103 protein-coding genes, 4 tRNA genes and 3 pseudogenes (1 of these 110 running past the window's edge) are annotated in these 114,831 nt (G+C 57.5%); 81 read left to right on the top strand and 29 right to left on the bottom strand.

Annotation, left to right across the window (positions count from 1 at the left end):
- The 9 genes from EHN06_RS13655 to EHN06_RS13615 all read left to right on the top strand — a co-directional run.
- Positions 1-808 carry the 3' portion of a glycosyltransferase family 4 protein gene (locus EHN06_RS13655; RefSeq protein WP_228257309.1) on the top strand. It extends 410 nt beyond the left edge of the window, so the window shows 808 of its 1,218 coding nt (coding positions 411-1,218); its start codon lies off the left edge, out of view; it ends in the stop codon at positions 806-808.
- Entirely contained in the window at positions 808-2,025 is a 1,218-nt protein-coding gene (locus EHN06_RS13650) for a glycosyltransferase family 4 protein (RefSeq protein ID WP_127333093.1), read from the top strand. The genes EHN06_RS13655 and EHN06_RS13650 overlap by 1 nt, the downstream gene beginning before the upstream one ends.
- A complete protein-coding gene (locus EHN06_RS13645) occupies positions 2,018-2,968 on the top strand; it encodes a UDP-glucose 4-epimerase family protein (RefSeq protein WP_127333092.1) in 951 nt (316 codons plus the stop codon). Before EHN06_RS13650 ends, EHN06_RS13645 begins: the two co-directional genes overlap by 8 nt.
- Positions 2,969-2,997: 29 nt before the next feature.
- On the top strand, positions 2,998-4,485 hold the full coding sequence (locus tag EHN06_RS13640; RefSeq protein ID WP_127333091.1) for an MBL fold metallo-hydrolase RNA specificity domain-containing protein: 1,488 nt from the start codon (positions 2,998-3,000) through the stop codon (positions 4,483-4,485).
- A 41-nt stretch (positions 4,486-4,526) separates the two neighbouring features.
- Positions 4,527-5,789 (top strand): Vi polysaccharide biosynthesis UDP-N-acetylglucosamine C-6 dehydrogenase TviB, encoded by a 1,263-nt coding sequence (tviB, locus tag EHN06_RS13635; protein ID WP_127333090.1) that lies wholly within the window; start codon positions 4,527-4,529, stop codon positions 5,787-5,789.
- A 162-nt stretch (positions 5,790-5,951) separates the two neighbouring features.
- Positions 5,952-6,320 (top strand): histone-like nucleoid-structuring protein, MvaT/MvaU family, encoded by a 369-nt coding sequence (locus EHN06_RS13630; protein WP_127333089.1) that lies wholly within the window; start codon positions 5,952-5,954, stop codon positions 6,318-6,320.
- Between the two features lie 512 nt (positions 6,321-6,832).
- Positions 6,833-7,702, top strand: a complete 870-nt coding sequence (locus EHN06_RS13625) for a hypothetical protein (RefSeq protein ID WP_127333088.1) — start codon at positions 6,833-6,835, stop codon at positions 7,700-7,702.
- Positions 7,703-7,759: 57 nt separating this feature from the next.
- The gene (sbcB, locus tag EHN06_RS13620) at positions 7,760-9,208 is read left to right on the top strand and encodes an exodeoxyribonuclease I (protein WP_127333087.1); all 1,449 of its coding nucleotides are present in this window, start codon (positions 7,760-7,762) and stop codon (positions 9,206-9,208) included.
- A gap of 205 nt (positions 9,209-9,413) precedes the next feature.
- On the top strand, positions 9,414-9,842 hold the full coding sequence (locus tag EHN06_RS13615) for an endonuclease domain-containing protein (protein WP_127333086.1): 429 nt from the start codon (positions 9,414-9,416) through the stop codon (positions 9,840-9,842).
- Between the two features lie 174 nt (positions 9,843-10,016).
- Here the strand turns inward: EHN06_RS13615 and EHN06_RS13610 are convergent, their stop codons facing one another.
- On the bottom strand, positions 10,017-12,017 hold the full coding sequence (locus EHN06_RS13610; RefSeq protein ID WP_127333085.1) for a tetratricopeptide repeat protein: 2,001 nt from the start codon (positions 12,015-12,017) through the stop codon (positions 10,017-10,019).
- Between the two features lie 41 nt (positions 12,018-12,058).
- The gene (locus EHN06_RS13605) at positions 12,059-13,222 is read right to left on the bottom strand and encodes a flagellin (RefSeq protein ID WP_127333084.1); all 1,164 of its coding nucleotides are present in this window, start codon (positions 13,220-13,222) and stop codon (positions 12,059-12,061) included.
- Positions 13,223-13,515: 293 nt separating this feature from the next.
- On the opposite strand from EHN06_RS13605, the gene EHN06_RS13600 reads away from it, so the two are divergent.
- The 13 genes from EHN06_RS13600 (at position 13,516) to EHN06_RS13540 (ending at position 27,305) form a co-directional block, all read left to right on the top strand.
- Entirely contained in the window at positions 13,516-14,505 is a 990-nt protein-coding gene (locus EHN06_RS13600) for an NAD-dependent 4,6-dehydratase LegB (protein ID WP_127333083.1), read from the top strand.
- Positions 14,502-15,665 carry a LegC family aminotransferase gene (locus EHN06_RS13595; protein WP_127333082.1) on the top strand — a complete coding sequence of 388 codons (1,164 nt, stop codon included), beginning with the start codon at positions 14,502-14,504 and terminating at the stop codon, positions 15,663-15,665. Before EHN06_RS13600 ends, EHN06_RS13595 begins: the two co-directional genes overlap by 4 nt.
- Complete coding sequence (gene neuC, locus EHN06_RS13590) at positions 15,665-16,816, top strand: UDP-N-acetylglucosamine 2-epimerase (RefSeq protein WP_206075662.1); 1,152 nt, start codon at positions 15,665-15,667, stop codon at positions 16,814-16,816. The genes EHN06_RS13595 and neuC overlap by 1 nt, the downstream gene beginning before the upstream one ends.
- A 7-nt stretch (positions 16,817-16,823) precedes the next feature.
- Complete coding sequence (neuB, locus tag EHN06_RS13585) at positions 16,824-17,897, top strand: N-acetylneuraminate synthase (protein ID WP_127333080.1); 1,074 nt, start codon at positions 16,824-16,826, stop codon at positions 17,895-17,897.
- Positions 17,894-18,574, top strand: coding sequence for an acetyltransferase (locus tag EHN06_RS13580; protein ID WP_127333079.1), 681 nt, complete (start codon positions 17,894-17,896; stop codon positions 18,572-18,574). Before neuB ends, EHN06_RS13580 begins: the two co-directional genes overlap by 4 nt.
- Positions 18,571-19,632 (top strand): nucleotidyltransferase family protein, encoded by a 1,062-nt coding sequence (locus EHN06_RS13575; RefSeq protein WP_127333078.1) that lies wholly within the window; start codon positions 18,571-18,573, stop codon positions 19,630-19,632. The genes EHN06_RS13580 and EHN06_RS13575 overlap by 4 nt, the downstream gene beginning before the upstream one ends.
- Positions 19,619-20,332: a cytidylyltransferase domain-containing protein gene (locus EHN06_RS13570; RefSeq protein WP_127333077.1), complete on the top strand. Its 714-nt coding sequence runs from the start codon at positions 19,619-19,621 to the stop codon at positions 20,330-20,332. Before EHN06_RS13575 ends, EHN06_RS13570 begins: the two co-directional genes overlap by 14 nt.
- Positions 20,333-20,391: 59 nt before the next feature.
- Entirely contained in the window at positions 20,392-22,476 is a 2,085-nt protein-coding gene (locus tag EHN06_RS13565; RefSeq protein WP_127333076.1) for a motility associated factor glycosyltransferase family protein, read from the top strand.
- Positions 22,477-22,623: 147 nt separating this feature from the next.
- Positions 22,624-23,454, top strand: coding sequence for a flagellin domain-containing protein (locus tag EHN06_RS13560; protein ID WP_127333075.1), 831 nt, complete (start codon positions 22,624-22,626; stop codon positions 23,452-23,454).
- A gap of 74 nt (positions 23,455-23,528) precedes the next feature.
- Complete coding sequence (locus EHN06_RS13555; protein WP_127333074.1) at positions 23,529-23,978, top strand: flagellar protein FlaG; 450 nt, start codon at positions 23,529-23,531, stop codon at positions 23,976-23,978.
- Positions 23,979-24,177: 199 nt separating this feature from the next.
- On the top strand, positions 24,178-25,578 hold the full coding sequence (gene fliD / locus EHN06_RS13550; protein ID WP_127333073.1) for a flagellar filament capping protein FliD: 1,401 nt from the start codon (positions 24,178-24,180) through the stop codon (positions 25,576-25,578).
- Positions 25,579-25,609: 31 nt separating this feature from the next.
- Positions 25,610-26,014 carry a flagellar export chaperone FliS gene (gene fliS / locus EHN06_RS13545; protein WP_127333072.1) on the top strand — a complete coding sequence of 135 codons (405 nt, stop codon included), beginning with the start codon at positions 25,610-25,612 and terminating at the stop codon, positions 26,012-26,014.
- 79 nt (positions 26,015-26,093) lie between these two features.
- Entirely contained in the window at positions 26,094-27,305 is a 1,212-nt protein-coding gene (locus EHN06_RS13540; RefSeq protein ID WP_127333071.1) for an argininosuccinate synthase, read from the top strand.
- Between the two features lie 402 nt (positions 27,306-27,707).
- On the opposite strand, the gene EHN06_RS13535 is transcribed toward EHN06_RS13540, so the two are convergent.
- Positions 27,708-28,679 (bottom strand): response regulator, encoded by a 972-nt coding sequence (locus EHN06_RS13535; RefSeq protein ID WP_127333070.1) that lies wholly within the window; start codon positions 28,677-28,679, stop codon positions 27,708-27,710.
- 236 nt (positions 28,680-28,915) lie between these two features.
- Here EHN06_RS13535 and EHN06_RS13530 point away from each other — a divergent pair, with 236 nt between their 5' ends.
- The 4 genes from EHN06_RS13530 (at position 28,916) to EHN06_RS13515 (ending at position 32,097) form a co-directional block, all read left to right on the top strand.
- The gene (locus EHN06_RS13530; protein ID WP_127333069.1) at positions 28,916-29,398 is read left to right on the top strand and encodes a YajQ family cyclic di-GMP-binding protein; all 483 of its coding nucleotides are present in this window, start codon (positions 28,916-28,918) and stop codon (positions 29,396-29,398) included.
- A gap of 90 nt (positions 29,399-29,488) precedes the next feature.
- A complete protein-coding gene (locus EHN06_RS13525; RefSeq protein WP_206075661.1) occupies positions 29,489-30,811 on the top strand; it encodes an AmpG family muropeptide MFS transporter in 1,323 nt (440 codons plus the stop codon).
- A gap of 218 nt (positions 30,812-31,029) precedes the next feature.
- Entirely contained in the window at positions 31,030-31,341 is a 312-nt protein-coding gene (locus tag EHN06_RS13520) for an MGMT family protein (RefSeq protein WP_127333067.1), read from the top strand.
- 234 nt (positions 31,342-31,575) lie between these two features.
- Positions 31,576-32,097 (top strand): REP-associated tyrosine transposase, encoded by a 522-nt coding sequence (locus EHN06_RS13515; protein ID WP_127333066.1) that lies wholly within the window; start codon positions 31,576-31,578, stop codon positions 32,095-32,097.
- Between the two features lie 332 nt (positions 32,098-32,429).
- Here the strand turns inward: EHN06_RS13515 and EHN06_RS13510 are convergent, their stop codons facing one another.
- Positions 32,430-33,191, bottom strand: a complete 762-nt coding sequence (locus EHN06_RS13510) for an SDR family oxidoreductase (protein WP_127333065.1) — start codon at positions 33,189-33,191, stop codon at positions 32,430-32,432.
- Between the two features lie 160 nt (positions 33,192-33,351).
- Between EHN06_RS13510 and EHN06_RS13505 the strand changes: the two genes are divergently transcribed.
- The 6 genes from EHN06_RS13505 to gspD all read left to right on the top strand — a co-directional run bounded on the left by EHN06_RS13505 (position 33,352) and on the right by gspD (position 39,994).
- Positions 33,352-33,879, top strand: coding sequence for an FxsA family protein (locus tag EHN06_RS13505; RefSeq protein ID WP_127333064.1), 528 nt, complete (start codon positions 33,352-33,354; stop codon positions 33,877-33,879).
- Positions 33,880-34,147: 268 nt separating this feature from the next.
- Positions 34,148-34,435, top strand: coding sequence for a co-chaperone GroES (gene groES / locus EHN06_RS13500; protein ID WP_127333063.1), 288 nt, complete (start codon positions 34,148-34,150; stop codon positions 34,433-34,435).
- Positions 34,436-34,513: 78 nt separating this feature from the next.
- Positions 34,514-36,166: a chaperonin GroEL gene (groL, locus tag EHN06_RS13495; RefSeq protein ID WP_127333062.1), complete on the top strand. Its 1,653-nt coding sequence runs from the start codon at positions 34,514-34,516 to the stop codon at positions 36,164-36,166.
- A 193-nt stretch (positions 36,167-36,359) separates the two neighbouring features.
- Positions 36,360-37,151 (top strand): type II secretion system protein N, encoded by a 792-nt coding sequence (gspN, locus tag EHN06_RS13490; protein ID WP_127333061.1) that lies wholly within the window; start codon positions 36,360-36,362, stop codon positions 37,149-37,151.
- Positions 37,151-38,005: a type II secretion system protein N gene (locus tag EHN06_RS13485; RefSeq protein WP_127333060.1), complete on the top strand. Its 855-nt coding sequence runs from the start codon at positions 37,151-37,153 to the stop codon at positions 38,003-38,005. The genes gspN and EHN06_RS13485 overlap by 1 nt, the downstream gene beginning before the upstream one ends.
- 33 nt (positions 38,006-38,038) lie before the next feature.
- The gene (gene gspD, locus EHN06_RS13480) at positions 38,039-39,994 is read left to right on the top strand and encodes a type II secretion system secretin GspD (protein ID WP_127333059.1); all 1,956 of its coding nucleotides are present in this window, start codon (positions 38,039-38,041) and stop codon (positions 39,992-39,994) included.
- Between the two features lie 5 nt (positions 39,995-39,999).
- Here gspD and EHN06_RS13475 read toward each other — a convergent pair whose 3' ends face one another.
- From EHN06_RS13475 to purE, 6 genes are all read right to left on the bottom strand, one after another.
- The gene (locus tag EHN06_RS13475; protein ID WP_127333058.1) at positions 40,000-41,931 is read right to left on the bottom strand and encodes a M48 family metallopeptidase; all 1,932 of its coding nucleotides are present in this window, start codon (positions 41,929-41,931) and stop codon (positions 40,000-40,002) included.
- 11 nt (positions 41,932-41,942) lie between these two features.
- Positions 41,943-42,530, bottom strand: coding sequence for a LemA family protein (locus EHN06_RS13470; protein ID WP_127333057.1), 588 nt, complete (start codon positions 42,528-42,530; stop codon positions 41,943-41,945).
- 50 nt (positions 42,531-42,580) lie between these two features.
- Positions 42,581-44,641 (bottom strand): putative bifunctional diguanylate cyclase/phosphodiesterase, encoded by a 2,061-nt coding sequence (locus EHN06_RS13465; protein WP_127333056.1) that lies wholly within the window; start codon positions 44,639-44,641, stop codon positions 42,581-42,583.
- Positions 44,642-44,896: 255 nt separating this feature from the next.
- Positions 44,897-45,475, bottom strand: a complete 579-nt coding sequence (sodB, locus tag EHN06_RS13460; RefSeq protein ID WP_127333055.1) for a superoxide dismutase [Fe] — start codon at positions 45,473-45,475, stop codon at positions 44,897-44,899.
- Positions 45,476-45,548: 73 nt separating this feature from the next.
- Positions 45,549-46,667, bottom strand: a complete 1,119-nt coding sequence (locus EHN06_RS13455; RefSeq protein ID WP_127333054.1) for a 5-(carboxyamino)imidazole ribonucleotide synthase — start codon at positions 46,665-46,667, stop codon at positions 45,549-45,551.
- A gap of 207 nt (positions 46,668-46,874) precedes the next feature.
- Complete coding sequence (gene purE, locus EHN06_RS13450; protein ID WP_127333053.1) at positions 46,875-47,366, bottom strand: 5-(carboxyamino)imidazole ribonucleotide mutase; 492 nt, start codon at positions 47,364-47,366, stop codon at positions 46,875-46,877.
- Between the two features lie 171 nt (positions 47,367-47,537).
- Between purE and EHN06_RS13445 the strand changes: the two genes are divergently transcribed.
- The 6 genes from EHN06_RS13445 to EHN06_RS13420 all read left to right on the top strand — a co-directional run bounded on the left by EHN06_RS13445 (position 47,538) and on the right by EHN06_RS13420 (position 50,132).
- Positions 47,538-48,497 (top strand): hypothetical protein, encoded by a 960-nt coding sequence (locus EHN06_RS13445; RefSeq protein WP_127333052.1) that lies wholly within the window; start codon positions 47,538-47,540, stop codon positions 48,495-48,497.
- Between the two features lie 91 nt (positions 48,498-48,588).
- Positions 48,589-49,254, top strand: a complete 666-nt coding sequence (locus EHN06_RS13440) for a DUF2846 domain-containing protein (RefSeq protein WP_228257308.1) — start codon at positions 48,589-48,591, stop codon at positions 49,252-49,254.
- A gap of 107 nt (positions 49,255-49,361) precedes the next feature.
- On the top strand, positions 49,362-49,619 hold the full coding sequence (locus tag EHN06_RS13435) for a hypothetical protein (protein WP_127333050.1): 258 nt from the start codon (positions 49,362-49,364) through the stop codon (positions 49,617-49,619).
- A 185-nt stretch (positions 49,620-49,804) separates the two neighbouring features.
- Positions 49,805-49,880, top strand: a tRNA-Val gene (locus EHN06_RS13430).
- An 85-nt stretch (positions 49,881-49,965) separates the two neighbouring features.
- Positions 49,966-50,042: transfer RNA gene (locus EHN06_RS13425), tRNA-Asp, on the top strand.
- A gap of 14 nt (positions 50,043-50,056) precedes the next feature.
- Positions 50,057-50,132 (top strand) — tRNA-Val (locus EHN06_RS13420).
- Between the two features lie 178 nt (positions 50,133-50,310).
- Here the strand turns inward: EHN06_RS13420 and EHN06_RS13415 are convergent.
- Positions 50,311-51,717 carry a 3-oxoacyl-ACP reductase gene (locus EHN06_RS13415; RefSeq protein WP_127333049.1) on the bottom strand — a complete coding sequence of 469 codons (1,407 nt, stop codon included), beginning with the start codon at positions 51,715-51,717 and terminating at the stop codon, positions 50,311-50,313.
- A gap of 211 nt (positions 51,718-51,928) precedes the next feature.
- Between EHN06_RS13415 and EHN06_RS13410 the strand changes: the two genes are divergently transcribed.
- Positions 51,929-53,272, top strand: coding sequence for an acetyl-CoA C-acetyltransferase (locus EHN06_RS13410; protein ID WP_228257307.1), 1,344 nt, complete (start codon positions 51,929-51,931; stop codon positions 53,270-53,272).
- Positions 53,273-53,382: 110 nt separating this feature from the next.
- Positions 53,383-53,459: transfer RNA gene (locus tag EHN06_RS13405), tRNA-Met, on the top strand.
- A gap of 233 nt (positions 53,460-53,692) precedes the next feature.
- Here the strand turns inward: EHN06_RS13405 and EHN06_RS13400 are convergent.
- The 8 genes from EHN06_RS13400 to EHN06_RS13365 all read right to left on the bottom strand — a co-directional run bounded on the left by EHN06_RS13400 (position 53,693) and on the right by EHN06_RS13365 (position 63,891).
- On the bottom strand, positions 53,693-54,817 hold the full coding sequence (locus EHN06_RS13400; RefSeq protein WP_127333048.1) for a DUF1513 domain-containing protein: 1,125 nt from the start codon (positions 54,815-54,817) through the stop codon (positions 53,693-53,695).
- Positions 54,807-55,802 (bottom strand): imelysin family protein, encoded by a 996-nt coding sequence (locus EHN06_RS13395; protein ID WP_127333047.1) that lies wholly within the window; start codon positions 55,800-55,802, stop codon positions 54,807-54,809. Before EHN06_RS13395 ends, EHN06_RS13400 begins: the two co-directional genes overlap by 11 nt.
- 87 nt (positions 55,803-55,889) lie before the next feature.
- Positions 55,890-57,239 (bottom strand): di-heme oxidoredictase family protein, encoded by a 1,350-nt coding sequence (locus EHN06_RS13390; RefSeq protein WP_127333046.1) that lies wholly within the window; start codon positions 57,237-57,239, stop codon positions 55,890-55,892.
- Between the two features lie 71 nt (positions 57,240-57,310).
- Positions 57,311-58,624: an imelysin family protein gene (locus EHN06_RS13385; RefSeq protein ID WP_127333045.1), complete on the bottom strand. Its 1,314-nt coding sequence runs from the start codon at positions 58,622-58,624 to the stop codon at positions 57,311-57,313.
- 156 nt (positions 58,625-58,780) lie between these two features.
- A complete protein-coding gene (locus EHN06_RS13380) occupies positions 58,781-60,268 on the bottom strand; it encodes an amidase (protein WP_127333044.1) in 1,488 nt (495 codons plus the stop codon).
- 33 nt (positions 60,269-60,301) lie between these two features.
- A complete protein-coding gene (locus EHN06_RS13375; protein WP_127333043.1) occupies positions 60,302-61,306 on the bottom strand; it encodes a hypothetical protein in 1,005 nt (334 codons plus the stop codon).
- Positions 61,307-61,346: 40 nt separating this feature from the next.
- Positions 61,347-62,555 carry an acyl-CoA dehydrogenase family protein gene (locus tag EHN06_RS13370; RefSeq protein WP_127333042.1) on the bottom strand — a complete coding sequence of 403 codons (1,209 nt, stop codon included), beginning with the start codon at positions 62,553-62,555 and terminating at the stop codon, positions 61,347-61,349.
- A 25-nt stretch (positions 62,556-62,580) separates the two neighbouring features.
- A complete protein-coding gene (locus EHN06_RS13365) occupies positions 62,581-63,891 on the bottom strand; it encodes an acyl-CoA dehydrogenase family protein (protein WP_228257306.1) in 1,311 nt (436 codons plus the stop codon).
- Positions 63,892-64,084: 193 nt separating this feature from the next.
- Between EHN06_RS13365 and EHN06_RS13360 the strand changes: the two genes are divergently transcribed.
- The gene (locus tag EHN06_RS13360; RefSeq protein ID WP_127334447.1) at positions 64,085-65,833 is read left to right on the top strand and encodes an autotransporter assembly complex protein TamA; all 1,749 of its coding nucleotides are present in this window, start codon (positions 64,085-64,087) and stop codon (positions 65,831-65,833) included.
- Positions 65,830-69,555 (top strand): translocation/assembly module TamB domain-containing protein, encoded by a 3,726-nt coding sequence (locus EHN06_RS13355; protein ID WP_228257305.1) that lies wholly within the window; start codon positions 65,830-65,832, stop codon positions 69,553-69,555. The genes EHN06_RS13360 and EHN06_RS13355 overlap by 4 nt, the downstream gene beginning before the upstream one ends.
- Here the strand turns inward: EHN06_RS13355 and EHN06_RS13350 are convergent.
- The 3 genes from EHN06_RS13350 to EHN06_RS13340 are packed head-to-tail and all read right to left on the bottom strand — an operon-like array spanning position 69,552 to position 72,019.
- The gene (locus tag EHN06_RS13350) at positions 69,552-70,238 is read right to left on the bottom strand and encodes an SIMPL domain-containing protein (protein WP_127333040.1); all 687 of its coding nucleotides are present in this window, start codon (positions 70,236-70,238) and stop codon (positions 69,552-69,554) included. The two genes, EHN06_RS13355 and EHN06_RS13350, sit on opposite strands and share 4 nt — an antisense overlap.
- Before the next feature lie 40 nt (positions 70,239-70,278).
- On the bottom strand, positions 70,279-71,025 hold the full coding sequence (locus tag EHN06_RS13345; protein WP_127333039.1) for a gamma-glutamyl-gamma-aminobutyrate hydrolase family protein: 747 nt from the start codon (positions 71,023-71,025) through the stop codon (positions 70,279-70,281).
- Positions 71,018-72,019 (bottom strand): amidoligase family protein, encoded by a 1,002-nt coding sequence (locus EHN06_RS13340; protein ID WP_127333038.1) that lies wholly within the window; start codon positions 72,017-72,019, stop codon positions 71,018-71,020. The genes EHN06_RS13345 and EHN06_RS13340 overlap by 8 nt, the downstream gene beginning before the upstream one ends.
- A 162-nt stretch (positions 72,020-72,181) precedes the next feature.
- Between EHN06_RS13340 and lexA the strand changes: the two genes are divergently transcribed.
- Positions 72,182-72,790 carry a transcriptional repressor LexA gene (gene lexA, locus EHN06_RS13335; RefSeq protein ID WP_127333037.1) on the top strand — a complete coding sequence of 203 codons (609 nt, stop codon included), beginning with the start codon at positions 72,182-72,184 and terminating at the stop codon, positions 72,788-72,790.
- A gap of 33 nt (positions 72,791-72,823) precedes the next feature.
- On the top strand, positions 72,824-73,324 hold the full coding sequence (locus EHN06_RS13330; protein WP_127333036.1) for a cell division inhibitor SulA: 501 nt from the start codon (positions 72,824-72,826) through the stop codon (positions 73,322-73,324).
- Positions 73,325-73,346: 22 nt separating this feature from the next.
- Here the strand turns inward: EHN06_RS13330 and EHN06_RS13325 are convergent, their stop codons facing one another.
- Positions 73,347-73,607: a hypothetical protein gene (locus EHN06_RS13325; protein WP_127333035.1), complete on the bottom strand. Its 261-nt coding sequence runs from the start codon at positions 73,605-73,607 to the stop codon at positions 73,347-73,349.
- Between the two features lie 45 nt (positions 73,608-73,652).
- Positions 73,653-74,150, bottom strand: coding sequence for a DUF6586 family protein (locus tag EHN06_RS13320; protein WP_127333034.1), 498 nt, complete (start codon positions 74,148-74,150; stop codon positions 73,653-73,655).
- 116 nt (positions 74,151-74,266) lie between these two features.
- Between EHN06_RS13320 and EHN06_RS13315 the strand changes: the two are divergent.
- The 23 genes and pseudogenes from EHN06_RS13315 (at position 74,267) to flhB (ending at position 95,470) form a co-directional block, all read left to right on the top strand.
- A pseudogene (locus tag EHN06_RS13315) lies at positions 74,267-74,631 on the top strand (DUF1329 domain-containing protein).
- Between the two features lie 72 nt (positions 74,632-74,703).
- A complete protein-coding gene (locus tag EHN06_RS13310) occupies positions 74,704-75,033 on the top strand; it encodes an SOS cell division inhibitor (protein WP_127333033.1) in 330 nt (109 codons plus the stop codon).
- 71 nt (positions 75,034-75,104) lie between these two features.
- Positions 75,105-76,556, top strand: coding sequence for a sigma-54 dependent transcriptional regulator (locus tag EHN06_RS13305; protein ID WP_127333032.1), 1,452 nt, complete (start codon positions 75,105-75,107; stop codon positions 76,554-76,556).
- 445 nt (positions 76,557-77,001) lie between these two features.
- On the top strand, positions 77,002-78,243 hold the full coding sequence (locus EHN06_RS13300; protein ID WP_127333031.1) for a sensor histidine kinase: 1,242 nt from the start codon (positions 77,002-77,004) through the stop codon (positions 78,241-78,243).
- A gap of 22 nt (positions 78,244-78,265) precedes the next feature.
- Positions 78,266-79,729, top strand: coding sequence for a sigma-54-dependent transcriptional regulator (locus tag EHN06_RS13295; RefSeq protein ID WP_127333030.1), 1,464 nt, complete (start codon positions 78,266-78,268; stop codon positions 79,727-79,729).
- 226 nt (positions 79,730-79,955) lie between these two features.
- The gene (fliE, locus tag EHN06_RS13290; RefSeq protein ID WP_127333029.1) at positions 79,956-80,324 is read left to right on the top strand and encodes a flagellar hook-basal body complex protein FliE; all 369 of its coding nucleotides are present in this window, start codon (positions 79,956-79,958) and stop codon (positions 80,322-80,324) included.
- A gap of 15 nt (positions 80,325-80,339) precedes the next feature.
- Positions 80,340-82,055 carry a flagellar basal-body MS-ring/collar protein FliF gene (gene fliF, locus EHN06_RS13285; protein ID WP_127333028.1) on the top strand — a complete coding sequence of 572 codons (1,716 nt, stop codon included), beginning with the start codon at positions 80,340-80,342 and terminating at the stop codon, positions 82,053-82,055.
- Between the two features lie 91 nt (positions 82,056-82,146).
- Positions 82,147-83,100, top strand: coding sequence for a flagellar motor switch protein FliG (gene fliG / locus EHN06_RS13280; protein WP_265936931.1), 954 nt, complete (start codon positions 82,147-82,149; stop codon positions 83,098-83,100).
- Complete coding sequence (locus EHN06_RS13275) at positions 83,100-83,966, top strand: flagellar assembly protein FliH (RefSeq protein ID WP_127333026.1); 867 nt, start codon at positions 83,100-83,102, stop codon at positions 83,964-83,966. Before fliG ends, EHN06_RS13275 begins: the two co-directional genes overlap by 1 nt.
- Complete coding sequence (gene fliI / locus EHN06_RS13270) at positions 83,947-85,332, top strand: flagellar protein export ATPase FliI (RefSeq protein WP_127333025.1); 1,386 nt, start codon at positions 83,947-83,949, stop codon at positions 85,330-85,332. Before EHN06_RS13275 ends, fliI begins: the two co-directional genes overlap by 20 nt.
- The gene (gene fliJ, locus EHN06_RS13265; protein ID WP_127333024.1) at positions 85,332-85,775 is read left to right on the top strand and encodes a flagellar export protein FliJ; all 444 of its coding nucleotides are present in this window, start codon (positions 85,332-85,334) and stop codon (positions 85,773-85,775) included. The genes fliI and fliJ overlap by 1 nt, the downstream gene beginning before the upstream one ends.
- Before the next feature lie 100 nt (positions 85,776-85,875).
- Positions 85,876-86,181: an STAS domain-containing protein gene (locus tag EHN06_RS13260; RefSeq protein WP_127333023.1), complete on the top strand. Its 306-nt coding sequence runs from the start codon at positions 85,876-85,878 to the stop codon at positions 86,179-86,181.
- 33 nt (positions 86,182-86,214) lie between these two features.
- Positions 86,215-87,981 (top strand): ATP-binding SpoIIE family protein phosphatase, encoded by a 1,767-nt coding sequence (locus EHN06_RS13255; RefSeq protein WP_127333022.1) that lies wholly within the window; start codon positions 86,215-86,217, stop codon positions 87,979-87,981.
- Positions 87,978-88,325: an Hpt domain-containing protein gene (locus EHN06_RS13250; RefSeq protein WP_127333021.1), complete on the top strand. Its 348-nt coding sequence runs from the start codon at positions 87,978-87,980 to the stop codon at positions 88,323-88,325. Before EHN06_RS13255 ends, EHN06_RS13250 begins: the two co-directional genes overlap by 4 nt.
- Before the next feature lie 93 nt (positions 88,326-88,418).
- A complete protein-coding gene (locus tag EHN06_RS13245) occupies positions 88,419-89,612 on the top strand; it encodes a flagellar hook-length control protein FliK (protein ID WP_127333020.1) in 1,194 nt (397 codons plus the stop codon).
- Positions 89,613-89,791: 179 nt separating this feature from the next.
- Positions 89,792-90,304, top strand: coding sequence for a flagellar basal body-associated FliL family protein (locus EHN06_RS13240; protein WP_127333019.1), 513 nt, complete (start codon positions 89,792-89,794; stop codon positions 90,302-90,304).
- 38 nt (positions 90,305-90,342) lie between these two features.
- Positions 90,343-91,341, top strand: coding sequence for a flagellar motor switch protein FliM (gene fliM / locus EHN06_RS13235; protein ID WP_127333018.1), 999 nt, complete (start codon positions 90,343-90,345; stop codon positions 91,339-91,341).
- Positions 91,334-91,834, top strand: coding sequence for a flagellar motor switch protein FliN (gene fliN, locus EHN06_RS13230; protein ID WP_127333017.1), 501 nt, complete (start codon positions 91,334-91,336; stop codon positions 91,832-91,834). The genes fliM and fliN overlap by 8 nt, the downstream gene beginning before the upstream one ends.
- 10 nt (positions 91,835-91,844) lie before the next feature.
- Positions 91,845-92,311 (top strand): annotated as a pseudogene (gene fliO / locus EHN06_RS13225) (flagellar biosynthetic protein FliO).
- A 4-nt stretch (positions 92,312-92,315) separates the two neighbouring features.
- A complete protein-coding gene (gene fliP, locus EHN06_RS13220) occupies positions 92,316-93,080 on the top strand; it encodes a flagellar type III secretion system pore protein FliP (protein ID WP_127333016.1) in 765 nt (254 codons plus the stop codon).
- 9 nt (positions 93,081-93,089) lie between these two features.
- The gene (fliQ, locus tag EHN06_RS13215; RefSeq protein WP_127333015.1) at positions 93,090-93,359 is read left to right on the top strand and encodes a flagellar biosynthesis protein FliQ; all 270 of its coding nucleotides are present in this window, start codon (positions 93,090-93,092) and stop codon (positions 93,357-93,359) included.
- Between the two features lie 3 nt (positions 93,360-93,362).
- Positions 93,363-94,148 (top strand): flagellar biosynthetic protein FliR, encoded by a 786-nt coding sequence (gene fliR, locus EHN06_RS13210; protein WP_127333014.1) that lies wholly within the window; start codon positions 93,363-93,365, stop codon positions 94,146-94,148.
- A gap of 186 nt (positions 94,149-94,334) precedes the next feature.
- Positions 94,335-95,470 (top strand): annotated as a pseudogene (flhB, locus tag EHN06_RS13205) (flagellar biosynthesis protein FlhB).
- A gap of 400 nt (positions 95,471-95,870) precedes the next feature.
- Here flhB and EHN06_RS13200 read toward each other — a convergent pair.
- The 3 genes from EHN06_RS13200 to upp are packed head-to-tail and all read right to left on the bottom strand — an operon-like array spanning position 95,871 to position 98,603.
- Positions 95,871-96,725: a class I SAM-dependent methyltransferase gene (locus EHN06_RS13200; RefSeq protein WP_127333013.1), complete on the bottom strand. Its 855-nt coding sequence runs from the start codon at positions 96,723-96,725 to the stop codon at positions 95,871-95,873.
- Entirely contained in the window at positions 96,706-97,962 is a 1,257-nt protein-coding gene (locus tag EHN06_RS13195) for a uracil-xanthine permease family protein (RefSeq protein ID WP_127333012.1), read from the bottom strand. Before EHN06_RS13195 ends, EHN06_RS13200 begins: the two co-directional genes overlap by 20 nt.
- 2 nt (positions 97,963-97,964) lie before the next feature.
- Complete coding sequence (gene upp / locus EHN06_RS13190) at positions 97,965-98,603, bottom strand: uracil phosphoribosyltransferase (RefSeq protein WP_012136130.1); 639 nt, start codon at positions 98,601-98,603, stop codon at positions 97,965-97,967.
- Between the two features lie 213 nt (positions 98,604-98,816).
- Here upp and flhA point away from each other — a divergent pair, with 213 nt between their 5' ends.
- The 14 genes from flhA to EHN06_RS13120 all read left to right on the top strand — a co-directional run bounded on the left by flhA (position 98,817) and on the right by EHN06_RS13120 (position 113,012).
- Positions 98,817-100,982 (top strand): flagellar biosynthesis protein FlhA, encoded by a 2,166-nt coding sequence (gene flhA / locus EHN06_RS13185; protein ID WP_127333011.1) that lies wholly within the window; start codon positions 98,817-98,819, stop codon positions 100,980-100,982.
- Between the two features lie 61 nt (positions 100,983-101,043).
- The gene (gene flhF, locus EHN06_RS13180) at positions 101,044-102,336 is read left to right on the top strand and encodes a flagellar biosynthesis protein FlhF (protein WP_127333010.1); all 1,293 of its coding nucleotides are present in this window, start codon (positions 101,044-101,046) and stop codon (positions 102,334-102,336) included.
- Positions 102,337-102,441: 105 nt separating this feature from the next.
- On the top strand, positions 102,442-103,254 hold the full coding sequence (locus EHN06_RS13175; RefSeq protein WP_127333009.1) for a MinD/ParA family protein: 813 nt from the start codon (positions 102,442-102,444) through the stop codon (positions 103,252-103,254).
- A gap of 36 nt (positions 103,255-103,290) precedes the next feature.
- Complete coding sequence (locus EHN06_RS13170) at positions 103,291-104,034, top strand: RNA polymerase sigma factor FliA (RefSeq protein ID WP_127333008.1); 744 nt, start codon at positions 103,291-103,293, stop codon at positions 104,032-104,034.
- A 174-nt stretch (positions 104,035-104,208) separates the two neighbouring features.
- Complete coding sequence (cheY, locus tag EHN06_RS13165) at positions 104,209-104,592, top strand: chemotaxis response regulator CheY (RefSeq protein WP_127333007.1); 384 nt, start codon at positions 104,209-104,211, stop codon at positions 104,590-104,592.
- A gap of 21 nt (positions 104,593-104,613) precedes the next feature.
- Positions 104,614-105,399: a protein phosphatase CheZ gene (locus EHN06_RS13160; RefSeq protein WP_127333006.1), complete on the top strand. Its 786-nt coding sequence runs from the start codon at positions 104,614-104,616 to the stop codon at positions 105,397-105,399.
- 16 nt (positions 105,400-105,415) lie between these two features.
- Complete coding sequence (locus tag EHN06_RS13155) at positions 105,416-107,500, top strand: chemotaxis protein CheA (RefSeq protein ID WP_127333005.1); 2,085 nt, start codon at positions 105,416-105,418, stop codon at positions 107,498-107,500.
- A 33-nt stretch (positions 107,501-107,533) separates the two neighbouring features.
- Positions 107,534-108,697 carry a protein-glutamate methylesterase/protein-glutamine glutaminase gene (locus EHN06_RS13150; RefSeq protein WP_127333004.1) on the top strand — a complete coding sequence of 388 codons (1,164 nt, stop codon included), beginning with the start codon at positions 107,534-107,536 and terminating at the stop codon, positions 108,695-108,697.
- Positions 108,697-109,437, top strand: coding sequence for a flagellar motor protein (locus tag EHN06_RS13145; protein WP_127333003.1), 741 nt, complete (start codon positions 108,697-108,699; stop codon positions 109,435-109,437). The genes EHN06_RS13150 and EHN06_RS13145 overlap by 1 nt, the downstream gene beginning before the upstream one ends.
- Positions 109,438-109,452: 15 nt before the next feature.
- Positions 109,453-110,235, top strand: coding sequence for a flagellar motor protein MotD (motD, locus tag EHN06_RS13140; protein ID WP_127333002.1), 783 nt, complete (start codon positions 109,453-109,455; stop codon positions 110,233-110,235).
- Positions 110,236-110,405: 170 nt separating this feature from the next.
- Complete coding sequence (locus EHN06_RS13135; protein WP_127333001.1) at positions 110,406-111,203, top strand: ParA family protein; 798 nt, start codon at positions 110,406-110,408, stop codon at positions 111,201-111,203.
- A complete protein-coding gene (locus tag EHN06_RS13130; RefSeq protein WP_127333000.1) occupies positions 111,196-111,927 on the top strand; it encodes a chemotaxis protein CheW in 732 nt (243 codons plus the stop codon). The genes EHN06_RS13135 and EHN06_RS13130 overlap by 8 nt, the downstream gene beginning before the upstream one ends.
- A gap of 129 nt (positions 111,928-112,056) precedes the next feature.
- Complete coding sequence (locus EHN06_RS13125; protein WP_127332999.1) at positions 112,057-112,545, top strand: chemotaxis protein CheW; 489 nt, start codon at positions 112,057-112,059, stop codon at positions 112,543-112,545.
- 74 nt (positions 112,546-112,619) lie between these two features.
- Positions 112,620-113,012, top strand: coding sequence for a DUF2802 domain-containing protein (locus EHN06_RS13120; RefSeq protein WP_127332998.1), 393 nt, complete (start codon positions 112,620-112,622; stop codon positions 113,010-113,012).
- A gap of 18 nt (positions 113,013-113,030) precedes the next feature.
- Here the strand turns inward: EHN06_RS13120 and EHN06_RS13115 are convergent, their stop codons facing one another.
- Positions 113,031-113,333, bottom strand: a complete 303-nt coding sequence (locus EHN06_RS13115) for an EscU/YscU/HrcU family type III secretion system export apparatus switch protein (RefSeq protein WP_127332997.1) — start codon at positions 113,331-113,333, stop codon at positions 113,031-113,033.
- Positions 113,330-114,679 (bottom strand): flagellar hook-length control protein FliK, encoded by a 1,350-nt coding sequence (locus tag EHN06_RS13110; protein WP_127332996.1) that lies wholly within the window; start codon positions 114,677-114,679, stop codon positions 113,330-113,332. Before EHN06_RS13110 ends, EHN06_RS13115 begins: the two co-directional genes overlap by 4 nt.
- Between the last annotated feature and the right edge of the window lie 152 nt (positions 114,680-114,831).

Genomic DNA, 114,831 nt, shown 5'->3' with positions numbered 1-114,831 from the left:
GAAACTGGTCTACGACGCCCATGAGATCAGCTCTGGCCGTGAGGGTTATCGCAAGATCGGTCGGTTGGTTGCCTGGGTGGAAAAAGCAATCATGCCGAAGGCTGCCGGTTCGATTACGACGACTGAGGCGCGGGCAAAGTTTTTCGCCAGGGCCTATCGTATGCCCAGGCCACTGGTTTTGCAGAACCGACCAAGGCTTGTGCGAGTGGAAGGGGATGATCGTCTCCGCCGGGAACTTGGGCTGGAAGAATCGTACCCGATTGTGATCTACCAGGGAGGGCTGCAGCCAGGCCGGGGGCTTGATCGATTGGTCGAGGCTGCGGCTAAGGTGGATGGTGCCTATTTCGTGTTTGTTGGCGGTGGAAGTGTCGAAGGCGAACTGAAGGCACTGGTGGAAAAGCTGGGGTTACAGTCACGTGTATTCTTCATTCCAACTGTGCCATTGGCGGAATTGCCATACTATACAGCTTCCGCCGATATCGGCGTTCAACCCATTGAGAATACCTGTCTCAATCACTTCACGACGGATTCCAATAAACTATTCGAGTATGTTGTGGCCAGGCTGCCAATTGTCGCAACAGGCCTGCCGGAAATTGCCCGGGTAGTAAAGCAACATGATCTTGGCCTGCTGGTTCCTTCTGGCGACACCAAAGCGTTAAGTGCAGCGATTCAGCGCTTGGTTGACGATGCCGCTCTGCGGAAAAGGTTCTCTATCAATGCGGAAAACGCTTCCGCTGAGTTGAACTGGGAAGAACAGGAACAGGCGCTGGTGTCGATGTATGACAGCATCCTCACAGGGGCCGCTTGATGTCGCCCACCGGTGATAAGCAGCCTCTGCGGGTACTTCTGATCAGTTATTATTTTCCCCCTGACTTGTGTGCCGGCTCGTTCCGCGCCAAAGCAATGGCGGATGCGTTGATGGAGCTTGGCTGCGATGTCGAACTGGATGTCGTAACGACCGAGCCCAACCGGTATCAGAGTCACCGCCCGTCCGTCATCAATGACGAAGACCTGGATTATTCCGTATATCGGGCACCACTGCCGGAGACGACTGCTGGCTTGTCAGGGCAGGTTCGGTGCTTTGGGCAGTTTGCCCGGAGGGCAAGACATCTGATCCCCAGGGATCGTTATGACATTGTTGTTGCGACTTCTTCTCGGCTCATGACAGCATGCCTGGGGGCCTGGTTGGCCCCGCGGTTAGGAGCGAAGCTGTACCTGGACATTCGGGATATCTTTGTCGAAACAATCACCGATGTATTCCCTGGGCGCTTGCTTTGGCCGGTTCGCCGTCTCTTTGATGGAATGGAACGTTGGGCGTTGGGCCGGGCTGATCGGGTGAATCTGGTTTCTGAGGGGTTTCTCCCCTATTTCCGGCAACGGTACCAACGTGCGGATTATGCGTTGTTCACCAATGGCATTGATAGCGAGTTCATTGCGTCTACCGGGGCTTCCGGTCTGGAGGGCAGCTGCGCTGAATCGGATGATTTGCCAGAAGTGGTTTACGCAGGAAACATTGGCGATGGTCAGGGTCTTGAAAGAATCATTCCGGAGTTAGCGATCAGGACCAGGGACTATGCTCGATTTACCGTTGTGGGTGACGGTGGAACTCGTGGCAAGCTAATCGAGCGTTGTCGGGAACTGAATGCACCAGTGACACTAGTGGACGCAGTGCCGCGTAGCCAGCTACTGGATATTTACAGGTCGGCGGCTGTGCTGTTTTTGCATTTGAACGATCTGCCGGCCTTCAAACGAGTACTGCCATCCAAGCTGTTTGAGTATGCTGCACTTGGCAAGCCCATTCTTGCCGGCGTCAGTGGCTATGCCAAAGACTTCATTCAGGAGCGCATTGAGGGCGCTGAAGTCTTTGATCCTTGCGATGTGAGCGCGGCTGAACAGGCGCTTCGCCGCCTTCCCCTAGAGCACTACCGGCGAGAGGCTTTCGTCAATGAGTTTAGTCGGGAAGCGATTATGAAACGCATGGCCGGTGACATAATCCGGGTGGCGACGGGTCAACGTGATGGCTGAGCGGGTGTTGGTAACGGGCGCTTCCGGGTTTGTCGGGAAAACTCTGTGCGCCTCATTGGTTAGTAAAGGGTTTCCGGTTCGCGGGGTGGCGCGTTCGGGCACGGTAGTGAAAGGCGTCGAAGCGGTTGAGGTAAAGGATATCGCTGACACGTCTCCATCGGCTTGGGCCTCGATGTTGTCGGGTGTGGATGTGGTCATTCACTGTGCGGCCCTGGTACACCAGATGGGGCCGGACGATGAGGAAGCCCGGGCAAGGTACCATCGGGTTAATACCCAGGCGACGGCCTCGCTTGCAAAGGCAGCGGTCGATGCGGGCGTAAAACGGTTTATATTTCTGAGCACCGTCAAGGTATTGGGAGAGAGTTCAGAGCCTGGCCACGCGTTTCGTGCCCATGATCCTGCTTCGCCAACGGATGCCTATGCCCGTTCCAAGTGGGAAGCAGAGAAGGCTATTCAGGAGGTGGCCGTTGGTTCCGCTATGGATTTCGCTATTGTTCGTCCGCCACTGGTTTACGGCCCTGGCGTTGGAGCGAATTTTCAGGCGTTGACGCGACTGGTTTCAGCGCGTATTCCACTGCCGCTTGGCGCGATCAATAATCGACGGAGTCTGGTGTCCATCGATAATTTGGTGGACCTGATTGTGCGGTGTGCGGAGTATCCTGGAGCTATTCATGACATATTGTTGGTCAGCGATAGAGATGACGTGTCGACCACTCAGTTGATCCGACGCCTTGCAAAGGCTAAGGGCGTGTCGCCTCTGCTGATACCGGTTCCGGCCTCGTGGCTGACGACAATTGGAAAATGGCTGGGAAAAAGCGATGCGTTACAACGCTTGTGCGGAAACCTACAAGTGGATATTCAGCATACACGAGATAAACTTGACTGGTGGCCACCTTATTCGATGGAAGAAACCCTGGTGAGAATGAATGCAACCAGGGATTGAGATAATCAAAAAATGACACGGAAGTTTAGATGATCGATATTCAACACCACGGCGCCACCACCGGCGTCACCGGCTCCTGCCATGAACTCAACGTTGGCTCCGCCGGCGTCTTGATTGACTGCGGCCTCTTCCAGGGCGAAGAAGCTAGCAAGGGCGCGAATGCCGCGAACCTCGCCATTGATTTTCCCATTGACCACATCCGCGCTTTGATTGTTACCCACGTCCACATCGACCACGTGGGTCGCATTCCCTATTTGCTTGCTGCCGGTTTTGAAGGGCCGATTATCTGTTCGGAGCCTTCGGCCATCATGCTGCCGGAAATCCTGGAAGATGCCCTGAAGATTGGTTTTACCCGGGACCGGGCGCTGATCGAGCGGGTACTGGGGCTGATTCGTTCGCGGATTGTGGCGGTGCCGTATGGGCAGTGGCATTCGGTGTTTGAGGAGGGGCGGTGTTCCCTGAAGGTGAGGTTGCAACGGGCGGGGCATATTCTGGGCTCGGCCTATGTGGAATGCGATGCCCGGGATGGTGATATCCAGGAGCGTATTGTGTTCAGCGGCGATCTGGGCGCACCCCATGCGCCTTTGCTGCCGGAGCCTCAACCACCTGAGAAAGCCGATCGGCTGGTGATTGAGAGTACTTACGGAGATAAGGATCACGAGGATCGGGAAACCCGGCGGTATCGGCTGAAGGCGGTGTTGGAGCATGCGCTGGAAGATGGCGGTACGGTGTTGGTGCCTGCGTTCAGTATCGGGCGGACGCAGGAGTTGTTGTATGAAATTGAGAGTTTGATTGCCGAGTTTGGGGATGCGCCGATCGCGGCTGGGGTGTCGGATTACGCGCCGCGGGGCGGCGCTAATTCGACCTACGATGAAGAGTCCGCCCCCGTAGGTCGGATTAGGCGAAGCCGTAATCCGACAAACCAGCTAACCTGGAACAACCTCGAAATTGTGGTGGACTCGCCCCTGGCCGCAGAATTCACCCGCATCTACCGTGACCTCAAGCCCTTCTGGGACGCCGAAGCCACGGATTTGGTCCAACAAGGTCGTCACCCGCTGTCCTTCGAGCAGCTAACAGTAATCAATGATCACAAGGATCACCTGGAAGCGGTAGAGTACCTGGCCAAAACCCACCGCCCGTGTGTGGTGTTGGCGGGCTCCGGCATGTGCGCCGGGGGCAGGGTGGTGAATTATCTCAAGGCGATGCTGGGGGACAAACGCAACGATGTGCTGTTTGTCGGGTACCAGGCTGCGGGTACGCCGGGGAGGGATATTCTGACTTACGGTCCGCGAGGCGGATGGGTGGCGTTGGATGGTGAACGCTACCCTATCCGTGCCCGGGTTCACCAGGTGGGCGGGTATTCTGCCCATGCAGGGCAATCGGATCTGCTTCGGTTTGTTGACGGCATTCCGCAACCGCCTTCAGAGATTCGGATTGTGCACGGGGAGAGGGGCGCCAAGGTGGCGTTGAAAAATAAGTTTCAAGCGACTGGGCTAATGGGGATAATGATTCCGTAATCGTTCCCTGAAGACACAGTACTGACAGGATTCGTTCTATTATGAAAAAGATCGCCGTAGTCGGCCTTGGATATGTCGGGTTGCCATTGGCAGCCGCTTTCGGAGAAAAGCGCGAGGTGGTTGGTTTTGATATCAATGCAAAGCGCATTGCGGAACTGAAAGACGGAGTCGATTTAACCCGGGAGGTGTCTTCTGAGGAGTTGGCGGCTTCTGCTGGTTTGTCTTTTACGGATTCGCTGGATGGAATTCGTGATTGCCAGATTTATATTGTCACCGTTCCGACACCGATTGATGATTATAAATCCCCTGATTTGACGCCGTTGATTAGTGCCAGTGAAAGTGTGGGAAAGGTGCTCAAGCCGGGCGATATTGTTATTTACGAATCCACGGTTTTTCCGGGCGCGACGGAAGAGGTCTGTGTGCCGGTTCTGGAGAAAATGTCCGGGTTGAAGTTCAATCAGGATTTTTATGCCGGTTATAGCCCGGAGCGGATCAACCCTGGCGATAAAGAACACCGCGTAGCGACGATTATGAAGGTCACTTCCGGTTCCACGCCAGAAATTACCGACGAAGTGGATGCTCTTTATGCCGGTATCATTACTGCCGGTACCCATAAGGCGAGTTCAATAAAAGTAGCCGAGGCGGCCAAGGTGATCGAAAACACTCAGCGCGATTTGAACATTGCGTTGATGAATGAGCTGTCGATGATTTTCGCCCGTCTGAAGATTGATACCCATGAAGTGTTGGCCGCTGCGGGAACGAAATGGAATTTTCTCCCGTTTAAACCCGGCCTGGTTGGTGGCCATTGTATTGGGGTGGATCCGTATTACCTGACTCACAAAGCTCAGGCTATTGGCTATCATCCGGAGGTAATTCTGGCGGGCCGCCGGGTAAACGACAATATGGGCCCCTATGCTGCCGCCGAGTTGGTCAAGGCGATGATCAAAACAGGTCACGTGATCGCTAAATCCCGTATTCTGATTATGGGGTTTACATTCAAGGAAAACTGTCCGGACGTACGCAATACCCGCGTTATTGATGTGGTTAAAGAGTTGCGCGAGTTTGGTTGTGAGGTGGATATCACCGATTGCTGGGTCGACAACGATGAAGCAAAGCATGAATATGGAGTGTCGCTTATCGATAATCCCAAAGCTGGCGATTATGATGCAGTATTGCTGGCAGTGCCTCACCGTGAATATGCATCGCTTTCATCTTCGGAACTTCGGGCTTACCTGAAAGACAATGGTGTTTTGTTTGATCTCAAAGGGGTGTTGCCATTGGGTGAGGCGGATTTGCGACTTTAAATGTGCGAATTACCAGTATGTAAATAAATTACTTTGCCCTTTATCAAGTTATCTATTACTATTTATACGGCTTTTGCTCATCTCCGCTCTTTTGATTATCCATGATTTAGAGCGCCACTGAGTTTTATTAAAACCATCAGATAGAATAAGGGTTTTATATCCATGGCAAAGATCAACGATTACTACCAGAAAAAGCAGCTTATGGAAAAGCTTTCCGCCGAACTGGCTCAACTGGAGCAGGATCAGGCACTGAAACGCGAACTGGAGTTTGAAAACAAGGTTCGTGAGCTGATGAAGTCTTATGACAAGTCTCCAAAAGACGTTCTGCAGATTCTGGGTGCGATTGATCCGTCTGTTGCCGGTGGCAAGGTCGATACCGCTGCTGGTTCCCGTCCCAAGCGCCCGATGAAGACGTACAAGAACCCGCACACCGGTGAAGTGGTCAAGACCCGTGGCGGTAATCACAAGACTCTGAACGAGTGGCGTGAGAAGTACGGTAAGGAAGCTGTGCAGAGCTGGCAGCAGGACTGAGGTACTTTCCTCTCCCCCTCTCCCCCTCTCCCCAACCCCTCTCCCGCCAGGGGAGAGGGGCTAAGTACTCCGAAACTTCGGCGTAGTATTCCCCTCTCAGGGGAGAGGGGCTAAGTACTCCGAAACTTTGGCGTAGTATTCCCCTCTCAGGGGAGAGGGGCTAAGTACTCCGAAACTTTGGCGTAGTATTCCCCTCTCCCCTCGCGGGAGAGGGGCCAGGGGAGAGGGGGCAAGCCACCCCATCTGTGACCCACATCAAACTCCCACCCTCTTTAATCCCCCGTCATCCCCCTATGTGAACCCGCTCACTCTATTGGCTTCAATGCCTGGGCTATAGTGCATTTGCGGCCAATCAGATACAAAACATTACAAATAAAAAGCATTGTAAAAAAAACATTATAAATAGTGCCGCCTGTCCAAGCGGGTACAAATACCAATAACACCGCAGACAGTGAGCCGGGCGTCGGAAATGCAGTAGCAGGCTCATAGACACTAATCAGAGACACAACACAATGAAACAGGATGCGTATGGATACGCTGTCCTCGCACTGGTTTGCCTGGGTATTGCGCCCGTTGCCCAGGCCGAGCTTGAGCCCATTTCCGATCAGGAAATGAGTGAGGTGCAGGGGCAGGGCTTGATGACAATCGAGAACCTGGATGACGGAGCTCACCAGTTCACCCGTATGTCGCTGAACATTGATGCGGAAACCCGGGTCAATGCGGACAATCTGACGTTGGGCAGTATCGACGGCGGCGCTGATTTCCAGGCGACGGATGTCGCACTGGGCCATATCTCCAGGGACGAGACCCGCGTGCAGATTGATGGCAACACCTACGCCGTGGATGAGGTGGTGCCCTTTGTGGGATTGAAGCCTTATATCGAGCTGGCGGAAGTGGGGGATGAGCTGGCGGGTTTCCGGATGGGCTTCAAGCAGGCCCGGGGCACATTGTCTGCGGATATGACATCCTTCAGCGGCCATATTGGCCTTCAGATTAAAGACGCCGACGGCAATCCCACCGCCGCGACCTTATTTGATGCCAATACCAACGCCACCCAGTATCGGGCGAGCCATTTCGGACTTGCTGGCGATACCACCGACTGCAGTGCCGGTGTGCAGTGCGCGCCTCTGAGCTATCTCCGCTCCCTGGATATTGGTGAAGCCGGTGAAGGGGACACAACGGAATTCACCAATGATTTCTTCCTGTCGTTCCAGCGAGAGGGGGTGAACTGGCAGAGCCCCGAGGGCGGCAATGTGATTGAGGCCGCCAAGGGGGTGTTTCTTAATCTGCCGACCAGTATGACGCTGGATAGGCAGGTGTTTGAGAATGGGGTTCCGCGGGAGCGGACCCATTACGTAGATCGTGGTACCGGGATGTTTTGATTGCCGGATTACACTACACTGCGTTCGGTTTATAAACGCAACGCAGGAGTCCTTTCGGTGATCCGTTCTTTCTACTGGCATGACTATGAAACCTTTGGCGTGGACCCAGTCCATGACCGACCCTCGCAGTTTGCCGGTGTGCGTACGGACACCGATTTGAACATTATCGAAGACCCGCTGGTGATCTACTGCAAGCCGACGGACGATTACCTGCCTTCACCCGAGGCCTGCCTGATTACCGGCATCACGCCCCAGAAGGCGATGGAGGAGGGGTACCCGGAAGCGGAATTCATCGCGCAGATCAACGAGGCCTTCAGCCAGCCGGGCACCTGCGTGGTGGGCTATAACAGCCTGCGTTTTGACGATGAGGTGACCCGAAACACCCTGTACCGCAACCTGCGCGACCCCTATGCCCGGGAGTGGCAGAACGGCAATTCCCGCTGGGACATCATCGACATGGTGCGGCTGACCTATGCCTTGCGCCCGGAGGGCATCAACTGGCCCCGCAAGGAAGACGGCAGTCCGAGTTTCCGCCTGGAAGAGTTGACAGTCGCCAACGGCATTAGCCACGAAGCAGCTCATGATGCCATGTCGGATGTGGAAGCGACCATTGCGGTGGCGAAGCTGATCAAGGAAAAACAGCCCAAATTGTTCGATTTCGTGTTGAACAACAAGGACAAGCACTCCGCCCGGGCAATGCTGGATACTGCGTCCATGAAGCCGGTGTTCCACATCTCCGCCAAGTATCCCGCCTCACGAGGCTGCTGCGCCATGGTGGCCCCGGTGGCGGAACACCCCACCAACAAGAATCTGGTGATTGTTTATGACCTGCGGGAAGATCCCAGCGAGCTGATCAACGCCACCGCTGATCAGATTCGTGAGCGGGTGTTTACCTCCCAGGCGGAATTGGGGGAGGGCAAAAGTCGGTTTGCGCTGAAGGGTGTTCAACTGAACAAATGCCCGGTGCTGGCGCCCGCCAATATGCTCTCCACGCTCTCGCCGGAACGCCTGGAAGAGCTGGCGCTGGATGGTGAGCAGCTAAGGGCCAACCTGGCTCTGCTGCGCCAGGCACCGGATCTTCCTGCCCGCATTGCCGACGCCTTCAACCAGGATTTCAACGGCAGTGACCTGACCGACCCGGATGAACAGCTTTATGCCGGTGGTTTTATCAGCAAAACCGACCGCGAGAAACTGAACTGGGTGCTGGAGCAGCCGGTGGAGAATCTGGGTGAACTGGATGTTCGCTTTGAAGACGAGCGGCTTCAGGAAATGCTGTTCCGCTACCGTGCGAGGAACTACCCCAGCACTCTGATCGGCGAGGAAATGGAGCGTTGGGAGATGTTTCGCAGCCAGAGGTTGATGCAGCCCAAGAAGGGCTGGCGGTCGCTGGAGGCTTATGGGCAGGAATTGCAGCGCTTGGCGGCAGATCCGGATTTGACGCCGAAGAAGCAGCAGATTCTGGAGGATTTGCATTTGTATGGGGAGTCGTTGATTCCTTATGTTTGATAAGGATGGCAGCTCTGGGGGAGCTGCCGCTTTTGAAACGCCCCCTCTCCCCCGACCCCTCCCCCGCCAGGGGGGAGGGGAGCTTATGGGTCAGGAATAAGCGGGTGGCACCGTTAAAGCCCCTCTCCCCTGGCGGGAGAGGGGTTGGGGAGAGGGGGAAGACAAGAGGAAGGGCAAGAAGCCCTCTACAAACCAGGGAAGACTCATGAAACAAAGGACCTTCGCCAAACACCTCCGCCGCAACATGACGCAGGCGGAAAACCACCTCTGGTACCACCTCAGAGCCTACCGGCTCAATGGAATACGCTTCAGGCGCCAACAGCCCCTCGGGCCTTACATCGTGGATTTTGTGCACTTCGGTTCGCGGGTAGTCGTCGAAGCTGATGGTGGGCAACACAATGATTCGGAGAGCGACAGAAAGCGTGACGATTGGATGCAGTCGCAGGGCTACAAGGTTCTCAGGTTTTGGAATCACGAAATTTTGCAGCAGATAGAGGTGGTCTTGTCAGTGATATACGACACGGTGACAGAGCGTGATGGAAGTGTTTGCCCCGAAGAGGTTCTGGAAGCTGCGGAATCTGCTCTGGCAGAAGATTGGCTCAAGGAAGAGGAAGATGAGGCGTGGGGGCGTTAGAGGTTGCCCCCTCTCCCCCGGCCCCTCTCCCGCAAGGGGAGAGGGGAGCTCATGGGGAAAGTTACGCGAGTGACACCCAATCGTGTCGACGTACATTCCCCTCTCCCCTTGCGGGAGAGGGGCCAGGGCGGTCCGACGTATCGGAGAGGGGGATAGCCAAATCATTGGCTATCATCACCGCCGCTTCACAAAATAAACACTCAAACCCTGCCCCATCAAACTCTGCACCTCACTCCCCAGCGCCTCAGCCTGAATCTGCTGCTGCACCGGTCCGGTCGCAAGAGTGTGCCCGTCCGTATCCCTGGCTTTGACCAGTTTCCACTCTACTTCGTTGCTCACCATGCCCATCAGTTCCTTGAGCTGGTGCACATCCTGGGGCTGGAACCAGCGGTCGCGGCAGCCGCCCAGGGAGTAGAAGTCGTCTTCCTTCAGCAGGGATTGCCAGATGGCGTCCTGTTTGTTGGTCAGCACCAGGCGGCGGAGCTGGCGCAGGGTGGTGCGGGTGGGTGCCAGTTTGTGGTGGCTGATCAGGTTGCGGATGTGGCGGTCGCCTTCGCTCTGTTCTTCCACGGCGGTGTGCATGTGTAGCACCGCGCCATTCTCTGTCGCGGAGCTGACCAGCGCGGCCAGAGAGACGACAGTCAATGCGGAGGAGGGCAGGCGGCCGACTTCCACCCAGTGTACTTTGTGGCCATCGGCCACGAAGCGCTGGGCGATGGACCAGGGCCAGAAGACGATGTTGTTGATGCCCATGTCGTCGGCCATGCGGGTGGCCTTGGCGATGTTGGCCAGGGATTCGTCCATGGCGATGACTTCCACATCGTCCAGGTAGTGGGCCAGTTCCATGGCGCGCTGGCCGGACTGGGCGCCGCAGACCATGATGCGCATGGTGGCGGATAGGTGGTCCACCGGCAGCTTCAGGTCTTCCGCCATCAGCGTTTTCAGGCTGCTTTTGGAGCGGTAGGCCAGTGTGGACCAACTGGGCCAGGCCTGGGGCACGTCGGCTTTGGCCAGGCACAGCTCTTCGGCTTTCTCATCGAAATTCTGTTTGATGGCTTCTTCCGTGGCGCGATCATAGTAGCTGGCGGCCAGCACCGGCTGCAGGGCCAGCGGCCAATCCACCAGGTTCCATTGGCCCAGGTGTACCGCAAACTCCTGGTGGAACAGGGCGCCGTACATGGCGCTAAGCATCAGTGAGGCCATCATGGCATCCTGAGGTTCGCCCATCACCAACTGCGCGCTGATGCTGTCGTTGATGGCGCTGATCAGGCGATCTTCGTCTTCTTCCGCTGCAAGAGCATAGCCGGTGCGGTCCACGTAGCGGGCAATCGCCAGGGTCAGCGGCTGGAGTTCGTCCCGCAGTTGAACGGTTTGCGCTACTTCGGCGGTAATTGCGCGGCGGAGCAGGGTGACCAGCTCTTCCACGGCGGGATTTGGCATCAGGGTTTTTTCCAGGGCCAGGATCAGCAGTTCGTCTTCGCTGGCGGCGTCCAGGAATACCTGCGCCTGGGGGTTATCCAGGTCGTATTGCTGGTGGATGATGGCCCCCACGAAGCGGCCGATTTCCTGATGGGGCAGGCCGTCCCTGCTGAGCAGGGCTATGGCATCCTGCGCCAGGGCGGTGTCTGCCTTCTGTACGTCCAGGTGTTCGGCGCAGGTGAGCATGCCGCTGTAAACGGAATCCCATTGGGCGCCGGTTTCCAGCAGTTTGCGGTAGTGCAGGTAGGCCACATCAAACTGGCCCTGAAGGCGTTTGGCGTGGGCCACACCACAAAAAGCGGCGGCGGATTGCCGGTCGATGTCCAGGGCCTGCAGGAAATACTGCTCCGCCAGGGCCGGGCGTTCACTCTTCATCGCCCAGTAACCCAAATTGGTGTACTGCTGCGCCTGGTCCGGTTGCTGGCTCAGGCTGGCGTTGAACAGCGCGTGGGCTTTTTCAAGCTGGCCGTCGTCCAGCTCTACCCTGCCCAGCAGTCCCAGTGCACTCGCATTCTCCGGCTCCAGTTCAAGCGCCTCGGTCAGATAGCCCCGGCACTCCTGCCTCGCCTTCAGCCGTTGAACAAACGACCCCGACGGGCTGTTGGATTCACCGTAGGCAAGGTTTGCCTGCAGTACCAGCCGGGCAACATGCGCCTGCCGGGAATCGGATACCTGAATGTGATGCTGTGCGTGCATGGGACACCTCTTAAGACCTGCTATGGTTACCGTTTACTCGTTTACCCCTGCAGCAACTGCAACACCTGCTGCGGCCGCGCATTGGCCTGCGCCAGAACGGACAGGCCGGCCTGCTGTAGCACCTGGGTGCGGGCCAGCTCGGCGGATTCGGCAGCGAAATCGGCGTCGCGAATTCGGCTGTTGGAGGCTGACAGGTTCTCGGAGGTGGTGCTTAGGTTGGCGATGGTGGATTCGAAGCGATTCTGGACCGCACCGAGTTCGGCACGGATGCCGTTGATGCTCTCGATCACATAGTCGACGGAGATCATGGCCAGGTCAGCACCATCCTGGGTAGAGATATCTGTGTCGTTCAGGTTGACCGTATTCGCCGCAGCTGTCGCTGCCACGGTCTGGGTGGTGCCGCCTGGATCTATCGCTACACTGAAATCTTCTCCGAACTGCGAAGAGAGGATCAGCTCTTCGTTGGTCCGGTCCATGTTTACACTCACACCGGTGTTAGGCGACTGGGCGTTGATTTGACCCAGGACGTCCTGCAGGGACCCGGCATCTGTCACCGTTACGTTAGTGAGTGCGCCGTCGATCCCGGTAATGTCGAAAGAAATGTCAGTGGTTCGCCCTTCATTGAAAATGGTTTCGAGCGTGTCCCCGGTACCGTCAGTGAGCTGGAGCAGGTCTGTGGTCTGATTGATGGTGGAGCCGAGTTGGGATCCCCGAGTATCAAAACCGGAAACGCTGATGGTTTCGCCGGCATTTGCGCCAACCTGGAAGGTCTGGGTTATAAGACTGCCGTCGAGGACTTTGAGGCTGTTGAAGGAAGTTTGGCCAGAAATTCGATTGATCTCTTCCACACGCTGTTGAACTTCTGCGTTCAGTGCTGCTCTGTCGGAGGGGCTGTTCGAAGCGTTAGCTGCCTGAACGGCCAACTCACGAATTCTCTGCAGGTTGTTGGTGATCTCGTCGAGCGCGCCTTCGGTGGTTTGAGCGAGAGAAATACCGTCGTTGGCATTGCGCTGCGCCATATTAAGACCGGTGATCTGCGATTCAAATCTTTCAGAAATGGCGAGTCCAGCGGCATCGTCTTTTGCGGAATTGATCCTCAGGCCGGAAGACAGTCTTTGAAGCGCTGTGTTCGCATCAGACTGTGACGCATTCAGGTTTCGCTGGGCGTTAAGTGAGGCAATATTCGTGTTGATGATCTGAGGCATGGGTATTCTCCTGTCTTGCCGGCTCGATTATCGCGTTGTTGCCGTTTTCAAAAGTAAAGCGAACATCATGCCAATCGCTGTTTGTGTTTTTAAGGTATTGATTTGTATGTGAGAATTCTAAGTTCGAAGATGCTTGTCGATTTGGATGGCATCAGATATAGGCAGTCGATTGCCGCTTTTTTGACGTGTAAACCGTTCACTATCGGTAGTCAGCAGGAGCCACCGGGAGTCGGTGGGTGCCCACGGTTTTGTGGTAACCTTCAGTGAAAATAACTGTTTGAGTAGTGGTTGCTATGGCTGGTAAATCGTTAATGTTGGTAACTGGCGCCGATGGCTTTATTGGGTCTCACCTGACTGAACTTCTGCTGCGTGAAGGATACGAAGTGCGGGCCTTGGCGCAATATAATTCCTTTAATAGCTGGGGGTGGCTGGAGGATATTCCTTCGCTTGGTCAGGTTGATGTCCGGTGCGGAGACATTCGTGATCCGCATTTTTGTAAGCATGTGACCAAAGGCGTTCATACGGTTTTTCACCTTGCCGCATTGATTGCTATCCCATACTCCTATCTGGCCCCCGACAGTTATGTGGATACCAACGTAAAAGGTACATTAAACATCTGCCAGGCGGCGCTTGAAAATGGCGTCGAGCGGATCATTCATACTTCCACCAGTGAGGTTTATGGCACTGCCCGGTATGTGCCGATTGACGAAAACCATCCGCTCCAGGCGCAGTCGCCTTACAGTGCTTCGAAGATTGCCGCCGATGCTATGGCGATGAGCTTCTACAATGCTTTCAATCTTCCGCTTACGATTGCCCGCCCCTTTAATACTTATGGTCCGCGACAATCCGCACGCGCCGTGATTCCTACGATCATCAGTCAGATAGCTGCAGGACAACGTGAAATAAAGCTGGGGGACACAACGCCAACACGTGACTTCAACTATGTTGAAGATACCTGTGAGGGGTTTCTGGCATTGGCCCGGTGCGAGACGGCAATAGGAGAGACCGTGAATATTGCCTCGAATAATGAGATTTCCGTCGGTGATACCCTGAACATGATCCGTGACATCATGAACAGCGAGGTATCCTTTATAACCGATGAGGAGCGTATGCGCCCCGGGAAGTCGGAAGTGTTTCGCTTATGGGGCGATAACACGTTGATCCGGGAGCTCACCGGTTTCGCGCCACGCCATGATCTTCGTCGCGGCCTGACCAAAACCATTGACTGGTTTACCCGGGCGGATAATCTTGCCCGATATAAAGCTGATATCTACAACGTATGATTTCTTCCGCCTGTGATCAGTTAATCGAGTTTGTGCGGGATCATTACAGCACAAATGAATTCATTCCCCTGCACGCACCGGTTTTTCGTGGAAATGAAAAGGCTTATGTCACAGAGGCCATCGATTCGACCTTTGTTTCGAGTGTAGGCGGATTTGTTGATCGACTTGAATCGGAAGTGGCGACATACACCTCCAGCCCGAGGGCGGTCGCAACCGTAAATGGCACGGCGGCCCTGCACGTTGCGTTGCGTCTGGTTGGCGTGGCGCCTGATAGCTACGTGATTACCCAACCGCTGACCTTTGTTGCAACGTGCAATGCGATTGCTTATTGCGGCGCAACCCCGATCTTTCTTGATGTGGATCGGGAGACGCTGGGTCTGTCGCCGCAAGCGGTCGAGCGTTGGCTTGAGGAACATGCTATCAGGGATGCCGAGGGTGTCTGTCGTGAGCGGGTTAGTGGAAAAGTCATCCGAGCCTGCCTGCCAATGCATACGTTTGGCCATCCTGCGGATATTGATGGCTTGGTGCGCGTATGCCGGCAATGGGGGCTGGCTTTAGTCGAGGACGCAGCGGAGTCATTGGGGAGTTTTTATAAGGGGCGACACACGGGCACCATCGGCGACATTGGTACGCTCAGCTTCAACGGCAACAAGATCATGACAACCGGGGGCGGGGGAATGATTCTGTCCGGACAGGTGCTTGCAGAGCGTGCAAAACACCTCACCACTACAGCGAAGCAACCTCATGCCTACGAGTACGTTCACGATGAGATTGGCTACAACTACCGCATGCCTAACCTGAATGCGGCACTTGGTTGCGCCCAATTGGAGCTGCTTGAAGATTTTATTCGGGAAAAGCGACGTCTCGCCGAAGCTTATTCCAATTGTTTCAGACACAGCAGCCTCGATTTCATCAGTGAACCCAAAGACTGTCGAAGCAACTATTGGCTGAACGCCGTTTTATGCAGTGACCGTTCAGAGCGTGATGCGCTGCTGAAACTGACGAACGATCGGGGTGTGATGACCCGGCCAGTCTGGCAACTTATGAATCGACTGCCCATGTATAGAAATGCGCCTGCGGGTGATCTGAGCAATGCGCAGTGGCTGGAAGAGCGGCTCGTTAACCTACCGAGCGGTGTTAAGGCGGGAGGACCTGACTGATGCGACGCATTGCGGTGTTTACCGGAAGTCGTGCCGAATACGGTTTGCTGTACTGGCTTATGAAGGAAATTGAAGCTTCGGCGTCCCTGGAATTGAACGTTATCGTTGGCGCAATGCACCTGTCTCCCCGGTTTGGAGACACATGGAGGTGTATTGAAGAGGATGGCTTCAAGATTGATGCGAAGATTGATTTGTTGTTGTCCTCGAATACCGGTGTTGGTGTCGCCAAGTCGATCGGGTTGGGGACTATTGGTATGGCGGACGCTTTGGAACGGCTGGCACCCGACGTCCTGGTGATTCTGGGCGATCGTTTTGAGGCCTTGGCCGCGGCTCAGACTGCACTGGTAATGGGCATTCCTATTGCCCATCTTCACGGCGGAGAGCTTACTGAAGGCGCATACGACGACGCTATCCGTCATGCCATCACCAAGATGTCGACCCTGCATTTTGTCGCGGCCGAAGACTATCGGCGCCGCGTCATTCAACTGGGCGAAAGTCCGGAAACGGTTTTTAATGTGGGTGCAGTTGGTCTTGATCATGTGATGCGCACGCCAAGGTACACCCGGGACGAGCTCTCCGAGAGCCTTGGCTTCGCCCTGGACAGGCCTTTTTTCCTGGTGACCTATCACCCGGTGACAGCAGCTATGGAGCCTCCGGAAGAAAGCTTCCGGGCATTGCTTGACGCATTAGACGGCTTTACGGATCACAATATTATTCTGACCTATCCCAATGCGGATAACGGCAGTGAATCTTTAATTTCGCTATTGGAATCATTCGCCGAACGGCAACCTCACAGGGTGTTGGCAATCAGGTCATTGGGATTCCGCCGTTATTTGTCGGCGGTAGCGGAAGCTGATGCTGTTATTGGTAATTCGTCAAGCGGTCTGATCGAAGTGCCTGGTCTCGGAGTTCCTACAGTCAACATCGGGCAGCGCCAGGCGGGGCGTCTTGCTGCCGATTCCGTAGTGCACTGTGATGCCGAAGAAGTGAGTATTCGAAAGGCAATCGAACACGCTCTGCTTCCTTCCTTCAGTGAATATTGCGCGAATGTCAGTAATCCATACGGGGCAGGTAATGCCGCTGGCAAGATAGTAAAGATTCTGGCTTCACAGCCGTTATTGAGAAATAAGCACTTTCATGACATCAGGTAGTCATCCCATGGGCAAATCCAACATCTATATCATTGCCGAGGCGGGCGTTAACCATAACGGTGATCTGGATCGGGCGATGGCCCTGATAGATGTTGCTGCAGCTTCCGGGGCTGACGCGGTAAAATTCCAGACGTTCAGTGCCAAGCGACTGGCATCCTCCACGGCGCCGAAGGCGGCATACCAACAGCGCACAACCGATGCCCACCAAAGCCAGTTGGAAATGCTGCGGGCACTTGAGTTGCCGCCTGAATGGCATGAGCCCTTGCAGCAGCATGCCCGGCAAAAAGGTATTCAGTTTCTATCCACGGCGTTCGATAGAGAGAGTCTCGCCTTCCTGGAAACCCTCAACCTCCCGTTGTACAAGATTCCTTCGGGTGAGCTCACCAACGGCCCTCTGCTTTGGGATTTCGCCCGCACTGGAAAACCACTCGTTGTTTCCACCGGCATGGCGAGTCTCTCTGATGTAGAGCAAGCGTTGGCTGTGCTTTGTCATGGTATGCATGAGGCCGAGGAACCTGATTCCTTGCATGCAGTCTGGCGGTGCTGGAGTGATGGCATGGCCCGGACCAGATTACAGGAGCGGGTCAGTTTGCTGCATTGTACTTCGCAGTATCCCACTCCTCTGAACGAAGTGAACCTTTTGGCGATGGACACCTTGAGCAAGGCATTTCATCTGCCAGTGGGCTACTCCGACCATACTCAGGGAAACCTGGTTGCTTTGGCAGCAGTGGCACGTGGAGCACGGATAATCGAAAAGCATTTCACCCTTGATCGCAGTCTTCCCGGGCCAGATCATAAGGCCTCGCTGGAGCCGGATGAGCTGACTGCGCTGGTGAGAGATATCCGCTCCCTGGAACTAGCGTTCGGGGACGGTTACAAAGGGCCTCAGCCCAGTGAATGGGATACCCGTCGTGCCGCGCGGCAAAGTCTTGTGACCGCCCAGGATGTGCGTGAAGGAGAGGTGTTTACCGGGCAGAACGTGACAACGGGGCGCGCAGGTGGCGGCCTCTCAGCAATGCACTACTGGGATCAGATCGGGCAGAAGGCGCAGCGGGATTATAAAGCGGGAGAGACATTATGACCCGCGTTGACGGCGAGTCTCTGCCGGTCATCGTGTTGGGCGCTGGTGGGCATGCGCGGGTTCTGATTGATTTACTGACGGAGTGCCGGGTTCCGATACTGGGAGTTTGCGACCCGGTTCTCGCATCCTCTCAAACTGCTAAGTGGCAGGGTTTGTCAGTGCTGGGAGCAGACGACATAGTTGATGAGTTCGACGTTAATGAGGTGGCCCTGGCCAATGGCGTGGGCTTCTTGCCACAGTCACTCAGCCGGCGAAACCTTTTCTGTGCAATGAAAGCGAAAGGTTTTCATTTTCCGGAGTGGGTTCACCCAACGGCATTCGTATCCCGGAGCACGGAGCTTCATAGCGGAGCACAGATTATGGCAGGAGCGACTGTGCAGGTTGGTTCCGTGATCCACGAGAACGCCATTATCAATACCGGCGCGTCCATTGATCATGAATCTACTGTCGGGCCTCATGTCCACGTAGCACCCGGAGCAACGATTTGCGGGAACGTTACAATTGGAGAAGGTGCCTTCATCGGGGCCGGTGCGACAGTAACTCAAGGGGTGAGTGTCGGTGCGAGGTCGGTTATTGGGGCGGGCGTGACGTTGCGTCACGATGCGGAGCCCGACAGCACATACCGGCTGGCTTCTACACACTATCAATCCAATATCAGGCGCCGGGGGCTCGAATGAAGAAATGGCAGTCAGTTTTGGTCTCACCAGAGACACCGTTAGCCGATGCAATCGAGGTTCTGGATAAGGGAGCTTTACGTATCGCCCTTATTGTTGATAGCGACGGCAGGCTTTTGGGAACGCTGACAGATGGAGACCTTCGCCGGGCCCTGATCAGGCATGTGCCGATGGACCAGCCAGTTGCTGACGTGATGTGTTCCAGACCTCGGACAGGCCGGAAGGGCTGGAGTCACCAGCGTATTCTGTCGGTTATGGAGAATGCCGAACTTTTGCAGCTGCCTATGGTGGATGACGAAGGGCGAGTTGTTGGCCTGGAGACTCTGCATTCGTTGTTGGACAAGCGAATGCTTGATAATCCGGTTTTCCTGATGGCTGGGGGGTTCGGCACACGGTTGAGGCCATTAACCAACACCTGCCCAAAACCCATGTTGAAGGTGGGGGACAAACCGATACTGGAACTCATCCTTGAAAGCTTTATCGATGCTGGCTTTCACCGCTTTTTTATCTCAACCCACTATCTGCCCCAGATGATCAGGGACTATTTTGGAGATGGCAGCCATTGGGGGGTCACTATCCGCTATATCCATGAGGAAGAGCCGCTGGGGACCGGCGGAGCACTTGGACTGCTTCCTCATGATGAGATAGACCTGCCGCTGATCATGATGAACGGAGATCTGCTGACCACACCCAATTATGTGGGCTTGCTGGACTTTCATCAGGAACAGAATTGCGCGGCCACGATGTGTGTGCGCGAGTTTGAGTACCAGATCCCTTACGGCGTCGTTCAGAGTGAGGGCACTCATGTCCGGAGCATGGTCGAAAAGCCGGCCCATAAGTGTTTTATCAATGCGGGAATGTATGTCTTGTCTCCCGAGCTGGTAAAGAGCGTTAAGCCGGGAACCAGGGTAGACATGCCGACAGTGCTGGAGGGCATTATTGGAAAAGGCCGGAAGGTAGCCATGTTTCCGCTTCACGAGTACTGGCTCGACGTAGGTCAGATGAACGACTTTCAGAAAGCGCAGGATGAGGTTCAGGGTTTGTTGAATGACGGTTCGTGATCGCAACCTGGTCATTATCCCTGCCAGGGCAGGGAGTCGTCGGCTGCCTCGTAAAAATGTTTTGCCCCTGGCAGGAAAACCGATGATTTGCTGGACGATTGAGGCAGCTCTTGAGGCCAATATATCGACAAGGATCGTAGTTACGTCCGATGATCCGGAAATCCTGAAACTGTTGCCGCATTATCCGGACACCGTTATCGGTGTTAAGCGCCACCCAGACCTGGCCACTGACTCAGCTGCAACAATTGATGTGGTACGTGACGTTATTGCCCGTGAAGAACGGGCTGGATACCATCCGGATACAATTATCCTGCTTCAACCCACCTCCCCGCTAAGGCAGAGCGAAGATATCAGGAATGCCGTTGAGATCTTCAGGCGTGGAGGTGGGGAATCTGTGGTTTCAGTTTGCAAGGTTGACCATCCTCTGGCGTGGTGTGGACAGGTGGACTCTGATGGGAGATTGCATGGACTGGACCTGAAAACTCCCAGGCGGTCTCAAGAATATCCCGCTGACTATCGTCTTAATGGGGCTGTGTATGTTGCGGGGATGAGTACAGTAAAGGAACACGGTTCGCTGTTTTCCGATTCACTGCTGGCGTGCGTTATGCCTCGGGAGCGCTCGATTGATGTCGACGAAGAGTTGGACTTCGAACTCAGTCGCCTGATGCTGGAAAAGAGGACTGAAAATAGCCGGAAGTAAGGGGAGACTTTTGGTGATCATCACCTGAAATTTTGAAGTGCCAATAAAAGAGATGAGCCATGCTGGACTTTTCAAAACTGACTGAAGAAGATTTCATAGCCCGCAAGATAAAAAATCTTCAGTTTTTCAATACCTATTACAAAGGTATCTACGATCACTTTCTGGATTTGCAGTTGTCGCGGCTTGAGCTGTCCATTACGCCGGGATCGAAGGATGTTGATGTCTTGGAAGGCGGGGCGTCCCTGTATCCCAACGGAGCAGTCGATACTGCTGGCAAGGAGGCCAGGGATTTTATCCGTATGTTCTCGGAGAGAAAGCGGATAAAAAATTTCAGGCTCAGAACAGCGACAAAACTCCCCTATCAGCGGTTCGCTTTGGACCTTATTTATCAATGCGCCAGCGAATCTCCGGTCTCCGCGCGCCCCTTTGCGGGCTACATTTTTGACGAGTTCGTACCATCGGTTGTGTTTCTCGGTGTGGGGTTGGGGCTTCATATTGATGAAATAACAAGGTCCATCGATATTGTTAACGCCATTATTTATGAGCCGGATCCGGAATTTTTCGCGCTTAGTATGTTTGTTGTGGACTGGCAGGCTGTTTGGGCGAGGTTTGAGAAGAAAGGGTACAGCTTATCGTTCGTCATCTCATCCAACTATAATTCAGACGAGCATGTCCGGATGCTCGAAAATGAAATGAAGAAATCCATTCCTTTTCATCCGGATTTCACCGTCTTCCTGAGCCATCGTTCTGATGAGCGCCTTATAAAGATATTTGAGGGTGTGCGGGATCGTTTGCCGGTGATTAATGCCAACTGGGACAACCTCGATCGACAGGTTGATCACCTGAATCAGCAGCTTCATAACCTTGAGAGACACCCGCCAATAATCTTCCCGCGGCAATGTCAGGCCGTTGAGCGACCGATTGTCATTGTGGGTAGCGGGCCCTCGCTGGACAACCGAATCGAATCTATAAAAGCGCACAGACGCAGCATTGTTCTGATGAGTGCAGGTACTGGTCTTCGTGCTTTGTTGCGGAATGGCATCGAGCCTGATTTTCATGTTGAGCTGGATTCGGACTTCGTCATTTACGACATCATCAGTAACTCCGGTCTGAGCCCGGACAATAATATCGTCCTGTTTGCCAAATCCACGGTTAATCCCCTGGTGACTGATCTGTTTTCGGAAGTCTTTCTGTTTCACAGCGCGGAAACGAATGACTATCACTTCTTGGGGCATAGCGAGGCCTTTGCCGGGGCTTCCCCTACCTGCACCAATGCCGCTCTCAGTCTGGCCACCAATCTGGGCTTCCGGAATATTTTTCTTGCCGGCTCCGATTACGGCTTTTTGTCGGAAAGCAGTGACCACTCGGAACACTCCGTTTATGGAGCGCTAGATAACTCCGACTTTGTGCAACGGTTCCAGGCGACTGTCGGTGGGCGTAAATCGGAGGTTCTCGAAGTAGAGTCGGTGGATGGTGGAACAATACTCACGAGAGGGGACTACCTATCTGCCAAAATCAAAGCCGAGGACTTGATCCGTGCCCATAACAGGCGTGCCAGTCCCCCTGCGTTCTATAACCTTTCTGACGGTGCCAGGATTGAAGGTGCTGATTGGGTGTCACCAGAAGCCTTTCCGGATCTTGTTCAGAGATTGTGTGGCAATTCCGGGGAGCTGACGGCTTTTCAGGAGGCGCTCAGGAAAGAGGCCGATCACGTAAGCCAAAAGCTGATTGACGAGCGCCCTTCTGAGCTTGGAAGGGAGCTAAAGCAGCGATGTGCCCGCTTCGAATCGCTAATCAAAAAATCACCTTTATCCCGCCGGGTGGACGGTGTTCGACTGGCCAATGCGATGCGTGTGGAGCTTCGTGATGTATCTCGTAAAAGAGGGATGTCTGAGAATGGCGGTGTGCGATTGATGGCTTTCCAGTTGATGTGGGGGTCTACATTGCAATTTATCTACCTTCTTCTGGCTCACGGCCTGGCGTGCGAGGATGACGAGCTCGAGACATTCTTCCATACTTGGCGAAAGACTTCGCTGGAGTTTTTTGCCGAGATCCCCCGTGAGTACAATGAAAAGGTTTTGGTGCGCCTGCCAAGGGAGGAAGACAGCAGACTATTCAGGTCGTTCGCGTATGAAGGGCAATGAACTGACACTCATTACAATCTTTTACAAACTAATTTCTAAAGAACTGGTTGAGGGCGCCGTTAATTGAAGTAACGGGGCGGCGCTCAAAGAACGACAGGCGTCAGGCCTGCCACACCAAAGACTGAAATAGTTTGTAGGAGATTTACCATGGCACTTGGCATAAACACTAACGTTGCTTCCCTCAATGCCCAAAACCAGCTGGGCAAGTCCCAGAGTCTTTCTGACCAGGCTCTGCAGCGCCTGTCTTCTGGCCTGCGTATTAACTCCGCAAAAGATGACGCCGCCGGCATCGCAATTGCCACCCGTTTCGATGCTCAGATCCGTGGTCTGACCGTTGCACAGCGTAATGCCAATGATGGTATCTCAATGACGCAGACCGCCGAAGGTGCACTGAATGAGACAGTTGCCAACCTTCAGCGTATGCGTGAGCTGGCCGTCCAGGCCTCTAACGGTTCCAACTCCGCCGATGATCGCGCGGCGTTGAACGAGGAATTTGTTGCCCGCCGGGATGAAATTACTCGAATCGCTCAGGATACGACCTTCAACGGTCTGCAAATTCTTGATGGTACCGAAACAACTGCCATCGGCATTCAGGTCGGCTCTGAAGCTGGTCAGCGCATTGATATTGACTTTACTTCACCGATGACAGCAGGTTCGGCTGGCCTTGCTATCTCTGGTAACAGCATTACTGCGGTAACGGCTGCGAGTAGCGCAATCCTGGCTTTGGATAATGCTCTGGATACTGTTAACACCGCGCGCAGTGATCTGGGTGCTGTGCAGAACCGGTTCGAGAGCACAATCAACAACCTGGGAACCAGCATCGAGAACCTGAGTGCTTCCCAAAGCCGGATTCTGGATGCTGATTTCGCCGCAGAAACCGCAAAGCTGGCGAAGGCGAATGTGCTTCAACAGGCAGGTATTTCTGTCCTGGCGCAGGCGAACGCTCGTCCGAACCAGGTGCTGTCTCTCCTGCAGTAAGGGATGCGGTAGACTTCCGGCCTCTCCTCGGGAGGGGCCGGTTTTCTCCGTAGTTAAAGAAAACGAGGTGAGCCATGAATGACGTGAATCTGAATAGCCCGGATTTGAAGCTGGTTCGCTCTGGCGAGAAGGCTCCGGCTCGGGCGTCTGCGTCACCTCGGGCAGAAGGCACCGATGCTTCCGCTCTGGCAGCAAGCTCGGAATCTGGCGCTTCTGCATCCATCCAAACGATTTACTCTAACGCAGAAACGCGCGCCTCCTCTGCAGCTGAGAGGCTGGAAAAGCGCAGTGAGGTTCAGAGAGAGCAATTGGATGATGCGGTGTCGAAGCTGAACGATTATGTTCAGAACGTCCAGAGAGATCTGCAGTTTGAAGTGAATAATGAGCTGGGTGAGACCATCGTCCGTGTCGTCGATCAGGAAACCCAGGAAGTTATTCGTCAGATTCCAGACGAGGTTGCTATGAGGTTGGCAGAAAACTTGCAGCAGGATGAACCGCTGACATTGTTCAACGTCAAAGTGTAATTCTTTGCCGGTTGAGTCGCCGTTGAATAATGGTGTTTCAGCGCCGCCGCACCCTGATGGGTCCGGCGGCTTTGTTCGTAATGGGGTGCTGGTTGAATTACATTGCGTAACAAATTGCCGGGTAGAATGGGCAAAGTTTTGCCGCCTCTGGCCGTTAAGAGATTAGAAGCGAATATTCAGCCTTTCAGGAGGCAGCATCATGGCATCAATCACATCACTAGGCGCGGGCTCGGGCATATTCAGCGCAGACCTCGTTGAACAGTTAGTGAATGCTGAACGCAAGCCGGCAGAAATTCGTCTGGATCAGCGCCAGCAGGCCGCGCAGTCGAAGATTTCTGCATTTGGCGCGTTACGAAGCGCTCTTGAGGGCTTGCGTTCTCCAATGGAAAAGTTGAGCTCCCCGGAGGGGCTGCGAGCATTTACTGCTTCATCATCCAATGAAGCGGTGACTGGTGTTTCCATTGATCAGTCGGTGGTCAGTCGTGGTAGCTACAGTCTGGATGTGACTCAGTTGGCCCAGGCGCAGTCCCTGGCATCGGTAGAGTTTGCGGATCGTGATACGACTGAGGTGGGCACTGGCACACTGTCGCTGAATGTCGGTGGAGTTAACACAGATGTTGTGATCGACGGCAGCAATAATACTCTCGAAGGGGTGGCATCGGCGATCAACGATGCAAATGCGGGCGTTTCCGCGGGAATTGTTGATACCGGCACAGGATACCGTCTGGTGTTGTCCTCCGATGAGTCGGGCACCGCGAACGCCATCCAGGTGACAGTGTCTGGTGATGGCGATGGTTCAGATACAGACACAAATGGGCTGTCACGGTTTGCCTTTGACGGCACCACCTCCAACCTGACCGAGACGGTTCAGGCGAAGGACGCGATGCTTGAAGTAAACGGGATCGCTGTCACTCGCTCCAGCAATACGGTAGAGGGTGTAGTTGATGGGGTTACGTTTGATCTCAAATCCTTAGGGACTTCCTCTGTTACCGTTGACCGGGATCCTGATGCGGTAGCTGGTCGGGTTCAGGAGTTTGTCGACAAATTTAACGCCTTGCAGGATGTCATCAAGAGGCACTCGGGTTTCAATGCAGAGACCGGAAAGGGTGGTGTCCTTAGTGGCGATTCTACGATAAGGGGCATTCAGAGTGATCTGCGTAGCCTTCTGACAACGATCCCTGCAGGACTGGAGGATTCACCAGTTCGCATGCTTGCGGACGTTGGAATCAAGACAGATCCCAGTACCGGCAAGCTTGAGTTCGACCAGGCAGTGTTCAAAGAGCAGTTGGCGGCCGAACCTGCTGCCGTTACGGCGTTGTTTGCGGAGAAAGATGGCGTTGAGGGTGTCGCTGCTCGTACTCTGGATCGGCTGGATGACTTTCTTGCCGGCGACGGCGTGCTTTCGAACAGAACCGATGGGCTGAATGAGACACTCGGCAGGATTGATGATCAGAGAGAGCAGTTGGATCTGAGAATTCAATCGTATCGGGACAGGCTGGTCAGTCAGTTTTCGGCAGCAGATTCGTTGATTGCTCAACTGAACAGCACTGGCGACTATATCAGTCAGCAATTGGCCGCCATAGCTCCGAAGTCTGAATAGAACTAGGATTCCTCTGGAATATAGGTGATATATGAACGGTTTACAGGCCTATCAACGGGTTAACACCCAAACAAGTATTACCGATGCGGACCCTCACAAGCTGGTTCAGCTTTTATACAATGGTGCTCTTGAGCGTATTAACATGGCCAAGGCTCGTATGCAGGTGAAGGACTACGAAGGTAAGGGTAAGCTAATTTCCAAGGCCATCGAAATTATTGGTGGCCTGCGTGGATTTCTGGATTTCGAGAAAGGTGGAGATTTGGCTGCGCGATTGGGTGCTCTCTACGAATACATGGAGCGTACTTTATTCGAAGCGAACACCCAGAATAATGTCGCGAAACTGGACGAAGTCGCGGGCCTTCTCCGCTCAGTTAAAGAGGGCTGGGATGGCATCCGGGAAGAGGTGGTGAACCAGCAGGCTCAGGCTGTTGGTTGAATAGCCATTCCTCACGCACTCCCGTACAATACTGCCCTTATTTTCAACACATCCATTCTGTTCAGTCTGGAGCAAGGGCATGTCTGATATTAAAAAGGTGGTGCTGGCCTATTCCGGTGGCCTGGATACTTCCGTCATCGTTCGGTGGTTACAAGATACCTATAACTGTGAGGTGGTGACCTTCACTGCCGACATTGGCCAGGGCGAGGAAGTGGAACCGGCGCGTGAGAAGGCCAAGGCGCTGGGTGTTAAAGAAATCTACATCGAGGACCTGCGCGAGGAATTCGTGCGCGATTACGTGTTCCCGATGTTCCGTGCCAATACCATCTACGAAGGGGAGTACCTGCTGGGTACCTCCATCGCCCGTCCGCTGATTTCCCGTCGTCTGATCGAGATCGCCAATGAAACCGGTGCGGATGCCATTTCCCACGGCGCCACCGGTAAAGGTAACGATCAGGTGCGTTTCGAGCTGGGTGCCTACGCGCTGAAGCCGGGCGTGAAGGTGATTGCCCCTTGGCGTGAGTGGGATCTGAATTCCCGCGAGAAGCTGCTGGCCTACTGCGACGAGCGCAACATTCCGGTGGAGAAGAAGAAGGGCAAGTCCCCTTACTCCATGGATGCGAACCTGCTGCACATCTCCTATGAAGGCATCAACCTGGAAGATCCCTGGGCGGAAGCTGAGGAAGACATGTGGCGCTGGAGCGTGTCCCCGGAAGCAGCCCCGGACAAGCCAACCTATGTTGAGCTGACCTACAAACAGGGCGATATTGTTGCCATCGACGGTCAGGAAATGAAGCCTCACGTGGTGCTGGAAACCCTGAACAAGCTGGCGGGCGAGAACGGCATTGGCCGTCTGGACATTGTTGAGAACCGTTACGTGGGCATGAAGTCCCGCGGTTGTTACGAGACTCCGGGCGGCACCATCATGCTGCGCGCGCACCGGGCGATCGAGTCCATCACCCTGGACCGCGAAGTGGCCCACTTGAAGGACAGTATCATGCCCCGCTATGCGGAGGTGATCTACAACGGGTACTGGTGGTCACCGGAGCGCGAGGCGCTGCAGGCGCTGATCGACCAGACCCAGACCTACGTCAACGGTACCGTGCGCCTGAAGCTGTACAAGGGCAATGTGGATGTTGTTGGCCGTAAGTCCGATGACTCGCTGTTTGACGAGAAGATCGCCACCTTCGAGGAAGATCAGGGCGCTTATGACCAGAAGGACGCGGAAGGCTTTATCAAGCTGAATGCGTTGCGGTTGCGGATTGCTGCGGGGAAGGGGCGTAAGCTTTAAAAAGCCGGCCCCCTCTCCCCCGACCCCTCCCCCTCGAGGGGGAGGGGAGCTTATGGGTTAAGATAAGCGGGTATCACTATGTAGCCCCTCTCCCCCTGCGGGAGAGGGGTTGGGGAGAGGGGGAGATTAATACGACGCCCGGAACTCTCCGGGCGCTTTTGTTTTTTCCATTAAAAAGCCAGCTCAAATGAGCTGGCTTAAAAGCAATACTTAAGGAAAGAACGAAAGTGCCTGAAAAATTCGTTAATCCGATGGATCCGTCTCCCATACAGCGGCGGAGGTACTACCCGGCTCCTCCGCCATGGGGGATACTGCTTGAATCCACAATTTCATAGTAGGGCTTTCGAACTCTGAAGTCTGTTGGTGATGTGTGATGCTGTGTTACCGAGTGTGATGTCGGATTCAAACCTCCATCACCACCTCAGGCATGGTCTCCGTAAACCGCCGCGTCTCATACGCATCCACCAATCCGTGAACCGCTGCCTGCTCAACTTCCGACACAGAGGGCGTGCCGCATTGCGCATCGGATCTGCACAGCACCATGCCGGCTTCCACGGAGATGTAGCCGGCGGTGGTTTTCAGGGCCTTGTGGTTGATGCCCTCGAACACCCGACGGTACGTTGTGGTGGTGCAGTTCTCGCTGCGGGGGAAATAGGCCACGATGGCGTACTGGTTGTCACCCACCCGGCAGAGGGCATCCATCGGGCGGATCAGGTGGCTCAGGCGGCGGGCGATGCCAATGGCCAGCTCGCTCATCACCGACGGTGGGTGCTTGCGCTTGAGTTCCTGCCAGTTGCGGATGCCGCACAGCACATAGGCCGTTGAGCCATTGCGGGCTTCCGCGTGGCGAAGGGTTTTGGTCAGGCGTTCACGGGCGTACTTGTTGTTGCACAGCCCGGTTTCCAGATCGATGATGTTGGTTTCTTCCAGTTCGCGATTATTCTCGATCAGCAGCGAGTTGGCGCGCAGCAGGGTGTTCTGCCGGTCGGCCAGGCGATCGGCGGCAAACACACGGGGGATCAACTGCTTGGTCATGTCCGATTTGTAGATGAAATCGTCCACGCCCCGGTCAAAGGCCTCGGACAGGGCTTCCACGCTTTCACGGGCGGTGAGCAGGATCACATAGGTATAGTGATTGTTCTGTTCGTCCTGCTGGCGAACCCGGTCTGTCAGCTCCAGACCGTCCATCTCCGGCATCAGCCAGTCGGCAATCAACACACTGACCGGGCGCTGGTCCATCAGTTCGAGCGCGGCGGGTGCGTTGTTGGCCACACGTACGTCGCGATATCCGGCATTTCGCAAGGTGCGCCCAACCACCATACTGCTGAACTTTGCGTCGTCTACTACAAGAATGGGTAGGTCCAGATTTGGCATCGTTGTCTACTTCTTACCAGTCCATTGTCAGATGCGGTGCTGCCCGGGTCTTGGTATGCTTGGGCACCCCTGATTCACAAGGGCCCCAGTATAGCGTTTTGCGGGTGCCCGGATGTGGATAATTGTAAAACATGCGGACTTATGCACAGCGGCTTTCCAGAGGCGTGACCGCTTCCGCATTTTAGGGTGTTCTGCTGTGCGGGCCCGGGAATCATTGATAGCGGAGAGTCAGTAAGATGCCTTCATTTGATATTGTGTCTGAAATTGATATGCACGAAGTCACCAACGCGGTGGAGCAGGCCAAGCGGGAGCTGGGGAACCGTTGGGATTTCAAGAATGTGGAAGCGGATATTGAGCAAGATGACAAGGGCATTACCATCAGCGCCGAGCAGGAATTCCAACTGGAGCAGCTGATGGACATGCTGCGGATGGCGTTCGCCAAGCGCAACATCGATAGCCGCGCCCTGGCCGAGGATGGCGAGAGCAAGGCTGGCAAGCTGGTCAAGCAACACCTGCTGCTGAAGCAGGGCATCGAAACCGATATGGCGAAGAAAATCGTCAAGATGATCAAGGATGCCAAGCTCAAAGTGCAGGCCAGTATCCAGGGCGACAAGGTTCGGGTGACCGGCAAGAAGCGGGATGACCTGCAGACCGCCATTGCCATGCTGAAAGAAGCCGAACTGGATATCCCCCTGCAGTTCAACAACTTCCGCGACTGACCCGGAGGCCGCACCATCTTATCCGGTACCCGCCTGGCACTGCTCAGGGATACGCTCTACACCTATACCCGCTGGCAGGTCATTGCCCTGTTGTTTCTCGGGTTCTCCGCTGGCCTGCCGTTTCTGCTGGTGTTTTCCACCCTGAACGCGCGGCTGGCGGATGTGGGTGTGGAAACCGCCACCATCGGCTTCTTCAGTTGGCTGGGCATTACCTATTCCATCAAGGTGTTCTGGGCCCCGGTGGTGGACCGGTTGAAGTTGCCGTTACTGGACCGGTTACTGGGCAAACGCCGCAGCTGGATCCTGCTGGCTCAGTCCGGTATTGCGACGGGGCTGTACCTGATGGCCCATGTGGATGCCATCGCCGCCCCGGAAATGATGGCTCTGTGTGGTCTGCTGGTGGCGTTTTCATCCGCCACCCAGGATGTGGCGATCGATGCCTACCGCATCGAGATCGCTGAAGAGCGGCTGCAGGCGGCCCTGGCGGCTACCTATATTTTCGGGTATCGGCTGGCTTTGCTGGTGGCCGGTGCCGGTGCCTTGTACCTGGCCGAATTCTGGTCCTGGCAGGTGTCCTACGAGATGATGGCGCTGCTGGTGGGGGTTGGTGCGGTCACGGTTCTGATCGTACGGGAACCGGCGGTGAACCACTTCGCCGCCGCCCAGGACATTGCCCACAAGATCGAACAGGAAGCCAACAAACGTGCTCACCTGAACCCCCGGTTGGCCCGTCTGGTCGGATGGTTCTACGCCGCTGTGGCCGGGCCGTTTCTGGATTTCTTCCGCCGCTATAAAGAGCTGGCGCTGCTGATTCTGTTGATGGTGGCGGTGTATCGCATCTCTGACATCGCCATGGGGGTGATGGCCAACCCGTTCTATCTGGATTTCATGGGCTTCTCCAAAACCCAGGTGGCGGATGTGACCAAGATCTTCGGCTTCTTCATGACCATCGCCGGCTCATTGGTGGGTGGTGTCATGGTGGTGCGCTACGGTGTGCGCCGTATCCTGTTGCTTGGGGCAATAATGACCGCCGCGACTAATCTGTTGTTTGTCGTGCTGGCCCAGTACCCGCCCAATATCATCACCCTGGCCGCAGTGGTCAGTGCCGATAACCTGAGCGGCGGCATCGCCAATGTGGCGCTGATCGCCTGGCTTTCCAGCATGACCAGCGCATCCTTCACTGCCACGCAGTACGCCCTGTTCAGCTCCCTGATGACCCTGCCAGGCAAGTTCATCGGCGGCTTCTCCGGCATCGTGGTGGCGGACTTCGGATACGCGCAGTTCTTCCTGGTCGCCGGCTTCATGGGCGTCCCCGCCATCCTCCTGGCCGTCTACATGATCCGCCAGGGTGAACGTCTGGATGCTTTAGCGCCCAGGAACGAAGAGGCCGAGGGGGTGCCCGAGCCCCGGTGAACTATGGGGGCTGGATTAACTGTGGTTGTCGGATTACGCTGCGCTAATCCGACCTACAAATACCATCGCCACTTCGTGCCCCGTAGGTCGGATTAGGCCCAAAGGGCCGTAATCCGACAAAATTTGCCGGTCCACCCCGTAGGTCGGATTTACCGGTGAACGGCACAATGAGCGTAGCGTAATCCGACAAACCCCTGACTAACCTCAGAGACCAATCCATGCCCGAGCCAACAAAAGAGCAAAGAATCTGGCAGGTTGTTGCGGCAATACCACCCGGATCCGTTGCCAGCTACGGCCAAGTCGCTGACATGGCCGGCCTTGGGCGCCAGGCCCGCTTCGTAGGGCGCGCCCTGGGCAAGTTACCGGCTGGCCATTCGATCCCTTGGTACCGCGTCATCCGCAGTTCCGGCCAGATTGCCTTTCCCCAGGGCTCCGAAGCTTACGAGACTCAGGTTTTCCACCTGCGTGAAGAAGGTGTGGAGGTCCTCAACGGACGGGTAGCCATGCGCCGATTCCAGTGGCGGCCATGAGGTTGGTGCATGGGGAAGGCTATGGCAATGTTCGCGTCTGCAGGTATATTTGTCGGATTACGGCTTCGCCTATTCCGACCTACATGAATGGTTGCCAGTGCGGTAGGTTGGATTAGGCCCAAAGGGCCGTAATCCAACACAAGCAGGCGAAGCGCCAAAATCCAGGTCCCTGTAGGTCGGATTAGGCGAAGCCGTAATCCGACACAGAAAAATCACCCAAACATACAAGGACGTATGATGAACTACAGAAGAAGCCGCGTGCTGGGCGGCACCTATTTCTTTACGGTCGTTACCGCTAACCGCGCTCCCATTTTTCAATCTACAGCTGCCGTCTCCTGCTTGCGGGAATCTGTTCGATCGGTCCAACGGCGTTACCCATTTTCCATTGATGCCATGGTCGTTCTCCCTGACCACATTCACTGCATCTGGTCACTGCCCGATGGGGACGCTGAATACTCCCGGCGTTGGCGGTTAATAAAGACTGGGCTCACCAAGCGTGTGCAGGATATCCCTGGATTGACACGGCGGGTTTCGGGGTCAATTTGGCAGAAACGGTTCTGGGAGCATATGGTTCGGGATGATCTGGACTTCGAGAGGCATGTTGATTACATCCACTTTAATCCGGTGAAGCACGGTTACGTCTCGCGTGCTTGGGATTGGCCGTATTCGAGTTTTCATCGATATGTTCGGGAAGGTGTTTTGCCAGTGGATTGGGCGGTGAGTGAGGCGGCGTTGGAGGGGGTAGGTAGGGAGTAGTTTGTTGGATTACGGCTTTGCCTAATCCAACCTACGATGGGCTGTGGTGGTATTCGGGGCGTTGGGTGTCGGATTACGGCCCTTTGGGCCTAATCCGACCTACGGTGCTGATCCGACCTACTGGTGGCCGTTCTCGTAGGTCGGATTAGCGCAGCGTAATCCGACAGCAAGCTCCGGCAACCATAGAGGTGTGAATCGGTTCCGGGGTGGGGGTACCTTTTCTGCAGGAACAAAGGTGTCTGAGCGCAGCGAGTTCTTTTTCCGAAAGAAAAGGTACCCCCACCCCGGGACCAGCCCCCTTAACCAGAGGGCTACCCCAGTGAGCAAGGAAATCAGAGCCGCAAAGCCCCATCCACCTCGATCATCCGGCCGGACATGTAGTCATTCTCAAAGATGAACGCTGCAGCGGAAGCAATCTCCTCCGGCTTGCCCATGCGTTTGAGGGGGATGCCGGCGGTCATTTTCTCCAGGGCTTCCGGCTTCATGGAGGCGGTCATTTCTGTCTCGATGAATCCCGGGGCAATGCCCATGCAGCGGATGCCATAGCGGGCCAGTTCCTTTGCCCAAACCGGGACCAGCGCCGATACGCCGGCCTTGGCGGCGGAGTAGTTGCTCTGGCCCATGTTGCCGGCGCGGGAGATGGAGGCGATGTTGATGATGACGCCCTGATCACCGTTCTTGATCATTTGGGTCGCGGCTTCACGGCCGCACAGGAAGACGCCGGTAAGATTGACGTCGATTACCGCCTGCCATTGGGCCAGTTCCATGCGCTTTTCGATCTGGCCGTCTTTTACCTTGACCATCAGACCGTCACGGAGGATGCCGGCGTTGTTGATCAGGCCGTTCAGCTGGCCGAAGTCAGAGACGATAGCGGCGAAGGTTTTTTCCACCTCCTCCTCGTTGGCGACGTTGCAAACGTAGACTTTGGCTTCGCTGCCGGCTTTTTTGCAGGCTTCGGCGGCTTCTTCCAGTTTTTCCGGCATCAGGTCGATCAGTGCCAGTTTTGCACCTTTGCCCGCCAGGTATTCGGCCATGGCGCGGCCAAGACCCTGGCCACCGCCGGTGATTGCTATTACGGAATCTTGAAGTTTCATGTTTTGCCCTAACTAAGTTCTACAGTGGTTTACGTTTTCTGTGTGCCCGAATGGTTTTTGTTGGTGCGCGGAGTATATCAGAGAGTGTTTGGCGTGGACGTTATGTCGTGTCGGGTTAGCGAAGCGTAACCCGACAGGAGCCGATACCGAGGAGGCCCTTTTGTCCGTGTTCCTGTTTCTTTTTATTGTCATGCCCATTGCCGAGATGGCGGTGCTGATCAAGGTCGGTGGCATGATCGGGGTGTTGAATACCATCGGGCTGGTCCTGTTAACGGCGGTGGTTGGTGCCTGGCTGTTGCGTCAGCAGGGGCTGGCGACGTTGTTGCGGGCGAACCAGCGGCTGAACAGTGGGGAACTGCCGGCCAAGGAGGTAGCCGAGGGGCTGGTGCTGGCGGTTGGTGGTGCGCTGCTGCTGACGCCGGGCTTTATCACTGACACGATCGGATTCCTCTGCCTGATTCCCGGTACGCGACACTGGTTTGTCGCCCAGGTACTTAAGCGGCTGGTGGTGTCCAGTCAGACCCGTAGCTTTCACTTCCAGGCTGGCAGCGGTCAGGGGCCGTTTGGTAACGGTGAGAACCCCTTTGGTCGGCAACGTCCGTTCGACCGGGACGACAATGGCGACATCATTGATGGTGAGTATCGGGACGAAACCGAACGGGACCACGATCGCATCGAAAAAAAGTAAAAAAATTTCTATCGCGGGTGTTGAAAATACCTACCGCCTACCCCAAATAGAAGACACAAGTTCGCTGCGGGCTGATAACAGTTGGAATACAGCTAGTTAATAGCCGGGCAATTTGTCGGATTACGCGTTGCTAATCCGACCTACGACAACGGTTGGACCGTGCATTGCTAATCCGGCAGGTAACAGCAGTCGGATTACGCTTCGCTAGTCCGACTTACAACAGCAAATGTCATTGCCACATTAATCTGACTATTGGAGAAACCGAGCAATGAAAATTCGTCCGCTACACGATCGTGTTGTCGTGCGCCGTAAGGAAGAAGAAGAGAAAACCGCAGGTGGCATCGTGCTGCCGGGTAATGCCAAAGAGAAGCCATCCCAGGGTGAGGTGATCGCCGTTGGTAATGGCCGGGTTCTCGATAATGGCGAAACCCGTGCTCTGGCGGTCAAGGTGGGTGACACCGTGGTTTTCGGTCAGTACGCCGGTAATACCGTAAAGGTTGACGGTGAAGAGCTCCTGATTATGAGCGAGAACGACATCTACGGCGTGCTTGAGTGATCGCGGAAGCGACCGGCACGAACTCTCATTATTCCGATTGATTCAACGATTTCGGTTTAACGAACAGGAATAGAAGACATGGCAGCAAAAGACGTTAGATTCGGCGACAGCGCGCGCAAGCGCATGGTTGAAGGCGTTAACATCCTGGCGGACGCGGTCAAGGTAACGCTGGGCCCGAAAGGCCGCAATGTGGTTCTGGAAAAGTCCTTTGGCGCGCCGACCGTCACTAAAGACGGTGTGTCCGTAGCCAAGGAAATCGAACTGCATGACAAGTTCGAGAACATGGGCGCCCAGATGGTCAAGGAAGTGGCTTCCCAGACTAATGACAGCGCCGGTGACGGTACTACCACTGCGACTGTTCTGGCTCAGGCGATTGTTCGCGAAGGTATCAAGGCGGTCTCTGCGGGCATGAACCCGATGGATCTGAAGCGCGGCATCGACAAGGGCACCATCGCAGCCGTTCAGGCCATTCGTGATCTGGCCAAGCCGTGTGATGACAACCGCAACATCGCCCAGGTGGGCACCATCTCCGCCAACGGCGACGAGAGCATCGGCAAGATCATCGCCGACGCCATGGAGCGTGTGGGCAAGGAAGGTGTTATCACCGTTGAGGAAGGCCGCGGCCTGGAAGACGAACTGGACGTGGTTGAAGGTATGCAGTTCGACCGCGGCTACCTGTCTCCGTACTTCATCAACAACCAGGACAACATGTCCGTAGAGTTGGAAGACCCGTACATCCTGCTGGTTGACAAGAAAGTTTCCAACATCCGTGAGCTGCTCCCGGTGCTGGAAGCCGTCGCCAAGGCTGGCAAGCCGCTGATGATCATCGCCGAGGACATCGAAGGCGAAGCGCTGGCCACACTGGTGGTCAACAACATGCGCGGTATCGTCAAGGTTGCCGCTGTGAAGGCGCCTGGCTTTGGTGATCGTCGTAAGGAAATGCTGCAGGATATCGCCATCCTGACCGGTGGTACCGTGATTTCCGAAGAAGTGGGTCTGACTCTGGAGAACACTACTCTGGACGACCTGGGTACTGCCAAGCGCATCAATATCACCAAGGAAAACACCACGGTGATCAACGGCGCCGGCGCTGAAGCGGACATTGAAGCTCGCGTTGAGCAGATCCGCAAGCAGATCGAAGACAGCTCTTCCGATTACGACAAGGAGAAGCTGCAGGAGCGCGTGGCCAAGCTGGCTGGCGGTGTTGCCGTGGTCAAGATTGGCGCTGGCTCCGAAGTGGAAATGAAGGAGAAGAAGGCCCGCGTTGAAGACGCACTGCACTCGACCCGCGCTGCGGTAGAGGAAGGTGTTGTTGCCGGTGGTGGTGTTACCCTGATCCGTGCCATTGCGGCGCTGGACAAGGTTGATGCTATCAACGAGGAGCAGAAAGCGGGTGTCAACATCCTGCGTCGTGCGATGGAAGCGCCGCTGCGCCAGATCGTACAGAACGCCGGTGGCGAGCCTTCTGTTGTCGTCAACAACATTCGTGCGGGCGAGGGCAGCTACGGCTATAACGCCGCCACGGAAGAGTATGGCGACATGCTGGAAATGGGTATCCTGGATCCCGCCAAGGTGACCCGCTCCGCGCTGCAGGCTGCGGCTTCCGTTGCTTCCCTGATTATCACCACCGAAGCCATGGTGGCGGATGAGCCGGAAGACGAGAAAGCCGGCGGCGGCATGCCGGACATGGGTGGCATGGGCGGAATGGGAGGCATGGGCGGCATGATGTAAGCCTCCCGTAACCTCTCTCCGCAAGCCGGAGACCCGAAAAACCCGCGTGGGAAGCCTGCGCGGGTTTTTTTGTGTCTCGCTGGTGACGGCATGATTTGACAAGAAAAACCTTTGCCTTTGTGCAATTGTTTCATGACCTGTCATATTCCCTTTGCTAGACTCGGCAACCGGTCCATTTTTAACGTGTCGCTGAATGTCTGAATCCGCAACCGCATCTTTTATTCGCCCCGGCAAAGTCGTGTTGCTTTTGCTGATCGGGCTGCTTGTCTATGGGGTGGCACTGGTTATCTGGATACCTGCCGGATGGGTCTGGCGTCAGGCATCGCCCCACATTACGCTTCCTCCCCAGGTGCAGGTACAGCAGGTGTCTGGTACTGTCTGGCATGGTGTCGCCGGTGTGGTTGTTGCCGGGTACCCGGTTCGTGCCAGTTGGGAGCTGGACTGGCCTTCGGTTACCTCCATGCAATGGCCATTGCAGGTATCAGTTGCCACGTCGCAGTCGCAACTGAACGGTGATGTCGTTGTCGGCTGGCCGGGCAATGTGAATCTGGATGCGCGAGGCCGGGTGGCCGTCTCGGAATTTGAGGATCTGATTCGCCAGAGTGGCGGCGCCATGATTGAAGGCGATGTCACGATTGACCGCCTGCGGGTTGTCTGGGAGGACAATCGCCTGGCGGATGCCCGGGGCTATGGCCGCTGGGGCGGCGGGCCAGTCACCTGGCCAATGGGAAATCAGACGGGACGGGCCGACTTTCCACCGATGGAGGCGAACCTGGATACGACGGGCAACGGCATAGCCCTGACCGTACAGGAGCAGGGTGGTCAGGGACCGGCTGCGGACGCCAGCATTCAGTGGAACGGAATGATGGAGTTGCGCGTGTACAAGCGCATGATTGATCTGGCGGACCAGCCCTGGTCGGGTTCGGCTCAGCCCGACGATGTCGTGTTCCGTGTCCGGCAGCCGTTGCTGCCCGGAGGGTTCTGATGGCGGCGCTCTCATTTGAACGGCAAGCCCGTATCGCCAGATTGCTGGCCAACCTGGTTCTGGTGGCCTTGGTGGTGTACAGCGGTATAACCCTGGCACGGGTCACCTGGCTGGTACTCTGGAATGAACCGGTGGTTGTCAGTGCCGGAGTGGATGGTGTGGGGCGCGATGGTCGGCAAGCGTCCCTGAATACGCCGATATCCAGTTACGAGCTGTTCGGTCGCCCCCAGGGGGAGGAGCGGGTGGCTGAGGTAATTCGTCGTTCAGCGCCGGAGACCGGCCTGAAATTACGGCTGGAAGGGGTGTTGCTGGCGGAGCGCCCGGAAGACTCAGGTGCTATAGTTGCTGGAAGTAACGGCGAAACCGAACATTATCGGGTGGGTGACGCGCTCCCGGGGAACGCCGAATTGGCAGAAGTGGAAGAGGGCCGTATCCTGATCCGCCGAAACGGGCGGTATGAATCCCTGGCCTTTGAAGAGCAGGTCAGCAGTGATTCGCTGGTTGCGGAGGAGCCACCGGAAGCGGCAGAATCGTCTCCCGACGAGTTTATCGCCAACGCTCGGGATCAGTTGGAAAGTCAGGGCGCGGCGGCACTGGCAGCCTACGGACTGTCACCCGCGGATGAATCCGGCGCGGGAGGCTATGTGTATGACGGTTCCAATGCCATGCTCAATGCCGTCAATCTGCAAGCCGGAGACGTGATAACCGCCATTAATGGACAGCGTCTGGGTGATATTGAACAGGACAAAGCGTTGTTGGACAGTTGGCGCACGGAGCCTCAGCTGGAAATTGAAATTGAACGGGACGGTTCCACCCTGACCGTGAGTTATGCCATACCCGAGCAGTGGCGCTGACCGGGTTCATCGATAACAGGACGAAATCGCCAGATGTATAACCATAAGACAAATCTGTTTCGGGCCATCGCACTGGTCCTCCTGATGCCCCTGATGTCCCTTGCCTATGGACAGGAAGAGACCTGGCGCCTGAACCTCAAGGACGCGGATATCCGGGCGTTTGTCACCCAGGTGGCGGATATTACAGGCTACAGTTTTGTGGTGGATCCCAGGGTCAAGGGCAAGGTGACGGTGTTGTCCAGTGCGCCCATGAACAAGGACGAAATCTACGACCTGTTCCTGGCGGTATTGCAGGTGCATGGCTTTACCGCAATCCCGGGGGAAGAGGTGATCAAGGTGGTCCAGCAGGTGGACGCCAAGCAGTCGGCTGAATCCCTGGAGCGCTTCACCGAAACCCCCTCCGAACAACTGATTACCCGGGTCATCCAGATTGATAATGCCAACGCCCTGGAACTGGTACCCATCCTGCGGCCCCTGGTCGCAAAATATGGTCACCTGGCGGGCGTGGCGGCTGCCAATGCCCTGATAGTGAGTGACCATTCCGCGAACATCCGTCGCATTGAGCAGATTGTTCGGGAACTGGATAGCCCCTCCAAGTACGAAGTGGAAGTGATCCAGTTGAAAGAGGCCTGGGTCGGTGACCTGGTGGAACTGCTCAAGGAACTGGCGCCCGATGAGTTGGGGCAGGCCAACGGTGAGCGTGTTGCCCGCAAGTACAGTGTCACTGCCGACGAGCGCAGCAACCGCCTTATTCTGCGGGGCGATGAAACCTTCCGTGACAAGATGCGGGGCCTGATTCGTAAGCTGGACCAGCCTTCTGCCAGTGGCGGCACAATTAAAGTGATACGCCTGAAGCATGCCGACGCCGCGGACCTTTCCGAACTGCTCAAAGGCGTGATGGGTGAGCTTGCCGAGGAAACAGCCGGGGGAGGTTCTGGTTCCGCCCAGTCTGGCGCTCGTCGCAGTACCGGTTTTTCCGTGTTTGCCGATGAAGGGCTGAATGCCCTGGTCGTCCGCGGTGAGCCTTCCATGATGCAGGAAGCGGAACAGGTTGTGGCGCAGTTAGACGTGCGTCGGGCCCAGGTCATGATCGAGGCGGCCATTGTCGAAATCAGTGACGAACTGGGCCAGGACCTGGGTGTTCAGGTAGCCGTGGGCGATGAGTCTGGCGAGTCGACGCCGGTTGCCGGTACCAATTTTGGCAACGTGGGTCGTAGCCTGGGCGATGTGCTGGGTGCGATTGTTAACGACTCCATCATTGCGCCTGCCACCGGCGGTATTACTGTGGGTGCGGGTGAGCGGGATGAGGACGGCTTGAGCTGGGGTGTTCTGCTGCAGGCGCTGTCGACCTCCGCGGCGGCCAACCTACTGTCGACACCCAGTATCATCACCTTGGATAACCAGGAATCAGAGATTATCGTCGGCCAGAATGTGCCCTTCAGAACCGGCCAGTCCACAGTCACCGGTGATGGCACCACCAACCCCTTTACCACTATTGAGCGCCGCGACATCGGTCTGACCCTGAAAGTCACGCCGACCATCAGCGCCGACGGCCTGGTGCGCCTGGTGGTGGAGCAGACCACCGAAGATATCGCGGAAAGTGTCGCGGACGCCTCGGATATTGTAACCAGCAAGCGTGAGATCAAAACCACGGTGTTGGCGGATGATGGCGAAACCATCGTGCTCGGTGGCCTGATGAAGGATGATCTGCAAATCAACCGCAGCAAGGTGCCCCTGCTGGGTGATATCCCGTTGCTTGGCCGGTTGTTCTCCTCGGAGTCCGAGCGCCGCATCAAGCGCAACCTGCTGGTGTTCCTGCGCCCGAAGATCCTTTTGGACAAGGCCGACTCCGTGGCTATGACGTCCGAGAAGTATAACGGTTTGTGGGAAGTGAACCTGGGTGTACGAAAGAAACTCGGGTTGCCTGAACCTGAACAGCGGCCTGATATCGATATCCTGTTCAACCCCGGCCCGGATCGGATCCAGTAATCGCCTCAGGCTGGCAGTGGCGGCATCGGGCAATCCAACTGATCCGCCACCAGTCTCATCATTTCATATTCTGTGACATCCACTCGGCCGTCGTGGGTCACACAGTGGCCGGCTGCATCGATGATGGCCGGCTTCAGCAGGGGAGAGAGCTGGTTCAGGGTTGCCAGTGCCTGCTGTAGCTCTTTTAGCGATACCCTTGTCTGTAGCGTTCCTGCTTCGCTTTGGCTGGCAAAACCGGCCATGGCTTCCTGGTATAGATTCTCCGCTTCGTCTCCGATGCGGGCACCTGCCCTGGCTTGCAGGCTCATAAGGCACTTCAGCGCAGGTAGCACGGCTTTATAACTGCGGTACCGTACTGGCACCACCCGCGCGGACTCAGGCATTAGATGGCGTTTTAGGAAGCTGCTCATGGCCAATTCAAACAGGGTGACTTTCCGGTCGGTACCAATCAGCTGTCGTACGGCGGTATGAAGTCCATCCCTCTCTTCCGGATCGAGTTTCCGTAATGCCGGCATGGCCAGTTCCAGTGCGGGGAAACGGATCGCGGCGCCGAGTCGTTCGACGGCGGGCAGCAGCTTGTCCAGAATGTCCCGTTGGGGGCTGAGTAACGGGTGGCGGGCAATCTGCGCCAGTGCGTTGTCCTGCTCGTTACGGGGCAGGGTGTGAATCAGCAGGGCGTAGCAGAGCTGGACAGCGCCGGCGCGGGTGTAGAGCAGGTTGCGGAAGGTCTGGGGAATCTGCGCGAGCAGGGCGACGGCGTAGTCTTCGCCGCCACTGGTTACGGTGCCCACACTGCCGGAGAATCCGGCTGCCGGTTTTCCGGAACTCTGTTGCATACCGGCAAAGCCGGAGATATTGGCAGGGCGTGTTGTTGGCTGGCTGCGGGGCAGATCTGTTGAAGGTTCGGTATCCCTGAAGCGGCTGCGCAGGCGCGCCAGCATGCCGGGTTGGATGGCCTGGATGCGGTCCTCCACCGGCGGATGCGATGCCAGCAGCGATGACAGTTTCATGCGGGCACTTTCACCAAAACACATGTGGTTCATATCGCTGGCATGGCTGGTGGTGTCCAGATAACCTCCTTTCAGCCCGATCTTGAATAACGCGCCGGCTATGCCTTCCGGGTTACGGGTGAACTGGACCGCAGAGGCATCCGCAAGAGTCTCCCGCTGGCGGGAGACAGCGGCCTGGATCAATCGTCCGAAAAACACACCGATGTAACCGATCACCAGCAGCGCGAGACCAATCAGGCCCATGGCAGCCTGCCCGCGGCCATCCCGTGACCGGGAGGAATAGGTTGAGCGGTGGAATGAAGCGCGGACCAGGAAACCACCGATCTGGCCCAGCATCAGGATGCCGGCCAGGATGGCAATCAGCCTCACGTTCAGTCGCATGTCGCCATTGAGGATGTGACTGAACTCGTGCCCCACCACACCCTGAAGCTCGTCCCGGCTAAGCTGGGTCAGTGCTCCGTGGGTGACCACCATCACGGCCTCGCCCGGTGTGTAGCCGGCGACAAAGGCGTTGATGCCGGTCTCATGATCCATGACGTATAGCTGAGGTACGTTAACCCCGCTGGCGATGGCCATTTCTTCGACGATGTTTCGCAATTTGCGTTCACCGGCATCCCGGGTGTCCGGATCAATTTCGCGAGCGCCGACCATCTTAGCCACGCGTTCGCCACCGCCGGCCAGGTCCACCCAACGTATCAGTGAACCCAGGACGATCAGGATGATCACCGTGCCGGCCGTCATCGCGCCATGACGGCTGAGTAGCCAATTCTGGAACGCCAGTCCGGACGACTCGCTGCGGGTGACAAAGTAGCCCACAAGGCAGACCGCCAGAGTGATGAGGATTACGGCGATCAGGAACAGGGCAACCAGCAGTGTGGTATTGCGCCGGGCACTGGCCTGGCGCTGGAAAAAACCGGGATGAGCCATGGACAACGGCCTCAGAAGGCCACTTTGGGCGCCCGGCGGGCCTCGGGAGATTCGAGTTCAAGCTGGGCTGTTGGCTTGAAGGCGAACAGTCCGGCGATCACGTTGTTGGGGAACTGCTCCCGGAAGATGTTGTAACCCATCACTCCGTCGTTGTAGGCCTGGCGGGCAAAGGCCACCCGGTTCTCCGTGCTGGACAGCTCTTCCATCAGTTGTTGGACGGTCTCGTTGGCTTTCAGCTCCGGGTAGTTCTCGGAGACGGCGTAGAAGTTGGCCAGGGCCTTGGTCAGCAGATTTTCCGCCGAACCCAGCCGTTGCATACGGGTGCTTTCGCCGGGGTCGCTGGCGGCGTCTTTCTGGGCGCTGACCGCATTGTTGCGGGCTTCCATCACGGCCGTCAGTGTATTGCTTTCATGTGCCATGTAGGCTTTGGTGGACTCCACCAGATTGGGGATCAGATCATGGCGGCGCTGAAGCTGCACATCAATCTGGGCAAACCCGTTCTTGAACTGATTACGAAGAGACACCAACTGGTTATAGATGTACACCAGATAGAATACTGCAACCGCAATAACGATTAATCCAATGATGGTGGTTCCCATGGCAACTCCTTGAAACGGGTGGGGACAATTCGGACCTCGGGGTCTGATGATCAGGCGTTATTTTCAACTATTTTCTGGTGAAAGCCAGCCACGAAGGTCTCAAAATCATCAGGTAGTAGAGGCTTGCTGAAGAAGTAACCCTGCGCCAGCTTGCAGCCGCGCTGGGTCAGGTAGTATTCCTGCTCGGCGGTTTCGACCCCTTCTGCCACCACTGACAGATTCAGGCTCCGGCCCAGGTCGATGATGGTATTGGCAATGCGGGTGTCGTCTTCGTTCACCAGCAGATCCCGGATGAACTGTTTGTCGATTTTCAGGTGCTGCACCGGCATGCGCTTCAGGTAGGTCAGTGAGGAATAGCCGGTGCCAAAGTCGTCCACCGCGATGCCGATCCCCGCGTTGTGAAGCCGGTGGAGTTTTTCAACTGCATCCTCAAGGTTGGTCATGAAACTGGTTTCCGTGACTTCGAGTTCCAGGCGACCGGCTGGAATTTTGTGTCGTTCCAAGGTGTCTAGGATGTCATCAACAATGGTGTCCCGGCGTAACTGCACAGCCGACAGGTTGATGGCAATACGCAGGGGCATGCCATCGGCCGCCCAGCGTGCGGCCTGGCAGCATGCCTGGTCCAGAACCCACTGTCCGATCTCGACAATGCTGCCGTTGACCTCGGTAATCGGAATAAAGAGATCCGGTGGCACCAGGCCCCTGACCGGGTGATCCCAACGTATAAGGGCTTCCGCACCAATAATCCGACGGCTTTCCAGGTTAATCTGGGGTTGATACACCAGATGGAATTCGTGGTTTGCCAACGCCTTTGACAGTTCCTTCTCCAACTGCTTTCGCTCACGGATCTCCCGGTCGATACTGGCGACATAAAACTGAAAGTGGCTGTCGCCACTCTGTTTGGCCAGGGCCATGGTCTGTTCCGCGCACTGCAGCAGCCGGTCAGCCTTGGCGGCGTCATTCGGGAACATGGCGATGCCCAGGGTAGCGGTCATGGCGACGGTCTGGCCATCCAGGATCACCGGTTGATTGATGCAGTCCAGAATATGTTCGGCGGTATCCGCGGCCTGGTACCCGTCCCGCAGGCCTTTCTCGACCACAACAAACTGGTCGCTTCCCAGGCGAGCAATGGTAAACCGATGACTGCCGAGTTGCTGCATCAGGCGATCCGCGATGGTTTGCAGGATAAGGTCGCCGGTACTGAACCCACATTGTTCATTCACGGACTTGAAGTCATCAATGCCGCAGACCATCAGGGACAAGGTATTCTTTCTGGTCTCCGATTCCTCTATGTCTGCCTTGAGCAGATCCATAAACGTCTCTCGGCTGGGCAGGCCGGTCAGTTGATCGTAGCGGGATAACCGGTTAACGCGATCTTCCGCTTCACGGTGGCGTTTCTGGGTGTCGCCGATGGAAGCCAACAGGTTATTGGTGGCATTGACCCAGAGGCCCAGTTCATCGGCCTGATGGCCCTGAGGGAGTGTTAGCAGGCGGTCGTCCGGGTGTTCGGGGTTGACCTGTTTTACGGAATGGACGATGCGTAGCAGCGGCCGTGTCACTAGCAGGTGGAAAACCACATACAGGGCCATCCCAAGAATGACCGCCGTAGCGATACCGGAGATAAATGTAACGGCAGCGCGTTCAAGCCAGGTCCGTGCTGCAGGGGCGGTGTCATAGTGGACTTCCAGGTAGCCGTAGATGGTATCCGGGCTACCGGGGCGCGACAGTGATTGCCTGTATTCCCGCTCCGGACTGAAGATAGGATCGGTAATGGGCCGGAACGGGTTTTGTTGCAGTGGCCGGTTGCCGGACCCCAGGGGCTCGCCATCCGGATGCGTGATGCTGGCCTGATGCATGGCTTCCTGCTCGAAAAGCCCATCCACGACTTGTTGAGCCAGCTCTGAGTCGATACTGAAGACGGCCTGGGTGGCTGCGTCATGAACCAGTGCGATGGTTTGAACCGCGTGATCGTCAAGCGCGCGGGACACACGGCTGACATCCAGGGCAACCTGAATGGCGCTGATAATGATGCCACTGATCAGTGCGACACCTAATACCCATCGTAGGACCCGGTAACTCAGGCGATGTTCTACCTCAAAGCTGTTTTGCATGAAGGCTCGTTATCATCCGTTACGTCAGGATCAGCTCCCGTTCTGTCGGTTGGGCGCCGGATCGACTGCGATTTGTTATTGTTCAGTATGGTCCATATTTGTGCCGCTGCACCCAGTATCGGCGATTTTTGCAAAGTTTTCAGGGGGGGCGCTGTGTCAATTTGTAAGGTTTTTTAGAGCACAAACGAAAAACGCCCGCTGAGCAGCGGGCGTTTTTCTGTGCCGTACTGAATCAGCACGGTTTCGGGAGCTGTATTACGCCAGGTTTTCGTTAACGAAATCCCAGTTTACCAGCTTCCAGAATGCTTCCAGGTAGTTCGGACGGGAGTTGCGGTAATCGATATAGTACGCGTGCTCCCAGACGTCAACGGTCAGAACCGGCTTGTCGGCACCGGTCAGCGGCGTTTCCGCGTTGCTGGTATTGACGATAGCAACGCTGCCGTCAGCCTTCTTCACCAGCCAGGTCCAGCCGGAACCGAAGTTGTTGGCAGCCTTGTCATTGAACTCTTTCTTGAACTCTTCGAAAGAGCCAAACGCCTTGTTGATGGCATCCGCGGCTGCGCCGGTTGGCTCACCGCCACCATTGGGGCTCATGCAGTGCCAGTAGAACGTGTGGTTCCAAACCTGAGCGGCGTTGTTGAACAGTGGGCCGCTGGCGCTTTTGATGATGTCTTCAAGTGACTTGTTGGCGTTGTCCGTACCTTCAACCAGGCCGTTCAGCTTGGTCACGTAGGTGTTGTGGTGTTTGCCGTAATGGTATTCGAGTGTTTCCTGAGAGATGTGTGGTTCCAGTGCGTTTTTTTCGTACGGTAGTGCGGGAAGTTCAAATGCCATGAGGTCGTTCTCCCTGGTTCTCTCTGTTTATGTGAATGACGCTTATGTGAATATAGGGCTGCTTTGAGTTATATCAACCCTTTGGTGTTAAAGAACTTTTAAACTCGGGGCTGCCGGGCAGGAACTGTGCGCAGTTCTTGACCCGCCATACCAGCTCTTCGTAACTGTCCGCCAGGATGTTGACGTGCCCGAGCTTCCGGCCCGGGCGTTCACCTTTATTATAGAGGTGAACATGAGCGTAAGGCAGTTCCAGGATACGTTCAATGTCTCCATGCTCGCCGATGATGTTGATCATGCAGCTCACGCCCCGGGGGGCAACGTTGCCCAGCGGATGCCCGCTGACCGCGCGGATATGGTTTTCGAACTGGCTGGTCATGGCGCCTTCAATGGTCCAGTGGCCGGAATTATGAACTCTCGGGGCCATTTCGTTGGCGACCAGGCCAGTGGCGGTTTCAAACAGTTCCAGTGTCAGTACGCCGACGTAGTCCAGCTCGTTCAAGAGTGCCTTGATGTAGCGTTCGGCATCGTCCTGAATGTGTTTCTCCAGGCCCGGTGCCGGGGCGATGGAGTAGCGCAGGATGCCTTCGTGGTGGGTGTTTTCGGCGATAGGGTAGAAGGCGAGTGCTCCGTCTTCGCCGCGCACGGCGATGATGGATACTTCCCGCTGAAAGTCGACAAATTTTTCCACGATCAGCCGTGGGTGGCCGATGGCCTCCCAGGCAGCGGCGGCGTCTTCCGGGCTTTTGAGCACAGCCTGGCCTTTGCCGTCATACCCTTCGGTATTGGACTTGGCAACGACGGGGCAGCCGAGTTCTTCGGCGGCAGCCTGCAGGGATTCGGCGCTGTCTGCGATTTTCCATTCCGGCGTGGGAATGCCCAGTTGACCGAACAGGGTTTTCTCGGCTTCGCGATTCTGGCACACCTGGAGTGCGCGCGGGCAAGGGTGCACTGGTTTGTGTGCGGCAATTTTTTCGGCCACCTCGACCGGCAGGTGTTCGAATTCGTAGGTGACCCGATCAACGCGGGAGAGGAAGTCATCCAGGTACTCGCCTTCGCGGTCGATGATGACTTCGCCCAGGCCGGCGCTGGGGCTGCCGGACATGTCATAGAATACAAACGTCTTGGCCAGCGGGTAACCGGCCAGGGCCAGCATGCGTCCCAGTTGGCCGGCGCCTAGTACACCAATTCTCATCTGTGTTCTCCTGGCATCATAGGCCATTTGTCTTGGTGGCGGAGCAGGGTGGGGAGGTCTTTATAAAAAAACTCCGCTTTAACTCGCTTTGCTCAGACAGGCGGTGTTTTTTTATAAAGACCTCCCCACCCTGCTCAATGAACTTTTGAGTCCGATGGTCGGGTTGTTGGATTACGGCTGCGCCTAATCCAACACAACCCCCGCGCTTTATTGATCCCGGGGATCGGGATTATCCAGAACCGTCTGTGTCTGATTCTTGCGGAACTCATCGACGGCTTTACGCACGTCATCATTGAACGTTCCGACAATCTGCGCCGCCAGCAGGCCTGCGTTGGTGGCGCCGGCCTTGCCAATTGCCAGTGTACCAACGGCAATGCCGCCCGGCATCTGGACGATGGACAGCAGCGAATCCAGGCCGTTAAGGGCTTTGGACTGAACGGGAACTCCCAGCACCGGCAGTGAGGTCTGGGATGCCACCATGCCCGGCAGGTGGGCGGCGCCGCCGGCGCCGGCGATGATGACTTTCAGGCCGCGCTCGGAGGCTGTTTTTGCGTAGTCGAACAGCAGATCCGGTGTGCGGTGGGCCGACACCACCCGGGTTTCATAGGCTACGCCGAGTTTGTCGAGCATGTTGGCGGCGTGTTCCATGGTGGGCCAGTCCGATTTGGAGCCCATGATGAGACCTACAAGCGGCTGCATATGCAACAGTCCTGTGTATGTTAGAAAGCCGGCCATTGTATGTTTTGACTAATTACCATGCAAACTTGGTGTTCCGCCTGGCTTTGTTGGCGGGCCGTCATTTTAATGAATCCGTCAGTGCGGGTATTATCAGGCCTTATTATCCGAACCGTCCATATTCCGGGAGTTGTAATGGAACCAATCCGTCCAGATGACGATGAACTGAGAGCTGGGTCCCCTGTTGGCAGTGCGCCGAGGAAGTCAGAACCTGCCGGGAAGCCGAAAGCGTCTGCCGGTAACGGGTCAGGTGGTGGAAAGGGGAGGTCGCGTTCTTCCAGGGCTCCGAATCCGAACGGAGGCGGGAGCGGTGGTGGCGGTCGCGCCGGGTTGTGGGTCGCCCTGATTCTGTTGGCTGTTGTTGCCGGGGGTGGCTGGTTCAGTCAGGCAAAGCAGATCGAGGCCCTGGAAAGCCAGCTGGAGGAAGCAGATTATTGGGCTCGGCAAAGCAAGCTGGCCTTGGCGCGGTTTGAGGGGGATCTGTCTGAAACCGGGGAGAATCTGGAGGAGAAAGGCCGATCCATCGAACAGACGCTGGCGGATCAGGACGAGCGGCTGGATACGGCGGACAGTGAAATTCGCAAGCTCTGGGCCATTGCCAATGAGCGCAACAAGAAGCGCCTGGATGAGCATGACGCGCGTCTCGAGGCGTTGGCCGGTGCCGTGGAAAAAGAGGTGGGAGTCCGTGAGCAGTTGGCCGCGTCAGTGGACAATCTGGAGTCATCTCTTTCAAGCGAGCTTGCCGCCCTGCGTAAGGAGCTTGGGCAGCAGATTGTCAGCCTGAAGGAGTCCACTGCGCAGACAGATAAGCGGCTGACAGAGCTGAATTCTGCCCTGGAGGGTGTGGACCAGTTGGTTGATCGTCGTATACAGCGGTTTGAGCGGGAGCAGAAGCTGGGCATCGATGGCCTGGAAGGGCGCATTGGGGCTCTGGAGAAGAAGATGGAAGCCAGTGCCAATGGCAGTGATGTGAGAGCTATCCGTTCCGAGTTGGGTTCATTGAAGCGAACGGTTGATGCCATTGATTCCTCCCGGGCACAGCTGACGGCGAGGCTGGTACGACTATCCGAGCAGGTGGATGAGTTGAGGCGCTAGACCTTGCGGTAGCTCTCAGTTCTGCCGTTTTGCGATTGCTATGATCGGGGCACTCGCAAAGGACGAAGAGTGAATAACAATGAAAACCCGATTGTCTGTAACGCTTTTGCCGATGCTGATGCTGATGCTGGTTTCCGGTTGCACCGTTTACCAATCCATTGGCAAGAGCGTTGGATCTTTTCTGCACCCTGTCTCGGGTCACGATTTTGTCCATATCGCGAACGATCAGTGGAACCGGGACAACGCGCTGCTCTATTTCTACCGTCCTCATTCCCAGTGGGCGGCGGAGGAAATCGAGGCCCCCAGCGTATACATTGATGACACGCATTACTTCAATATCCGCAATGACAGCTTTACCTGGCTGGAGGTCAGCCCCGGCGAGCGTCATATCGCGATGCGGCGGCCACTGCTGGGGCTGGAGGGGCTGAACTCATTCAGTCTCAGCCTGATTGCCGATGCCACGCTTGACGTCAAAGCCGGTGGCATTTACTACCTTCGTTACAACGAACTGTCGGAACCGGAGCAACCGCACCCGGACCTGGATCCGGAGCATCCGTTGGCGCAGGGTGATCTGCAACTGGTTCCCCGTGGTTATGCCATGCAGGCGACGGAGCTGGTGTCCACCCGTTTCCTCAACAGTGACTTGCTGGCCCCGAACCACGCAGGAACTTCCATTGTGGAGGCCACCGAAGCCGTCAATAAAGAACGCCGACGAGAGGAGAATGCGGAGGCATCCGGCGGCTGGTGGATTTTCTGACGGCTCTGGATTGACCAAAGCGACACAGAGTGTGAGCAGTATCACGATTGTAGAACCCCGGGGGCATTACTACACTTAGGTCAGGTAAATGCACAGGGTAATAGGATATGTCATTGAAGGATTCGCTGTTGCACGGTGTGAGCCGGTTTTCCGATGAGCTGGTACCTGCGGCTGTTCGCGCCGCCGGAGAGAAAGTCGAAGAGTTCAGGCAGCGCCTGGATCACCTTAACCGCACGTTGGCGGAGCGGGCTTTGCCCGGTGACCGCAAGCGACGGGTCAGTGAGCTGTCACTGCAGAGAAAAGCCAGGGATGCGGGCCAGAGGGAGCCGGATCTGAAGGTGGTCGATGGTGAGAAAAAATCGTAAGCGGGCATTGTAGCTCTTGATCAAAAAATGCCCGCTTTTTAATGGCTTGCCACTTTTTTTGGAAAATTCCCGGAAAATATTTGACACCGCCGACCAAATGCTTAAAATGCGCGTCTCACTTGGTTGAGACAGCAACGCTGACTTAACAAATCGCGAAAGCGGCAAGTGAGCGGTTGATGAAAGTTGGGTGGTTAGCTCAGCTGGGAGAGCATCGCCCTTACAAGGCGAGGGTCACTGGTTCGATCCCAGTACCACCCACCATTTTCATTCAGCATCACCGGACCACCCCGTCCGGTTTCAGGTTTCACCTTTACAGGTCTGCGGACCGAGAGGCTGAAATTGATGCGGAGCGGTAGTTCAGCTGGTTAGAATACCGGCCTGTCACGCCGGGGGTCGCGGGTTCGAGTCCCGTCCGCTCCGCCATTTTTCTTATTCCCGGGTGGTTAGCTCAGCTGGGAGAGCATCGCCCTTACAAGGCGAGGGTCACTGGTTCGATCCCAGTACCACCCACCATTTTCTCCCCTTCGAATGGATATGTATGCCGAGCCAGCAGGTTGTCGGTGTTTTTGCGTGTCTGTGTGGTCAGCTTGTTGGATTACGGCTTCGCCTAATCCAACCTACATCAAGACCGCCGTCCCCGTAGGTCGGATTAGGCCCAAAGGGCCGTAATCCGACACCACGCACTCTGGCGTTACTTGCCAATCAACGACTGCCCACACACCCGCACAACGTTCCCATTCACGCCACTTGAGCCAGGGTTGCAGTACCAGGCGATGGCCTCAGCCACGTCCACTGGCTGGCCGCCCTGGGACAGGCTGTTCATACGCCGGCCCGCTTCGCGGATGGTCAGGGGCATGGCCGCTGTCATTTGCGTTTCGATGAAGCCCGGTGCAATGGCGTTGATGGTGATGCCATTCTTCAGCTGTTTCGCCATGGCTTCGACGTAGCCGATAACGCCGGACTTGGCGGTGGAGTAGTTGGTCTGGCCAAAGTTACCAGCGATACCGCTGATGGAGGAGATGCACACAATACGGCCGTTCTCGCGCAGCAGTTCCCGGTGCATCAGTTCCTCGTCAATCAGTTCTTCTGCACTCAGGTTGACGGCGATGGTCATATCCCAGAAGTGCTCCGGCATGTTGCCAAGGGTCTTGTCACGGGTGATGCCGGCATTGTGAATCACCAGGTCAATGCCACCGAAGTGTTCTTCCACGAAATCAGCAATCAGTTTCGGGGCGCCGGCATCGGTGATGTCGCAGGCCAGGGCCTTGCCCTTGATGGCGTCGGTGACTTTCTGGAGTTCTTCCATGGCGGGCGGAATATCCAGACCGATGACCGTTGCACCGTCACGCGCCAGGGTTTCGGCAATGGAGGCACCGATGCCGCGGGAGGCGCCAGTCACCAGGGCAACCTTGCCGGACAGCGGAGCCACGGGGTTGGTGGCTGCTGTTTCAGCGCGCTTGCCGATGCGGGCCACCTGGCCGGACACATAGGCCGAGCGGGGTGACAGGAAGAAACGGATGCTGGAGTCCAGTTGCTTGTCCGCGCCCGGTGCCATCCACAGCAGGTTGGCGGTGGCGCCTTTCTTGCCGATTTCCTTGCCCACGGCACGAACAAAACCTTCCAGTGCCTGCTGGGCGGCTGCCTGGGCCGGTTTGCGACAGGTGGCGGGGTCCTGTCCGATGACCAGTACACGGGCGTTGCCGCCGAGCTTCTTGATGGTCGGGTGATAGAAATCATACAGCGCGCGCAGATCGTCAGGAGACTTCATGCCAGTGGCGTCAAACACCAGGGCCGAAAACTTCTCATTGATATCACCGCTGACATCCAGGGGTTGGGCCTTGTTGCCAGCCTTGGCGGAATCCTTCAGAGTATCCGGACCGTCCGCATGAAGTATCCTGGCAGCGCTGGCACCCAGCACACTGCCGATAGCGCCAATGGCCTTGGCACCGCCGGCGGCGCCTACCAGAACATTGCCTTCAATGAATGGCTGGTCGCTACGCTTCCAGCGTTTAAGGGGGACGGGGGATGGCAGACCGAGGGACTGGGCGGCTGTTTTGCCCACCGGCGTATTGACGAGCTTGAGGTAGAGGTCAGACATACGAGCTTCCTTAGTATGTGTTCAACGGTGGCCACGTATCCGCACGCACCGTGATCTATGGTTTTCAGTCGTTGTACAGGTTAAGGATTCAGGCGGCATTTGGATTGACTCAATGCCCTGACCGGATTGTCAGGCATGCCAATGAGCCAGACCCGGTTAGCGCTAGACTGCTCCGCAATGGATACACTCGTTGTTAATACAGGATCACATCATGGCACAGGCTCAGAAAACCACACAGAAGAAAACCACGTCGACTACCCGCAAGACCAGGGCCAAGGCACCGGCCGGTATTCGCCGGGTTGCTGTTATTGGTGGTAATCGGGTTCCGTTTGCCCGTTCCAATACCGCCTACAGCAAAATCAGCAACCAGGAGCTGCTCACTTCGGCGCTGCGGGGACTGGTAGACCGTTATGGCCTGCAAGGCCAGCGTATGGGAGAGGTGGTTGCCGGTGCGGTGATCAAGCATTCCCGCGATTTCAACCTGACCCGTGAGTCCGTTCTCAGCTCCGGCCTGGCACCGGAAACCTCGGCTTATGATATCCAGCAGGCGTGTGGCACCGGCCTGGAAGCTGCCATCCTGGTGGCTAACAAGATTGCTCTGGGTCAGATCGAATGTGGTATCGCCGGTGGCACCGACACCACCTCCGATGCACCCATTGGCGTCGGCGAAGGATTGCGTGAAATTCTCCTCGATCTCAATCGCGCCAAAACCACCAAGGACCGACTGAAAATTCTGGGGCGTTTCCGTCCGGGCCATCTGGTGCCGGAAATTCCGGAGAACGGCGAACCGCGTACCGGGCTGTCCATGGGTGACCATTGTCAAATCACTGCCCATGAGTGGAATATTCCCCGCGATGAGCAGGACCAGTTGGCCTTTGAGAGCCACCAGAAGCTGGCCAAAGCCTATGAAGAAGGCTTCTTCGATGACCTGATCACTCCGCTGGCGGGGCTCGACAAGGACAACATCCTGCGCCCGGACACCACGCTGGAGAAGCTGGCGACGCTCAAGCCTTGCTTTGATCGTGAAAACGGCACCATGACCGCCGCCAACAGCACAGCGCTGACCGATGGCGCCTCCTGCGTACTGCTGGCCAGCGAAGAGTGGGCCAAGGCCAATAACCTGGAAGTGCAGGCTTACCTGACCTTCTCCGAAGTGGCTGCCGTGGATTTCGTGGACAAGAAAGAAGGCCTGCTGATGGCACCGGCCTACGCCGTGCCGCGGATGCTGGAGAAAGCCGGGCTGACTCTGCAGGACTTTGATTTCTATGAAATTCACGAGGCGTTTGCGGCACAGGTACTGTCCACCCTGAAAGCCTGGGAAGACCCCGCTTTCTGCAAGGACCGTCTGGGCCTGGACAAACCGCTGGGCAGCATTGACCGCAGCAAGATGAACATCAAGGGCAGCAGTCTGGCAACTGGCCATCCGTTTGCCGCGACCGGTGGCCGTATTGTGGCAACCCTGGCGAAATTGCTGGAGCAGAAAGGCAGCGGCCGTGGCCTGATTTCCATCTGTGCTGCCGGTGGTCAGGGGGTTACGGCGATCCTCGAGCGATAAGTTTCGGGGTTCTTTGGAAAAAACTGAACTTTCCCTTTGACAGACGCGGGTGCGGCCCTTATCATGCGCACCTCGTTGATCGGGGGTTCCCCGGACAACAACCAGTTTGATGCGGGGTGGAGCAGTCTGGTAGCTCGTCGGGCTCATAACCCGAAGGTCGTTGGTTCGAATCCAGCCCCCGCTACCATTATTGAAATAAGGCCAGCGTAAGCTGGCCTTATTGCTTTTAAGCGGGGGCTTTTGAGTCGCCAACTTTCTATCGGCACTGCGTGCCGCTTTGTTGGCGCCGCGAACGCTTGAACGCGTTCGCTCCCCGCTACCACTTAAAAAAGCCGGTCTTTGACCGGCTTTTTTTGTTTCTGGGAGGCAGTAGTAGGTCGGATTAGGCGAAGCCGTAATCCGACATGGTGCGCGGTCTTCCTAGATCAGGTGATTATCCCACTGAAGTTCGTGATGGGTTGCTGTCGGGGGCCGGTCTATGGCTTGCGAAACAAACGTAACCCGGCCCGTCCCTGAAGTGATCATGAAGGTTCCGTCGCGCAGCGCTTTGGCACCGGCGCAGTCAGGGATGTCAACTTCCCTGATAACACGCCCGTCCACGCCATCCAGAACAATCGTGACACCACCGCGGGGAGCCGTAATCGCGACGTGCCCGGTGATCGGGGACACCGCAACGCTGGCCGTATAGTTGGCCATACGTTGTTGCAGTGCTCTGGGTAGTGAAATCTCCTGGTAGTCCTTACCATCAAGGTGGCCGATCAGGGGCGGCGTCTGGTAGTCCGGGCCCTCGTATTGGTAACCCACCCAGACCTGACCATCCGGGCTCACATCAAGGTGACGGCAACTGAGTTGGTGATTGGAGGGTTGATAGCGACCGGTTATCTGGCCGGTTTGGCGATCGAGCAATACCAGGGCCGGCGACATGGAGGCCAGATTCTGTTTCAGGCGCGGGTAGTCGGGATGGGTCTGTATACCGCCCAGGGCAACAAGCAGAGTCCGGCCATCCGGGTGCAAGCGGATTTCGTGGGGGCCGATGCCATTCAGCGATAAACTGCCTACCCGACGATAACCGTCGGGTACATCGTAAATGGCAACGATTCCCTCACCAGTTTCGAAACGGTTGGCCGTAGCGTAGAGTCTGCGTCCATCCTGGCTGAAAACACCGTGACCATAAAAATGCTCTTTGGGGGCGGCTTTAACCTCGTGAAGTACGGTTCCGGTTCTTTCCTCCAGAACATAGAAGCGCCAGCCTGGCCGGCGTTCAAAGACCACGGTATGGCCTGAGTCTGGCCGGCGGCAACCGCCATGGCAGCGTGCAGGCACGGTTTGTTGCCAGCGTGTCTGTCCATCGCCTGTGACTCCCTGCAGGCCATAGCGGCCATCTGCAAGCCGGATGGCACCGACGTGAATGTCCGGGGAATCCCCGCTGGATATCAGCCGCTGGCAACCCGCCGTCTGGCTGACAACCAGTGTGCCGGCCATGGCGGCGAGTAAACGGCGCCGGGTAGGATTCACCGGCGCGGCGGTCGTGTTATCAGTCGCCATCGCTTGAATTGAATCCTCGTATCACACCCAGGGTGGTGGCCGCCTCATCGTTCAGCAGTTGTTGTAACTGGCTGAGAGACACGTGGAGCCCCTGGAGCTGGTAGAAGGATTCATCCTGAAGTAAGGGCGCCATGGCATTCGGTAGTTCGTCGAACCGCGCCAGAACGCGGGACAACTGATCTTCAATCCGTTGTGCCAGTGCCGGCTCATCGACTTCATCCATCCAGAGCGCAAGTCCGGGCATGAAATAATCATGGAGTCCCTGCACGCTGGCCCTGACGGCCGCCAGGGAATGCCCGCTGCGCCACGCGTCTGACGGATAGATTGAGCGTTTGTTGTTGCCGCGTAAGCCCATGGGCTCGGCCAGACGGCGTTCAACCAGTATTTCCAGCGCGGTCATGGCAGCTTTCATTGAGGTAGAGCGGTAGGCATCCTGGCTCAGGTAGTGTGGCTGGAAGGTTTGCCACTGCCGGTGAAGGTTCATGCTATTGGTGTGCAGGTGGCTACTTACGGCTTGTAATAACAGGCAGGCCGGTTCCGAGGGGAGGGCCTGGTCCGATTCATTAAGACGGTCATCAAACAGCAGGTACTCCACCATGGGAAACCCCTGGACAGCGACACCGCCGTCGGATACTCGCTGTGCTATGGATGTATCCGTCGCCGGAGACTTCAAGAGTTGACCGGCTTTTCGTGCCACCAGGTTTTTCGGGTCGGGCCAGAACTGGAACTGCCAGGCCAGGTTGTTTTGTTTCACCGGTCCGAAATCAACAAAGCGAACCGCCTGCCAGGCCTCAAACGCCGTGCGCCACTGTGCGGAGAGCTGGCTTCTGGCATCTTGAGAAGGTGCCGTGCAGTATGAGTTTGCCTTCGCTTCCAGATTGCCTGTTTCGGATGCGAGCTTGGCGTAACCAGATTCTATAAGGCTATGCCACTGAGGCAGTGGATCCGCGGAAGCAGATCCGGCTGCCATCAGCAATGCCAGCATGAGAGGTGCGGTTATTAGACGGCGGTCATGTGAAACCGGAAAACGTCGAAAAAAGCTCATCATCTATTGTTCTCAGGGAGTGAGTACTCAGAGCGATTCCAGAAACTTCAACAAAGCTTTCCTTTGATCTTTCGGCAATGCCTTGAACCGGTTCGTGGCTGCCGCAGCTTCACCGTCATGCCACAGTATGGCTTCCTCGATCGTTCTCGCCCTTCCATCGTGCAGGAAACCCGCCAGGGGATTAACGCTCTGCGCCAGGCCAATGCCCCACAGTGGCGGCGTACGCCATTCATGGCCGTTGGCCAGGAATTCGTCACGACCATCGGCCAGACCTTCACCCATATCGTGCAACAGCAGGTCGGTATAGGGCCAGATGGCTTGGTTGCTCAGATCCGGGCGGTCCTTGATGGTGCCAGTTGTGTAATAAGGGGTATGGCAACCCGCACATCCGATGTCGTTGAACAGGTATGCACCTTTCTGCACCTTGGGGCTTTCCAGGTTTCGCCGCGCGGGCACAGCCAGGCTACTGGCGTAAAAGGTGACGAAGTCGGCCACCTTGTCGCTGACTTCCGGTTCTCCACCGTGGGGGAACTGGTTGCATTTTTGTTCCGGGGTGCAATCGGTCGACCATTTTATGCTGGAGGTCAGACCCATGTCGCCGGCAAATGCGCCCATGCTTTGTTGGTGAATGTTGGGCTCGGCCGCCTTCCAGCCAAAGCGTCCTACCACGGTTTGTTGTGCTTCCGCATCCCAGACCCGGTTCACTTTTCCGGATATGCCATCGCTGTTCTGGTCTTCCGGGTCGGCCAGGTCGAGCAGGGTAGACTCGCGGATAGCCTGTAGCAGACCGAGACCGATCATTGGTGGTGCTACCCGGGGAGAGGTGAGCAAATTCTCCGGCAGGGGGCCGTAGTTCGGGTTGCGAATGCTGTAGACCGGCTTACGCAGCTCAAGTTTGTCGCCGTCGTCGTAGGTTTCCGTGATGGTTTCCCATTCCAGAACCATGTCGGCCTCGGGTTTCATGCCCGATATCGCTGCGGTCTGTAGCTGGCTTCCATAAACGGGCGCAGGCTTGAAGCCATGGGTTCGTAGTAGTTCAGCGTCGGCTTCGGGATCGGCAGGAACGGCCAGGCGCAGGAACAGTGATACTGAAGGAGCATCCGCATTGGGCGGATGGCCACGACCATCCTTGATATGGCAACCCTGGCAGGAGTTAGTGTTAAACAGTGGCCCCAGTCCATCCCGGGCTTCGGTGCTTGCGGGAGCCTCCACCCATGGGTTGCGGAAGAAGCTGTTGCCCACACTGAAGTCCAGCCGCTTGGTCATGGACAGGTTGGCCTGGGGCTGGGAATAAGCATTGTGATCGAACTGCTTCACCGTGCCGTCGCCCCCGGTGAGCGGGGTGTCCTGTACCGGAAGTGACGATGCGGCGGCCATTACGGCCGCCGCGGTGCTTAGTAGGCTGGCTGAGAGTGCCAGCAAGAACGTGTTTCGGGACATAGGCGCAATCAGAAGCTATGTCCGGCGTTATCCGGCTCCAGTGAGTCGATACCGAGTTCGTTGGCCGCTTGTTCTATGGAGCCGGTCTGTTGTACCAGAGCCATGATGGCGCCGTTGACGATCTCGGCACCGCGTTCATTGGCCGGGGCAATCATCATGTCGAACCTGAACGGGTCGGCCTCGGCCTCGGCGGCGGACTTCAGGGCCCCCAGGGCGTCCATGGAGTTGGTGAGTTGCGTTCGCAGGGTTTCATCCAGAGTCGGGTTGAGCTCTGCGACCAGATCCGCCAGGGCAGGACCGGAAACTTCGGTGCCATCCACACGCGTGTAGCTGCCGGTGTAAACATTGGCAATGCCCTGGCCGTTGTAGTAATGGCTGTTATGGGTGTTGTCGCTGAAGCAGTCATGTTCGTCTTCGTAGGAGTTAGCCTCCAGGGCCACCTTCATACGCTCGCCGGCCAGTTCACCCAGGGACAGGGAGCCCATACCGAACAACATTTTCTGGATAACGGCTTCGGGGGCCTCGGCCAGCAATTGTGTCCGGTAGTTATCGTCCTGTCCGGGTGCCCATTGGGCAACCATCCACTCCAGATCGCTTACCAGCAGGTCGGTGGCGGCATCCAGATAGGCGGCGCGGCGGTCGCAGTTACCGTGGGTGCAATCTTCGCCCTGAACATAGTCGGTGGCCGGCCGCTCACCCGCGCCAGCTTCAAAACCGTGCAAGTCCTGGCCCCAGAGCAGGAATTCGATGGCATGGTAGCCGGTGGCCACGTTGGCTTCCGAACCACCGATTTCGTTCAGATCCGCAAGCAGTTCCGGTGTCAGGTTGGACACATCAACGGTATTGCCACCGATGTTAATCTCTCTGCTGGCGACGATGTTGGCGGTAGCACCTTCGTTACCCAGTTCGTATTGGTAATCGTCCGACACAACGTAGTCGATCAGGCCCTCATCCAGTGGCCAGGCATTGAGCTGGCCCTCCCAGTCATCGACGATGGCGTTGCCAAAGCGAAACACCTCGGTCTGCTGATAGGGCACACGGGCCGCCAGCCAGGCCTGCTTTGCGGCTTCCAGGTTGGCGTCCGTAGGCTCTGCCAGGAGCGTGTCCACGGCTGCGTCCAGTGCCTGGGCGGTGGTCAGCGCATCCTGATACTTGGCGTGAGCCAGCGCAGTGTAATGTTTGACGACATCCGCCCGGGTGATGCTTGGCTGTGCCTGTGTAGAGGAGGATTCGGTGTTGGTTTCATTGCTATTGTTACAGCCGGCCAGCAGGGCGATCGAAATGGCGACTGCCAGCGCGGAACATGGTGCGGATACGTTCATTGCGGATTCCTTGCTCTTGTTTATTAAATAGAACTGATTATCGTTCGCTCATATTAGTATCGGCTGTTATGTCATGCAATCAATAATCATTCTCGCAACCAGGCGCGGATGACGAGGTCGAGCCTGGGATCCTGTAGGGGCGACCAGTGCTGATCGTCAGAAGCCCGGCGGTGGGTTAAATCCAGCCAATCCCTCACGCTCCAGCAGTTCCGCGAAACGGATGGTTGTCAGGTCCTTCCCCGGGGCGCCAATCACCTGCACATTGAACGGCAGTCCGTCCTTGCTGCGGCCAATGGGCACGGATGTGGCCGGCAGGCCAAGGAGCGTGGCGAAGGCGATCCAGCAGAACTGATCCATGTAGGCCCTGGGCTGTCCGGCAACGGAGATGCGGCGCTTGAATACCGGATGACTGTGGTCGTGGCGGATGGCGGTAGTGGGCGTGACGGGTGTGAGCAGCACATCGAACTCTTCGAACAGGCCGTCGATCTCGGCGCGCATCTTCTCCCGAGTCTCACTCACGGCGATCCATTGGTGGATCGGTTGGTTCACGCCGCGTCCGTATTCGCCGATAAAAGGTGTCAGTGGGCCCAGTAATTTCAGCCACCTTTCCAGTCGTGCCACCCAGAGCATTTGCCGTCTTTGAGCGGGCTTGAGGGAGGTGCTCAACAGACTGCCGAGCAGGTTGAAATAGGGTGGCAGGACATGTTCCAGGCTGAGCAACGGATGTCTGGCTTCGGCGACCAGGGCGCCCCGCTTTTCCAGATCCTGCCCCAGCTTACGGTAACCGTTGGTCAACTCCTCTTCGACGGGGCAGAGGGCGTCTTCCAGCCAGAGTCCCACGCGGGCCTGGTCCAGGGAAGTGAGCCTTGATGGTTCCATGTTGACGGACCAGCTGCGGGCTTCCAGTGGTGTGGGGCCGGCGATCACCTCCAACAGCAGGGCCAGATCCCGTGCGGTGCGTGCGAGGGGGACACCCTCGGCCAGGTCCGGGCGGGACTGGGTGCCGGGCGGTCCAGGAATATGGCCCCGGAAAGACACGAGTGCCCGGGTCGGTTTGTGGCCGAACACCCCGCAGAAGTGGGCCGGAGTGCGGATGGAGCCGGCCAGGTCGCTGCCCACCTCCAGTGGTGTCATGCCGGCGGCCAGTGCTGCCGCAGCACCGCCGGATGAACCGCCGGGTGTATGTTCGGGATTGTAGGGGTTGTTGGTTGCACCAAACAGTTTGTTGTAGCTCTGCAGGTCGGTGGCGTAGATCGGTACGTTGGTTTTTCCGAGGATAATGGCGCCGGCGTCTTCCAGGCGCTGGACCACATCGGCGTGGTGCTGAGGGCGGTGTTCCCGCAGAGCCGGGGCACCCGCAGTACAGGTCATGCCCGCGACTTCCCAGGTATCCTTTAGGGTCAGGGGCAGGCCGTGGAGGGGACCCGTTGGGGCGCCGGATGCACGTTTGTCATCCGCTGCCCGGGCCTTCTTCAGTGCCTTCTGTTCGTCCAGGGTAACCACGGCATTGATGGTGTCATTGTGACGCCGGATCTGCTCCAGGAAATGTTGTGTCACGGCTTCGCTGGTGAGCGTGCCATTTTTGAGCTCCGACAGGAGCTCATGGGCCGGCCGATAATGAAGGGCCTGTGTTGATGATGTCATGGGGTCGACTCTTGCGGTTGTTTTGGTCAAAGGTCAGGGCAACTCTTCGCGCCAGTGTTTGACGCGTACCTGGGCCTTGATCGCATCCAGAATTTCCAGGATCAGGTTGATCAGTGCTTCATTTGCGGCGGATTCAGTCCTCTCGTACGGATCGGGCATGAATACGTTGATGATGTCTTCAATGAACGCATGGTTGGAGGCGGATGCCAGGTCCTCCAGAATCTGGTGGATGACGTTGGCCACGATATCGCCAACGGCTTCCTCAAGGGTTTCCTGGATGGTGGGGCCGACCACCGGCAGATATTTCAGTCGAGACAGCTCAAGATTCTGCTTGAGCGCGCTGTCTACCCGGTTTTCCAGGTAGCTCCGCAGCGCCCCCCGGTTGGGCACATAGCCTTCCTGGGCCGCCTGGGCTACACGCTGCGAAATCCAGTCTGTCAGCATCTCCTTGCGCGGATAGACAATGTCGTGCTGGATGCGTTCAAACAGTGGCGACCCCCGCTTCACTTCCTGTTGCACGCCGGACAGTACCTTGAGCACGATGCGATCCGACAGTTCTTCCATGAAAGCTTCGTAGTAGAAGTTCACGAACTGGTAAACACGCATGCTGGTGACGTCGATGATTTTATACTGGTGCAACCGGTAGATAATGGAAATCACCCGCAGGATCCGCAGGAAGCGGAAGCTGCCAACCGGGATACAGCCCACCAGGTCATACCAGTGTATGAACGGGTAGAAGTACCAGCGGTCATAGACATTTGCTTTCACCGCGTAGCCCCAGCGAAGGAAGAATTCGCTGAGGAAGATGCTGACGAAGATCAGATCGTAGAACAGGAAGTTTTCATGGACCGGCTCGTAGAGACCGTGAAATCCCGGTGTATGTTCTGCGAAAAAGCCTTCGATGGCGCTGAAGGCGTAAACGGAATCAAAAATGATCAGGGCCAGGTTGGCGATGAGCAGGCCCAGCATCAGGAAGTCGATGATGAACCAGATCGTCTGGTGACTGGACTTGAGATTTTCCCGGTTGATTTTCAGCATTCAGGTGCCTGAATTCCTGTGAATTTTCACACAGGTTAGCCTATTTCAACTCAGCGGACGACTTCCCGAGCAGCCGGCGGGCGATGATCAGCAACTGAATTTGCTGTGTGCCCTCGAAAATATCGAGAATTTTCGAATCACGGGCCCATTTCTCCAGCAGTTCCGTTTCTCCATAGCCAAGACTGCTGCACAGTTCCACACAGCGCAGGGTGATGGCGTTGCCGACGCGTCCAGCCTTGGCTTTTGCCATCGACGCTTCTTTGGAGTTGGGCAGGCCGTTGTCAGCCATCCAGGCGGCCCGCAGGGTGAGCAGTCGGGCGGCTTCCAGCTCGGCTTCGAGCAGGTGAAGTTCGCGGGTGACGGCAGGCTGGGTCCAGGTCTGGGTACGGTAGCTCAGGTCGATGCCGGCCCGTTCGACGATTTCCCGGGTGCGCTCGAGTGCAGCGCGGGCCACGCCAATGGCCATGCCGGCCACCACCGGACGGGTGTTGTCGAAGGTCTGCATGGCACCGGCAAAGCCTTTGTCGACGCTGACTTCCGGATCCCCAAGCAGATTGTCTTTCGGTACCCGGCAGTTTTCGAAGCGGATGGCGGCGGTATCGGAAGCGCGGATGCCCAGCTTCTTCTCCAGTCGTTCCACGGTCATACCGGGCGTGCCTTTTTCCACAACAAAGGACTTGATGGCGGCCCGCCCCTTGTTGCGGTCCAGGCTGGCCCAGACCACCACGGCGTTGGCCCGCTCACCGGCGGTGACGTAGATCTTTTCACCATTGATCACGTAGTGGTCGCCGTCTTCCCTGGCTGTGGTACGTATGGCGGCGGAGTCGGATCCGGCTCCGGGTTCGGTAATCGCCATGGCCGCCCAGGTGTCGCCCAGCCGCGCCAGTTGCTGTTCGCTGGCGACGGCGGCAATGGCGGAATTGCCCAGACCCTGGCGGGGGATGGAGAGCGCCAGCCCGACATCGCCCCAGCACAGTTCCGTCAATCCCAATACGGTTTTCATGTTGGTGCCGTTGCGGTTGCCGTCTTTGCCATTGCCATCGGAGCGGGCCAGCTTGCCGGCTCCGGCGCCACCATCCGGGGCTCCTTCGTTCATGCCGTCCATAATGGAGGCAAACATGTCCAGTTCCTTGGGGTAGGTGTGTTCTGCCCGGTCGTATTTACGGGAAATGGGGCGAAAGACTTCCTGGGCGACCTGCCGGGCCTGGTGAACAATCGGGGAGAATTTTTTCGGTATTTCCAGGTTCATGGTGAGACTCCAGTGTTGTTCAGACTCAGGCGTGGACACCGCCGGTGTGGGTGGCGACGGAGCGCAGGTCGCGATACCAGCGCTCGACCGGATGCTCTTTCACGAAGCCGTGACCTCCAAGCAGCTGGACACCGTTGGTGCCAATTTCCATGGCTTTCTCGTTACACAGCAGCCTGGCCAGACTGGCCTCGCGGTGGAAGGTCTGATCGGTCTCGGCGCGGCTGGCGGCGCGCCAGGCAAGCATGCGCATGCTGTCGGTTTCGATGGCCAGGTTGCTGATCATGAAGGCCACGGATTGGCGGTTACTGATCGGTTCGCCGAACGCTACCCGTTCATTGCAATAAGGAATGACGTAATCCAGCACCGCCTGGGAGGTGCCGATGGCCAGACCACAGCGCAGCACGGCACCGAGGTCAAGGAAGGCCTGGTAATCGAAGTCGTCGTCGCCCAGCAGGGCATCGGAGGAAACCTCAACATTGTTCAGGGTCAGGGTGACCGGTTGCGCGGCCCGCAATCCCATGGTGGGATCGGCCGTATGCTCCAGGCCCGCGGTACCCGCTTCAACAATAAACAGGCGTGGCCGCCCATTCAGTGCCGCGGCGACCAGGAGCAGATCGCTCTGGGCCCCCAGGATGACGCCGTTCTTCCTGCCATTCAGCCGGTACCCATGGTCCCTGGTTTCGGCAATGGTGTTCAGCCTGAGGGGATCAAACAATGCCCTTGGTTCATCTATGGCAATGGTGGCGACTGGCGGGCGCTCTTCGCAAAAGGCGGGCAGGTAGCGGGACTGTTGTTCGCCAGTGCCCCATTGGGTGATCGCCTGGGCCACACTGAACGGCGCCAACAGGGCAATGGCCAGCCCCATATCGCCCCAGGCCAGTTGTTCGGCGATCAGCACGCTGGTAACAGGGGAGCGGGTTTCTGCCACACCGCCAAATTCCACCGGTACGGCGTAGAGGGTGAGTCCCAGTTCTGCGGCGGCGTCGAAAACATCGGCAGGCAGGGCGCCAGCTTCATCGGCCTGGGCTGCGGCAGGTCTCAGGGTGTCCCGGGCCAACCGGTGGAGGCTGTCGACAATCATCTGTTGGTCGTCATCCAGCGTAAGATCAAACAGGGCTGGCACCGTTTTTCCAGGCAGACGTTTTTTGGGCAACCAGTTGGTCACCCGTTTGAACTCACGACCCGCCAGGGCAATGGTCCGGAAACCCACGCGGGTACCATGGTAGGCGGTTCTTTCGGTGACTGTTCGCAAGCCAAAGCGGTCCAGTAAAGGGTTCGCCGCGAGGCGATTCATCATGGACAGGGCGAGTCCTATGGGATCCCTGGTCATTGTCATTCTCCTGAGGAGTCGCGCGGGAACCCGGCGCTCCTGTTACTATCAGACAGGTTGTTATTGGATTGCGTCTGGCCTGATCATGGGCGTGTCGACTCCGGTAGCCATTGGCAAAAGGCGCGCCGCTGGTGGTCGGTCTGGTCAATCCGCTAAACTCGGCACCTTCGTTCCTCATAAAAAGACGATTCATAAACGGATGTTCTCCCTTACCAGACAAGTTCGATTTCCAGGCACCCTGTTGTGGTGTTTGCTGTGGGCATGGCCGGGGCACGCCAGTCAGGTGGTGGTGAACGTTGAAGGTGACTACCCTGGTCTGCAGGACAATGCGGAAGTCTTTATCGGTGAGGTTGAGGGACGAAGCGCGGATAATCTTCGCCGTTATGTCAACACCGCGAATAAACAGGTCCAGGAGGCCTTGAGAGCGCTCGGATATTACAGTCCCGCCATTGAGTGGGAGGTTGCGGAAGGTGAGGGGGAAGACGGCCTGGCCCAACTGACCTTGACGGTGATCCCGGGCGAGCCGGTTCGCATTGCTGCGCGGGAGGTGGTGATCGAAGGCCCGGCGGCGGAGGATGAAGGCCTTGTGGCGGCCATACCGGAGTCACCCTCGGAAGGGGACGTGCTCAACCATGGCGAGTACAGCACCCTGCGACAATCCATCCAGAACCGGGCCCGCGTGCTGGGTTATTTTGATGGTGAGTTTGTCAGCCGCAGACTGGAAGTGGATCCTGAGAAACGGACCGCGACCATCGATCTTCGCTTCCGCAGCGGACAACGTTATCGTCTGGGGGAGGTGTCGTTCACCGAAGGTCACGGCTTTGAGGACAGTCTGCTGGAGCGGTTTGTGAGCTTTGAGCCCGGGCAGCCCTATCATGCGGATGAAATTGCCAGGCTCAGCGGGGACTTGTCCAACAGTGGTTACTTCTCTGGTGTGGATATTGATGCCTCTCCCACTAACGCCAACGACCGGGTGATCCCGGTGACGGTTAATCTGACCACTCGTCCGCCCCGGTCCGTCGCCGCCGGTGTGGGCTTCTCCACGGATGTTGGTCCACGGTTACGGGGCAACTGGCGTGAACACTGGATCAACCCCATGGGCCACCGACGTGGGGTGGAAACGGAATTGTCCGGCCCGCGCCAGAATCTCAGCACCTGGTATGAGCTGCCACTGGATCCGCCCATGACGGACTCAATACGTCTCGGTGCCGGATATCAGCGTGAGGACATTGAAGATGTGGAGTCCGAACGGCTTACCCTCGGACAACAGTGGCAGCACCAACTGGATTCAGGGTGGATGCAGGTTGCTTCCCTTCGGTGGGAAGGTGAGCGCTTCCGCATTGGCGATGACGAGCGGGGCCAGAGCAGTCTGTTGCTTCCAGGGGTGAGCTACTCGAAGTTGCATGCCAACTCGCCACTGGACCCTTCCAGGGGGTATCGGGTCCAGTTCGATGTAAAAGGGGCGCACCGTGAAGTCTTGTCGGACGCGGATATTCTCCATGTGAATTTTCTGGTTCGTGGTTTGTATACTCTGGCCGATAACCACCGCTTTCTCGCACGTTTCCAGGCGGGTGGCGTGGCGACAAACCGGTTCGAGGACGTGCCGCCATCGTTGCGTTTCTTTGCCGGTGGTGACCAGAGTGTTCGTGGTTATGGCTACGAAACGCTGTCGCCGGAAGATGAGGACGGCGTGGCCGTTGGTGGGCGCTACCTGATGGTAGGGAGTGTCGAATACCAGTATGAATTCATCCAGAACTGGCGATTGGCGGCCTTTGTGGACGAGGGTAACGCCATTGATAATCTGCGTGATCCGCTGGCCACAGGGGCGGGCGTGGGCATACGCTGGGTGAGCCCGGTTGGGCCCTTGCGCCTGGATTTTGCCAAGGGGCTGGATGACGAATTCGGCGGTGAATGGCGCGTTCACTTTTCCATGGGGCCTGAGCTGTGACGGACGTGAAGGGGGAACGGCGAAGCTGGCGTTTCTGGCTGTTGCTGGCACTGGGAATCCTGGTGTTGCTGCCCATCCTGCTGGTTGCAGTCCTGCTACTGATTCTGCGTTCCGAGACGGGGACTGCCTGGGTGATCGACCAGATCCCGGGCCTGCAGACGGAAGGGGATCAGGGCTCTCTGTTCGGCTATTGGCGGGCGGATTCCCTGCGGTGGCAGGGCTATGGTGTCGGGCTGAAGATTGAGGCCGTGGAGGTGGACTGGTCGCCCGGCTGCCTGCTGAGCAAGGAGTTGTGCCTGGATACCCTCCGTGCCGATGCCATCGATCTTCAGTTGCAACCCTCCGATGAGCCGGAAGAACCCAGAGACGATATCAGCCTGCCCCTGGTCAACCTGCCGCTTGGCCTGACAATCAGGGATGTTCACCTGGGCCCGTTTACCGTTAACGGCGGCAAGGTCTGGGATCTGCTGGAAGTGGAGGCGGGCGGCTCAGGAACCGACTGGGTGATAGAACGGGCGAATTACCGCCTGGATGACATTGCAGTAAACGCTGCCGGGCGGCTGGAAACCCGTGGTGACTGGCCACTTGACCTGAAGATGGATGTGTCGCTGCCGCCGCCCTATGGTGATGACTGGCAGTTGGTCCTGAACCTGACGGGCAGTGCCAGGGACCTCAGGTTGTCCGGCCGCAGCAGCGGTTACCTCAGCGCTGTACTGGAGGGCCGGGGCGCGCCACTGGACAGACGATTGCCGGTTCACCTGTCGCTTCGGTCGGAGTCGTTCCTGCCGCTGGACACCCTGCCATCAACCCTGACCCTGAAAAACTGGCAGCTATCTCTCGACGGTAGCCTGGAGAAAGGTTTTGTCACCCGTTCTACGACGACGTTACCGGGTACCAAAGGGGCGATAGATACGTCGCTCAAGGGATTGCTGACCACCACCGGCGTCTCGGACCTGGTATTGGCCATGGCGGGCCCGGCGGGTGAATCCGGGCGGGGCACCCTCAAAGTGGAAGGGAGTGTGAGCTGGGATGAGATTCTGACTGCAAACGCCGAGATTGGCGTGGAGGCATTTCCGTGGTACAGCCTGATCCCCGATTTTGAGGCACCGCCGGTTTCCCTGCAGCGTTTGAATGGTACGGTGTCTTATCGTGATAACCGTTACAACGCCCGCCTGGAAGCGGCGGTATCCGGCCCTCTGGGGGATGCGGATCTGAAAACAGCCGTGGACGGCAATCTGGAAACGGTGTCCCTGAGTGAGCTGGTGGTCAGTACCGACGCGGGGTCTCTCCGTGGCGCTGCGGATGTCGATTTTGCCGGCCAGTTGGCGTGGAAAGCCGGCCTGACGCTTGATCAGTTCAACCCCGGATATTGGCTGCCGGTTTTGCAGGCCAGCCTGGACGGTGAACTGACGAGTCAGGGACAACTGGCGGACGATGGCTTGCCGGATATGACCGCTGATTGGGATATTTCCGGCACCTGGCAGCAAGAGCCCGCCCGGACCCGTGGTAAGTTGCAGGCTTCTTCCGGAACCTGGGATGTATCGGACCTGAATCTTGAAGTGGGTGAGAACCGCATTAACGGCGGCGGCCGCTGGGGTTCCGATATTGCTGGTAACCTTGATATCCGGGTGCCCCAGCCAGAAATCCTGTTGCCAGGCCTGACGGGGGAACTGATCGCCTCACTGATGATGCGGGGTACCCCAGAGGATCCCCAAGGTGATCTGAGCGTAACCGCAACGGATCTGGCCTGGCAGGACAGCGTGGCGATTACCCTGGCCGACCTGGATGCCAGCCTCGGCAGCGGCCTGACTCTGAACGCCAGAGCAACGGCGCAGGATATCCACGCCGGGGGGGAGCGACTGGAACGGGTGGCATTGGGCCTGTCCGGTACGCAACAGGCACACCGGCTGACCATGCGGGCGTTCCACGAGGAAGCCAGTCTCGGCCTTGTCCTGGCCGGAGGCGCGGGGGATGCCTGGAACAGCTGGCGTGGTTCTCTGGACAGCGGGGAGCTTGATCTGTCGGGCCAGTCCCAGACCTGGACCCTCGACGGGCCGGCGGAGCTCGGTTATAGCGAGAACGGCACGCTGATCTTCGGCGCCCATTGCTGGCGTTGGCAGGACAGTTCCGTTTGTGCCGGGGATCAGACTCTGATGCCTGACCCGCAGCTCGCCTATCGGGTGGATAACTTCCCCTCCGAAGCTCTGGCGTCGCTGCTGCCGGAAATCCTGCGTTGGCGTGCGCGGATCAACGCTGACATAAACCTGGCGATGACCGATGAGGGGCCGGATGGCGTCATTTCCCTGGATGCGGGGGCCGGGGAGTTTGAGGTGCTGGTTCAGGAAGATTGGCAATCGCTCCGACACGATAAGCTGACTTTAGACGTTGATTTGAAACCGCAATTGGCGGATGTCGCTGTTGATCTGGCGGGGCCGGAACTGGGGAACTTCGCCCTGGACCTGTCGGTAGACCCGACCGCCGAGGACCGTACGGTGACCGGCAATTTTACCCTGGACGGCCTGGATATTGCGTTGGCTGGCGTGGTAGCCGGCCTGGAGGAGGTGCAGGGTGAAGTGAATGGACAAGGGCAGTTGTCCGGTCCGTTGATGAAACCGGCAGTGCATGGCGAGATCGCCCTGACAGGTGGCCGGTTCGTTGATCCTTCCCTGCCGATCCCCCTCGAAGATGTGGTGGTGGCATTGACGCTGAACGGTTATTCCGCCGATCTGAGTGGTCGTTGGAAGAGCAATGATCGCAGCGAGGGGAGGCTGGCGGGTGAACTCAATTGGCAACGAGCGCCGGCCGGGGAGTTGACCGTCACCGGAGAGCGGCTGCCGGTGACCTACGATCCCTATGCCCGGGTGGAAGTGGCACCGGATATCACCCTGGCTTTCAGCGACGGGGAATTGTCAGTGACAGGCCGGGTGGATGTGCCCCGGGGGGAGATCGAAGTGCGAACCCTGCCGGAGCAGGCGGTGTCGGTTTCCGAGGATGAAGTGATCGTCGGGGTCGACCGGGAGGAACCTACTGTCCGGTCACTGAATATGGATGTCACCGTGGTGGTGGGGGACGACGAGGTCACCTTTGACGCTTTTGGTGTCACCGGGGAGCTCAAGGGCACGCTGCGGATTGGCAATGACATGGACACTCGTGGTGCCCTGCAGTTGGAAAACGGTCAGTACGAAGCCTACGGGCAGGAGCTGGAGCTGCGTCGGGCGCGAATCGTCTTCGTGGGCCCCCTTACCGAGCCGTATCTGGACATCGAGGCCGTGCGACGGGTGGATGCCGTGGTTGCCGGTCTTCGCCTCAGTGGTCCGGTCAGCGAACCGGAAACGGAAGTGTTTTCTGAGCCGTCGATGCCCCAGAGTGATGCCTTGTCCTACGTGATACTCGGGCGTGCTCCCCAAAGCCGGGGCGATGAAGGACAAATGAGTCGCGCGGCGTTGTCACTGGGCCTTACCCAGGCCAGCAAGGTCACCCAGGGAATCGGTGAGGAGCTTGGTATCAGCAACCTGATTCTGGAAGCCGAGGGGACAGGGGACCAGGCCTCTGTTGTTGCCAGTGGTTACATCACCGATGAACTGAGCCTGCGATACGGGGTGGGGATCTTCGAGCCGATTACCACCGTGGCGCTGCGCTACGATCTGGGTCGCTACTTTTATCTGGAAGCAGCCAGTGGCCTGGCTGCTTCCCTCGACATCTTCTATACCCGGGATTTCTAGTCGAGCTCGAACGTGGCACTGACGCTCGCCTGCAGTTCCCGGTCGCCAACACTGGATACCACATCGGCCCTGGATTTGGCTTCCGCCATCATCATGGGCACGGGGCGGTGACCACCGTTGACGCTGATATTAACGACGTCACCACAGGACTGATCCAGCTGACGGGCAACAAACTCACAGCGGGATTTGGCGTCGGCAATCGCCTGTGCCAGCGCCTGTTTTTGCAGTCCGGATTCATCGGAATGGTAAAAGCTGCCGGCACCGAGGTGGTAGTCCAGCCCGAGTTTCTGGGCCTGTTCCAGCAAAGGGTTGAGGAGTGACAGGTCGTCGATGGTGAAGCTCACGGTTTGCGAGGCTACCGCCATTTTCTGCGGCTCCTGATCTCGCTCCTGAACCGGCAGTGTGCGAGTGTAAAGATTGACGTTGGCGTCACTGTAGTCGTTGAGCCGGTCGCGGTAAGCGCTGATGCTGTCACGCCACTGGGCCATCATGTCATTGACCTTCTCTGAGGCCCGGGCGGGCAGATTGTGTTCGGCACTGGCCGTAAATTGCAGGCGGGCGCTGTCAGGCGTGTACTTGACGCTGCCTTCGCCGCTCAGGCTGACTTCGCCGGCCTGGGCCGCCAGTGGAATCAGGGTTGCGGCAAGGCCGGCTAGCAGGTGTTTTTTTATCGCGTTTGGCATGGTCAGATCTCCGTTCTGGTTGGCAGTGCTATTTACAACGCTATGGGGTGGTTGTCGGGTCGTTGGCTTCCGCCTCTTCCAGTCGCACCAGCTTGCGGGCCCGGGCGGCATGGACAAAGTGGCTGAAGATACGGCGATGTCCGCCATGGTACAGCAGGTATTCCGGGTGCCACTGGACCCCCATCAACCAGTGGTCACCGGTGTTCTCGATGGCCTGTACAAACTGGTCGTTGTCCAGTGCGACCACTCTCAGGTTGCGTCCAAGGCGTTTGATTGCCTGGCTGTGAATACGGTTCGCGCCAATGATGGTGCTGTGCATGAGGCGACCGAGACGGGTGTTCCTCACCAGCCGCACGGTCTGCATGGGCAGAAGCAGCGGGCGGTGGCGGGTATGGACCCGCAGGGGGGTGACGTTCTGACACAGGGAGCCTCCGTGGAACACATTGATAAACTGGGCTCCCCGGCAAATGCCCAGAACCGGAATCTTCAGTTGTTCGGCCCGGCTCAGCAACCGTTGGTCAGTCTGATCTCGCCGGCGGTCGTAGCGGGCGGTGACGGTCGGTTGCTGACCGTAGAGTTCCGGATGAACGTGAGTGCCTCCCGACAGTACCAGTCCGTCAAGCAACGCCACGTCCACCCTGGCGCCGGGGCGGATATAGTGCGTTCTTGCACCATGGATGCGTAACGCAAGGCTGATCAACCGGTGTGCCGTGCTGCGTCGGGCGGGGCCACTGATACCGATGGTCAGCCCCGGGTGTTCGGGCAACTGAGGGCTGGTGTCAGACATAGTGCCTGTTACGCAACCACTGCTCACAGGTATCAAGCCAGCTCAGAGTGAGATTGCGAAGGCTTAGCTTGCGGCTCATACGGAACTGTTCCCTCAGCTCCGCCAGATCACCGGCGTTATTGGCAAGCTGTTCCAGCACGACCCAGTCGTTCCAGACCGAAGAGAAGTGCCACCCGGGATTGTCGATGTCGCAATCCGGCAGACGGTAGTGCAGGGTGGGCCGGCTCTTGATGCGTTCATCCACCACGTATTCCGCCAATACGGTCTTATCCAGGTGGGCAAACAGCGGTAAAAGGTCCAGGGCCTTGTTGCGGGTGGGGTTGTGCTTCAGGTAGTCCCGCATCAGCTGTTCCGTATCCGGCGCGTAGTCATCGGCTACCAGCAGGTCGATGTAAGTGCTGCTCCACGGCTCGATATAACTGGTGAATTTGCGGCTGATATCGATCTGGTGCCGCGACTTCAGCCAGTCATACAGCACCGCGAAAGCCTGCAGATAGCGAACCAGGGTGTCCGCCCTGAGGTCGGGCAGCTCGGGATTGAGCTGCAGTCCGAATGCATAGTAGAGCGCTTCGCGGCTGCCAAGGGCGCCCGCTTTGCGGAGTTCATCGCAGAGGACTTCAATGCGTTCCAAGGACGAGAAAGGCAAGGGCGGGCTGATGATCTCCAGGGGGACAATCTTCTCGGCGGCGGCGTCAATCACTTCCATTGCCTGGCCTCCGAGTTCCCGCATGGATTCCGGGACCGTTTCTCCCTTCAGATCGAGGTCCTTGATCGGGGCTGAATCCAGCTCGATGGTGAAGTGTCCGAGATCGGTCTCCAGATCCGCCACATAGCGGGAGGTTTCACGGGACTGCCCCGACAACAGCTGTTCCGTCAGTGTTACCAGGGCACTGTAACTCAGGCCCGACAGCTCTATTTCAACTCCGACGCGGCGCTCCTCACCGGTGTCGGTCCTGAGGATATCTGGCATCCTGCATGCCTTGGATTCGCTCATTCCTGTGCCTCCTCAATGGGTTGGACTTACCATATCACAGACCGTACTCAGTGCATTCTGACGCAATCTGACAAAAAATACAGGAAGTGGTCTTTACACTGGATAAAACACTGTATATAGTCAAATCACTGTATATAAAAACAGGATTAACGGGGCAACCGCATGAAGCTGACAGCAAGGCAAACCCAGGTACTGGATATCATTCGGCGTTACGTGGATGAAACGGGGTACCCACCGACCCGGGCGGAAATTGCAGCGGAGCTTGGATTCCGTTCCGCCAACGCCGCGGAGGAACATCTCCGGGCACTGGCCCGCAAGGGGGCCATTGAAATGGTGCCGGGCGCGAGCCGGGGTATCCGTCTGCCGGAGGTTGAAGAAGATCTCGGTTTGCCAGTGGTTGGTCAGGTTGCGGCAGGCAGTCCGATCCTGGCCCAGGAGCATATTGAGGATCACTGTACCCTGAAACCGGACTTTTTCTCCCCGTCTGCAGACTATCTGTTGCGGGTACGCGGAATGAGCATGAAGGATATCGGTATCCTCGACGGCGACCTGCTGGCGGTCCATCGCACTCAGGATGTTCACAACGGTCAGGTGGTGGTGGCCCGCGTCGGGGAGGAAGTGACAGTCAAACGCTTCCGTAAGGAGGGCACCACTGTGTACCTGATTGCGGAAAATGAGGAGTTTGCCCCGATCGAAGTGGATCTCAGGGAAGAGGAACTGTTTATTGAAGGGCTCGGCGTTGGTGTTATCCGGCGCTCGGATATGCACTGATCCGGAACGGTCAACTTGAAGGCGAGGCGTATCATGGAACAACTCAGCTTTAACCAGAATCTGGCCTATTCACAGGCGGCCATGGGCTACCAGGCTCCCGCAAGGCCCGCGGGTGGAACGTCGGTTGTTCGTACCGGGCCTGCCAGATCCAGGCGAGCTGATCCTGCAACGGCGCCGGTGGTCGGTAATGTGACCGAGATTATTCTGCCGGAAGGTCAGGTTGAGAATTTTCAGCTGTTGCTGCCGATGTTGACTCAGTTAAATCAGGAGAAGCGCTGGCTTGCGTGGATTGATCCACCCCAGGCTTTGGTGAGCAAGTGGCAAAAGATGCACGGTATTGTCGCGGGCGAGCTGCTGGTCTTAAGGTCCACCCCGGATTATCCGGCCCGCCAGCTGGCTGAGCGAGCGCTCAGTGCCGGTACCTGTCATGCGGTGGTGATGTGGACGCGGAAGCTCAGCCGTGAAGCCCTGGAAACGCTGCAGAAGGCGTCCGCCCAGGGAAACAGTCACGGGGTGGTGCTGCGCCAGCGCTGATAGTGCGCTGGCCAGGGTGTTTTCAGTGGAGCGTATAGGAAGGCTGGACGTCCTGGGTTTCCAGTTCGTCCTCTTCCCAGTCGATATCATGGGTGACGTTTCCGACCGCCTCGATACCTGCTGCGATCATCGCCTTGGCGACGGCCATATCCCGGTCTTCCATCATGTCGCGAGCTTCTGAAGAAAACGAAATGCGTACCAGCGGCGCTGCATCGTCATCAATACGACGCAGGGCGTAATCGCCGTCACTCAGCTGTACGATTTCAAAAAAAGATGGTGACATTCAAATAACCTTTCTGTTGATTCCTACCCTGTCGTGACTTGCGATTTACCACTCGCTGTGTCGGTCTTCCAGGGTGTCAGCGAATTGTTTGAGCGCGTCGAGCAATGTATTAAGCGCCGGCGTTGATCGATCCGGGCCCGATTCCGCAGAGATCGCAATGATATTCTCCGCACTGACGGTCTTCCTGGCCGCCGGCGGCCGACCCTGGGACGTCTCCAGTTGATCCAGATGATTCCACCAGCTCCCTGGCTGGTGCTCCAGGGCCAGCAACTCAGCCACTTCCGGCAGTTCAGTTCCCAACAGGGATGCCAGGGCCGAGAGTGACTCGGGTTCTTCGTTTTTCTGCTGGTACAGCCTTGCAATCATGACCAGCAACAGCTTTCGGGCCCGCAGCGAAAGTTCTATGGCACCCTGAATAGCCGCTTCCCGTTGCAATGCCCGGTAGGAGTCAGCTTCAGCGTTAGTATCGCTATCTGCCAGCCGTACCAGTGTCCTGGCCAGAAACAGCTTTTGTGATACCAGTGAATGCCACTGTGATGCCATGGTTACCTGCCAAACGGGTGTCGGTCGAGCAAAGCGAGATCAAGTAAGAGTGCGCTTCAGATTAATTCGATAGTCTACCATTTTCAGGAGCGGATTTCCTCCCCGTGTTGCTACCTATGGGTTTAACAAGAAAACACAAACTTTCCCGTTACGAACTGCACCGGGAGTGGGTGGTCGAGGCCACTCTGCGAACGGGTATCAGTCATATCGCGTGTTCTACGTGGATGAAGACAGCTGGCAGATCCTGGCGTCCGAGGAATACGACGCGGAAGATAAACTCTGGCGGGTTTCCGAGGCCCACAACATCAGCTATTACAGTGAGCCGGTGTTCTGGACTACCATGGAGGTGACGTACGATCTGAAATCCAGACGTTATTACATAGACGGCCTGGACGACGGATTTCCGGCATACGATTTCAGCCCGGGGTTCCGTGGCAACCAGTTTACAGCCGCTGCCGCCCGTCGCGCTGCGCGTCGGTAACGGCTGGTTGGGAAGCCGAGCACGACTCGCCGCCCGGGATCGGGGCCGCTAAAGACCACAGGAGAATGATTGATGACAGAGGCCCCGAACGACCTCCAGGCCCTGGACCAGTTGATCGAATGCCTCGCTCAGGCATTGAGCGACAGGAACTGGGATCGGTTGTCTGAACTTAACCAACAAGTGAAAACGACGGTTGCTCCGGTCATGGCACGACTGGAAACCGGAGAACTCTCCGTTGAGCCGGTCAGGGAGCGTCTTGAGCGCCTCCAGGCTTTTTGTGACAAGGCCAGTGCGGGGGCCACAGAAGCCCGCACGGAAGCGGAGCAGGCGTTGAAAGGCGTGAACCGTAACAAAAATGCGGCGCGTGCGTACCAGAATGTTTCAGGAAATGAGTCCAGATAGCGTCATAAAATTGACTCCGGTGCTCTTACAGTCTTAAATACCGCACAAATCCCTCCAAGAGATTTACGTGGATGCCCAAAAATAACAAGGTGCTGGTGCTGAGCGAGGACGAATCTCGCCGCCGCGACATAGTGACCATTCTGGAATTTGTTGGTGAAGAGCAGGTCCTGGCGGGCGAAGAAGCGAAGGCTCTGCTGGCTGATGGCGACGAGGAAGCTTTGGCGACGGTCGCAATGGCTGTGATGAATGGCGAAGGCAACGGCATCGCCGACCTCGTTTCCGAGCTGTGCCGAAAAACCAATGGCGTGCCCATACTGATGGTGGGCGACCCGGCCCTGAAGGGCGTGTCTGAAGACCACTTGTCACGCATCATTGCGCGAATGTCATGGCCCATGAATTACACGAAATTCGTGGATTCCCTCTACCGCGCACAGATCTACCGTGATCAGTTTATCCATTCCAAGGAACGAGGCCAGCAGCGTGGCCTGCAGCTTTTCCGCAGCCTGGTCGGCACCAGCCGGAAAGTCCAGGCGGTACGCCAGTTGATGCAACAGGTGGCCGATAAGGAAGTCAGCGTGCTGATTACCGGCGAATCCGGCACTGGCAAGGAAGTTGTTGCACGAAACCTGCACTACCATTCCGCACGCCGGGAGAAGCCATTTGTACCGGTGAACTGCGGTGCGATCCCGGCAGAACTGCTGGAGAGCGAACTGTTCGGCCACGAAAAAGGGGCCTTCACCGGCGCCATTACCTCCCGCGTCGGGCGCTTTGAAATGGCCGAAGGCGGCACCCTGTTCCTGGACGAGATCGGCGACATGCCCCTGAACATGCAGGTGAAAATCCTGCGGGTGCTGCAGGAACGCACATTTGAACGGGTCGGTAGCAACCGCACCCTGTCCGCCGACGTCCGGGTCATTGCCGCCACCCACAAGAACCTCGAGGACATGATCGAAACCGGAGATTTCCGGGAAGATCTCTATTACCGGCTGAACGTTTTCCCCATCGAAATGCCGTCACTGCGGGAGCGCGTTGAAGACATACCGTTGTTGATCAACGAACTGATCTCACGCATGGAAAAAGAAAAGCGCGGCTCCCTGCGATTGAATTCCGCAGCCATCATGAGCCTGTGCCGGCACGACTGGCCGGGCAATGTCCGGGAACTGGCCAACCTGGTGGAACGCCTGGCGATCATGCACCCCTATGGCGTCATTGGCGTCCAGGAACTGCCCAAGAAGTTCCGCTACGTGGACGACTACGACGAAAACCGCCCAGTCGAGGATTCGGGCATGCCATCGGGCGTACCGGGACTGGTGGGCCTGGACGCACCGGCCTTGTTGCCGGTCAATGGTATCGACCTGAAGGACTACCTGTCGAACCTGGAAAAGCAGCTGATCCAGCAGGCTCTGGACGAAGCCAGTGGCGTGGTTGCCCGGGCTGCGGAGAAGCTGCGGATTCGGCGGACGACTCTGGTGGAGAAGGTTCGCAAGTATGGCCTTCGGGAGGAGGAGTCCGAGGATTCCTGATTATTTTGGTCATACTCAGGGGAGGCCGGGGTGGTGGGGTATGTTTTTAAAAACCGCCTTACAACTCGCTTTGCTCAGACAAGCGGCGCTTTTTAAAAACATACCCCACCACCCCGGCTTGTACCTTGTGCAGGCCCGCCGCGGGTGTGGCGATTCGAAAGGCAGGCTCGTCTGAAGTCCGGTGAGGGGTAGGCCTACCCCCTGGCCCTCTACTCCCAGCCAAACCACCAAAAAATGCATAGAAACAACGGCGTCAAAGGTTTGTAACCCGAAGCGTCGCAGTCATTTCAGGCCGACGTAAAACCGTCGTTTCCCATATCGCGAGTTTTCTTTCCTGCTGAAATATAAACAAAAATTTAAGTTGGCATGATGCTGGCTTAGCTCCCTGAAAACAAATCATCCGTAGAGTTTGACCCGGTGGTCGGGTGAGTCAGGGGACGAGTTTATGAGTCAGCTACAGTTTGTTGTGCAGTCTTCCGCAAAACAGGCAGAGGCCAATGCGGCGGCGGATGTTAACGACAAGGTTACTGCCCTGTTTCCGGAGCAGGACGACGAAGCTGTGGGATCGGCGCTGGAACTGTTTAACCAGATGTCGCGGCAGATCACCGATTCCTATCGCACACTTGAGTCCCGGGTGAACCAGTTGTCCGGAGAATTAACGGCGGAGTCCCGCCAGCGCCAGCAGGAGCTGGAGGAAAAGGAAAAGCTGGCGGATCGTCTGTCGACACTGCTGACGGCTTTGCCCGCTGGCGTGGTCGTGCTGGACAGTCAGGGTGTGGTGACCCAGACCAACCCGGCGGCGATCAGTCTGTTGGGCGAACCCCTTGATGGCGAGCGCTGGGTGGATGTAATTCGTCGCTGCTTCGCGCCGCGTCGGGATGACGGCCACGAAGTTTCCCTGAAGGACGGTCGACGGGTCAGTATCGAGATCCGGACCATGGAAAACCAGCCCGGCCAGTTGATCCTGCTGACCGATCTGACAGAAACCCGTCACCTGCAGTCGCAGCTTGCCCATGCCCAGCGGTTGTCGGCCATGGGTAAGATGGTCGCCTCTCTTGCCCACCAGATTCGTACCCCGCTGTCAGCCGCCATTCTCTATGGTGGCCATCTCAGCGAGGAAGACCTGGACGAGGAAATGCGCCAGCGTTGTGCTTCCCGTCTGATGTCGCGTCTTACGCATCTGGAGCAGCAGGTGCGTGACATGTTGATCTTTGCCCGTGGGGAGACCCGGCTGGCCGAGGAGTTGTCTGCCGCGACACTGGTCAGCGCCCTGGGTTCCGCCCTGGATGGATTGAAGCTGGCATCCGGTGTGGAAGTGCATCTGGACAGCCAGGTCGACGATTGTCGTGTTATGTGCAATCGGGACGCCCTGGTGGGTGCCTGTACCAACCTGGTAAATAACAGCGTGGAAGCGGGGGCAACCCGTGTGATGGTCCGGCTTGCGCCTGTTGACGGCGAACTGGTGATTCGTGTGGTGGATAACGGTCCGGGGTTTGAAGCCGGGCAGGCGGGTCAGCTGATGGAAGCATTTTATACCACCAAGTCCCACGGTACCGGACTTGGGTTGGCAGTTGTACAGGCGGTGGTGAAGGCCCATCAGGGGCGGTTTGCCATTGAATCTCCGGCGCTGGAGAACGAAGACAGAGGCGCGGTGGCGACTCTGACCCTGCCGCTTGTTGGTCAATAAAGAACAGTCATTGGAGGCAACCATGGCCAAAGCCCAGATTCTGATCGTAGAAGACGACCACGACTTGCGGGAAGCACTGGTCACCACCCTGGAGCTGGCAAAGTTTCGTGTGCGCGAGGCGGCTAACGCCGAGGAAGCGCTGGCGCGTCTGGCGGAATCACCGGTCGATATGGTGGTCAGTGATGTCAACATGCCGGGCATGTCGGGGCATGAGCTCCTGGGAGAGGTACAGCGCTTGTATCCCGGGCTGCCGATGATGCTGATCACTGCTTATGGTCAGATCAGTCACGCGGTGTCCGCTATGCAGTCCGGCGCTATCGATTATCTGGTAAAGCCTTTTGAACCCAAAGTGCTGGTTGAGGCTGTTACCAAAGTGGTGGGCGGGGCCCGCGCGAAAACCGGTGGTGATGAGCCGGTGGCCGAGGATCCGATCAGCAAGCGCATGTTCCAACTGGCGGCAAAGGTGGCCGGCAGTGATTCCACGGTAATGATCTCCGGCGAGAGCGGCACCGGCAAAGAGGTGCTGGCCCGGTATATTCACCAGCAATCCCCCCGCGCCGAACAGCCGTTTGTGGCCATCAACTGTGCGGCGATTCCCGAGAACATGCTTGAGGCGATTCTGTTTGGCCACGAAAAAGGGGCGTTTACCGGCGCGGTTGCTTCTTCCCCCGGTAAGTTCGAGCAGGCCAACGGCGGTACGATTCTTCTCGATGAGATTTCAGAAATGGACCTGGGGCTGCAATCGAAGCTGTTACGGGTTCTGCAGGAACGTGAAGTAGAGCGGGTTGGCGGCCGCAAGACCATTGCCCTGGATGTGCGGGTAGTGGCGACCACCAACCGTGACCTGGGGGAGTATGTCCGTGAAGGCAAGTTCCGCGAAGATCTGTACTACCGGCTGACGGTATTCCCGATGCACTGGCAACCGCTGCGGGATCGCGCACTGGACATTATGCCCCTGGCCAGCGCGTTGCTGAAGAAGCATTGCCGCAAGATGAAGCTGACGGGGATCCAGTTCGCCAGTGATGCGCAGCAGGCGCTGGTGAACCACCCATGGCCGGGAAATGTCCGGGAGCTGGATAATGCCATTCAGCGGGCCCTGGTGCTTCACCAGGGGAACGTGATTCATGCAGCGGACCTGTGCCTGGAGCTTGGTATTACTGGCCGTGTGGACGGCAGTGCGCCGGTTGTGGAACCGGCCCCGGTGCGTGAGCCGGAGTCGCTTTCAGCACCGTCAGGGAATGAATCCGAGCCCTCCGGCGGTATCGATTCGCTGGCGGTGGCGGCGGAAGAATCCGGCCCGATTGCCCTGGGGGATGATCTGCGGCAACGGGAGTTTCGTATCATTATCGACACGCTGAAAAAAGAGCGCGGTCGCCGTAATCGGGCGGCCGAGCAGCTGGGTATCAGCCCCCGGACCCTTCGTTACAAGCTGGCCCAGATGCGTGATGCAGGCATCGACCTGGATTCGGAGCTGGCCATGGCCTGATTCGGGTTGTCTCCTCCTCTCCTTCTTCAGGGCACCTTCGGGTGCCTTTTTTCTGTCAAATCTCCGTCGTTTTCCAGGTTTTCATCGCATTTTGTTTCTGTAATTTAATGAAAAACAAGAAATAAATGCTGTTGGCCTGTGGTTTGCTTTATGGGAGAGAAGAAAAGGTAACCGAATCAGAGTTCAATGGGTTGTTGCCAACGCAGCCAATCCCGGGGAGTGAGTTATGGTCGAACGTGCAGATATCAACAATGTGCTGTCGGAAATCCGTAACATGCGTTCGCAGATGATGCAGAACCAGCGTGTTGAGCAGGATAATGACGTTCGTGGCCGTATCGATAGCCCGCAGAAGGTTGAGCAGGGCCGCGAGACACAAAGTTTTGGGGATATGCTCAGTCGCGCGGTGGGCAGTGTCAACGAACTGCAGCAAACCTCAAGTGAGTTGAAGACAGCTTATGAAATGGGCGATCCCAATGTGGATATTACCCGTGTGATGATCGCCTCCGAGAAAGCCTCGGTTTCCTTCGAAGCGCTGACCCAGGTTCGTAACCGGGTGGTGAAGGCTTACGAAGATATCATGAACATGCCGGTATAATAGCGGAGCACAACCATGGCCAGCGTACCTGCAGAAACCTCCGGCGCCAACGTACCGGCAGCCTCGGATTCTGATAACCTGGAAAGCCGCAGCGACCTGCTGTTTGGTTTCAATCGCCTGACCCTGTTGCGGCAGATCGGCCTGATGGTGGGGCTGGCCGCCAGTGTCGCCCTGGGCGTTGCCGTGGTGCTCTGGGCCCAGGAGCCGAACTATCAGCCGGTGGTCGGTGATATGTCCGGCTACAACCCTCAGGATGTCACGTCCATTCTCGATCAGAGTGGTATCAACTACCGCATGGATCCGCGCACCGGCGCCCTGCTGGTACCTTCCGATGAAGTCTACAACGCCCGCCTGAAGCTGGCCGCCGAAGGCGTGACCGACGAGCAGACCATGGGGTACGAACTGCTGGACCAGGACCGTGGTCTGGGTACCTCCCAGTTTATGGAAACCATCAGTTTCCGCCGGGGTCTGGAGGGCGAACTTGCCCGAACCATTACTGCCATGCGCGGTGTACGGTCGGCCCGGGTTCATTTGGCGATTCCGGAGCGGTCCGTGTTTGTCCGCGATGCCCGCACCCCGACAGCCTCCGTTTTTCTGGATGTATTCGCCGGCCGCAAGCCGGAACCGGAGCACATCGCCGCCATTGTGAACCTGGTGGCGGGCAGCATTCCCGAAATGAGCAAGGATAACGTCACCGTCGTTGATCAGAACGGCAACCTGTTGACGGGCCGTGAAGCGAATAGTGAGAGTCAACAAATCAAGGACCAGTACGATTACACCACCCGTGTGGAAGAGCGTCTGACCCGTCGAGTGGCCTCCCTGGTGGGGCCCATTGTTGGCGACGGTCGGTTCCGTGCGGAAGTGACCGCGGACCTGGATTTTTCCTCGGTGGAACAGGCAGAAGAACTGTTCAACCCTGAGCAGCAGGCTGTTCGCAGCGAGCGGGAAATGAGTGAGCAGCGTGTCAATGGCGGTGCCACCGGTGGGGTGCCAGGTGCATTGTCCAACCAGCCTCCGGGCGAAAGCCAAGTGCCGGAGCAGGTGGGGCAGGGCGAAGCCGGAGAGGGAGAGGATGGTGAGCCCGCTCCCCAGCCGGTCAACGTTCGCCGGGAGTCCACACGAAATTACGAAATGGACCGCACCGTAAGCTATATCCGCCAGGAACAGGGTCGTGTGAAACGACTGACCGTGGCCCTGGCCGTTGATGATATGAAGGTGGTTGATCCGCAAACTGGTGAGGTCAGCTACGAGCCATGGCCGGAACAGGAACTGCAGCGCCTGAACATGCTGGTTCGCGATGCTGTGGGCTACTCGGCGGCACGGGGGGACAGCGTCACCGTGATGAATACCGCGTTTGCGGCGGAGGAACAGGTGGAGTTTGAAGCGCCGGGATTCTGGGAGCAGCCCTGGTTCTGGGATCTGATGAAGCAGGTATTGGCTGGCCTGGTGATTCTGGTACTGGTTCTCGGCCTGCTGCGCCCGACACTGAAGAGCCTTTCCGGCGCGGGCAAGAGCGAGCGTGGGGGAGAGGCCGAAGGTGGTTATGGTAGTCTTGACGGGATTGAAGGTGGCGATGAGTTGCGCCAGGCCATGTCGTCCCAGGATGAACTGCTTTTGCCTGGCGCCACGGACAGTTATGATAGGCAGCTGAATGCACTGAAAGGCCTGATCGCAGAAGACCCGGCAAGGGTTGCCCAGGTTATGCGCCAGTGGGTGAATGTCGATGACTGAAGAAACCAACCGTCAGGTGGAAGGTGCGCAACAGGCACCCCAGAAGCCGCAGCGCAAGATTCCCCGTGTCGAACAGGCCGCCATTCTGCTGATGTCGCTGGGTGAGACCGATGCGGCGGAGGTTCTGAAACACATGGGCCCCAAGGAGGTCCAGCGTGTTGGTGTGGCCATGGCGCAGATGAAGGACGTCAGCAAGGACGACGTAACCTTCGTACTGAATCAGTTTGTCGATGCCGTGGGGGGCCAGACAGGCCTCGGTGTCGGTAATGACGATTACATCCGTACCATGCTGACCCAGGCATTGGGAGATGATAAAGCCTCCAGTCTGATCGATCGTATCCTCATTGGCGGCAATACCACGGGGCTGGATACTCTGAAGTGGATGGAGCCCAGGGCGGTTGGCGATATCATCCGTTACGAGCACCCCCAGATTCAGGCCATCGTAATTTCCTATCTGGATCCGGATCAGGCGGCCGAGATTCTTGGCACACTGGATGACAAGGTGCGGCTGGATGTAATGATGCGGGTGGCCTCCCTGGAAAGCATCCAGCCTCAGGCCCTCCAGGAACTGAACAATATCCTCGAGAAACAGTTCTCCGGTGGTTCCGCTGCCCAGACCAGCCGTATTGGCGGCGTCAAGCGGGCCGCCGATATCATGAACTTCATGGATCGCAGTGTGGAAGGCAACCTGATGGATTCCATCAAGGACATGGACCCGGATCTCGCCTCCACCATCGAGGACCTGATGTTTGTGTTCGATAACCTCAAGGATATCGATGACCGGGGTATTCAGGCGCTGTTGCGTGAAGTGTCGTCCGAGGTACTGGTGGTGGCTCTGAAAGGTGCCGATGACGCCGTACAGGACAAGATCTTCAAGAACATGTCGAAGCGGGCTGCCGAATTGCTTCAGGATGATCTGGAAGCCAAGGGCCCGGTTCGTGTCAGCGAAGTGGAAGCCGCCCAGAAAGACATTATTACCATTGCCCGGCGCATGGCTGAAGCCGGTGAAATTACCCTGGGTGGTGCTGGCGAAGAAATGATGTGATGAAAGATTCCGACAAGAGCCTTAACCGGATTCCCAAGGAACAACTGACGGCCTATGAGCGCTGGGAGTTGCCCCTGCTTGATTCGAAGGGTAATGAGGTGGCCCGGGAAGAGGAGCGGGACGTCAAGCCGTTGACGGCTGCGGATATCGATGAGATCCGCCAGGCTGCCCGGGAAGATGGCCATGCCGAAGGTCGCGATGCCGGCTACCAGGCGGGTTTCAACGAGGGCCGTGAGCAGGGCCACAAAGAAGGTTACGATGCGGGCTTTTCGGAGGGCCGTGAGCAGGGTGCCGAGCAGGGCCTGGAAGAAACCCGCAAGGAAATGGAATCCCGCATTGACCGGCTCGAACACCTGTTGGGAGAGCTGCTGATTCCGATTCGTCGTCACGAAGACGAGTTGGAGACCGCGTTGGTTAACCTGACCACCATTCTTGCCCGTACCGTGGTTTACCGCGAATTGTCCATTGATTCCTCGCAGATCCGGCAGGTGGTCCGTCGGGCCATGGCCTCTCTGCCATCCACCACTGACAACGTGCGTATCCTGGTTCACCCGGACGATGCGGACTGGGTCAGGGAGGTGGCAGAACGTTTCGAGGCGACCAACTCGGTGGTGGAGGATGACAGCATCCTGCGCGGTGGGTGCAAGGTGGAAACGCGCCACAGCCTGGTGGACTTTACGGTGGAGAAACGGTTCCAGAAAGCTGTTCAGGGCATGCTTGATCAGCAACTCGGTAATGAGGAGTCCGGAGAGAGCGAAGAGCTGGATGCCATGATGGGCGATCTGACCGATTTCCACCGGGATGTGCTGGATTCTGACAGTGACGACGGCAACGGGAACGGGGACGATGACCGGGAACCTGGCTGACCGCTTGCGGCGACTTCAGGGGTTTGTTGACCGTGAGTCGACCCCGGAGCTGTCCGGCCGCCTTACCCGCATGGTGGGGCTGACGTTGGAATGTGTTGGGTGTCCCATGGTGGTGGGTGATCGTTGCGTGATCCAGGGCCAGGGAAGTGGCAGTGTCGAAGCCGAAGTCGTCGGCTTTGAGGATGACCGCGTCTACCTTATGCCGTTGACTGCCATCGAAGGCCTGCGTCCCGGTGCCCGAGTGGTACCCCTGGCGGCGGCGAGCCGTGTGCCGGTCGGCCCGGAAATGCTGGGCAGAGTGGTGAATGGCAGCGGTGAACCCCTGGATGGCAAGGGACCGCTTCAGGTTGAGTCCAGAGTTGCTCTGAATGGCGACATCATCAACCCGCTGGACCGGGCGCCGGTCCGTGAAGTCATGGATGTGGGTATTCGTGCGATCAACTCGCTGATGACAGTGGGCCAGGGCCAGCGCCTTGGCCTGTTTGCTGGCAGTGGTGTCGGTAAAAGCATGTTGCTGGGCATGATGACCCGTTTTACCGATGCGGACATTACGGTGGTTGGACTGATTGGCGAGCGGGGACGTGAAGTCAAGGAATTCATCGAGGATATTCTGGGTGAAGAAGGTCTGGCCCGTTCCGTGGTTGTGGCTGCCCCTGCGGATGACTCTCCCCTGATGCGGCTGCGGGCCGCCATGCTGACCACGCGAATCGCTGAATACTATCGTGACAAGGGCAAACGGGTATTGCTGTTGATGGACTCCCTCACCCGCTATGCCCAGGCGCAGCGTGAAATTGCGCTGGCGGTGGGTGAACCACCGGCCACCAAGGGCTACCCGCCATCGGTCTTTGCCAAACTGCCGCAACTGGTGGAGCGGACCGGTAACGGACGCCAGGGCGGCGGGTCAATTACCGCATTCTATACCGTGCTTACCGAAGGCGATGATCAACAGGATCCCATTGCCGATGCCGCCCGCGCTATTCTGGATGGTCACATCGTGCTATCCCGCCGGCTGGCCGAGGAAGGTCATTATCCGGCAATCGATGTGGAAGCCTCCATCAGCCGGGTGATGCCCCAGGTAACCGAGCCGGAACATTTTTCCAGGGCACAACGTTTCAAACAGGTCTATTCCCGTTACCAGCAGGCCAGGGACCTGATCAGTGTGGGTGCTTACGTCAAGGGCTCTGATTCCGAAACCGATTTCGCCATGACGCATATCGGCAACATGACCCAGTTCCTCAAGCAGGGATTGAATGAGAGTGCGCCACTTCAGGACAGCATTGAGCAGTTACTGGCGGTGGTGCCTGAGCGGCGGTCCCCTGAGCGCCGACAATCCGGTGTCCCGGTTCCGTCGAGAGGGAATGAATAATGCTTCGATCCCGACGCCTGGCCGTGGTCCTGACTCTGGAAGAGCGCAAGGAGCAGGAAGCCCTGGAAAAGATGGGCGAGGCTCGCAAGCAATTCGAAGCCCAGCAGGCTCAGATTGATAACCTGAACCGGTATCAGCAGGAATATCGGGACCAGATTCGCCACAACCAGCAGGGCGTTGTTCCGGTGGCACGCCTTCAGGCCTGGCAGGCCTTTATCGCCCAGTTGGACCAGGTTCTGCGACAGCAGCAAAAACAGCTGGACGTCCTGGAGGGGCGCCTGGAGGAATGTCGCCGGCAGTGGCAACAGGCCTGGGAGCGCCGTCGTGGCATGGAAAAGTATATTGAGACCTGCCGCCGACAGGAGCAGCGCGAACAAGATCTGAAAGAACAAAAGCTTGCGGACGAAGCCGCCGGACGTGCCTTTGCCCGTCGTCGTGGATAATTTCACCGGCCCGTGCGGATGTTGTGGATGCAAAACAGGCTGACTGCGCTATCCTTATCTGTGTAACACCTTTTCGGAGAACTCCCTCGGAGGACCAGGAATGCCTATTCATGCGCGTCGCAGCGAGGATGGTCAGACCCTGATCATAAAGATTGACGGCCGGTTTGATTTCAGCACACATCAGGCCTTCCGTGACGCCTATGAGCACGGTGACCAGGGCATAAAGAACTATGTTGTGGATCTGTCCGATACAACTTATCTGGACAGTTCTGCTCTGGGCATGCTGTTGTTACTTCGTGATTACGCCGGAGGCGACAGTGCCGCCATCAGTATCGAAAACTGCAATAGTGACGTTCGTCGTATCCTGGCCATTTCCAATTTCGAGCAGCTGTTTGCGATCCGCTGACGGAGGGACAATAAGTTCTTCGGGAGATCCGATGTGGATGATTCACAAACTGGCAATCGCTCGCTCCAGATACTGATCGCTGACGACAGTGACAGCGACCGGCTAATCCTGAAGACCCTTTTGCGTCGCCTTGGTCATGATGTACTGGATGCGGCCAATGGCGTCGAAGCGGTAGAGCTTTTCCGTCACGCCGAACCCCAGCTTGTCTTCCTCGATGCCATGATGCCACAGATGGACGGTATGGAGGCGGCCAGGGAAATCAAGGCCCTGGCGGGGGAGCGGCTGGTGCCGCTGATTTTTCTCACCTCCCTTACCAATGCAGATGCACTGGCCCGGTGCCTGGAAGCCGGCGGTGATGACTTCCTGACCAAACCCTACAACCGGGTCATCATCGAGGCAAAGATCAACGCATTCAACCGTATGCGTCTGATGCATCAGACCATCAGCCAGCATCGTGACCTGATCCACGAACATAATCGCAAGCTGACTGAAGAGCAGCATGTTGCCAAGCGGGTCTTTGACAACATCGCCCATACCGGTTGTCTGGATGCCGACAGCATTCGCTACCACGCCTCGCCCCTGTCTATTTTCAACGGCGATATCCTGTTTGCCTGCCCGAGCCCAGCCGGGGGCATTCAGATACTGATTGGCGACTTTACCGGTCATGGGTTGCCGGCGGCGGTGGGTGCCATGCCGGTGGCGGAGATCTTTTATGGCATGACCGCCAAAGGGTTCAGTGGCAGCGATGTGCTTCGGGAAATCAACCAGAAGCTCAAACGCATTCTGCCGGCGGGCATGTTCTGCTGTGCGGCCATGATTCAGGCGGATTTTGCACTCAACCAGGTGCAGGTCTGGAATGGCGGGCTGCCAGACGGCTGGTTGGTCTGTCAGGATGGGAGTCGGCGGTCGCTGCCGTCGTCTCATCTGCCGCTGGGGGTGCTGGATGTTAACCGCTTTGATGCGTCGATGACCGTTATCCAGGCTCATCCGGGGGACACCCTGATGTTCATGACCGACGGCATACTGGAAACGGAAAGTGATCAGGGAGAAATGTTTGGCGACCGGGGGGTGGTTAGCACTCTGAACGGGTTGGATGACGGGGTTCATCCATTTGACGCGGTTATTGATCGCGTACGGGCGTTTTCGGGCGGCCGGCTTGACCAGGATGATCTGACCCTGGTCACCCTGGATATGGCTGCAGCTGAGGGGCTTGGCAGTTTGTCGGAAGAGGTGCCGTTGTCGGCGCTTGAGGGCCCCGCAGAGTGGCATTGTGTCTATGAGGTCAGGAACCGGACCCTGGGGCAATTCAGTCCGCTTCCGCTGTTGCTCCATATTTGTATGGAGGTGCCGGCGTTGAGGCGTCGAAGTGGCGAGATATACACCTTGTTGTCGGAGCTGTATACCAACGCCCTCGAGCATGGCATTCTCGGCCTGCCATCTGAGTGGAAAAGAACCGCGGATGGCTTTGGCCGCTATTACGCTGAAAGGCAGCGACGACTGAGCAATGTCAGCGAACATTACATCACGTTTCGTTTGACCCACTCGCTAACGGATACTGGTGGGCAGTTGGTTATTGTTTGCGAAGATAGCGGTCGCGGGTTTGACTACCATAATCATCCGGGCCCGACGGCCTCCGGGCCTGGCTACGCCGGGCGGGGGCTAATGCTGTTGCAACGACTGGCTGGCTCGCTGACGTTCAGGGAGCGGGGCAATCACGTCGAGATCGTATATGATTGGCACTTTTCCGAGGCCGAGTCCCCTGAGGGGGCGGCCGTCACTCAACACGGGGGGCCGTCATGAACGACAAGCCGCACCTTGATGAAGAAGCTCTGGCGGAGCTAAAGGATGTGATGGAGGATGAATTTGAAGTTCTGATTCATACCTACATCGGAGATTCCGTCGACCGATTGGCATCCATACGCGATGCGCTTGAAGAGGGTAATGCCGATGCGCTGGTAAAAGCGGCGCACAGTTTCAAAGGCAGCAGTATCAATATTGGCGCTCCGCGCCTCGGCGTCTTGTGTCTGGAAGTTGAAAACGCCGGGCGGGAAGGGCGCCTTGCCGAAGCAGGTTCGTTCGTGGAGGAGATCGATTCGGAGTTTCGTCATGTGCGCAGCATGCTGGAACGGATTCTTGAAAGTTAGGGAGCTGCCGCAAAGAATGGCATCGCTTTTGCTGTAACTCGGGTAACGAGGAAATACTGAACTCAAACCCTGATAGAGCGGCAAGAGGTTGCCATGTCCCAGATGGTTTTACCACAAACCCCGGCCCCAGGGGGGCAACCCGATACCGGTAGCAAGAAAACACCGGTGGATCACGAAAAATCCGGCGATAGCCAGTTTGATTCCGTTTCCCGCGCCGAGCAAAAGCGATTGGAACGTAAGCAAGCGGATCAGCGTGATCAGGCTCAGCGTCGCCAGGAGGCTCAAACCTCTCCCGATGCTCGAAAAGATGTCCCGGTGGATAACACCAGTCGGGCGAATGAAGCACGTGGCAGGCAAGCAGAAGGCCGTGTAGAAGGACGCCCCTCTGATCAGGCCAGTGAGGGGGTAGCATCGGGAGACTCCGTATCGCCGGCGGACACAGTGATTGACGCTGGTACGCCCGAGGAGTTGGTCACCCCGACCTTCGTCAACCTGCAAGCAATGCTGACACCTGTTGGGGGGGCAACAGGTGGAACGGCATCGTTGCCGGGCGCATCCACCGGGCAGGCGTCTGTGATACAAGGGCTGGCGGGAATTATGGGGAAACTGCCCGGCATGACTGGTGTTGGGTCCGGTGACACAGCAACTCCAGGGCAAGGTGGGAGTACTGGCTTTCAGCTAACCGAAGCACTGATGACCGCCGTTACCCCTGAGTCAGGTCGGGTTCAGGATAGCACGACGCTGTTGGCTGCCGGCAGGCTGCAAACATTGGCTGATTCCTCCGCGCAACAGCTGGCCAATGCCAGGCTGCCTGCCGAGGCTGCTGGCCTTAAGGGGTATGCCACCTCGGTGGATGTGCCGGTAGGGCATGCCGAGTGGGGCGACAAGCTGGTAGGGAAACTGACCTGGCTGACGGCCAATAAGTTGTCCGTTGCTGAAATTCATTTGACCCCGCCCGACATGGGGCCAATGGAAGTCCGGGTAAAGGTTCAGCAGGAGCAGGCAAATATTACGATACACTCCGCCAATCCGGTGGTCCGCGACCAGTTGGAACTTCACAGTCACCGTTTGCGGGATATGCTCAACGAGCAAGGGTTGTCCCTGGAGCAGTTCGACGTGGCCGATTCGTCCCGGCAACAAACCGAGGGGCAGGGTGCCGACGGTGAGGGAGATAATCCCGATGGCCAGTCTGATCGCGATCTGGCTGTAGTCTCTTCCGATGAGAGTGACATGCAGGTTGGTGACCTCGATCTGACCTGGAAAGGTGAAGTTGATATCTTTGCCTGATGCGTTCTTCGGGGCCTTCGGGTCCCCCCCCCCCCGATTCCCCTTTGCCCATCCTTCCCCACAACGCTAAACTGCGGTTCTGAATCGGGGTGGCAGGGCTTTTGGCCCGACCTTTGCTTGATTACCCTGTAAGTACCGATAAACCATCCGGATGACGGATTTTTGGCGATTGGAAGGTTATGGCTGAAGACAACACACCCGCGGCTCCACCGGCCAGGAAGGGCAAGCTGAAGCTCATACTATTGTTACTGCTGGTGATCATCCTGGCCGTGGGCCTGTCTGTAGTTGGCACTATGTGGTTCATGGGGGGCGGATTGCCGGGCTTCAGCGATGACGGGACGTCCGCAGAGGAAGAGGTTGCCAGTGTCTTTGAACCCAGTGTGTACCTTGATATCGAAAAGGCCCTGGTGACGACGATTCAGGCGCAGGGCGGCCGTCAGCGGTACGCCCAGGTCCATCTTTCCCTTGAGGCCAATAGTGAACAGGCACTCGCTGCCGCCGAGCTGCATCGGCCGCTGATTCGCAGTCAGCTGGTTTCCTTGCTGGGAAACAGCGACTTCATGGAGCTGCAGACCCCGCAAGGCCGGGCTGCATTGGCTGAAAACATGCTGCAGACCGTTAACCAGGTACTGGAAGAGGAGGGGGAAGCACCTCTGAAACGGGTACTGTTCAGGAACTTTGTTGTGCAATAGGCCCCGGTAACGGGTGGCTTGTCAGGGCAGGAATACGTATGCAGGACCTACTGTCACAGGATGAAATCGATGCCCTTCTCCACGGCGTGGACGATGGGGACATCGATACCTATGAGGAAACCGATGAAGCCGGTATAAAGTCCTACGACCTTGCCAGCCAGGACCGGATCGTCCGTGGGCGGATGCCCACCCTCGAAATGATCAATGAGCGTTTCGCACGTTACACCCGGATCAGTCTGTTCAACCTGCTGCGTCGGAATGCCGACGTCTCGACCGGCGGCGTCCAGATCATGAAATTCGGGGAGTACATACACACCCTGTATGTGCCCACCAGCCTCAATCTGTGCAAGATCCGCCCGCTGCGGGGGACGTCACTGTTTGTTCTGGATGCCAAGCTGGTGTTCAAACTGGTGGACAACTTCTTCGGTGGCGAGGGGCGTCACGCCAAGATCGAAGGCCGCGAATTCACACCGACGGAAACCCGCATTGTGCAAATGGTGCTGGATCAGGTCTTCCATGATATGAGGGAAGCCTGGCATGCCGTATTGAAGGTGGATTTCGAGTACCTCAGTTCCGAAGTGAATCCGGCCATGGCGAACATCGTCAGCCCCAGCGAAGTGGTGGTGGTGAGCACCTTTCACATAGAGTTGGACGGTGGTGGTGGTGAGCTCCATATGGCCTTGCCGTATTCGATGATCGAGCCCATTCGGGATGTACTGGATGCGGGGGTGCAAAGTGATATTGACGACGTTGACGAACGTTGGGTGAACGCCCTGCAGGAAGACATCAAGGACGTCAACGTGCCGGTCAACTCCACCGTATGTCGCCGGCGGATATCACTGCGTGAGATCGCAAAGATGAAGGCGGGTGACATCATTCCGGTGGAAGTTCCCGATTTCCTGACGGTCACCGCCAATGGTATCCCGATCTACAAGGCGACCATGGGAACCCGTGACGGAAAACTGGCGCTGAGAATTCACGAACGGGCGACACTGCCCAGGGTCAAGAAACAACTGAAGGTGGGACGCAATGGCTGACGACGACAAGAAAGACGATCAGGAACTCAGCGAAGACGAGAAGCTCGCAGCTGAGTGGGAATCCGCCATGGAAGAGTCCGGTGACGGCGGTGACTCCCGCGAGGATGAGTGGGCTGCGGCCATGGCCGAGGCGGAGTCCTCCGGGGAGGAAGACGGTGGCGACAATGTCCGCACCGCGCCAATGGAGGAGTTCGACGAGACCTCCAGCGTGACCCACGGCAGTGGTCCGGCGCCGGATATGGACGTCATCCTGGACATCCCGGTCACTATCTCCATGGAAGTGGGCAACACCCAGATCCCGATTCGCAACCTGCTGCAATTGAATCAGGGCTCGGTGATTGAATTGGATCGTCTGGCGGGTGAACCGCTGGATGTTCTGGTTAATGGCACCCTGATTGCCCATGGGGAAGTGGTCATGGTCAACGAAAAATTTGGTATCCGACTCACCGACGTCATCAGCCCGGGCGAGCGAATCAAGCGGTTGCAGAAGTAATATGGTGTGGATGAGCGGAACTTTCAGTCGGCGTTGGCGCAGCTGCACCCTGGTTCTCCTGACCGGATTGCTGCCCATCCTGGCGTTGGCGGAAGAAGCCCCTGTGAAGGAAGAAAGCAGCCGCGCCCCGGACACCCTGATCACCATGCTGAGTCTGGGGGCGGGTTGCTTGCGGTCATCGCGATCATATACGGCTGCGCCTGGATCATTCGGCGCATGAACGGCATGACCGGAATGAATAACCAGGCCATCAAAGTGGTTTCCGTTATGGCGCTGGGCGCCAGGGAACGTATTGCCCTGATCGACGTCGGTGGTACCCAGATACTGGTGGGCATCACCCCTTCCGCCATCCGTACGCTGCACGTGTTTGACGAGCCAGTCGTTACACCCGGTCAGGGTTCCTCCAGTGAATTTGCCCGCCGCCTGCAAGGCATGATTGGCAAGTCCTGGAACGCTCCGTCATCGAAAGAAGGCTGACCCGATGATTGCCGTTTATCTGAAGCGCAGCCTTTCACTGCTCCCGCTGATTCTGTTGGCAGGGTGGAGTCCGGCGGCATTGGCCGACCTGCCGGGTATTCCAGCCTTCACCATGACCCCCGGCGAAGAGCAGGGAGTGGAGGAATACTCTGTAACCCTGCAGATCCTCGCGTTGATGACTGCGCTGACGTTCCTGCCGGCCATGTTGATGATGATGACCTCGTTCACCCGCATCATCGTCGTCTTTGCCATCCTGCGTCAGGCTTTGGGGCTGCAGGCAACGCCGTCCAACCAGATTCTTCTGGGGCTGGCCCTGTTCCTCAGCATTTTCATCATGAAGCCGGTTCTGGAGGAGGCGAACCGGGTTGGCTTGCAACCCTACATGTCGGAAGAAATTACCTCCCTGGAAGCGGTCGAACGTGCCAGCATGCCGTTCCGACAATTCATGCTGGGACAGACCCGGGAAAGCGACCTCGGACTGTTCATGCGCATCGCGGACGAACAGTATGACTCACCGCAAGACGTGTCCTTCTGGGTACTGTTGCCCGCGTTCGTGACCAGCGAGCTGAAAACCGCCTTCCAGATTGGCTTCATCCTATTTATTCCCTTCCTGATCATCGACATGGTCGTGGCCAGCGTGCTGATGGCCATGGGTATGATGATGCTGTCACCGATCATTATCTCGCTGCCCTTCAAAATCATGCTCTTTGTACTGGTGGATGGCTGGGCGCTGATCATGGGTACACTGGCCGCCAGTTACGGGATATAGGAGCCGCGTATGACCCCGGAAACCGTCATAGACATCGTCCGTGAAGCGCTGTGGATGATCGTCCTGTTGTCCGCCGTTATCATCGGCCCGGGCCTGGTGATCGGTCTGGTGGTCAGCACCTTCCAGGCCGCTACCCAGATCAACGAACAGACCCTCAGCTTCCTGCCGCGCCTACTGGTCACCCTGATCGTCATCATCGCCGCCGGCCCGTGGATGCTGACCAAACTGCTTGATCACGCGGAAGGCCTGATAACCAGCATTCCCTACCTGATCGGCTGATTGATGATACCGACTGAAATCAGCGCCGACCTGATCGGCCAGTGGGTCGGCCAGCACCTTTGGCCCCTGTTCCGCATCGCCAGCTTCATGATGGTCGTTCCCGTCTTTGGTACCCAGTTGGTCCCGGCCAGAGCGCGCCTGGGCCTGGCGCTGCTGATCACCATCCTCATAGTGCCCCTGCTTCCACCTGCGCCCCAGGTGGAAGCCTTCAGTGCCGACGCAGTGGTGATCACCCTGCAGCAAATCCTCATCGGCGTCGGCATGGGATTCGCCATGACCGCACTGTGGCAACTCTTCGTCGTCGCCGGCCAGATGATCGCCATGCAAATGGGCCTCGGCTTCGCCTCCATGGTCGACCCCGCCAACGGCGTCAACGTCCCGGTACTGTCACAGATCTACACCATCACCATCACCCTGCTGTTCCTCGCCATGAACGGCCACCTGGTGATGTTCGAAGTCTTCGTCGAAAGCTTCCGCACACTCCCTGTCGGCTTCGAGGGCCTGGGCCAGGTCGGAGTCTGGGAACTGGCCCACCGCATCAGCTGGATGTTCGTCTCCGCCATGCTGCTGGCATTACCGGCTGTCTCTGCCGTGCTGATCGTCAGCATAGCCTTCGGCGTAATGACCCGCGCCGCACCCCAGATGAATATCTTCGCCCTGGGTTTTCCAATTGGCCTGATTTTTGGACTGTTCTCCATATGGGTGCTGCACGCCAATTTTCTGCCGCACTTCGAGCAGTACACCAGAGAGACGTTTGAGTTTATGAGAAACCTGCAAGGGCAGCCTTGAGGTTGAGGACTACTGTTGCGGCGATGCGGACTCCAGCTCCGTAGTTTGCAGAGGTCGGTGGGGCAAGCTTTCCAAAACTGTGCGGAGCCATGGATGGCGGAGCCCAAGCGTACATGGACGTATTCACAGCGTGTTTTGGAAAGCTTGCCCCACCGACCGACACTCCGAAACTAAAGATCAGAAGGCATGGCTGAAGAAAACGACAACAGTCAGGAAAAAACGGAAGAGGCTACCCCCGAAGGCTGGAAAAAGCCAAAGAGGACGGCCAGACCGCCCGTTCCAAGGAGTTGGCCACCATGGCCGTCCTCATGGCCGGTGCTGGCGGCCTGCTGATGTTTGGCAGCAGCCTTGGCGCGTCGCTGGAAGGCATCATGCGCGACAGCTTCGTACTGGAACGCTCCGCCATCTTCGACACGCGCCACATGAGCATACAGCTCCTGGCCTCCGCCAAGGCAGCAGCGCTGGCACTGTCGCCAATCCTGATCCTGCTGCTGATCGCCGCCATCGCCGGCTCCATCGGTATCGGCGGCCTGCTCATCAGCGGCAAAGCCGTGGCGCCCAAACTCAACCGCATGGACCCGATCAAGGGCCTGAAACGCATGTTCTCCCTGCGTTCCCTGATCGAACTGGTCAAAGCCATCCTGAAAGTGGGACTGGTCCTGGCGCTCGCCATCCTGATCCTCAACCTGCGAACCGACGATCTGCTGAGCATTGCCGAGGAACCGGCCATACCGGCCATGGAACACGTACTCTGGACCCTGGGCTGGACCTTCTTCTTCCTGTCGGCGGCAACCATCATCATCGCCGCCATTGATGTGCCATTCCAGATCTTCGACCACCAGAAGAAACTGCGGATGACCAAGCAGGAGGTTAAAGACGAGTTCAAGGACACCGAAGGTAAACCGGAAGTGAAGGGGCGCATCCGCCAGCTACAGCGTGAAATGGCCCAGCGCCGGATGATGCAGGATGTCCCCACCGCCGATGTGGTGATCACCAACCCGACGCATTACGCGGTGGCCCTGAAGTACGACCAGAAAACCATGGCGGCGCCGATTGTGGTGGCCAAGGGCGCCGATGAGATGGCGTTCAAGATCATGGAGATAGCCCGCGAGAACAAAGTCGAGCTTCTGCGGACGCCGCCGCTGACCCGGGCGGTGTATCACAACACCGAGGTCGGCGGGGAGATCCCCGATGGCCTCTACATGGCCATTGCTCAGGTGCTGGCCTACGTGTTCCAGCTGCGGCAGTTCCGCAAGGGGCGCGGTGACCGGCCCGGTATGCCGGACTTTCCTATACCGCCTGATATGCGGCGGGATGTTTGAGTTTGTTTTTGTAGCCTGATGGTTATGGGGGAGGGTGGTTGTGGTTGCCCCCTCCCAAAAAACGCTACAAGCACGTCCGTGTGCGCTTGGGCTCCGCCATCCATGGCTCCGCACATTTTTGGGAGGGGGCAACCACAACCACCCCGGGCCCTTCGATATCTCAACAGCAACGTTCACATGTAGGTCGGATTAGCGAAGCGTAATCCGACACCGTTCCCCGCATCGATACCATTTGTCGGATTACGCTTCGCTAATCCGACCTACGAGTCGTTCAATCGATAACGTGGGCAGACGGCCGGAGAGAAGCGCACACGGACGTGCTTGTAGCGGTTTTTTGGCAGAGCCACCAACAAACGCCTTTCACCGCAGCTAACAGGCTACAAGACCAAAAAGCCCAATCTCAGACCCGAGCACTAATAACCCGAACCATAGGATCATGGCGGCTTTCAGGAATTGGCAGAAAGCCGTAAAACTCAGAGGGATTGTAAACACGAACGGATGGAAAACCACAGGCCTGGAAGTGGTTACCGGCCTGTTGGTCATCGTCGAAGTGGAAGCTGACCTGGCTGCGGGTCATGGTGCCCAGGAGGCCGCCGAGGGTTTTGAGGGAGGACCGTAACAGAGGCTGCCTTGGCATCAGGTAGCTTTCCGAGAGGTACACCGAACCGGGGCGGTTGGCCAGGATTTTGGCCAGGCGCTGCCAGAATTCGCTGATGACCTCCAGGGAGAAGTAGCTGGTCAGGCCCTCGGTGACCACCACGATGGGTTTGGTGTTGTCGAAGGCTCGGGTGATTACGGATTCCAGGGTGTGTTCACCGGACTCGGCCAGGATGTCGATGGGGGTGACCTGATGGTGCTCGCCGAGGCGGCCTGCGGCCAGGAGCCTTGCCGCTTTGCGGGTGGCCATGTCGGGGAGGTCGGCTTCGACCATCTTCAGGTGGGGGTGTTTCTCCCGCAGTCGGATGCCTCTGGGTGACATGCCGCAGGCGATTTCCAGTACCTGGTCGACACCGTCTTCCTGGATCGCCTGGTCGATCAGGTGGTCGATGATCAGGTGGCGTTGCAACAGGAAGGTGCGGATGTTGCCGCCGATGGCGGCCTTGCTGGCGGTTTCGAAGGGGCTCATCAGGTGATAGAGCCAGCGGCCCTGGTCCGTGGTCAGGACGTCATCGGACAACCCGTTCCGGTGCCAGACGGCACCGGTGTAGAGGGCGGTAAAGCTGATGCCGGAACTGTCAGTCGGCTTTTTGCTCATAGATGGCCTTTCCCCAGGCTTCCCGTGTGCCCGGCAGTAGGAGGTTCAGGAAAATGGCGACCACGGCGCTCAGGGCGATGCCCTCGAACTGGCCGATTGCCATGCCGCCGATGCCAAACACCAGGGTGATGGCAACGATCACCAGATTGCGCGACTGGGACAGGTCGACCTGGTGGCGGATCAGGGTGTTCAGGCCGACCACCGCAATGGAGCCGAACAGCAGGCACAAAATGCCGCCCATCACCGGTACCGGAATGGTCTGCAGAGCGGCGCCAAATTTGCCGACAAAGGCCAGCACGATGGCGATGATGGCGGCCCACCACATCACTTTCGGGTTGAAGTTACGAGTCAGGACGACGGCGCCGGTGACTTCCGAGTAGGTGGTGTTGGGTGGCCCGCCCAGCATTGAGGCGGCGCTGGTGGCCAGGCCATCACCCAGCAATGTGCGGTGCAGGCCGGGCTTTTCCAGGTAGTTCTTGCGAGTCACGTTGCCGATGGCAAGTATGTCGCCGATGTGCTCTATAGCCGGCGCGATGGCCACCGGAATCATGAACAGGACGGCACTCCAGCTGAATGCGGGTGTGACAAAATTCGGAACTGCGAACCAGGGCGCTTCGCGAACCGGTGTCAGGTCCACGATGCCGGCAAGCGCAGAGAGGGTATAGCCGACGATCACCCCAAACATGATGGGAATCAACCGGAAAATGCCTTTTGCCCAGACAGACATGATGACGGTCACCACCAGGGAAATCATGGCTATCCAGATGGCGGTGTCATAGGGTACCAGTTCAGCCGCACCGTCGCCGCTACGGCCTGAGGCCATGTGCACGGCGACGGGGGCCAAGCCAAGACCGATCACCATGATCACCGGGCCGATCACCACCGGCGGCAGCAGGCGGGTAATGAATCCGGTGCCACGGAGCCTGACGGCGCCACTGAGAACGATGTAGAGAATACCGGCGGCCATCAGGCCACCCAGGGTTTCTTCCAGGCCGAAACGGCCCTTGGCGGCGATGACCGGGGCAATAAAGGCAAAGGACGAGGCCAGGAAGATGGGAATCTGGCCGCCGGTGACTATGTGGAAGATCAGTGTGCCTAGGCCAGCGGTAAACAGGGCAACGTTAGGATCGAGGCCGGTAATCAGCGGCATGAGCACCAATGCGCCAAAGGCCACCAGCAGCATTTGCGAGCCCGCGATGGCCTGTTTCCAGATCGGGTCGTTGGTGTGATCCTGCATGTTCAGACGTCCTTCTGCTTGGTGCCGAAAATTTTGTCGCCGGCATCACCAAGTCCGGGAAGGATATAGCCTTTTTCATTCAGGCGCTCGTCAATTGAGGCCGTATAGATGGACACGTCCGGGTGTTTTTCCAGAACCTTCTGCACGCCCTCCGGCGCGGCCACCAGAATCAGCGCACGAATTTCCGTGCTACCGGCCTTTTTCAGCAGATCAATGGTGGAGATCAGTGAGCCCCCGGTGGCGAGCATCGGATCAATGATCATCGCCATGCGCTGGTCCAATTCGCCCACCAGTTTTTCCAGGTAGGTGCTGGCCTCCAGGGTTTCCTCGTCGCGGATCTGGCCGACCACGCTGACTCGGGCGCCGGGAATCAGGCTGAGGACGCCGTCCAGCATGCCCATGCCGGCACGAAGGATCGGCACGATGGTGACCTTCTTACCCTGGATCTGTTCGATCTTGACCGGGCCGGCCCAGCCCTCAATGGTTTTCTCCTGCAGCGAGAAGTCCTGGGTGGCTTCGTAAGTCAGCAGTGCGCCAACTTCCTGTGCCAGTTCACGAAAATTCTTGGTGCTGATGTCCGCGCGGCGCATCAGGCCGAGTTTGTGGCGGATCAGGGGGTGCTTAACCTCGTGGATTGGCATGGGGTCACCTTTCTCTCTGTGTCGTTTGCCAGCGTCGGCTGTGTCGGATTGGCGCAAGGATACCGTATCTGGAGGGGCGCGTCAGGCACCGGGAAGTGAAATCCCGTAAGGGGTGGTACGGATCTTGCGGATACCCCGGAAAACGACGTATCAGCGTCATATTTTCGACCCATTGAACGCCTGCAGGCACGGCCACGCGGAGATTTTCCAGGCATGGACAGAGCTTTAGTCCTGAACAACGTCAAATCCCTGACGCGGGGTAACCTTGGCATCCCCATTATGCTGATGGGCTTGCTGGGCATGATGATACTGCCGATGCCGGCATTCATGCTGGACGTTTTCTTCACGTTCAACATCACCTTGTCGATTGTCATACTGCTGGTGTGTGTCTACGCCTTGCGACCGATGGAGTTTGCGTCTTTCCCGACCGTGCTGCTGGTGGCAACCCTGTTGCGCCTGGCGCTGAATGTTGCCTCCACGCGGATTGTGTTGCTTAACGGCCATGAGGGGGGGGACGCCGCCGGCAAGGTGATTGAGTCTTTCGGTGCGGTGTTGATCGGCGGCAACTACGCCGTAGGCCTGGTGGTGTTCGCCATCCTGATGATCATCAACTTCCTGGTCGTGACCAAGGGTGCCGGCCGGGTGTCCGAGGTCAGTGCGCGCTTTACTCTGGATGCCATGCCCGGCAAGCAAATGGCCATCGACGCCGACCTGAACGCCGGGCTGATCAATCAGGACGAGGCCAAGCATCGACGTTCCGAGATCGCCCAGGAGGCGGACTTCTACGGCTCTATGGACGGTGCCAGCAAGTTCGTCAAGGGCGATGCGGTTGCGGGCCTCCTTATCCTCGCCATCAACCTGATCGGCGGTATTGCCATCGGTATGCTTCAACATGGTCTGGATTTTGGAACGGCCACACAGAACTATGCTTTGCTGACCATTGGTGATGGTCTGGTGGCGCAGATTCCTTCGCTGCTGCTGTCGACGTCGGCTGCAATCATGGTGACACGGGTCACGTCCAGCCAGGACATGGGTGGGCAGATCCTGCATCAGATGTTCAGTGCCCCCAAGGCGCTGTCCATTGCCGCCGGTATCCTGATCCTTCTCGGTCTTATTCCCGGAATGCCGCATGTGGCATTTCTGGGTCTGGGAATCATCGCTGCGGTTACTGCCTATCTGATCTGGAAGAGAGAGCGTCAGACAGTTGAAGAAGAAGGCGTGTTCCCGACTCGCGGTGGTATGCAGCCCGCGGGGCGAGATCTGCCCCCCGGTGGAGATAGTGGCGATCACGGGCAGGCCCTGCCGGCGCCGGGCGAAAGCCGGGAGTTGGGCTGGGATGATGTGGCCACAGTCGACATTGTGGGGCTGGAAGTGGGCTACCGCCTGATTCCCCTGGTGGACAAGTCCCAGGGCGGCCAGTTACTGAGCCGTATCAAGGGGGTGCGAAAGAAGTTGTCACAGGATCTCGGATTCCTGATGCCGTCGGTACACATCCGTGACAATCTGGATCTGATGCCCAACGTCTACCGCATCGCCCTGATGGGAGTGACGCTTGCCGAGGCTGAAATTCATCCCGACCGTGAACTGGCGATTGACCCGGGCCAGGTGTTCGGCAAGATCGACGGGATTGCCGGCAAGGATCCGGCCTTTGGCCTGGACGCCAGCTGGATCGAGCCTGAAAAGAAGGATCAGGCACAGACTCTCGGTTATACCGTGGTGGATGCCAGTACGGTGGTGGCTACCCATCTCAATCAGGTGTTGCAGAAACACGCCCACGAACTGCTCGGCCACGAAGAAACCCAGAAATGGCTGGACCAGTTGGAGAAGGTGTCTCCCAAGCTGGCTGAAGAGCTGGTGCCGACCACCATTTCCATCAGCCTGTTGCTGAAAGTGCTGCAGAATCTGCTCAAGGAAGAGGTGCCGATTCGTGATATGCGTTCGATTGCCGAGTCCATTGTCAACGTTCATCCCAAGAGTCAGGACCCGAAACTGCTGACCACGGTGGCCCGTCAGGCGCTACGTCGGATGATCGTTCAGAGTATCTGTGGCAATGAGCAGGAAATCCCGGTCATTACCCTGGATCCAGACCTGGAACAGTTATTGCTGAAGTCTGTTCAACAGAGTCAACAATCCGGCGGTCAGGAAGACATAGGCCTTGTACTGGAGCCGAATATGGTCGAAAAGCTGCAGCGATCCCTGCAGGAGAGCGTCCAGCGCCAGGAAATGCTTGGCAAGCCAGCGATTCTTCTGGTGTCAGGCCCGTTGCGACCGGTACTGGCGAAGTTTGCCAGCTATGGGGTTGAGCGATTGCACGTCCTGTCTTACCAGGAAATTCCGGATAACAAGCAGATTACCATTGTGGCGTCCGTAGGCCAGTAACGGCGGCGGATGACAAAGCGGACAGCGCAGGCACAGCGTTGCCGGTGGAGGATGAGGCATCATGAAAGTAAAGCGTTTTTTTGCTCAGAGCATGGCAGAGGCATTGAAGCAGGTGCGGGAACAGATGGGCCCGGATGCCGTGATTCTCTCCAATCGCCGGGTGGACGGTGGCGTGGAAATTGTGACAGCCCTGGATTATGACGAAAATATGGCGCGTCAGCGATTGGGCGACAAGGCCCGGGAGGCGACCAATGGTTCCCGCCTGGCGGAAATGCAGGCGGAACAACATCGCCACCTGGAGGAGGAGCTTGGGCGTTCCCGGGACCGTATCCGTGAAGTCCGTGAAAAGCGGGCCAGTATCGGGGCCGGTTATGCCAACAACACGGCCTTCATTGAAGATTCCGCTCTGGATCTGGAGCCCGCTACGGCGGATTCGGATTATGCGCCGGCGTCGGCTGGCTATTCTGATGAGCTGGCGCAGATGCGTGCGGAGATCAGTTCGCTGCGGGATCTGATGGGAGCCCGCGGACAGGAGCCCAAAAAACCGGCAGCCAATGCTGTCCAGCAGCGGCTTTCCGAGCGCTTGCAGGAATTCGGCCTGGGGTTCGATCTGGCCAATTCCCTGTCCCGCCGGCACAATGGCGGGCGCCTGGAGGAGGGCTGGAAACAGTCGCTGAAAATGCTGGCCACCGGTGTAAAAACCTCCCGTACCGAATGGCTGGATCAGGGGGGTGTCTATGCTCTGGTCGGGCCCACCGGGTCCGGCAAGACCACCACCATCGGCAAACTGGCGGCGCGCCATGTCCTCCGCCACGGTGCCGATTCCCTGGCGCTGGTGACCACTGACCGTTATCGGGTGGCTGCCCATGAGCAGTTGTTCGTGTTTGGTCGCATCCTCAATGTACCGGTCAGGGTGGTGGATGAAAGTCACTCCCTGGACGATATCCTGGATGAATTGTCCGACCGTCACCTGGTGCTGATTGATACCGCCGGTCTCACCAGCTCCGACAAGGGCTACGAGCAGCAATTGTCAGAACTGGCCCGCAGTCACCACAGGATCCGGACCCACCTGGTGGTTTCGGCGACTAGCCAGCCGCGCATCATGAAATCCGTCTGGCATTGCTATAAGATGGCTAATCTTGCGGGCTGTGTGATGACTAAAATAGATGAGGCCCTTACCCTGGGCGAGTCTTTGGGGTTTGTCATGGAGTCTGGTCTGCCCGTGGCTTATTACACGGATGGTCAGAAGATCCCCGAAGATTTGCATCATGCCGAAGCCGTACCCCTGGTTCGGCTGGCCGTGGAGCGGCTGAAAACACTCCAGCAACAACGGGCGGTGGCGGAGGGGGCCTGAATACCATCCCCGGCCATACCGGATGACGGAGTATCCGGCGTGCAACAGGCGCCGTTGAATGACAACTGAGCCTTCGGTTAAACGTGGCGAGAGACAAAACCAAGTATGAGTAAACCACATCCGGTACAGGTGATTGCAGTTTCTGGCGGAAAGGGCGGCGTTGGCAAGAGCAACGTTTCGGTCAATCTGGGGATCGCTCTGGCGCAGAAAGGGCGTCGTGTAGTGTTGCTGGATGCCGACCTGGGCCTGGCCAATATTGACGTACTGTTGGGTATTACCGCCAACCGCAACCTGTCAGATGTGCTGGCTGGCAATTGTGACCTTAGGGACATTCTGGTCGACGGTCCGGGTGGCATCAAAATCGTTCCGGCCTCTTCAGGCACCCAGCGTATGACTCAGCTCAGTGCCATGGAGCATGCCGGCCTGATCAACGCGTTTAGCGAACTCGGAGACCAGATTGATGTGCTCATCGTGGATACTGCGGCGGGCATTTCCGAATCGGTGGTCAGTTTCCTGAGGGCGTCACAGGAACTGTTGCTGGTGGTTTGTGATGAGCCCACATCCATCACCGACGCTTACGCCCTGATCAAGCTGATGAATCGCGATTATGGCACGAACCGTTTCCGTATTCTGGCCAATCAGGTACGAAATGAGCAGGAAGGCAAGCATCTGTTTGAAAAACTGACCCGGGTCACTGAGCGGTTTCTTGATGTGGCACTACAATACGTGGGGATCGTGCCCTACGATGAAGCTGTCAAGAAAGCGGTGCAGCGGCAGAAGGCGGTTCTGGAAGTTTATCCCAGGGCAAAAGCGTCACTGGCGATCAGGGCGTTGGCCGATAAAGTCGACAACTGGCCGCTACCTACATCACCCCGCGGACACCTGGAGTTTTTTGTGGAGCGGCTCGTCGAAGTCTGAATTTGATTCTGTCACCAAAAAAACAAAACCGGACGCATGACATTGGCGAAACACCTGGGAATCTATCAGAAAACCGGCGTCAAGGGCGCTTCCCGGCTCGTTGAAGAGCATGCCCCGCTGGTCAAGAAAATCGCACTGCACCTGATGGCCCGCTTGCCGGCATCGGTTCAACTGGAGGACCTTATGCAGGCCGGAATGATCGGGCTGCTCGAGGCTGCTCAGAGGTACAGTTCCACCAAGGGCGCAACCTTCGAAACCTATGCCGGTATCCGCATCCGGGGCGCCATGGTGGATGAAATCCGCAAGGGTGACTGGGTGCCCCGTTCTGTTCATCGCAATGCCCGTCGTATTTCCCAGGCCATCAAGGCTGTTGAAGACCGTGTCGGTCGTGAAGCTCAGGATCAGGAAGTCGCTGACGAGCTGGGAATGGAGCTTTCCGAGTACCATGCCAGCCTGAGTGATGCCAACAGTGGCAGACTTTTTAGCCTTGATGAGCTCAATGAATCCGGGGAGCTGCCGTTAGAAGAAGCAGAGGCCAGTGATAATCCCCTGGATGACATCACTTCCGCAGCGTTCAAGCGAAGTCTGGTGCAAGCGATTGAAGAATTGCCCGAGCGGGAGAAACTGGTGCTCAGCCTGTACTACCAGGAGGAGCTTAACCTCAAGGAAATTGGCGCTGTTCTCGGGGTGAGCGAAAGTCGTGTCAGTCAGATACACAGTCAGGCAGCACTGAGACTTCGGGGCCGTCTGACTGGCTGGCAAAAAGAGGCGGCCGGTTAACAGGCCGGAAACCCGCCAGCTCAACGTGTACTGAGGTTGGCCATCTGTAGCTTTTGGTAACCGACGCTTTACAACTGGGGCAATCCCCACACAATAAGCGGTGAAATCTCCGGCCTGCCAGGTTATTGGCAGAAAGATAAAACGTATTCCGGGTGTTACAAACTGGAGGTCCCATTGGACAAGAACATGAAAATCCTCATTGTGGACGATTTTTCCACAATGCGACGGATCATCAAGAACCTTCTGCGTGATCTGGGATTCACCAATACCGACGAAGCCGATGACGGCAACACTGCGCTGCCCATGCTGAAAAGTGGCAAGTATGACTTCCTGGTGACCGACTGGAACATGCCGGGTATGTCCGGGTTTGATCTGCTGAAGGCAGTGCGCGCCGATGAGGAGCTGAAAACCCTTCCAGTTCTCATGGTGACGGCGGAAGCAAAGCGGGATCAGATTGTTGCTGCCGCACAGGCGGGGGTGAATGGCTATGTGGTGAAGCCGTTTACCGCAGCGGTCCTCAAGGAGAAGATTGAAAAAATCTTCGAGCGAATCCAGTAACCAAAGGTCGGATGGGCTCTCATGAGCGATAGCAAAAAGAATCCGCACGGCCTTGATCCGGAGGTGACCGAAAAGCTCCGCACACAGGCTAACGAGTTGGTTGAGCACGTCAATTCCGGTAATTATGCCCGAGCGATGACCCTGATCAATGATCTCAGCGAGGTCCGGGATCAGAGCCTGTACCGGGAAGTCGGGCGGCTTACTCGCAGTCTCCACGAGGCGATCCGGAACTTCCAGATTGATCCCCGCAACGCGGAACAACAGGAAGCCCTGTCAAAAATGACCGACGCTTCCGACCGGCTGGAATACGTGGTGAAAATGACCGGCCAGGCGGCCAATCGCACCATGGACCTGGTCGAGGAAACCATGCCCAGGGCACACGTCATCCGTGATGAGGCCGCGGTCCTGAGGGAGCAATGGCAACGCCTTCGTCGCCGGGAAATGCAGCCTGCGGAATTTCGCGATCTCTACGGCCGGATAGATCGTTTCTTCGTCACGCTGACCGACGACGCCGACACCATTTACAACAACCTGTCGGAAATCCTGTTGGCACAGGACTTCCAGGATCTGACCGGTCAGGTGATCCAGAAGGTCACTAATCTGGTGAAGGAAGTGGAAGAACACCTGTTGAGTCTGGTGGTCATGGCCAGCCATGTCGATCAACTGACAGGCACCGTTCATGAAATTGAATCGGCTGAAGTGTCCGCCGAACAGGGTGTCGGTCCCCAGATGAATGCCGATAAGCGCGAAGATGTAGTGTCGGGTCAGGACGATGTTGATGATCTTCTGTCCAGTCTCGGTTTCTGAATGAAGAGGGTAACCCATGGCGTTTGATGCCGATGAAGAGATCCTGCAGGACTTTCTGGTTGAAGCAGGGGAGATACTCGAAAAGCTCTCCGAGCAGTTGGTGGATCTTGAGCAGAATCCGGATGACAGCGATCTTCTCAACGCCATATTCCGCGGTTTCCATACGGTAAAAGGTGGCGCGGGTTTCCTTCAGCTCGAGGCGCTGGTTAATTGTTGTCACTCCGCCGAAAACGTCTTCGACACGCTTCGCAATCACAAGCGAAAGGTGGATTCGGAGTTGATGGACGTGGTGCTGGAAGCGCTTGATAACGTCAACGCGATGTTCGAGCAGGTGCGGAATCACGAAGAATTGACGCCGGCTCCGGATCAACTGATCAAGGCTCTGGATGCTCTGGCTGAACCGGAAGGCGGTGCCCCGGTTGCTCAGCAGGACGAGCAGGCCGATCCTGGGCTAGGTGAAGATCAGGGTGATATCACCGACGACGAGTTCGAACAACTTCTGGATGCGCTGGCTGACGGCAGTGAGCCATCCGCTCCCGTGGCCAACCAGGAAGCGGGCGCGAATGTTCCGGGAGAGGACAGCACTTCCGGCGATGAAATCACCGATGACGAATTTGAAGCCCTGCTGGATCAACTTCATGGCAAGGGGCAGTTTGCCGGCGCACCTGCGGAAGAGGTAGCCAGTGAGCCTGCTGAGGATGTTGGTGACCAGGCAGAGAAGAGCAGTGACGATCTGATCACCGATGACGAATTTGAAAAGCTGTTGGATGACCTCCATGGCAAGGGTGGCAGCCCGACAGCTGACAGTGGCCACAAGCCAGCGGCCAGTGAACCGGAACCCAAGGCTCAATCGCAGGAGTCCAGGCCCGAGGTTAAGCCCGACCAGCCCGTGAAAACCGAGGCAAAAGCGCCAGCGCCTGCGGCAAAGGAGCAGGGGCCTGCTGCCGAAACCACCGTTCGGGTGGACACCAAGCGCCTGGATGACATCATGAACATGGTGGGCGAACTGGTGTTGGTGCGTAACCGTCTGCAGCGTCTTGGCGCCGAGAGCGAAGATGAGCACATGCACAAGGCGGTTTCCAACCTGGATGTGGTCACCACCGACCTCCAATCGGCCGTCATGCAGACACGGATGCAGCCGATCAAGAAAGTCTTTGGCCGTTTCCCCAGGGTGGTGAGGGATCTTGCCCGCAGCCTCAAGAAAGAAGTCAATCTGGTGATGCACGGTGAAGATACCGACCTGGACAAGAATCTGGTGGAAGCTCTCTCAGACCCGCTGGTTCACCTGGTTCGTAACTCCGTGGATCACGGTATCGAGGCACCGGATGTCCGTGAGAAGGCGGGTAAGCCCCGTATCGGAACTGTCACCCTGAACGCCGAGCAGGAAGGGGACCATATTCTGTTGTCCATCGAGGATGACGGTGCCGGAATGGATCCCGAGGTGTTGCGGCGCAAGGCTGTCGAAAAAGGTATCTACGATCAGGATGCGGCAGACAGGCTGACGGAAAACGAGTGCTACAACCTGATTTTTGCCGCCGGGTTTTCCACCAAGGATCAGATCTCGGACGTGTCTGGCCGGGGTGTCGGCATGGACGTGGTCAAGACCAAGATCGGCCAGCTCAACGGTCAGCTCAATGTGGAGTCAGAGCTTGGTAAGGGCTCACGCATTGTCATCAAGGTGCCGCTGACCCTGGCCATCATGCCGACCTTGATGATCATGCTGGGAGACCAGTCGTTTGCGCTTCCGCTGGTCAATGTTGTGGAAATATTCCATCTGGATCTTTCCAAAACCAACATTGTGGACGGTCGCGAATGCATCGTTGTGCGGGACAAGGTTTTCCCGTTGTTCCACATCAAGCGCTGGCTGGTAAAAGGTGCCGCTGAGCCTGAACCGGACAACGCCCACGTGGTCATTGTGGCGATGGGAACAAGGCAGGTCGGGTTTGTGGTGGACCAGCTCATCGGTCAGGAAGAGGTCGTTATCAAACCTCTGGGACGAGCGCTCCAGGGGACGCCGGGTATGGCGGGAGCCACAATTACCGGAGACGGACGTATTGCCCTGATTATTGACGTTCCCAGCCTGCTTCAACAATACGGTTGAGGCGCACGGACAGCCTCGGTTTAGGAGAATTGGATGACAGTTTCTGTCCTGGTTGTTGATGATTCAGGTTTCTTCCGCAAGCGCCTGACGGAAATCCTGACTGCATCCGGTCAGATCAAGGTGGTTGGCGTGGCCACCAACGGACGGGAAGGGGTGGAACTGGCTGAGAAGCTGCGCCCCGACGTTATCACCATGGACTACGAAATGCCGGTGATGGACGGCATTTCCGCGGTACGGGAAATCATGAAGCGCCACCCGGTGCCGGTGTTGATGTTTTCGTCACTGACCTATGAAGGGGCCCGGGTGACCCTTGATGCTCTGGAAGCCGGTGCGGTCGATTTCCTGCCCAAGAACTTTGAGGAGATTGCCCGGGACTCCAGCCAGCTCCAGAAAATTCTGGTCGACCGTGTACTCGATGTTGCTGGCAGTCGTCCCGGAGCGAAGCCCCTTTCGGCAACACGCGCGGAACCGGCATCCACAGCTAGGCCCGCTTCGCGTCCGGAGCAACCATCACCGCAAGTCCGGCATCGTGCTGACAGACCTCCTGCGTCGGCGCACCGTTCTCCGGTGGAGCCCGCTGCTGATGCGGCGGTTCCCAGACAGCCATCCCGTCGGTCGCCGGCCAGACATTACAGTGTGGTGGCTATCGGCACCTCCACCGGTGGTCCGGTCGCGCTGCAACAGGTACTCACAACATTACCCGCCAGCTTCCCCGCACCGATTGTGCTGGTTCAGCACATGCCGGCCAGTTTTACGCCAGCATTTGCCGAACGCCTGAACAGGCTGTGCCGCATTGAAGTGCGACAGGCCGAGGATGGTGACGTGCTCCGACCCGGTCAGGCCCTGTTGGCACCGGGGGGGTGTCAGATGATGATTGAAAACCGCAGTGGTCAGGCTCGTGTGCGAATTCTGCCGGGGGACGAGCGTCTCAATTACAAACCGTGCGTCGACGTGACTTTTGGCTCCCTGGCCCGCAGTTTTCCCGGCAAGACCCTGGGCATTATTCTCACCGGCATGGGGGCGGATGGCAAGGAAGGTTGCCGTCTGATGAAACAGAGCGGTTCTGTCATCTGGTCCCAGGATGAGAAGTCATCGGTGATTTATGGCATGCCGATGGCGGTCGCCAGGGCAGGGCTGCCCGATGAGGTGCTGTCACTCAATGACATTGGCCCCAGGTTGGTCGAGGGTGTGAGCTGATGGATATTCTCAGCCTGCTGGGTATCATCCTGGCCTTCGCCGCCATTCTGGGAGGGAATCTGCTGGAAGGCGGTGCCCTCAGCTCCCTGTTTAACGGCCCGGCGGCCCTGATTGTTATCGGCGGCACCCTGGCCGCCACGATCCTGCAGACGTCCTGGCCGCTGCTTAAAAGGGCCTTCATCCAGGTTCGTTGGGTGTTCGTGCCGCCCTATGTCAGCCTGGAAGATGGCATTGGCAAGGTTATCGACTGGAGCGTCAAGGCACGTAAACAGGGCCTTCTCGGGCTTGAGGGGTTGGCGGAAAGGGAGCCGGAAAGATTTGCCCGCAAGGGCCTCCAACTGCTGGTTGACGGTGCCGAAACCGAAACGATCCGCAGTATTATGGAAGTTGACCTGGAGTCCCGTGAACAGCGTGACCTGGAGTCGGCACGGGTCTATGAAGCCATGGGTGGCTATTCGCCGACCATCGGTATCATTGGGGCAGTGATGGGACTGATTCAGGTGATGACCAACCTGGAAGACCCCCAGTCTCTCGGTAGCGGTATTGCGACCGCGTTCGTCGCCACCATCTACGGTGTGGCACTGGCAAACCTGCTGTTCTTCCCGGTTGCCAACAAGCTGCGAGGCATCGTCCGTGAGCGCACCCGTTATGAAGATATGATGATCGACGGCATTATTGCCGTCGCTGAAGGGGAGAACCCGAAATCCATCGAATTGCGGCTGCGGGGTTTCCTGCAGTGATAGTCAGGCGGTTGTATGCGGCGTCGTAGGCCACCTCAGGACGATCTTCATAACAAGGAGCGTTGGCTGGTTTCCTATGCCGACTTCATCACCCTACTGTTCGCTTTTTTTGTGGTGATGTATTCGGTGTCGTCCGTCAACGAAGGCAAGTACAAGGTACTGTCGGAAACCCTGACCGGCGTTTTCAATGCCCCGCAACGTTCCTTCCAGCCTATCGAGGTTGGCGACCAGGCCCCACAGGCTGCTCCGGCGCATTCCGAAGACGTCATTGTGCCGCCAGTCACCGAAGCGCCCCGTAACCCGGAAATCAGTGAAGAAGGCAGAGCCGAGGCCCTGCGGACCATGGCCGACCAGTTGGCGCTGGAATTCGACGAACTGATCAATCAGGGGGTTGTCACCCTGGAAACCAACGAACGCTGGCTGGAGCTCAATCTGCCCGACAGCCTGTTGTTCAGCAGTGGCTCCGCAGAACCCCACTACGATGGTTTTGCCGTGGTGGAAAAGATTGCCGGGGTCCTGCGTAACCGTGATAACGCCGTCAAGGTGGAAGGTTTCACAGATAACCGTCCGATTCGCACCAGTGCCTACCCGTCCAACTGGGAGCTGTCTACCGCCAGGGCGGCGGCGGTGGTTCGCATGCTCTCCATGGAAGGTGTCGAGCCCGAGCGCCTGGCCGCGGTGGGGTATGGTGCGTATCAGCCGGTTGCCCGCAATGATACCGAGGAAGGTCGCCGCCGCAACCGGCGTGTGGTGCTCCTGATTTCCCGGGATGCGAGTATTCGCGGTGCGATGAGGTGATCGGAGAAAGTCCGGGTACGCTGGTCTGTTGGCATGGTTTCTGTAATAACCCTCCCGGTAATACCTGTGGCGGCAAATCCTTGCCGATGGCGTTCAAGCTAAGCGGTTTGCTGCCGATAATATCTGGTGTGGTGCCGGAATTCTGGGGATAGACAAGTGGAGAACATAGCGTGCGAATCTGGGCAGTAGCCAATCAAAAAGGCGGTGTCGGGAAAACCACATCCGTGGTGACACTGGCCGGGCTGTTGGCCGAGCGTGGCAAGCGGGTTCTCGTGGTGGATCTCGACCCTCATGGGTCGCTGACCAGTTGGTTCGGTTATGATCCCGATACCATTGCCCTGAGTGTGTTTAACCTGTTCCAGCACCAGGGCAAGGTGCCGGACGGCCTGGCGGCCCAGCTGATTACGGAAACCAGTTGTAAGGGCGTATCATTGCTGCCGGCGAGCACTGCCCTGGCGACTCTGGAGCGTCGCATGGTTGGCGTGGAAGGTATGGGGCTGATCGTTTCCCGGGCGCTGGCGCAGCTTTGGGATGACTTTGATTACGTCATTCTGGACAACACCCCCTCGCTGGGCGTTCTTATGGTAAACGCACTGGCGGCTGCCCAACACCTCATTATTCCGGTGCAGACCGAATTCCTGGCGATCAAAGGGCTTGAGCGAATGCTGCATACCCTGCAAATGATCATCAAATCTCAGAAGAACAAACTGGCTTACACCATTGTTCCGACCATGTTCGACCGACGCACCCAGGCGTCGGTCAAGAGCCTGAACCTGTTGCGCAAAACCTATCCGGACACGCTGTGGCAGTTTGCCATACCCGTGGATACCAAGTTCCGGGACGCCAGCCAGGGTGGGGTGGTGCCGTCCTCCCTGGATTCCAGTACCCATGGTGTTCGGGCCTATAGCCATCTGCTGGACGATATGATAGCTCGTACTGGTGCGGGGCAGGAGCGCAAGCATGGCTGACGATAAATTGACAAGGCTGGCGGACCCCGCCAGCGCGATTGCCAGTTACCTTGACGATCTTCTGCATACCGCGACCGATACTGCGCGGCAGGAAGACATGGCTGTTGCCGAAGTAAGTCCGAAACAGGACTCTGAACCGGTTGTTGAGCGGGTGCCCGAACCTGACCCCGAGCCAGCTGTCAGTAAACCGGCGCCGGAGGTGAAGGTAGCGGAGAGCCAACCCGAACCTGAGCCCGGGCCCGAATCGCCCCCCTCCCGCCCGGAGTGGTCCGAGCACCCCTTCGAGTGCCTGATTTTCACCGTCGCTGGCCTGCAACTGGCGGTTCCACTGATCTTGCTGGGCGCCATACATCGGATTGAGGAGAGCGTCAGGCACATCCCTGGCAGTCCACGCTGGTATATGGGGATCCGGGCCGATAGCGATCACAACCTACGGGTGGTGGATACGGCGGAATGGATCATGGCCGGGCGCGCGCCCGCCAATGCCCGTGATAACTACCGCTTTGTTATTCGACTGGACAACAGCGACTGGGGGCTGGCCTGTGATGACGTTGCCCAGTCGTTCACCTTGAAACCGGATGACGTGCGTTGGCGGACGGCACGCAGCAAGCGTCCCTGGCTTGCCGGGACGGTGGTTAACCATATGTGTGCCCTGATTGACGTGCGCACGATGGCGGATCTGTTGATCCGGGCAGAGCGCGAGCATCACCTGGATCTGAGTTAATAAGCGGTTACTGAATGAAACCGTGCTGTGCTGGCACGGTTTGTGCCCTTAGCTATAGTATTGGGCACTGATGATGATTTTTTGACGATCAGGTTGCCCGCCGGGCAGCCACAGAGGAGATACAACGCTATGGCATCCCCGAGCGGACAGCAAAATCAGGCCCAGGACGATCAGGTACTGCAGTACGTGACGTTTCGGCTGGATGATGAGACTTACGGTCTGAACGTCATGCAGATCCAGGAAGTGTTGAGATACACCGAAATTGCGCCGGTTCCGGGCGCGCCGGACTATGTGCTCGGCATCATTAACCTGCGGGGCAACGTGGTTACGGTGATCGATACCCGCCGCCGCTTCGGTCTGGCGGACTCGGAAGTCACCGACGCGACCCGGATCGTGGTGATGGAGTCGGCTGACCAGGTGATGGGCATCCTGGTGGATTCCGTCGCCGAGGTGGTGTACCTGAAAGCCAGCGAAATTGAAACCGCACCGAACGTGGGTAACGAGGAAAGTGCCAAGTTTATCCAGGGCGTGTGCAATAAGGATGGCGAACTGATCATATTGGTCGAGTTCGACAAGATGTTGTCTGACCACGAGTGGGCGGAAATCGCGTCACTGTAAGCCCGGAGATCGTCTCCGGAAAACATTGGCATGATGGACGCTCCGGTGGTTCTACCGAGCTGAGGACGTTCATCATGTTTGCAGAATACTCTTCCCTGATCCCATGGTTGCTGACGACGATCGCCTTTAGCCTGATGGCTGTACAGGCGATGTTGCAGCGTCGCGAGATTCGCCAGCTCCGTGGCCGCCTGAAAGAGCGGTGTGACACCCTGGGGCGGGAACTTCATGCCACCGCCAGCGGCAGTATGGGGGTCGGTCAGCGCCTGGTGGCCTGCGAACGCCAGCTCCACGAGCTCCGTAGCGCGCTGGACGAGATGCGTCAGAATGATCCTCTGCGAATTTCCTACGATGAAGCCTCAAGACTGGTTGATCTCGGTGCGGATATCGACGATCTAATGAACACTTGTGGCATTTCCCGTCCTGAAGCCGAACTGGTTTCCGCGCTGAGAAAACGGCAGGCTGCCTGAAGCAGAGTTCTCCCAGGATTAAGGGGACTCCTTGCCTTTGCCTGCATCTTCCGGGGTCCTGCCCTGAAGACTGAAGGCGAAGGCGAGGATTTCCGCGATAATCTGGTAAAGTGTTTCCGGAATTTCCTCGTTCAGTTCCAATCTTGCCAGTATGCTGGCCAGCTCCGGGTTCTCGTAGAGTGGAACGTTATGCTCCCGGGCAATGCGGATGATTTCTTCGGCCAGCTCATGGGTGCCAGTTGCAGCAATGGTAGGCGCTGTTTTGCCGTCGTACTTCAATGCCACGGCAGCTGGAGATGAAGGTTGCTCGCCCTGTTTCATGCCTTGGTATCCACCAGTCGATGTTCCAGTCGTGTGGTTGCACCCTGGGGGCTGCCCCTGCGGCAGTCCAGGTCTGTAACCTCCAGCCCCAATTCAGACAGGCTCTGACGTAGTGTTGGCAGTTCCTGCTGGACTTGTCTGAGGGTGCTTTGCTTTTCCGCCCAGACCCGGGCGGACACCTGTTCCTGTCGCAAGGCTACGTCGAAGTGCACGGGACCGGCGTCATCCAGATCCATTGCGAGAGAGAGACGCCATTCGGCAACTCCTGCGGGCCGTTGTTTGCCGGCAGAGTCGTCTTCCTGGCCCTCCTGTTCGATGCGTAACTGGGCAATCCTCGGTTCGTTCTGGGGCGTCACCCAGGGCAATTCCAGGAGCAGGGTGGAGACCGGCACTGGCGTATCGGCCGTGGTGCGGGTCGACAACACCTGGCTGTGAAGCTGGTTGACGGTAATCCGGTTCAGCATCCCGGCCAGCAGCCGCAGCATCTGACCCACGGTGGGAGGTTCCGTCGAGCTTTGTGGTGCCGGGGGCGTCAGTGTATTGGGAAATTGCAGGGGAGCCTGGACCAGTTCAGGCGTGGCCAGCGGGGTCAGACGATTGAACTGCTCCGGGTTGCTGCCCTGCTGGGTGAGCAGGGCGGTAATTATCCGGCCGAGCGCCAGCTTCAGGTCCGGTAGTGCGGGTTCCCGGCTCTGAGCCAGTCGTGCTTCGGCAAACAGGCCGCTTTCCGCAATCCACTGGCGGATCTGCCGGCCCGCTTCTGTCGCGTCGCCGGGGGAAGCAAGGCTGGTGCTGCCTGGCAGGCGGTTGACCAGTTGCTCGATTGCCTGGCGCACCGAAGGCGATAACGGCAGGGGCTGCTGTGTGGACGGTAATGTCGTCCCGGTCGGCTCCGGCCGGACACCCTGGGTCAGGCCGGAAAGGATACGTGCCAGCCCACCCTCGATACTTTGCTGCCATGGCAGCCGCTGGGCGAGTGCACGGGCAATGCCGGCCTCCTGGGCCGGGGCCAGTTTTCCCATCAATTGCAGCTCATTGCCGGCGCGCATAACCTTGACCCAGTCCCCGGCCTCCAGGGCGGTGTCTCCTATGGCAGCCTGAACGGTCAGACTGCGCCCCCGCACGTCCAGTAATAACTGCTGGCCGCCACCCTGTTGCCGGTTTAGCACTTCCGCGACACGGGCCAGGGCGGTTTCCCGGTTGGCGAGCTGTAACTGGTCCAGTTGCTGGCGGGCCGAAACCGCCGCAGAAGCCGGCACATGCGGGTCCCGGGCGGCTCCGCTTGCGGGCAATCTGGTTTGTTCGCCGGAAGGCGGTGGTGTCGGGTTACCGTTTGGTAATTTCATCGGCGCTGATTTGATTCTCGGCAAGAGTAATCATGACACGGTTTCGTTATAATACGCCGCGCTGGTAACTATTGCCTGTCTGAAATGTCTGAACCCCCGTTAATTCTATCGACCTGATGGGGGCAGAGTTGAATGTCCACAACGCCGGTATA

Source organism: Marinobacter sp. NP-4(2019) (genome assembly GCF_003994855.1).
In the GTDB taxonomy this organism is placed as follows: Bacteria; Pseudomonadota; Gammaproteobacteria; order Pseudomonadales; family Oleiphilaceae; genus Marinobacter.
The sequence above is the reverse complement of the archived record's forward strand: the minus strand, read 5'-3'. Positions and strand labels throughout refer to the sequence as shown.

Excerpts from the sequence above, each read along its gene's own strand:
- EHN06_RS13650 (WP_127333093.1), top strand. The coding sequence starts at position 808 with ATGTCGCCCACCGGTGATAAGCAGCCTCTGCGGGTACTTCTGATCAGT.
- EHN06_RS13645 (WP_127333092.1), top strand. The coding sequence starts at position 2,018 with ATGGCTGAGCGGGTGTTGGTAACGGGCGCTTCCGGGTTTGTCGGGAAA.
- EHN06_RS13640 (WP_127333091.1), top strand. The coding sequence starts at position 2,998 with ATGATCGATATTCAACACCACGGCGCCACCACCGGCGTCACCGGCTCC.
- tviB (WP_127333090.1), top strand. The coding sequence starts at position 4,527 with ATGAAAAAGATCGCCGTAGTCGGCCTTGGATATGTCGGGTTGCCATTG.
- EHN06_RS13630 (WP_127333089.1), top strand. The coding sequence starts at position 5,952 with ATGGCAAAGATCAACGATTACTACCAGAAAAAGCAGCTTATGGAAAAG.
- EHN06_RS13625 (WP_127333088.1), top strand. The coding sequence starts at position 6,833 with ATGAAACAGGATGCGTATGGATACGCTGTCCTCGCACTGGTTTGCCTG.
- EHN06_RS13615 (WP_127333086.1), top strand. The coding sequence starts at position 9,414 with ATGAAACAAAGGACCTTCGCCAAACACCTCCGCCGCAACATGACGCAG.
- EHN06_RS13610 (WP_127333085.1), bottom strand. The coding sequence starts at position 12,017 with ATGCACGCACAGCATCACATTCAGGTATCCGATTCCCGGCAGGCGCAT.
- EHN06_RS13605 (WP_127333084.1), bottom strand. The coding sequence starts at position 13,222 with ATGCCTCAGATCATCAACACGAATATTGCCTCACTTAACGCCCAGCGA.
- EHN06_RS13600 (WP_127333083.1), top strand. The coding sequence starts at position 13,516 with ATGGCTGGTAAATCGTTAATGTTGGTAACTGGCGCCGATGGCTTTATT.
- EHN06_RS13595 (WP_127333082.1), top strand. The coding sequence starts at position 14,502 with ATGATTTCTTCCGCCTGTGATCAGTTAATCGAGTTTGTGCGGGATCAT.
- neuC (WP_206075662.1), top strand. The coding sequence starts at position 15,665 with ATGCGACGCATTGCGGTGTTTACCGGAAGTCGTGCCGAATACGGTTTG.
- neuB (WP_127333080.1), top strand. The coding sequence starts at position 16,824 with ATGGGCAAATCCAACATCTATATCATTGCCGAGGCGGGCGTTAACCAT.
- EHN06_RS13580 (WP_127333079.1), top strand. The coding sequence starts at position 17,894 with ATGACCCGCGTTGACGGCGAGTCTCTGCCGGTCATCGTGTTGGGCGCT.
- EHN06_RS13575 (WP_127333078.1), top strand. The coding sequence starts at position 18,571 with ATGAAGAAATGGCAGTCAGTTTTGGTCTCACCAGAGACACCGTTAGCC.
- EHN06_RS13570 (WP_127333077.1), top strand. The coding sequence starts at position 19,619 with ATGACGGTTCGTGATCGCAACCTGGTCATTATCCCTGCCAGGGCAGGG.
- EHN06_RS13565 (WP_127333076.1), top strand. The coding sequence starts at position 20,392 with ATGCTGGACTTTTCAAAACTGACTGAAGAAGATTTCATAGCCCGCAAG.
- EHN06_RS13560 (WP_127333075.1), top strand. The coding sequence starts at position 22,624 with ATGGCACTTGGCATAAACACTAACGTTGCTTCCCTCAATGCCCAAAAC.
- EHN06_RS13555 (WP_127333074.1), top strand. The coding sequence starts at position 23,529 with ATGAATGACGTGAATCTGAATAGCCCGGATTTGAAGCTGGTTCGCTCT.
- fliD (WP_127333073.1), top strand. The coding sequence starts at position 24,178 with ATGGCATCAATCACATCACTAGGCGCGGGCTCGGGCATATTCAGCGCA.
- fliS (WP_127333072.1), top strand. The coding sequence starts at position 25,610 with ATGAACGGTTTACAGGCCTATCAACGGGTTAACACCCAAACAAGTATT.
- EHN06_RS13540 (WP_127333071.1), top strand. The coding sequence starts at position 26,094 with ATGTCTGATATTAAAAAGGTGGTGCTGGCCTATTCCGGTGGCCTGGAT.
- EHN06_RS13535 (WP_127333070.1), bottom strand. The coding sequence starts at position 28,679 with ATGCCAAATCTGGACCTACCCATTCTTGTAGTAGACGACGCAAAGTTC.
- EHN06_RS13530 (WP_127333069.1), top strand. The coding sequence starts at position 28,916 with ATGCCTTCATTTGATATTGTGTCTGAAATTGATATGCACGAAGTCACC.
- EHN06_RS13520 (WP_127333067.1), top strand. The coding sequence starts at position 31,030 with ATGCCCGAGCCAACAAAAGAGCAAAGAATCTGGCAGGTTGTTGCGGCA.
- EHN06_RS13515 (WP_127333066.1), top strand. The coding sequence starts at position 31,576 with ATGATGAACTACAGAAGAAGCCGCGTGCTGGGCGGCACCTATTTCTTT.
- EHN06_RS13510 (WP_127333065.1), bottom strand. The coding sequence starts at position 33,191 with ATGAAACTTCAAGATTCCGTAATAGCAATCACCGGCGGTGGCCAGGGT.
- groES (WP_127333063.1), top strand. The coding sequence starts at position 34,148 with ATGAAAATTCGTCCGCTACACGATCGTGTTGTCGTGCGCCGTAAGGAA.
- groL (WP_127333062.1), top strand. The coding sequence starts at position 34,514 with ATGGCAGCAAAAGACGTTAGATTCGGCGACAGCGCGCGCAAGCGCATG.
- gspN (WP_127333061.1), top strand. The coding sequence starts at position 36,360 with ATGTCTGAATCCGCAACCGCATCTTTTATTCGCCCCGGCAAAGTCGTG.
- EHN06_RS13485 (WP_127333060.1), top strand. The coding sequence starts at position 37,151 with ATGGCGGCGCTCTCATTTGAACGGCAAGCCCGTATCGCCAGATTGCTG.
- gspD (WP_127333059.1), top strand. The coding sequence starts at position 38,039 with ATGTATAACCATAAGACAAATCTGTTTCGGGCCATCGCACTGGTCCTC.
- EHN06_RS13475 (WP_127333058.1), bottom strand. The coding sequence starts at position 41,931 with ATGGCTCATCCCGGTTTTTTCCAGCGCCAGGCCAGTGCCCGGCGCAAT.
- EHN06_RS13470 (WP_127333057.1), bottom strand. The coding sequence starts at position 42,530 with ATGGGAACCACCATCATTGGATTAATCGTTATTGCGGTTGCAGTATTC.
- EHN06_RS13465 (WP_127333056.1), bottom strand. The coding sequence starts at position 44,641 with ATGCAAAACAGCTTTGAGGTAGAACATCGCCTGAGTTACCGGGTCCTA.
- sodB (WP_127333055.1), bottom strand. The coding sequence starts at position 45,475 with ATGGCATTTGAACTTCCCGCACTACCGTACGAAAAAAACGCACTGGAA.
- EHN06_RS13455 (WP_127333054.1), bottom strand. The coding sequence starts at position 46,667 with ATGAGAATTGGTGTACTAGGCGCCGGCCAACTGGGACGCATGCTGGCC.
- purE (WP_127333053.1), bottom strand. The coding sequence starts at position 47,366 with ATGCAGCCGCTTGTAGGTCTCATCATGGGCTCCAAATCGGACTGGCCC.
- EHN06_RS13445 (WP_127333052.1), top strand. The coding sequence starts at position 47,538 with ATGGAACCAATCCGTCCAGATGACGATGAACTGAGAGCTGGGTCCCCT.
- EHN06_RS13435 (WP_127333050.1), top strand. The coding sequence starts at position 49,362 with ATGTCATTGAAGGATTCGCTGTTGCACGGTGTGAGCCGGTTTTCCGAT.
- EHN06_RS13415 (WP_127333049.1), bottom strand. The coding sequence starts at position 51,717 with ATGTCTGACCTCTACCTCAAGCTCGTCAATACGCCGGTGGGCAAAACA.
- EHN06_RS13410 (WP_228257307.1), top strand. The coding sequence starts at position 51,929 with ATGGCACAGGCTCAGAAAACCACACAGAAGAAAACCACGTCGACTACC.
- EHN06_RS13400 (WP_127333048.1), bottom strand. The coding sequence starts at position 54,817 with ATGGCGACTGATAACACGACCGCCGCGCCGGTGAATCCTACCCGGCGC.
- EHN06_RS13395 (WP_127333047.1), bottom strand. The coding sequence starts at position 55,802 with ATGCTGGCATTGCTGATGGCAGCCGGATCTGCTTCCGCGGATCCACTG.
- EHN06_RS13390 (WP_127333046.1), bottom strand. The coding sequence starts at position 57,239 with ATGGCCGCCGCATCGTCACTTCCGGTACAGGACACCCCGCTCACCGGG.
- EHN06_RS13385 (WP_127333045.1), bottom strand. The coding sequence starts at position 58,624 with ATGAACGTATCCGCACCATGTTCCGCGCTGGCAGTCGCCATTTCGATC.
- EHN06_RS13380 (WP_127333044.1), bottom strand. The coding sequence starts at position 60,268 with ATGACATCATCAACACAGGCCCTTCATTATCGGCCGGCCCATGAGCTC.
- EHN06_RS13375 (WP_127333043.1), bottom strand. The coding sequence starts at position 61,306 with ATGCTGAAAATCAACCGGGAAAATCTCAAGTCCAGTCACCAGACGATC.
- EHN06_RS13370 (WP_127333042.1), bottom strand. The coding sequence starts at position 62,555 with ATGAACCTGGAAATACCGAAAAAATTCTCCCCGATTGTTCACCAGGCC.
- EHN06_RS13365 (WP_228257306.1), bottom strand. The coding sequence starts at position 63,891 with ATGACAATGACCAGGGATCCCATAGGACTCGCCCTGTCCATGATGAAT.
- EHN06_RS13360 (WP_127334447.1), top strand. The coding sequence starts at position 64,085 with ATGTTCTCCCTTACCAGACAAGTTCGATTTCCAGGCACCCTGTTGTGG.
- EHN06_RS13350 (WP_127333040.1), bottom strand. The coding sequence starts at position 70,238 with ATGCCAAACGCGATAAAAAAACACCTGCTAGCCGGCCTTGCCGCAACC.
- EHN06_RS13345 (WP_127333039.1), bottom strand. The coding sequence starts at position 71,025 with ATGTCTGACACCAGCCCTCAGTTGCCCGAACACCCGGGGCTGACCATC.
- EHN06_RS13340 (WP_127333038.1), bottom strand. The coding sequence starts at position 72,019 with ATGAGCGAATCCAAGGCATGCAGGATGCCAGATATCCTCAGGACCGAC.
- lexA (WP_127333037.1), top strand. The coding sequence starts at position 72,182 with ATGAAGCTGACAGCAAGGCAAACCCAGGTACTGGATATCATTCGGCGT.
- EHN06_RS13330 (WP_127333036.1), top strand. The coding sequence starts at position 72,824 with ATGGAACAACTCAGCTTTAACCAGAATCTGGCCTATTCACAGGCGGCC.
- EHN06_RS13325 (WP_127333035.1), bottom strand. The coding sequence starts at position 73,607 with ATGTCACCATCTTTTTTTGAAATCGTACAGCTGAGTGACGGCGATTAC.
- EHN06_RS13320 (WP_127333034.1), bottom strand. The coding sequence starts at position 74,150 with ATGGCATCACAGTGGCATTCACTGGTATCACAAAAGCTGTTTCTGGCC.
- EHN06_RS13310 (WP_127333033.1), top strand. The coding sequence starts at position 74,704 with ATGACAGAGGCCCCGAACGACCTCCAGGCCCTGGACCAGTTGATCGAA.
- EHN06_RS13305 (WP_127333032.1), top strand. The coding sequence starts at position 75,105 with ATGCCCAAAAATAACAAGGTGCTGGTGCTGAGCGAGGACGAATCTCGC.
- EHN06_RS13300 (WP_127333031.1), top strand. The coding sequence starts at position 77,002 with ATGAGTCAGCTACAGTTTGTTGTGCAGTCTTCCGCAAAACAGGCAGAG.
- EHN06_RS13295 (WP_127333030.1), top strand. The coding sequence starts at position 78,266 with ATGGCCAAAGCCCAGATTCTGATCGTAGAAGACGACCACGACTTGCGG.
- fliE (WP_127333029.1), top strand. The coding sequence starts at position 79,956 with ATGGTCGAACGTGCAGATATCAACAATGTGCTGTCGGAAATCCGTAAC.
- fliF (WP_127333028.1), top strand. The coding sequence starts at position 80,340 with ATGGCCAGCGTACCTGCAGAAACCTCCGGCGCCAACGTACCGGCAGCC.
- fliG (WP_265936931.1), top strand. The coding sequence starts at position 82,147 with ATGTCGCTGGGTGAGACCGATGCGGCGGAGGTTCTGAAACACATGGGC.
- EHN06_RS13275 (WP_127333026.1), top strand. The coding sequence starts at position 83,100 with ATGAAAGATTCCGACAAGAGCCTTAACCGGATTCCCAAGGAACAACTG.
- fliI (WP_127333025.1), top strand. The coding sequence starts at position 83,947 with ATGACCGGGAACCTGGCTGACCGCTTGCGGCGACTTCAGGGGTTTGTT.
- fliJ (WP_127333024.1), top strand. The coding sequence starts at position 85,332 with ATGCTTCGATCCCGACGCCTGGCCGTGGTCCTGACTCTGGAAGAGCGC.
- EHN06_RS13260 (WP_127333023.1), top strand. The coding sequence starts at position 85,876 with ATGCCTATTCATGCGCGTCGCAGCGAGGATGGTCAGACCCTGATCATA.
- EHN06_RS13250 (WP_127333021.1), top strand. The coding sequence starts at position 87,978 with ATGAACGACAAGCCGCACCTTGATGAAGAAGCTCTGGCGGAGCTAAAG.
- EHN06_RS13245 (WP_127333020.1), top strand. The coding sequence starts at position 88,419 with ATGTCCCAGATGGTTTTACCACAAACCCCGGCCCCAGGGGGGCAACCC.
- EHN06_RS13240 (WP_127333019.1), top strand. The coding sequence starts at position 89,792 with ATGGCTGAAGACAACACACCCGCGGCTCCACCGGCCAGGAAGGGCAAG.
- fliM (WP_127333018.1), top strand. The coding sequence starts at position 90,343 with ATGCAGGACCTACTGTCACAGGATGAAATCGATGCCCTTCTCCACGGC.
- fliN (WP_127333017.1), top strand. The coding sequence starts at position 91,334 with ATGGCTGACGACGACAAGAAAGACGATCAGGAACTCAGCGAAGACGAG.
- fliP (WP_127333016.1), top strand. The coding sequence starts at position 92,316 with ATGATTGCCGTTTATCTGAAGCGCAGCCTTTCACTGCTCCCGCTGATT.
- fliQ (WP_127333015.1), top strand. The coding sequence starts at position 93,090 with ATGACCCCGGAAACCGTCATAGACATCGTCCGTGAAGCGCTGTGGATG.
- fliR (WP_127333014.1), top strand. The coding sequence starts at position 93,363 with ATGATACCGACTGAAATCAGCGCCGACCTGATCGGCCAGTGGGTCGGC.
- EHN06_RS13200 (WP_127333013.1), bottom strand. The coding sequence starts at position 96,725 with ATGAGCAAAAAGCCGACTGACAGTTCCGGCATCAGCTTTACCGCCCTC.
- EHN06_RS13195 (WP_127333012.1), bottom strand. The coding sequence starts at position 97,962 with ATGCAGGATCACACCAACGACCCGATCTGGAAACAGGCCATCGCGGGC.
- upp (WP_012136130.1), bottom strand. The coding sequence starts at position 98,603 with ATGCCAATCCACGAGGTTAAGCACCCCCTGATCCGCCACAAACTCGGC.
- flhA (WP_127333011.1), top strand. The coding sequence starts at position 98,817 with ATGGACAGAGCTTTAGTCCTGAACAACGTCAAATCCCTGACGCGGGGT.
- flhF (WP_127333010.1), top strand. The coding sequence starts at position 101,044 with ATGAAAGTAAAGCGTTTTTTTGCTCAGAGCATGGCAGAGGCATTGAAG.
- EHN06_RS13175 (WP_127333009.1), top strand. The coding sequence starts at position 102,442 with ATGAGTAAACCACATCCGGTACAGGTGATTGCAGTTTCTGGCGGAAAG.
- EHN06_RS13170 (WP_127333008.1), top strand. The coding sequence starts at position 103,291 with ATGACATTGGCGAAACACCTGGGAATCTATCAGAAAACCGGCGTCAAG.
- EHN06_RS13160 (WP_127333006.1), top strand. The coding sequence starts at position 104,614 with ATGAGCGATAGCAAAAAGAATCCGCACGGCCTTGATCCGGAGGTGACC.
- EHN06_RS13155 (WP_127333005.1), top strand. The coding sequence starts at position 105,416 with ATGGCGTTTGATGCCGATGAAGAGATCCTGCAGGACTTTCTGGTTGAA.
- EHN06_RS13150 (WP_127333004.1), top strand. The coding sequence starts at position 107,534 with ATGACAGTTTCTGTCCTGGTTGTTGATGATTCAGGTTTCTTCCGCAAG.
- EHN06_RS13145 (WP_127333003.1), top strand. The coding sequence starts at position 108,697 with ATGGATATTCTCAGCCTGCTGGGTATCATCCTGGCCTTCGCCGCCATT.
- motD (WP_127333002.1), top strand. The coding sequence starts at position 109,453 with ATGCGGCGTCGTAGGCCACCTCAGGACGATCTTCATAACAAGGAGCGT.
- EHN06_RS13130 (WP_127333000.1), top strand. The coding sequence starts at position 111,196 with ATGGCTGACGATAAATTGACAAGGCTGGCGGACCCCGCCAGCGCGATT.
- EHN06_RS13125 (WP_127332999.1), top strand. The coding sequence starts at position 112,057 with ATGGCATCCCCGAGCGGACAGCAAAATCAGGCCCAGGACGATCAGGTA.
- EHN06_RS13120 (WP_127332998.1), top strand. The coding sequence starts at position 112,620 with ATGTTTGCAGAATACTCTTCCCTGATCCCATGGTTGCTGACGACGATC.
- EHN06_RS13115 (WP_127332997.1), bottom strand. The coding sequence starts at position 113,333 with ATGAAACAGGGCGAGCAACCTTCATCTCCAGCTGCCGTGGCATTGAAG.
- EHN06_RS13110 (WP_127332996.1), bottom strand. The coding sequence starts at position 114,679 with ATGAAATTACCAAACGGTAACCCGACACCACCGCCTTCCGGCGAACAA.